Here is a 114631-nt window from a genome sequence, read left to right as displayed (position 1 = left end):
GGCTTCGGCAGCGGCTGCCCGGCCATCACGGCGCTCAGACGGCTCCCGATCGACGTCCTGCGGCTCGACCGCGGCCTCGTCGAGAGCGTCGTCGAGTCCGCGCGGCTGCACAAGATCACCAGTGGGCTGCTTCGCATCGCGGGCGATCTCGGGCTGCAGTCCGTGGCCGAGGGCGTGGATCTGCCGGAGCAGGTCGTCGCCCTGCGCGCGATGGGGTGTACGCACGGGCAGGGCATGGCCTTCTCGGGCCCACTGGACGAGTACCGGCTGCGCAGAGCGCTGACGTCCGGCCGCTACCCGGTGCCGCACGGCCCGGCCGAGCCCGCCTTCGCAGGCGGCGCGGGCGTGTACACCGGAGGAGTGACCGCCGGCGGGGTGACCGCTGCCGGAGGCGTGACCACCGGCGGAGTGAGCACCGTCTTCTCCGGCGGAACGACCCTTCGCTCACATAATGAGACTCCCGTCCCACCCACTTGACAGTGGGTGTGCGCCGGGGGGAGGGTCAGTGCCATGCGCACCCGAATTCTCGTACTTGGACAGCGCGTCGGCTGAGCTGGGACCACCGGAGGACGATTCCGGACTCCCCAGCGACCACACCGGCGCGCTCCCCTCGCTTGCCTTACGGCACGAGGGGTTTTTTGTTGCACAGGCACCTGCCGAACAGCAGTCGTACACCGCACAAACCTCGCAAAAACCCTCAGCATCGAGAAGAGAATGCCGATGACCGAGCAGGCCACCGGGGCCCCTCACCCGCAGCCGCGGCCCCGATCCGGAGGACAGCAGTCCGCCCCCGAGCACGTCACGGGCGCGCAGTCCCTCATCCGCTCTCTCGAGGAGGTCGGCGCCGACACGGTATTCGGCATTCCCGGGGGCACCATCCTGCCGGCGTACGACCCCCTGATGGACTCAACGCGGGTGCGCCACGTCCTGGTCCGTCACGAGCAGGGCGCCGGCCACGCGGCCACCGGTTACGCGCAGGCCACCGGCAAGGTCGGGGTGTGCATGGCGACGTCCGGGCCGGGCGCCACCAACCTGGTCACCCCGATCGCCGACGCGCACATGGACTCCGTGCCGCTGGTCGCGATCACCGGGCAGGTCGTGTCCAAGGCGATCGGTACGGACGCCTTCCAGGAGGCGGACATCGTCGGCATCACCATGCCGATCACCAAGCACAGCTTCCTGGTCACCAAGGCGGAGGACATCCCCCGGGCGATTGCGCAGGCGTTCCACATCGCCGCCACCGGCCGCCCGGGACCGGTCCTGGTCGACATCCCCAAGGACGTCCTCCAGGCGCAGACCACCTTCTCCTGGCCCCCCACCATGGACCTGCCCGGCTACCGGCCCGTCACCAAGCCGCACGCCAAGCAGATCCGCGAGGCCGCCAAGCTGATCACCTCCGCCAGGCGGCCCGTCCTCTACGTCGGCGGCGGCGTCCTCAAGGCCGGCGCCACCGCCGAGCTGAAGGTCCTCGCGGAACTCACCGGAGCGCCCGTCACCACCACCCTGATGGCGCTCGGCGCATTCCCCGACAGCCACCCGCTGCACGTGGGAATGCCGGGCATGCACGGTTCGGTCACCGCCGTCACCGCGCTGCAGAAGGCCGACCTGATCGTCGCCCTCGGAGCCCGCTTCGACGACCGCGTCACCGGCAAGCTGGACAGCTTCGCCCCGTACGCCAAGATCGTCCACGCCGACATCGACCCGGCCGAGATCGGCAAGAACCGCGCCGCCGACGTGCCGATCGTCGGTGACGCCCGCGAGGTCATCGCCGACCTGATCCAGGCGGTGCAGAAGGAGCACAGCGAGGGTCACCGGGGCGACTACGAGGCCTGGTGGAAGGACCTGAACCGCTGGCGCGAGACCTACCCGCTCGGCTACGACCAGCCCGAGGACGGCTCCCTGTCCCCGCAGCAGGTCATCGAGCGCATCGGCCGGCTCGCGCCCGAGGGGACGATCTTCGCCGCGGGCGTCGGCCAGCACCAGATGTGGGCCGCGCACTTCATCCAGTACGAGAAGCCCGCGACCTGGCTCAACTCCGGCGGCGCCGGGACGATGGGCTACGCGGTCCCGGCCGCCATGGGCGCCAAGGCCGGCGCGCCGGAGCAGACCGTCTGGGCGATCGACGGCGACGGCTGCTTCCAGATGACCAATCAGGAGCTCACCACCTGCGCCCTGAACAACATCCCGATCAAGGTCGCCATCATCAACAACGGCGCCCTCGGGATGGTCCGCCAGTGGCAGACCCTCTTCTACAACCAGCGCTACTCCAACACCGTCCTGCACTCCGGCCCCGAGGCGGACGGAAAGCAGCCCAGCGCCGGCACCCGCGTCCCCGACTTCGTCAAGCTGTCGGAGGCCATGGGCTGCTACGCCATCCGCTGCGAGGACCCGGCCGACCTCGACAAGGTCATCGAGGAGGCGAACTCGATCAACGACCGCCCGGTCGTCATCGACTTCATCGTCCACGAGGACGCCATGGTGTGGCCGATGGTCGCCGCCGGCACCTCCAACGACGAGATCATGGCCGCCCGGGACGTCCGCCCCGACTTCGGCGACAACGAAGACGACTGAGCCGAGAGAGACCAAGACCCATGTCCAAGCACACGCTCTCCGTCCTGGTGGAGAACACGCCGGGCATCCTGGCCCGGATCGCCGCCCTGTTCTCCCGCCGTGGCTTCAACATCGACTCACTCGCGGTCGGCGTCACCGAGCACCCCGACATCTCCCGCATCACCATCGTGGTGAACGTCGAGGACCTGCCGCTGGAGCAGGTGACGAAGCAGCTCAACAAGCTCGTCAACGTGCTGAAGATCGTCGAGCTGGAGCCGGGTTCGGCCGTTCAGCGGGAACTCGTTCTGGTGAAGGTGCGCGCCGACAACGAGACACGTTCCCAGATCGTCGAGATCGTGCAGTTGTTCCGCGCCAAGACCGTCGACGTCTCTCCGGAGGCCGTCACCATCGAGGCCACCGGTTCCAGCGACAAGCTGGAGGCCATGCTGAAGATGCTGGAGCCGTTCGGCATCAAGGAGCTGGTCCAGTCCGGCACGATCGCGATCGGACGCGGAGCACGTTCGATCACTGACCGGTCGCTTCGCGCGCTCGACCGGTCGGCATAAGAACGGGATCGGGCGGCCGGACGACGACCCGGCCGCCCGTATGCCGAGACCCCCGAACTTCCCTTACCCCCGCCGTCATACGGTGGGACGCAACATCTGCACCCCAAGGAGAGAACCCAAAGTGGCCGAGCTGTTCTACGACGCCGACGCCGACCTGTCCATCATCCAGGGCCGCAAGGTCGCGGTCATCGGTTACGGCAGCCAGGGCCACGCCCACGCCCTGTCGCTGCGTGACTCGGGTGTCGACGTGCGTGTCGGTCTGCACGAGGGCTCCAAGTCCAAGGCCAAGGCCGAGGAGCAGGGCCTGCGCGTGGTGACGCCGGCGGAGGCCGCCGCCGAGGCCGACGTCATCATGATCCTGGTGCCGGACCCGATCCAGGCCCAGGTCTACGAGGAGTCCATCGCCCCGAACCTGAAGGACGGCGACGCGCTGTTCTTCGGTCACGGCTTCAACATCCGCTTCGGTTTCATCAAGCCCCCGGCCGGTGTGGACGTGTGCATGGTCGCCCCGAAGGGGCCGGGCCACCTGGTGCGCCGTCAGTACGAGGAGGGCCGCGGCGTTCCGTGCATCGCGGCCGTCGAGCAGGACGCCACCGGTAACGCCTTCGCACTGGCCCTGTCGTACGCCAAGGGCATCGGCGGCACCCGCGCGGGCGTCATCAAGACGACGTTCACCGAGGAGACCGAGACCGACCTCTTCGGTGAGCAGGCCGTGCTCTGCGGTGGCACCTCCGCGCTGGTGAAGGCCGGCTTCGAGACCCTCGTCGAGGCGGGCTACCAGCCGGAGATCGCCTACTTCGAGTGCCTCCACGAGCTGAAGCTGATCGTCGACCTGATGTACGAGGGCGGTCTGGAGAAGATGCGCTGGTCGGTCTCCGAGACCGCCGAGTGGGGCGACTACGTCACCGGTCCGCGGATCATCACCGACGCCACCAAGGCCGAGATGAAGAAGGTCCTGGCGGAGATCCAGGACGGCACGTTCGCGCAGGCCTGGATGGACGAGTACCACGGCGGCCTGAAGAAGTACAACGAGTACAAGCAGCAGGACTCCGAGCACCTGCTGGAGACCACCGGCAAGGAGCTGCGCAAGCTCATGAGCTGGGTCAACGAGGAGGCGTAAGCCTCGGATCGAAGGGGCCGGAGCGGATTGCTCCGGCCCCTTCGGCGAACCCCGGGTAACGTCGTGTACGAAGACGTTGTCCATCCCGTCCAGCCACGGACGGGTGATCCGTCCGGAGAGGCGCAGGACGACCTCCGCCACGGCACTACACTGCCGTACTACATACGCGTCAGGCCCACAGCGTCGTGCGTCTTCCACGCGGCTAGCCCCTCCTCCGCCTGCGGCCGTCGGGACGGCCGTCCGCACGCATTGGACTTGTGAGGACTCACGTGAGCTCGAAACCCGTCGTACTCATCGCTGAAGAGCTGTCGCCCGCGACCGTCGACGCGCTCGGTCCCGACTTCGAGATCCGGCACTGCAACGGCGCGGACCGCGCCGAGCTGCTGCCGGCCATCGCCGAGGTCGACGCGATCCTGATCCGCTCGGCCACCAAGGTGGACGCCGAGGCGATCGCCGCCGCGAACAAGCTCAAGGTCGTCGCACGAGCCGGCGTCGGCCTCGACAACGTGGACGTCTCCGCCGCCACCAAGGCCGGCGTGATGGTCGTCAACGCCCCCACCTCGAACATCGTGACCGCCGCCGAGCTGGCCTGCGGTCTCATCCTCGCCAGCGCCCGCAACATCCCGCAGGCCAACGCCGCGCTGAAGAACGGCGAGTGGAAGCGCAGCAAGTACACCGGCGTCGAGCTGGCCGAGAAGACCCTCGGTGTCGTCGGCCTCGGCCGCATCGGCGCGCTCGTCGCGCAGCGCATGTCGGCGTTCGGCATGAAGGTCGTCGCCTACGACCCCTACGTACAGCCCGCGCGGGCCGCGCAGATGGGCGTCAAGGTGCTGTCGCTGGACGAGCTGCTCGAGGTCTCCGACTTCATCACCGTCCATCTGCCGAAGACCCCCGAGACGCTGGGCCTGATCGGCGCGGAGGCACTGCGCAAGGTCAAGCCGAGCGTCCGGATCGTCAACGCGGCGCGCGGCGGGATCGTCGACGAGGAGGCGCTGTACTCCGCCCTCAAGGAGGGCCGGGTCGCCGGCGCCGGTCTCGACGTGTACGCCAAGGAGCCGTGCACGGACTCGCCGCTGTTCGAGTTCGACCAGGTCGTGGCCACCCCGCACCTGGGTGCGTCCACCGACGAGGCGCAGGAGAAGGCCGGTATCGCGGTCGCCAGGTCGGTGCGCCTCGCGCTCGCCGGTGAGCTGGTCCCGGACGCGGTCAACGTCCAGGGCGGTGTCATCGCCGAGGACGTCAAGCCGGGCCTGCCGCTTGCCGAGCGCCTCGGCCGGATCTTCACCGCGCTCGCCGGTGAGGTCGCCGTCCGCCTGGACGTCGAGGTGTACGGCGAGATCACCCAGCACGATGTGAAGGTGCTGGAGCTGTCCGCGCTCAAGGGCGTCTTCGAGGACGTCGTCGACGAGACCGTCTCGTACGTCAACGCCCCGCTGTTCGCCCAGGAGCGCGGCGTCGAGGTGCGGCTGACCACCAGCTCGGAGTCGCCGGACCACCGCAACGTCGTCACCGTGCGCGGCACGCTCGGCGACGGCGAGGAGGTGTCGGTGTCCGGCACGCTCGCCGGGCCGAAGCACCTGCAGAAGATCGTCGCGGTCGGCGACTACGACGTCGACCTCGCGCTCGCCGACCACATGGTCGTCCTGAGGTACGAGGACCGTCCCGGCGTGGTCGGCACGGTCGGCCGCATCCTCGGCGAGGCGGGCATCAACATCGCCGGTATGCAGGTGTCCCGGGCCGTCGCCGGCGGCGAGGCGCTGGCCGTCCTGACGGTGGACGACACGGTGCCGTCCGGCGTGCTGGGCGAAGTGGCCGCGGAGATCGGGGCGACGTCGGCTCGGTCGGTCAACCTGGCCTGAGTCGCCATCGTCCGGGGGCTGCCGCCCCGGACCCCGTGAACGGACCTCGTCCTCAAACGCCGGACGGGCTGAGTTGGTCAGCCTGTCCGGCGTTTCGCGTGTCCGGAACCCGCCGCAGCACGACCGCCCCCAGTGCCGCCGCCCCCACCAGCAGCGTCGCCCCCGCGACCGCCGCCGCGTGCATGCCGTTGGTGAATGCTTCCCGGGCCGCCGTCGCCAGGGCGTCACCCGTGCGCCCCGGCAGCTGTTCGGCCACGGCGAGCGCGCCGCCCAGCGTCTCCCGGGCCGGATCAGGAGCCGAGGCCGGGATGTCGTGGCGGTAGACGGCCGTGCCGATGGAGCCCAGGAACGCCATGCTCAGCGCGCCGCCGAACTCCGTGCCGGTCTCCATGAGGGACGAGGCCGCACCTGCCTTCTCCGCCGGGGCGGCGCCCATGGCCAGGTCGGTCACCTGGGCCATGACGGCGACGACACCGCAGGCCAGGACGCCGCACGCGGCCAGCAGCAGCCAGAGGGAGTCCGTGCCGGTCAGGGCCAGCAGCACGTAGCCGCAGGCGGTGACGGCGAAGCCTCCGGACACCACATACGCGCGGGGCACGCCGCGCTGCACGAGCTGTGCGCTGACCGGGGCCGCGAGGCCGATGGGCACCGACGGCAGCAGGCTCCACAGCGCTGCCTCGAGGGGACTCTTGTCCAGGACCGACTGGATGTACTGGGTGGTGAAGTAGGCCGACCCCATCATGCCGAACGCGGCGACGAGGCTGAGGGCGACGGCGGGGCTGAAGCCGCGGCTGCGGAACAGCTCCGGAGAGATCAACGGAGACGGCGTCGTGCGCTGGCGGTGGACGAACAGCGCGGCGAAGAGCAGGCCGACCGTCACCGACATCGTGTAGCGCACGTTCCAGCCCTCCGACGCGATCTCCTTCAGGCCGTAGATCACGGGGAGCACCGCCGCCATCGACAGTGGGACGCTGAGCCGGTCGAACCGGCCGGGCCGGGGGTTCCTCGACTCCGGCAGCAGCACCGGGCCGAGGATCAGGAGCAGCAGCATCGCGGGCAGGTTGACCAGGAAGACCGAGCCCCACCAGAAGTGCTCGACGAGTACGCCGCTCATCACCGAGCCGAGTGCGATACCGGCCGTCATCACGCCCGACCACAGGCCGATCGCCTGCGCGCGCTGGGCGGGATCGGTGAACATCGTGCGGACCAGCGCCATCGTCGACGGCATCAGGGTCGCGCCGCCGATACCGAGGACCGCGCGGGCAGCGATCAGGGTCTCGGCGCTGCCGGCATACGCCGCCACCAGTGAGGCGGCGCCGAACGCGGTCGCGCCGATCAGCAGGAGCCGGCGGCGGCCGATGCGGTCGCCCAGCGAACCCATCGTCATCAGCAGGCCGGCCAGCACGAAGCCGTAGATGTCGAAGATCCACAGCTGCTGGGTGCCGGTGGGCTCCAGGTCCGCGCTGATCGCGGGGATCGCGAAGTAGAGGACGGAGACGTCCATCGAGACCAGCAGGAGCGGAAGCATCAGCACGCCCAGGGCCGTCCATTCACGGCGGCCGGCGCGCGCCGGAGGGTTCGGGTTCGTCGTCATGGCCTTGACTGTACGGGCGTATTAAACGCTTGTCTATGACGCTTGTTTAAGACGGATGTACAGGGCGGCGATACGCTGGTCGCATGGGACACCGTGAGGATCTGCTCGAAGGCGCCAAGCGCTGCCTGCTCGCCAAGGGCTTCGTGCGCACAACGGCGCGTGACATCGTCAAGGAGTCGGGGACCAACCTGGCGTCGATCGGCTACCACTACGGCTCGAAGGACGCGCTGCTGGCGCAGGCGTACATCGAGATGGTGGAAGGGATGTCCGATGCCTTCGTGGGCGCCGGGGGAGAGCTCCGAGGTGAGCCCGGCTCGCTCGAGCGGTTCGCCGAGGTGTGGTCGAACATCATCGGAACCATGCGGGACCCCGGCTCGCTGTGGCGGCTCAGCATGGAGATCGTGGTCATGGGCGACCAGCTGCCCGAAGTGCGGGAGCACCTGGCGCGAGCCCAGCGGGAGGGCGCGCGCGGTATCGTCACGATCTTCCACGGCGGGCGCGAGGAGGACCTCTCGGAGGAGACCGTGGACACCCTCGGCTACTTCTACCTGACCCTGATGATGGGCCTCATGGCGCAGTGGACCTTCGATCCGAAGAGCGCGCCCGAGGCGGAGCAGCTGACGGAAGGGCTGCGCCAGGTGATCGAGGGCGTCAGGCGCAGCTGATCCGCCCGTTCCGCATCTCCAGCACCCGGTCCGCGAAGTGCCGTACGACCGCCTGGTCGTGGCAGATGAACAGGTAGCCGAGACCGAGGTCGTCCTGGAGGTCGGTGAGCAGGTTCAGCACACCGGCGCGGACGGACGGGTCCAGGGCGGAGACCGGCTCGTCGAGGACCAGCAGGCGCGGCTCCAAGGCCAGGGCGCGGGCGATGCCGGCGCGCTGGCACTGGCCGCCGGACAGCTCGTGCGGGTGGCGGTCGCCGTACGAGGGGTCGAGGCCGACCCGGTCGAGCAGTTCGGCGACCTGGGCGGGACCGTCGGTGGCGGTCCAGCGGCCCTGGACCTTCAGCGGTTCCGCCACGGCGTCGCGGATGCGGTGGCGGGGGCTGAGGGAGCCGTACGGGTCCTGGAAAACGGGCTGCATCCGGGGGCGCAGCGGGCGCAGCTCGCGTTCGGTCAGGGACGTCAACTCCCGTCCCTCGAAACGGACCTCGCCGGTGTCCGGGCGGCGCAGCTGGAGCACGGCCATGGCCGTCGAGGACTTGCCGCAGCCGGAAGGGCCGTTCAGGGCGAGGGTCTCGCCCGCGTCCAGGGTGAAGGAGACACCGTCGACGGCGGTGAAGTCGCCGTAGCAGACGACGAGTTCGCGGACCTCGAGCAGAGGGCTCATGCGGGCTGCTTCTCCTGGAACAGGTCGATCGCGGGATGCGGGACGTCGTCCGCGCGGTGGCAGGCCACCAGCCGGTCGTCCAGTGGGCGGGGCTCCGGCTCCTCGTCCCGGCAGGGGTCGGCGGCGAGCGGGCAGCGCGGGGCGAACGCGCAGCCCGCCGGAAGCGCACCCGGCGCGGGCGGGGTGCCGGGGAGCGCGGGCAGGCGGCGCAGGCCGCGCGCGTTCTGCGGGAGCGAGGCCAGCAGGCCCGCCGTGTACGGGGCCCGGGGACGGGACAACACATCCTGCACCCCGCCGACTTCGACCGCGCGTCCGGCGTACATCACCAGCACCCGGTCGGCGTGGTCCCGTACGACGTCCATGTCGTGCGTGACCAGGACGAGTGCGGCGCCGACTGCCTCGCTCCGCTCGCCGAGCACCCGCAGTACCTGCTCCTGGCGCTCCGGGTCCAGCGCGGTGGTCGGTTCGTCGGCGACGACGACATCGGGCTCGTTGATCGTCGCCATCGCGATGACCGCCCGCTGCCGCATGCCGCCGGAGTACTCGTGCGGATACGCCCGCGCGGTGCGGGCGGCGTCCGGGATGCCCACCCGGTCAAGGGCGGCGACCGCCCGGGCCCGGGCCTCCTTGCGGGAGACGCGCTGCACCGACCGTACGGCGGCGGCGAGTTGGTCGCCCACCGGGTGCACGGGGGAGAGTGCGGACAGGGCGTCCTGCGGGACCAGGGCGATACGGCGGCCACGCTCCGCCGAGAGGTCCGGCCGTACGGTCCCGCCGACGGTCGCGCCCCGCGGCACCATTCCCAGCAGCGCCCGGGCGGTCAGGGACTTGCCCGCGCCGGACTCGCCGACCACGGCGAGTACTTCGCGGGGGCGGACGTCGAAGGACAGGCCGCGTACGGCCTCGACACCGTCGAAGGCGATCCGCAGATCGCGCACCGAGAGCAGCACGTCAGACGGCAACGGGCACCTCCTTCGGGGCAGGGGCAGCTTTCCGGACGCGTCTGCGCCCGTTCGTGTACGCCGCTCCCGACACCGCCAGCGCCGCCAGCAGGGCCAGCGCCACCGCCGGGGCGAGGGCGGCCCACGGGGCGCGTTCCACGTAGGCGCGGGACTCGTCGAGCAGCAGGCCCCACTCGGGGGTGGGCGGCTGGGCGCCCAGGCCCAGGAAGCCGAGGGAGGCCAGCGCGAGGGCGATGCCGGGCAGCCGCAGCAGCGCGTGGCGGGCGACGGGCCCGGCGACGGACGGCAGGACGTGGCGGGTGAGGATCCAGAACGGGGTCGCGCCGATGGCGCGTTGGGCGGTCAGGAACGCCGATGCCCGCACCTCCTGCACCAGCGCCGCCGCGTGCGCGGACAGCGCCGGCCAGGAGATCAGAGCGACCGCGAGGGCCGCGCCGCCCGTGCCGGGACCAGCGGCCGCCGCGACCAGGATGCCGACGATCACCGGGGGCAGGGCGTTGGCGATGTCCGCCGCGCCCGCCGCGATGCCGGGCAGGAAGCCCAGCGCGAGCGCCGTCAGCAGGCCGAACAGGCAGATGGCGGCGGATGTACCGACCGTCGAGGCGGCGCCGTGACCGAGCCGGGCGAGCACGTCGCGGCCGAGGGCGTCGGTGCCGAGCGGGTGCGCCCAGGAAGGGGCGGCGAGGCGGGCGGTCGTGTCCACCGTGTACGGGTCGCGCAGCAGGCCCCAGCCGATGGTGAGCAGCAGCACGGCCGCGAGCGTCACCGGTATCGCCGGGTGCGCACGGACCGGGCGGGCCGGGGGCACCGTCAGCCCGGCGTCCCGCAGGGCGGGACCCAGCAGACGGCGCCGCAGCAGCGCGGCCACCGCGCCCGCGACCAGGCCGAGGAGGAGCAGGGCGAGAACCGAGCCCTGGAGCAGCGGCAGATCCTGGGACTTGGCCGCGCCGAGCGCCGTACGCCCGATGCCAGGCACCGCGAACACCATCTCCACGGCCACCGCGCCGCCGGTCAGGCCGACGGCCGCCATCCCGAACTGCGGGACCAGCGGCGGCAGTACGCGCCGCAGCGCCGCGGCCGAGATCCGCGCCCGGCTGACCCCCGCACCCCGCCACAGCTCCACCCACCGCTCGTCGAGCACGGCGGGCAGCGCGTCCGCGACCAACCGCCCGAGCAGTCCGCCCGCCGGAACGCCCAGGGCGATCGCGGGCAGCACCAGGTACTCGGGGCCCGCCCAGCCGGACGTCGGCAGCCACCCGAGCCACACCCCGCACACCAGCAGCGCCACGGTGGCCAGCAGGAACTCGGGCACGGCGGCGAGCATCGCGGCGAACGCCCCGGCCGAGGCGCGCCCCCGCACCAGTACGGGCGCCACCAGCGCGGCACCCAGCAGCACCGCCACGCCGAGCGCCGCGCCCATCAGGCCCAGCGAGACCTGGAGCCCCGCGACCACGGACGGCAGGACGTCCGTACCCGACACCCAGGAGGTGCCGAAGTCCCCGCGCAGCAGTCCGGTGGCCCAACTGCCCAGCAGTGACAGAGGCCCGGCGTCCAGGCCGAGGTCCTCGCGGATCGCGGCCAGGGCCTCCTCGGTCGCCTCCTGCTCGGCCGACCGGGCGCGCAGCACGGTGAGCGCCGGGTCCCGGTGGGAGAGCCAGGGCAGCAGGCCGACGGCGGCGACGACGGCGACGAGGGAGAGGGCGCGCGTCAGCCCTGCCGCGCTGACCGTCCACTCGATCGGGTGATCGTCGTTCAGAGTGTTGCGAGAGCCAGACATGCGCTGGATCCTTGATGTTGATGTGACCGGGCTGGTTCCAACCCGGCTGGTGTCGATCGCGTAAGACTTGATCGCTCGTTGAGCGGCTGAGCGGCGTGAGCCAGGAATCCCCCAGCTTCGGGCCGGGGGAGGGTTCAATTGACGTAGGTGTCCGCCGTGACGAGCTCACGCTCGCGCGGATCGTGGGCGGCGCCGACGACACCGTCGGCGTCGCCCTGGATCACGCGCTCGTGCAGCATGGGCACTGCCGCGTCCGCGGCGAGCACGGCGGCCTCGGCCTCCATGATCGCCTTGCGGCGGGCGTCGCCGACCTTGGTGTCGGAGGCCTTCTTCAGGGCCTTGTCGACCTCCTTGTCGGCGAACTGCGAGAGGTTGAAGGTGCCGTCCGAGGCGAAGTCGCTGTAGAGGTACGCGGCCGGGTCTCCCGAGTCGAGGACGGTGGCCCGGGAGAGGACGAACGCGTCGAACTCGCCCGCGAGCACGTCGGATTCGATGTTCGCGTACTCGCGGACGTCGAGCTTCACCTTGAACCCGGCCTTCTGGAGCTGCTGCTGCAGCGCCGCCGCAATCTCGGGCATCTCGGAACGGTCGGTGTACGTACCGATGGTGATGGCCTGGCCGTTCGGCTCACCGGCGTCGGCGCGCTTGACCGGCGAGCGCAGTTCGGTGGCCCAGGGGAGGGCGGGCCCGAGCAGTCCCTCGGCGACATCGGCGCGACCCTCGTACACGCCCTTCACGATCGACTCGGCGTCGATCGCCTCGCGGGCGGCGGCACGCAGTGAGACGTCCTTGAAGGCGCCCTTCTCGGTGTTGAGGTACAGGGTGTTGGTGCGCGGCATCGGGACCTCGGTGACGAGGTCCTGGTCCAGCACCGCGGCCTGCGACACCGGTATCGCCTCCACGATGTCGGCCTCGCCGCTGCGCAGGGCGGCGGCACGGGCGGTGCCGTCGGGCACGAACTTCACGTCGATGCCGGGGGCCTTGGCCTTCTCGCCCCAGTAGTCGTCGTAGCGGTCGAGGGCGGCCGAGGAGGTGCCGTTGACCTTCGTCAGCTCGAAGGGGCCCGTGCCGGCGCCGACGGGATCGACCGTCCTGCCCTTGTAGGCCTTGGCCGCCAGGATCGACAGCTGGGGGGAGCTGAGCCGCTGCGGGACCAGCGGGTCCTCGGTGGCAGTTGTGACGGTGACCTTGTTCCCGTCGGCCTTCGCGGTCAGCTCCACGCCGTCGAGGATGCGGGGCTTGGGGGAGGCGGTGGCGGCCTTGGTGAGGGAGTTGACGACGGCCTCGGCCGTGAACTCGGTGCCGTCGTGGAAGGTGACGCCGTCGCGGAGGGTGAAGGTCCAGCTCTTCCCGGACTGCGTCCACTCGGTGGCGAGGGCGGGCTGCGCGTTGCCCTCCGCGTCCAGCTTCACCAGGGTCTCGGCGGTGGACCAGCGCGAGAGCTTGAAGGCGTCGTCGGAGAGCGGGGACAGGCCCGAGCGGGGCGGCTGCAGCATTGCTACGCGGATCCGCTTGCCGTCGGCGTCGGCATCGCCGGAACCGGTCGACGAGAAGCATCCAGTGAGCAGGACGGAGGCCGCGACGGCCGCGGGGAGGGGGAGGAAGCGAGCGGGGACGCGCACGGGACACTCCGGGCAAAGGGCTGGTCAATGGTTGAGCGCGACGACCGTAGCATGATGACAATCGTTTTCATAAGTGGGGGTCGATCATGCCGCCCTGGCGGACCGGATCCCTCAGAGGTGTGCCGCCTTCAACGTCATGTGCAGCAACAGCCGGTCCTCGCCGTCGTCCAGGTCCAGGCCGGTCAACTGCTCGACGCGGGACAGGCGGTAGTACAGCGTCTGGCGGTGGATGCCCAACTCGGCGGCGGCGCGGCCGGCCTGGCCCGCGCAGTTCAGGAAGACCTCGGCGGTGCGGGCCAGTTCACGGTGGGCGGGGGAGAGGAGCGGGGTCACCGCGGGGTCGTGGACCGCCTCCGGGGGGAGGGCGGTCAGCAGGCGGTACGGGCCGATGCCGGACCACTCGGCGACCGGGCCCAGGCGAGGCTCGGCCAGCGCGGCGCGCGCCGCGGCCGAGGCCTGCTGCCAGGCGGTGCCCAGCTCGGCGAGGCCGCTGAGCGGCTCACCGACGCCTGCCCGTGCCCCCTCCCTGAGCAGCCGGGACGCCGCTGTCAGCGCCGGGCTGCGGACGTCCGTCGAGCGCAGCCGCACCAGCACCGCCAGGCTCTGCGCCGTCGTCCCCCACGGGACCGTGCACAGGGCCGTCGTGTGCGGCACCGCACGGGCCGACGGCGCGTCGTCCGGGTCGGCCGACGGCCACGGCGTCACACACAGCACGGCGTGCGGGCCCTCGCCGCGCGGACCCAGCGCGGTGCGCAGGGCGGCCACCGCCATGTCCCGCTGCCAGCCGCGCTCGGCGGTCAGTGCCGCCCGCAGCTCCCGGGTGAGGTCGGCGCCGTGCTGCGCCTCGTCGGCGAGCAGTGCCCCGATCCGTCCGGTCACCGCCATCGCGGCCGCCAGCTGCTGCTCGGTCGGCCCGGGCTCGTCCTCCAGCAGCCACACGTATCCGACCACCACACCCCGATGGCGTACCGGCAGACAGATCCGCCCCCGGTACACCCCGGCCTCCGGGGTGGGCGGGATACGGACCGGTCCCGTGGCCCGGGTGATGCCGAAACCCTCGAACCACGTCCGGACGGCCGCCGTGGAGCGCCGGGTCAGGATCGAGCGGGCGCGCACCGGGTCCAGGGCCGACGCGTCGAGGTCGCCCTCGCTGTCGTAGGCACCGAAGGCGATCAGCTCGAAGTCGCGGTTCTCCAGCGTCGCGGGGGCGCCCAGGAGCTCGGAGATCTCGTCGACCAGCTCCTGGTAGTCACCCTCGTAACCCGACGTCACCCGGGCATTCTGCCGCATTTCCCGGCAGCCTTCATACATCTGTCTGAGATCTGTGGCACGGATGCGTGACAGCTGTCGATGGCCGACGATCGGAGGGATCCTTAGGTTTCACGGTGGTTCTCCGTGCCGTACCCGAATGGTCGGGTATCGGCCTTGTGTTGGTTGTTTCCTGGAGGTGCCCCGTGCTGGGTCCCGTGATTCTCGCCGCGTCGCGCAGCGACCGGATGCGACGCCTGATCTCGGCGGCCCCGGTGACGAAACAGGTCGTCGACCGCTTCATCGCCGGCGAGACGGTGGACGACGTCATCCCGATCGTTCAGGACCTCAGCGCCAAGGGCCTCGAGCTGACCATGGACGTCGTCGGCGAGGACATCACCACCCGCGAACAGGCCGCCGCCGCACGCGACGCCTACCTGGAGCTGGTCGACCGGCTCAAGCCGCTGGAGCTCGGCGAGAAGGTCGAGATGTCGGTGAAGCTGTCGATGTTCGGCCAGGCGCTGGAGGGCGGCCACGAGCTGGCCCTCGCCAACGTCCGCCCGGTCGTCGAGGCCGCCGCCGAGATCGGCACCACGGTCACCCTGGACGCGGAGGACCACACCACCCTCGACTCGATGTTCGCCATCCACGAGGAGCTGCGCCGGGACTTCCCGCAGACCGGCTGCGTCATCCAGGCCTACCTCTTCCGCACCGAGGCCGACGCCCGCCGCCTCGCCGCGAACGGCAGCCGCGTCCGCCTCGTGAAGGGCGCCTACAAGGAGCCCGCCGAGGTCGCCTACCAGCAGAAGCACGAGATCGACAAGGCGTACGTCCGTGTCCTGCGCACGCTGATGGAGGGAGAGGGGTACCCGATGATCGGGTCCCACGACCCGCGCCTGATCTCCATCGCCCAGGAGCTCGCCCGGCAGGCCGGGCGCAAGCTCGACGAGTACGAGTTCCAGATGCTGTACGGCATCCGCAGCGAGGAGCACCTGCGGCTGGCCGCCGAGGGACACCGCATGCGGGTCTACACGGCTTACGGCACCGACTGGTACGGCTACTTCATGCGGCGCCTCGCGGAGAAGCCCGCCAACCTGCGGTTCTTCGTCCGCTCGATGATCAGCAAGGGGTGATGCGCTGGATGAGCCGCGACTGTCGGCCGCCGAGAAGTGTTCGGAAGCCGACAGCCGCCGCCCCGCGGCCGGCTGAGCCGGACCCGGTTCCGCGGAAAGGAGTTACGGAACCCGTGACTCCGCCCCCGAGGGGGCTTCTCACGAGCCCGCCGAGGCGAGTTCGTGACGGTCAAGCCCTGACCGCTGCTCACCATACGTAACCGCTTCAGCTCCCCCCGGCTGAAGCCCGGGAATCACTCGGAAGAGGTAACCCATGGACGCTGTGACCCAGGTCCCCACCCCCGTCAACGAGCCGGTGCACGGCTACGCCCCCGGCTCGCCCGAGCGTGCCCGGCTGGAGGTCAAGCTCAAGGAGCTGGCCGAGAACCCGGTCGACCTGCCCTGCACCATCGGCGGTGAGAAGCGGATGGGCGGCGGTGAGGCCTTCCAGGTCGTCCAGCCGCACAACCACAAGGCCGTCCTCGGCACGTACCGCAACGCCACCCAGCAGGACGCGCAGGACGCCATCGACGCGGCCCTCGCCGCCGCGCCGGCCTGGCGTGCGATGTCCTTCGACGACCGCGCCGCGATCATCCTGCGTGCGGCCGAGCTGCTGGCCGGCCCGTGGCGCGAGACGCTGGCCGCCTCCACCATGCTGGGCCAGTCCAAGACCGCCCAGCAGGCCGAGATCGACACTCCCTGCGAGCTGATCGACTTCTGGCGCTTCAATGTCGCCTACGCCCGCCAGATCCTGGCCGAGCAGCCCCCGGCCAACTCGCCGGGCGTGTGGAACCGGCTCGACCACCGCCCGCTGGAGGGCTTCGTCTACGCGATCACGCCGTTCAACTTCTCGGCGATCGCGGGCAACCTGCCGACGGCCCCGGCTCTCATGGGCAACGTCGTCGTGTGGAAGCCGTCCCCGACCCAGACCCACGCCGCCGTGCTGCTGATGCAGCTGCTGGAGGAGGCCGGTCTGCCCAAGGGCGTGATCAACCTCGTCACCGGCGACGGCATCGAGGTCTCCAAGGTCGCGCTCGAGCACCGCGACCTCGCCGGCATCCACTTCACGGGCTCGACCAAGACCTTCCAGTACCTGTGGAAGACGGTCGGTGCCAACATCGAGAAGTACCGCTCCTACCCGCGCATCGTCGGCGAGACCGGCGGCAAGGACTTCCTCGTCGCCCACCCGAGCGCCGACCGCGCCGTCCTCAAGACGGCGCTGACCCGCGGTGCCTTCGAGTACCAGGGCCAGAAGTGCTCCGCCACCTCCCGGGCGTACATCCCGGCGTCGATCTGGAACTCCGGCTTCAAGGAGGAGTTCGCCGCCGAGGTCGACTACCTCACCATGGGTGATGTCACCGACCTCGCCAACTTCATGGGCGCCGTCATCGACGAGCGCGCCTTCGCCAAGAACAAGACCGCGATCGACCGCGCCAAGTCGGACCCGGCCTGCACGATCGTCGCGGGCGGCTCGTACGACGACTCGGTCGGCTACTTCGTCCGCCCGACGGTCATCGAGTGCACCGACCCGGAGAACGAGGTCTTCACCACCGAGTACTTCGGCCCGATCCTCGCCGTGCACGTCTACGAGGACGACAAGTACGAGGAGATGCTGACCCAGATGGAGTCGGTGTCCGACTACGCCCTGACCGGTTCGGTCGTCGCGGGCGACCGCGCGGCGGCGGCGTACACGATGGACAAGCTCCGCTACGCGGCCGGCAACTTCTACATCAACGACAAGTCGACCGGCGCCGTCGTCGGCCAGCAGCCCTTCGGCGGCGGCCGCGCGTCCGGCACCAACGACAAGGCCGGTGCCCCGCAGAACCTGATGCGCTGGACCCTGACCCGCGCCATCAAGGAGACGCTGGTCCCGCCGACCGACTACACCTACCCGCACATGGGCTGACACCCACGCGGCACCGTGAACTCCGCCCCCGCTCCGGAACCCCCCTCCGGAACGGGGGCGGTTTCCATGCGGACTGGCGTCCATGACGTGGACGCGGACCGTCACCACCGACGACGGCGTACGGCTGTGGGCGAGCCGCTCGGGCACGGGCACCCCGCTGGTGCTGTGTCACGGCGGACCCGGCCTGTGGGACATGTTCGAGGACGTGGCGGAGCAGCTCGGGGACCTGGCCACATCCGTCCGCTGGGACCAGCGTGGCTGCGGGCGCTCGCAGCGGTGCGCAGGCCCGTGGACGACCGACCGCTTCGTGGCGGATCTGGACGCCGTACGACGCCACTTCGGCCTGAGGCGCATGGCCCTGCTCGGCCACTCCTGGGGCGCTCAACTGGCGCTCAGCTATGCCCTCGCCCACCCGGAGCGGGTCAGCGCGCTGGTGTGCGTCGCCGGCACGGGGATCGACCCGGACGCCGACTGGCACCCGGCGTACAAGGCGAACTTCCGCGCCCGGCTCGGCGAGCGGCCCGAACGCCTCGCCCGCGGGCAGGAGTTGACGGACCGTCCGCAACTGACCGAAGCGGAGGACCGGGAACGGGCCGTGCTGCAGTGGTCCGCCGAGTTCGCGGACCGTGCACGGGACCTGGAGCACGCCCGCCGGACGGCCGATCCCTGGTTCGGCGTCAACACCGAGTGCGACAAGGCCCTCAACGCCGAACGCAAACGCACCTGGGGCACCGCGGAGCTGCACGCCGCCTGCCGGGAGCTCGACCTGCCCGTCCTCATCCTCGACGGCGCCCACGACATCCGCCCACGCTCGGCCGTGGACTCACTGGAACGGGCACTGCCGCGCGTGCGCCGGGTGGTACTGCCGGATGCCGGGCACCTGCCGTGGGCGGAGGATCCGCAGGGCTTCCGGGGAGCGGTGGCGGACGTGCTGTGAACGGCCCGCCTGACGGCGGTACACCACGCAGTGCCGAATTTCGCGGTGATACTGGCCCGGTGATCGCCCACACCGCCCACACCGCCGACCTCACCCCCGCCGACCTCCGTGCCGCCCGCGCCCTCCTCGACGCCGCCTTCGACGGTGACTTCACCGACGACGACTGGGAGCACGGCCTCGGCGGCATGCACGCCCTCGTCCACGACGACGCCGGCCTCGCCGCGCATGGCGCGGTGATCATGCGGCGCGTACGGCACCGGGACCGATGGCTGCGGGTCGGGTACGTGGAGAACGTCGGCGTACGGCCCGATGTCCGCCGTACCGGCCTCGCCAGTCGGGTGATGGCCGAGCTGGAGCGGATCGTCGACCGTGCCTACGACCTCGGTGCGCTCTCGGCGAGCGACGAGGGTGCCCGGCTCTACGAGGCCCGCGGCTGGCAGGTCTGGGGCGGACGGATCTGCGCGCTCGGCCCGGACGGCGTCGCCCACCTCCCCGACGAGGAGGGGAGCACGTACGTACGCCCGGCGCTCGCGGGCCCGCTCGACCCCGCGCACGAGCTGCTGTTCGACTGGCGGGACGGTGATGTGCTCTGACCGCGAATGGTGGGAAAGCCCAGCTCATGGCCGTGTGACGTACTCCACCGTCTCAGATAGTAGGAAGCCCAAGTAATTGTGGAGACAGACGCTCCGTCCTCGCTTAGCTTTGTAGGAGCCGAACGTCTCGCTCGATCCAGCGAATGGCGGTCGTGAGCCGGGCCCCGTGCAGGCAACCCCTGCGGCACCGCTCCCCGCCCCACCCGGCGTCTCGTAGACCCCTGCCGCACTCCAGGATTCTCGAAGGAGTCGATTTCCCATGGCCGAGACGACCGTCCGCCGCCGAGTCCGCCACGCCTCCCGTATGAGCGAGTCCGACCGCAAGAACGCCGCCGCCGCCCTCCAGCGCGCCCTCGACCGCCGCGACAACGGCGGCGAGACCGGCCACTGAAGGGCCGGCCCCACAGACCGGGAGCCGCACCCGCCGGGGTGCGGCGCGGACCGCTACCCTCCGCGCCGCACCTCGAAATAGTCGATGCGCTCACCGCTCGACGCGAGCGCCGACACCTTCAGCCTCGGGGCCGTACCCGCCTCCGCCTCCACGGAGAGGAACGAGAAGCCCCGATACCGCACCCGCGACCACTCCACCGTCTCCGCCTTCGCGAGCCGCGACCTGGTCCACTGGAAGGTGGTCACGGAGTCCTCGTCGGCGACCCGGCCCTCGTAACTCTCCCTCACACCCGCCGGAAAGCCGTACAGGTCCTTGCCACCGCCGCCCGCCGTGACGTACACGATCCCGTCCCGCCTCGGATCCGTCGACGCGCCGATCGGCACCGGCTTGCCCACCCGGCCGTCCCTGACCGCGTCGGTCCGCTCGTAGACGTGGTTGTGCCCGTTGATCACCAGATCCACCTCGTGCCTGGTGAACAGCGGCACCCACTCCGCGCGCACTCCTCCGTCGGAGGCGTGCGAGGACGTGGAGTACGCACAGTGGTGGAAGAAGACGACCACGAAGTCCACGGCCTTGCGCAGCTCGCCGAGCTTCCTGTCCAGCCACTCGGTCTGCCGGCCGTCCGTGTGGCCCAGGTTGGCGGGGATCTCGTACGACACGTCGTTCGCGTCCAGCGCCACGACACCGACGTTGCCGTAGGTGAACGCGTACACGCCGGGCGCCCTGCGCGGGTCGAAGCCGTTGTCCGGCAGGGAGAAGCGGGCGAGTTGGCCGCCGTAGCCGTCGGGGGAGTACCAGGCCTCCATGTCGTGGTTGCCGGTCGTCACCATCCACGGCACCGACTTCGCCACCGGCTCGGTCTGCCTCATGAACAGGTCCCAGTGCGTGGGGACGTACGCGTCCGAGTCCTTGCCCCGGCCGGTGGGGTTGGCGTAGCAGATGTCGCCGGCGTGGAGGTGGAAGGCGGGCTTCTGGCGCAGCAGCAGCTTGTCGTTGAGGGCCGCGGCCTCGCCGACGCACTGGTCGCCGAAGGCGGTGAAGACGAACGACCGCGCCTTCGCCGGTGCCGTGCGGAACGAGCCGATGGTGGAACGGTGTTCGGGCGAGGCAGGGTCGAAGCCGTCGTGGCCGACGCCGTAGTAGTACGTCGTGCCGGGGAGGAGGTCGTCCAGGGCGGCATGCACGTAGTACTGCTCGACCGCCGCGCGCACGCCCTGCACCTGAGGCGTGTGCAGGTCGCGCACCTCGGCCTCGATCCTGCGGCCCAGGTCGTCGGGGCGGACACCGATCCGGACGTACGGCCTGCGCACCGCGGCGGGCACCTGCCAGGAGATCCGCATCTGGCTCTTGGGGTCGGCGCCGAACGCGAGATGCCGGCCGAAGGGGGCGACGGCGGCACCCGGTGCGCGAGAGGCGGTCGGGCTCGGTGTCGTCCGCGTCGACCCCGCCCCCGAACAGCCGGTCAGCAGTCCGCCCGCCACCGCGCCCGCCGTCACCAGGGTGCGGCGCCGGACCAGCCTGGTGTGCAGGTACTCGTACTGCTCTGCCATGCTCATCCGGCGGGCGAGCTGCGGCGGAATGCCGACATCAGGGGTCTCCATGCGGGTGAACTTCCCAGCACACCCCAACACCCGTCATACGTACGGGTGAACGGACGGCGACACGATGATGCCGCCGCCCGCCGGGGTGTCCGTATCGCGGACGCTCTGTGTCATTCCATGGGACGAGGAGTACGGTGTCCGTATGTCTCGCAGCATCAATCTCGCAGTGATCCCCGGTGACGGCATCGGCCAGGAGGTCGTGGCCGAAGGCCTGAAGGTCCTCTCCGCCGTCCTCCCGCAGGATGTGAAGCTGGAGACCGAGGAGTACGACTTCGGCGCCCAGCGCTACCACGCCACCGGTGAGACCCTCACCGACGCCGACCTCGACGACCTCAAGAAGCACGACGCCATCCTGCTGGGCGCGATCGGCGACCCGAGCGTCCCCTCCGGCGTCCTGGAGCGCGGCTTCCTGCTCAAGCTCCGCTTCGCCTTCGACCACCACGTCAACCTGCGTCCGTCGAAGCTGCTCCCCGGCGTCGCCACCCCGCTCGCCGGCCAGCCGGAGATCGACTTCGTCGTGGTCCGCGAGGGAACCGAGGGTCCGTACACCGGCAACGGCGGCACCATCCGCAAGGGCACCCCGCACGAGGTCGCCACCGAGGTGTCCGTCAACACGGCCTACGGCGTCGAGCGCGTCGTCCGCGACGCCTTCGCCCGCGCCCAGGCCCGCCCCCGCAAGAAGCTCACGCTGGTCCACAAGAACAACGTGCTCACCTTCGCGGGCCACCTGTGGACGAACATCTTCAACAAGGTGGCCGAGGAGTACCCCGAGGTCACCACCGAGTACATCCACGTCGACGCGGCCACCATCTACCTGGTCACCCAGCCCGAGCGCTTCGACGTCATCGTCACCGACAACCTCTTCGGCGACATCATCACCGACCTCGCCGCGGCCGTCTCCGGCGGCATCGGCGTCGCCGCGAGCGGGAACATCAACCCCTCCGGCGAGTTCCCCTCGATGTTCGAGCCCGTGCACGGATCGGCGCCCGACATCGCCGGCCAGGGCAAGGCCGACCCCACCGCCACGGTCCTGTCCGTCGCCCTGCTGCTGCGCCACCTCGGCCACGAGTCCGAGGCGACCCGGATCGAGGACGCGGTCTCCGCCGACCTGGCGGACCGCGTCGGCAAGCCGGCCCGCAGCACCTCCGAGATCGGCGACGCGCTCGCCGTACGAGTAGCCGACTGACCCGCGCCACTCGAAATCTCGCAGATCCAGCAGATCACGCAGATCACGCAGATCACGCAGATCACGCAGATCTTTCGAAGGCCGCCGGGTCGCAATCCGCACCCGGCGGCTTTTCTCTGTCCCTGCCGGGTGCGACCATCAACCCTGGGCCGCATTTCACGCCGTTGTTCTCCCCCAGCTCTCGGCTTCGCTCGAGCAGGGGGACCCCCATCGGCAACCCGCGCGCGATAATCGAACGCGGAGCCGCGGAATGAGGGAATGCTCGGACGTCCTAGCACTGGCCACTGGCAGTACGGGGCGTGAGCGCGGCCCGTCACTACAACCGGTGAAGGACAACCACTCATGACGACGCCCACGATCGAGCTCAAGCCCTCCGCCAACCCGCTCTCCGATGCGGAGCGCGAGGCGATCCTCGCCAACCCCGGCTTCGGCCGCCACTTCACCGACCACATGGTCACCATCAAGTGGACCGAGGGCCGCGGCTGGCACGACGGACAGCTCGTCCCGTACGCGCCGATCTCCCTCGACCCCGCCACGACCGTCCTGCACTACGCGCAGGAGATCTTCGAGGGCCTCAAGGCCTACCGCCAGCCCGACGGCTCGGTCGCCACCTTCCGCCCGGACCAGAACGCCCTGCGCTTCCAGCGCTCCGCCCGCCGGCTCGCGATGCCCGAGCTGCCGGTCGAGACGTTCATCGAGGCCTGTGACGTGCTGGTCCGGCAGGACAAGGCGTGGGTCCCGGCGCACGGCGGCGAGGAGTCCCTCTACCTGCGCCCGTTCATGATCGCCACCGAGGTCGGCCTCGGCGTGAAGCCCGCCAACGAGTACCTCTTCCTGGTCATCGCCTCCCCGGCCGGCGCCTACTTCCCCGGCGGCGTCAAGCCGGTCTCCATCTGGGTCTCCGAAGACCGGGTCCGCGCCGTCCCCGGCGGGATGGGCGACGCCAAGACCGGCGGCAACTACGCCGCGTCCCTCCTCGCCCAGGCCGAGGCCGCCGCCAAGGGCTGCGACCAGGTCTGCTACCTCGACGCGGTCGAGCACAAGTGGGTCGAGGAACTCGGCGGCATGAACCTGTACTTCGTGTACGGCGACCGCATCGTCACGCCGTCTCTGACAGGCTCCATCCTGGAGGGCGTCACCCGCGACAGCCTGCTCACCGTCGCCCGTGACCTCGGCTACGAGGCCGAGGAGGGCCGCGTCTCCGTCGACCAGTGGCAGCGCGACACCGAGAACGGCACCCTCACCGAGGTCTTCGCCTGCGGCACGGCCGCCGTCATCACCCCGGTCGGCACGGTCAAGCGCGACGGCGGCGAGTGGCAGCACTCCGGGGGCGAGCCCGGCGAGGCCACGCTGCGCCTGCGACAGGCCCTGTTGGACATCCAGCGGGGGACGGCCGGGGACAAGCACGGCTGGATGCACCGGCTGGGCTGAGCCCCGGGCCGCGCCTGCGGGCAGCATGGGCTCCGGCCGGGGCGGATTCGCCAGGCCGGGCCCACGCGTCCACGCCGAGTGCCCGCCAAGTTGATGAAGAAGCCCGCCGCGGTCCCGGGGCGGGCTTCGCCGTGGCATGGTGGGATTCCGGTCGGCGCGGGTGGGGGAGGTGGCCTTGGGAGTGACGGGGGAGGCGGCCTTGGAAGCACTGGATTTCTCCGCGGAGATCGGCGCCGGGAGCGGACCCGGCGACAGCGATCCCGGTCGCCCGCACCTGTACGAGATCATTCTGCGCGGACCCGATGGCGCCGAGACGTCCGTCGTGCAGCCGTTCCCGCTGCCGCCCGCCGAACTGCGCATCCTGGACACCACGATCCCGCACGCCGTGCTCAGCTCCTCCGCGCAGCTCCGGCGCGGTGCCACCGACGACGAATTACCGGTACGGGAGCTCGGCCGACGGCTGTTCGACTTCCTGATGGCGGGCGACGGCCGTGCGCTGTTCGCCGCCGCCCGGCACCGCGCGGCCCGCGACGAACGCCCACTACGGATCGTCCTGCGCATCCGCCCGCCCGAACTCGCCCGCCTGCCCTGGGAGTTCCTCTTCGACGAGAGCGAGAACAGTTACGTCTGCTCGACCATGCCCCTCGTACGGCATCCCCAAGTCGGCAGCCCTCAGCGGCCGTTGCTGGTCCAGCCGCCCCTGCGGGTGCTCTGCATGGCGGCCCGCCCCGACGACCGGGAGCCACTCGCGGTCCGCGCCGAACAGGAATGGCTGGCCGGCGCGCTCTCCGGCCTGGCCGACCAAGGGCTGATCGAACTCGCCTGGACCAAGGGGCAGACCTGGCGCGATCTGCGGGCGGCGCTGCGCGGATCCGGAGGACCCTGGCACGCTTTCCACTTCATCGGCCACGGCGGTTTCGACACGGTCGGGCAGGAGGGCACCCTCGCCCTCGCCGACGAGGACGGCGGCACCTATCAGCTGGGCGCTGAGGACCTCGCCATGATGCTGGCGGGCCACCACTCACTGCGCCTGGTGGTGCTCAACGCCTGCGAGACCGGTCGCTCCGCCGACCGCGATCCCTTCTCCAGCGTCGCGGGCGCGTTGATGCGCCGGGGGGTGACCGCCGCGGTCGCCATGCAGTACCCGATCTCCAACCGGGCCGCCGTCGAGTTCAGCCGCACCTTCTACGAGTCCCTCGCGCACCGCCGCCCGGTCGACGAGGCCGTGACGGAGGCCCGCCAGGCGATCCGTCTCGCCCAGCGCCGGACGCTGGAGTGGGGGACGCCGGTGCTCTACATGCGTGCCCTGGACGGGCACCTCTTCGACATCGGCGTCGGCGGGGCGCGCGGCGAGGCTGCCCTCGATGACCTGAGCGCGCTGTACGTGGAGGGTCTCGCGAGCTTCTACAAGCAGCGCTGGGACAGGGCCGTCGAGATCTTCCGGGAGGTGCAGGCCCGGGATCCCGGCTACGAGGACGTGCAGGCCAAGTTCGCGCAGTCCGAACGCATGCGTCGTCTCCATCTTCTCTACGAAGCGGGCCTGGGTGCTGCCGAGGCACAGCAGTGGGACGCAGCCGTGGAACATCTGGAGGCGGTGGTCGCCAGTGAACCGGGTTTCCTCGACGCGGAGTTCCGCTTGGAGGACGCCCGGCGCCGCAGAACGGCCGCGGGGCTGCGTGCGGAGGCGGCGGGTCTGCATGCCGCGGGCGAGTGGGAGGCGGTCGTGGCGGTCGGCACCCGCCTTGCCGAACTCATGCCGGAGGAGCCTGATCCGGATGGGGTGGTGGCGGATGCACGGGGGAGGCTGGCGAATACCTGGCCGGAGGTGGATCGATGGCCGGGAGTGAGTGCCTGGGCCGAGGCCGATTCCCGGGCGAAATCGTGGAAGGCCAGGCGGGAGGCCGACGCGAAGAAGGCTGAGCCCGAGGTCGGAGTGGCTGAGCCCGAGGTCGGAGTGGCTGAGCCCGAGGTCGGAGTGAGGGTGGCCGATTCTCCCGGTGGTGTGGATGAGGCCGGTATGGGAGGGGCCGGTCCGTCACCGGTCCGGTCCGGGCCGGACCGGCTCGCCGGAGTGCACTTCTACGGGGAGCCGTCGGGCCGGAACATCGGCGGCGAGTCCCCGGAGCGAGACGGCGAGGAGAGCGCATGGATCGGGCGGGAGGCCTTCGTCCTCAAGGCGTCGACCCGGGACGTGCGGATCCGGACACCGAGGACGCCGAGGTACTGCGCGTTCAGCCCCGACGGAACCTGGCTGGCCATCGGCTGTAACGGGGGGCAGGTGGTGGTGACCGACATCTACGGCGGGAGAAGACTGCAGCTGCGGCACGGCAGCATGGTCGAGAGGGCGGAAAACGTGATCGCCGGAGAGGCCGACTGGGCGTCGGTGGCACTGTCGCCGGGCGGCGATCGGATCGCGACCCAAGTGCATCCGGCCGTGCGTGTCTGGGACGTCGCCACGGGGACAAAGATCGCGCAGTGGCGGACGAACCGCGGCTGGGGCGGTGCCGCCCTCGGTGCGGAGGGCGGCCACGTCCTGTTCCCGGGGAATACCGCGGGCGCGTTCATCTGGGACGTACAGGCGGACGCGGTCCGTCAACTCGAGGCGCAGACGGCGCCGCTCGGAACCGTCGTCGCTTCCGCGGACGGCACGCGGTTCGCCACCGTCGACCGGCACCAGGGCCGGTTCGCTCGGGGTCCGGGCGCATCAGCGTCGGTGTTCGTGCGGATCTGGGACGCGGCCACCGGCCGACTCCTTTTCGAGCGGGACTGCGGACAGCGCGCACTCGGCTTGGCGTTGAGCCCGGACAACTCCCGGTTCGCGACGTGGAGCGGCCGCGATGTGTGGCTCTGGAGCACGGACGGCAGTGAGGCAACACAGCTCTCCTACGTTCTGCCGATCGAGAAGGTGGCCTACAACCACGACGGCTCCCGCCTCGTCATCGCGGGCAGCAACAACGTCGTGGTGAGTGACCTGAGCACCGGACAGCTGCTGTACTCCCGCCAGTACTTCGGGTGTGAGTTCCACGCAGTCTGTTTCGGCCCCGACCAGCACGCCCGAGCCCTCGTCACCCGTGGCACACAAGCCTGGCTGACCCGCATCGACAAGCCGCCGGAAGAAACCGACAAATTCTGGGGAGCCAGCACATGACCGCCGACGCCACTGCCCAGCCCCCCTACCCCGCCGACCTGTTCGTCGACGAGAAAACCCCGGCCGGCCACGAGGCACCCCTCGTGGAAGCCCTCACCTCGCTGGGGTTCGCGGTCCGGGCCAGAGCCGTACCGACACGGCGTCCCGTCGAGCAGCTGGCCTGGATCATGCTGATCGCCCTCCCGCTGCAGGCCTTTCTCAGCGCGCTCGGGAGCAAGCTGGCGGAGGACACCCATCAGTTCCTGCGCAACGCGATCGCCAAGGTGGGGCGGCGCGATTCCGGGACGTCGGAGCCGTCGGCCGAGACTGTCGGGCCCGTCGTCCTCCAGGACCCGGCCACCGGCCTCCAGATCATCCTCGGCCCCCACCTGGACGAGGAGGCTTACCGCAAGCTCCGCGCCCTCGACCTCTCGCAGTACACCCACGGCCCCGTCCGCTACGACACCGCAGAGGGCCGCTGGCTCTCCGACATCGACGAGGCGACGAGACGATGACCCGTCTTCGTACGTCATCTGCACCGAGTACCACAGTGTTCGCATCCTGAGACGGAGAGTGAGCACGGGGGCGGTCTGTGCCAAACTGCCCTCGTGCTCTCGTTCGCCACGATTATTGGCAGCAGGCGCGCCGGTCCGCAGTGACCGCCACGTACGACCACGTACGGGCGGACACCGTCGTCCTCGACCCGCGCGCAGACCTCTCGCACCCGCGAGAGGTTTTTCGCATTTCTGGCCCACCTTCAGCCGGAGGCACCGCGCGCGGGATCATTGGGGGACGGTGGAGCCGGTCATTCCGGTACAGACCGAGATCCATACATCAGGAGCCTTCAGACCATGACGGAAACCAGCGAGCTCGACGACTCGTTCCACGTCTTCGACACCACCCTGCGCGACGGCGCCCAGCGGGAGGGCATCAACCTGACCGTCGCCGACAAGCTGGCCATCGCACGGCACCTGGACGACTTCGGCGTGGGCTTCATCGAGGGCGGCTGGCCGGGCGCCAACCCGCGGGACACCGAGTTCTTCGCCCGCGCCCAGCAGGAGATCGACTTCCGGCACGCCCAGCTCGTCGCCTTCGGCGCCACCCGCCGCGCCGGCACCACCGCTGCCGAGGACCCGCAGGTCAAGGCTCTTCTGGACTCGGGCGCCCCGGTGATCACGCTGGTCGCCAAGTCCCACGACCGGCATGTGGAACTGGCCCTGCGCACCACGCTCGACGAGAACCTCGAGATGGTCCGCGACACGGTGTCGTACCTGCGCGAGCAGGGCCGCCGCGTCTTCGTCGACTGCGAGCACTTCTTCGACGGCTACCGCGCGAACCCCGAGTACGCCAAGGCCGTCGTCCGTACGGCGTCGGAGGCCGGCGCCGATGTCGTCGTGCTGTGCGACACCAACGGCGGCATGCTCCCGGCGCAGGTCCAGGCGGTCGTCTCCACGGTCCTGGCCGACACTGGCGCCCGGCTCGGCATCCACGCCCAGGACGACACGGGCTGCGCGGTCGCCAACACCCTCGCCGCGGTGGACGCGGGCGCGACCCATGTGCAGTGCACGGCGAACGGCTACGGCGAGCGCGTCGGCAACGCCAACCTCTTCCCGGTCGTGGCGGCCCTGGAGCTGAAGTACGGCAAGAAGGTGCTGCCCGAGGGCCACCTCCGCGAGATGACGCGCATCAGCCACGCCATCGCGGAGGTCGTGAACCTCACCCCGTCCACGCACCAGCCCTATGTAGGCGTGTCCGCCTTCGCGCACAAGGCGGGCCTGCACGCCTCCGCCATCAAGGTCGACCCGGACCTGTACCAGCACATCGACCCCGAACTGGTCGGCAACACCATGCGCATGCTGGTCTCCGACATGGCGGGCCGCGCCTCCGTCGAGCTCAAGGGCAAGGAGCTCGGCATCGACCTCGGCGGCGACCGCGAGGTGGTCGGGCGGGTCGTCGAGCGCGTGAAGGAGCGGGAGCTCAAGGGCTACACGTACGAAGCCGCCGACGCCTCCTTCGAGCTGCTGCTGCGCACCGAGGTCGAGGGCAAGCCCCTGAAGTACTTCGAGGTCGAGTCCTGGCGCGCGATCGTCGAGGACCGCCCTGACGGCAGCCACGCCAACGAGGCCACGGTGAAGCTGTGGGCCAAGAGCGAGCGCATCGTCGCGACCGCGGAGGGCAACGGCCCGGTCAACGCCCTCGACCGCGCCCTGCGCGTCGCACTGGAGAAGATCTACCCGCAGCTCGCCAAGCTCGAGCTGGTCGACTACAAGGTCCGCATCCTCGAGGGCAAGCACGGCACCCAGTCCACGACCCGCGTCCTGATCTCCACGTCCGACGGGGCGGGGGAGTGGTCGACGGTGGGCGTCGCGGAGAACGTCATCGCCGCGTCGTGGCAGGCCCTCGAGGACGCGTACACCTACGGCCTGCTGCGGGCCGGCGTGGAGCCCGCCGCGTAAGGCGCTCGGCGGCGCGGGGGTGCCGGTCCCGGGGAAATCCTCCCCGGGACCGATGTCCTTTTCTGTCCCAGTTCCGGTAGCTTCGAACATATGAAGGCTGCGCTGGTACAAAGGCTTCTACGCCTGTTGATCGTGCCTGTCGCCGCCGTGCTGGCGGCGCTGCTGGTCGCTGCGCCGGGCGCGTACGCGGCCACCGACCTGTCCAAGGTCGCCGAGGCCCTGCGCGAGAGTCCGGTCTACGTGGACCCGGCCGCGTCCGACGTGCTGTCGGAGTCGGACGCCGACGCGCTCGCCGACAAGATCCGGGACGCGGACAAGCCCGTCTTCGTGGCGGTCCTCCCGTCCGATTACCCCACGCAGAACCTCTTCCAGAACCTGCGCACGGAAACCGGCGTCACGGGCCTGTACGGCATCCGGCTCGGCGACGAGTTCGACGCGCGGGCCGACAGCGCCGTGCTGAGCCGCAATGCCGTGTCCAACCTGGTCACGTCCGTGCAGAGCGCGGGCGACGCCAAGGCCCAGCTGAACGACTTCGTCGACGGCGCGCTGCGCAACGTGGGCGGCACGGCGCCGAGCAGCTGGAGCGAGGGCACCGGCGACGGCGTGTCGACGACCGCGCTGATCACCTTCGGTGCGGTGCTGGTGGCCGGTGGCGCGGGCGCGTACACGCTGGTCCGCCGCAACCGCCTCCGCCACGAGGAGGACCAGCGGGCGGCGCTGGAGAAGCTGCGCGTCGTGGTCGACGAGGACATCACGGCCTTCGGCGAGGAACTGGACCGGCTGGACTTCCACCCCGCCGAACCCGGCGCCGACGACGCCATGCGCGCGGACTACGAACGCGCGCTGGACGCGTACGACAAGGCGAAGTCGCTCATGGCGGCCGCGCAGAAACCCGAGGACGTACGCGCGGTGACCCAGTCGGTGGAGGACGGCCGCTTCTCGCTCTCCGTCCTGGCCGCCCGCCGCGAGGGCCGCCCGCTCCCCGAGCGTCGCCCGCCCTGCTTCTTCGACCCGCGCCACGGTCCCTCGGTCGCCGACGCGACCTGGACACCGTCCGGCGGTGCGACCCGCGAGGTCCCGGTCTGTGCGGCGGACCAGGCCCGCCTCGCCGACGGTACCGACCCCATGGTCCGTGAGGTGGACACCGAATACGGCCGCCGCCCGTACTGGGAGGCGGGCCCGGCCTACGGCCCCTGGGCCGGCGGTTACTTCGGGGGCGGCATCCTCCCCGGCCTGCTCATCGGCACGCTGCTCGGCAACATGATGGCCACCCCGGGCTACGCCGCCGACTACGGCTCCGGCTACGGCGACTTCGGCGCCGGTGGTTACGAGGGCGGGGACGTCTCGGGCGCGGACTTCAACACCGACGACTTCAGCGGCGGCTGGGGTGGCTTCGGTGGTGGGGACTTCGGCGGTGGCGGGGACTTCGGGGGCGGGTTCTGAGCCGCGTCTGCTGAGTGTGGAACGGGCCCGGTGCTGGACAGCACCGGGCCCCGTACGTGTACGGAAGCTCAGAGCGTGGCCGCCGCCGAGGCGATGGCGGAGGCGAAGGTGGAGACCTCGGTGTAGACACCGGGGGCGTTGGGCCGGGCGCAGCCTATGCCCCAGCTGGTGATGCCGACCTGGATCCAGGCGCCGGCCGCATCCCTGCGGAACATGGGGCCACCGGAGTCGCCCTGGCAGGTGTCGACGCCGCCCGCCGTGTAGCCGGCGCAGATCTCCTCGTTCGCGATGAGGCCGCTGTAGCCGCTGTAGGAGCGGCAGGTGGCGTCACTGACGAACGGCACGTTCGCCTTGAGGAGGTAGCGCTGCTGGCCGCCGCCCTCGGTGGCGGCACCCCATCCGGCGATGGTGAAGGTGCCGGTGTTGTACTGCGTGGTCGTGGCGATCTTCAGGGTCGGCAGGTTGATCGGCTGGGCGAGCTTGATCAGGGCCCAGTCCTTGCCATTGCCGTTGTAGCCGGGGGCCCGGTAGACCTTGGTGGACCGGACCTGGACGCGACCGCTCGTGGACTGCAGGTCCACGACGCCCGCGGTGGCGGTGATGCTGGTGTTGTTGCCGGTGGCGCCCACACAGTGCGCGGCGGTCAGCACGATCTGCTGCGTGTACAGCGCGCCGCCACAGCCCATCGACAGCCGGACCATGAACGGGAACTCGCCCTGCGCGGCGCGGGTACCGCCGACGACGGGTGCGGGGGCCGCCTGCGCGTTGGACACGGGCTGAAGGCTGACGACCGCGAGCGCGGCCGCACCGGCGACCGCGCATCTCTTGAGGGCCTTGAGGAGGGTTCTCATGCGATGCCTTCCGTGGGGGGTGGGAGAGGAAGCTGGAAATGGCGAGAGCATGCCAAGCAACTGACCCCAAGAGGCCTACTGGCAAGGACACGTCAAATCCTGGTGCTGGATTATGAGAACGCTGTGAGCGCGCACACAAGGGGCACAATCCAGCCAGGCCACCCCGGCCGGGCCGGCGACCTCACTCCGCGTCGGGCAGCGCCAGCCACTCGTCCCAGGTCAGATCCCGCCCGACGAACCGCGGCCGCCGGAACGGCCACTCCTCGGCGATCCATCGCGGCACGAACGCGTCGAGCGCCCGCTCCAGCCGCCCGCCGACCTCACTGTCGACCACCCACCAGGAGATCTCCGCATCGGCCCCGGCCTTCTGCGGCGGATCGATGTAGACGCATCCGCGAAGAGCGGTCCCGTCCTGCGTCTCCACGGTGTAGTTGAAGGACTCGTGCGCGTCGATCTCGGCGGCGTGCCGCTCCAGATCCTCCCGGTTGGCCTCGTACGACATCGTGGCCGAAGGCCAGCCCCACGCCTTCCCGTAGATGGACCACAACCGCTCCCGCGACCCCATCACGGCCGGATAGTCCAACGGCGCGTCCGCCCCGCTGATCGGTCGCAGATGATGCCCGTCCCCGTCGGGGATCTCGACGCGAAGGGGGTGCACGAAGTCGCGCGGCAACCAGGTCATGCGAGCCGGCCGAGGAAGGTGGTCCAGGTGTCGAGGGAGACAGTGAGGACGGGGCCGTCGGGGGTCTTGGAGTCGCGGATGTGGATGGCGGAGGGGTGGGTGGCGACCTCGACACAGTTGCCGCCCTCGTCGCTGCTGTAGCTGGACTTGCGCCAGTCGTAGGCGACTTCTACGCAGTTGCCGCCCTCGCTGCCGCTGTAGCTGGACTTGAACCATGCGGTCTTCATGACTCTCCTAGAAGTCCGTTCAAGAGGCGCACGCTCTCGTCGGGTGAGAGGGCCTGTGACCGCAGCATTCCATACTTGTGGTGATAGTCGCTGACCTCGTCGGGATCATCGACGAGGATGCTGGCGCGGTGCGCCTCCAGGTAGGCCAGGCGCTCGTACTCTGGGGTTTCCAGCAACAACATGGGGCCAGCGAGGCCACAGTGCGGTGTCCGGTCCATGGGCATGATCTGAAAGCCCATGTGGACGGGTTCGGTGTACTCCAGAATCTGGCGGATCTGCTCTCGCATCACTTCCGGCCCGCCGACCTGCCGCCGCAGGATGCTCTCCTCCAGGATGAAGTGGCCCACAGGCGGCCGATCCCGCTGCCAGACCAACTGTCGCTCCATGCGGGCGTTCACCCACTGCTCGGCTGTCTCGCTCTGGATTGCTGGATGCCGGTAGTCGAAGACGGCGCGGCAGTAGTCCCTGGTCTGGAGGAGCCCCGGAACCACCTGAGCCTCGTACGAGAGGATGCTGACCGCCTCCTGCTCGTGATCCACAAGCCCCTGCGCAAACTGCACGATCCGCTCCCGCACCGGCATCTTCTCCACCAGCACGGCCAACACCCCACCCGTCCCCAGCAGTTCGTCGAACTGCTCCGCACGATCCGGCTGAAGCGCGAGCCTCCCCTGCTCGATGGATCTCACGGTGTCCACATGAATGCTCGCCATCTCGGCGAACTGCTCCTGCGTGAGGCGGGCCTGCTTCCGGCAGTGCGCGAGCACCGCACCGACCGCCTGCCACGAACCGACCTTCTTGGGCTTCTTCGCCGAGTGCATGCGTGACCCTTTCCCCCGTGCACAGCCGAAGTCCTCGTAGTGAGCTCGTAGCAATCAGGACTACGACCTCACTCACTGATCCACGATAGTGACTCCCTGTGACAGTGGCCGCATGAACGCACAACCCCAACACCCCCACACCCGCGAGGTGTTCTACCGTCGGGACCGCAGATCGGTGGGCCACGCCCGTGAGTTCACGCGTCAGACGCTCGCGGACTGGGCCATGACCGAGCGCAGCGACGACGTACTGCTCTGCGTAAGCGAGTTGGCGACGAACGCGTTACTCCACGGCGCACCGCCCGGCCGCGGTTTCGCCGTGCGCCTGACGCTGTACGGCGACGGCGTACTGCGCGCCGAGGTTCACGACAGTGGTGCCGGTAAGGTGCACGCCCCGGACGCCCCGTCGGACTCCGAACACGGCCGCGGCCTCCTGCTCGTCGCCGCGCTCGCCGACAAGTGGGGCGTGGGGGAACGCAACCCCGGCAAGATCGTGTGGTGCGAGTTCGAGGGCCGACGGTGACCAGGGCCGCCCAGCGGGCGGCCCTGGTGTCAGGTCACGCGATGCGCGAGGTTCACGCGTTCCGGATCGCCGAGATGTCGAAGTTCAGCTTGATCTTGTCGGAGACCAGGACGCCGCCCGTCTCTAGCGCCGCGTTCCAGGTCAGGCCCCACTCGGAGCGCTTGATCTCGGCCTTGCCCTCGAAACCGACCCGGTCGTTGCCGAAGGGGTCCTTCGCGGCGCCGTGGAACTCCAGGTCGATGGTGAGCGGCTTGGTGACGCCGAGGATCGACAGGTCGCCGGTGATGCGGTACTCGTCGCCGCCGAGGGCCTCCGCCTTGGTGGAGCGGAAGGTCATCGTCGGGAACTCGTCGGTCTTGAAGAAGTCCGAGCTCTTCAGGTGGCCGTCGCGGTCGGCGTTGCCCGTGCTGACGCTGTCCATCTTGACGTCGATGGAGGCGGTGGACTTCGAGGGGTCGGTGCCGTCCAGGTGCAGCGAGCCGGTGAAGTCAAGGAAGGAGCCCTTGACGTTCGTGACCATGGCGTGGCGGGCGACGAAGCCGATCGTCGTGTGTGCGGAGTCGATCGTGTAGTCGCCGGTCAGCGCGGCCAGGTCGGGGTTCACGGCGGTGTTCTCGGTCGAGGTGTTGGCGGTGTCGGAGTTCTTCTTGCCGAAGATACCCATGGTGTGCTCCTCAGGGGACGGGGCTGTTGAGCCTTCATGCTGTTGAAGATTCAACGACATCAACAGAACCGACCGTAGACCTATTCCGTTCAATTTTCAACGTCATCTCTCGGGTGTCGCGGTTGGATCACCGGCCGGGGTGGTACCCGCTGATCGTGTTCTCGGTCGCGGTCCTGGTCGAGCTGATGCGAAGCAGCACGTCAGGCGGGCACGTCAAATGCTGGGAGCGCTTCGCGGAGAGCGCCGCCCGGCTGCCGGAACGCGCGCCGGACGCCCCCGGCCTCGATCTGACCGTCTACTTTCTCGGCGAGCGGGAACGGGTGGAGGCCCTCTCCCCGCACGTACGGTTCGTCATGCTGCGGCCGGCCCTCGCCACCTCCGCCCTGATGTCGGCGGACGGAGCGGAGGACGTCTCCGACCTCGCCCCCCACCATCGCCGGCTGGCCGCCCTGCTGCCCCGGCACGACGTCTGGCATCTGACGCACAGCTTCGCCTACGCCGCCACCGCGGTGCGGCTGGCCCACCGCGCCGCCCGCGACGGCGCCCGGACGCCCCGGCTCGTGGCGTCCGTGCACACCGACGTCCCCGCGCTGGCCTCCGTCTACAGCCGCTACCTCGCCGACCGGTGGCTGCCCGGCGCCCACCGCAGGACGGACGAGTTCCTCTCGGCCCGCGCCGAGACCCTGTTGCGCCGGCGGCGGGACCGGCTCCTGGGCGCCTGCGAACGGGTGCTGGTCCCCACCCCGGCCGGCGTCGCGGAACTCGGGCGGACCCTGGGCGCCGACCGGGTCGCCCTGCTCCGCCGCGGCATCGACCACCGGCGCTTCCGGCCCGACCCCACGGCCAGGGCCCGGCTCGCCCGGGAGTACGGCGTACCGGCCGACCGCCCGCTGGTGCTGTTCGCCGGCCGGCTGGACGCCACCAAGGGCGTGCCGCTGCTCGCCGAGAGCGTATGGCGCCTGCGCGCCCGCGGAACGGCCGTGCACCTCGTCATGGCCGGCTCGGGCGCGGAGGCGGACGCGGTCCGGCGGGTCCTCGGACCGGACGTCACCCTGCTCGGCACCCTCCCGCAGGAACGGCTGGCCCCGGTCTACGCCGGCTGCGACGTCTTCGCCTTCCCGTCCCGCACGGAGACCTGCGGCAACGTCGTCGCCGAGGCGATGGCGAGTGGCCTGGCGGTCCTGCTGCCCGAGGGCGCGCGCACCACACAGTGGCTGGCCGCGTCGGGCCGGGACGGGGTCGTCGTACGACGTGACGACCCCGGGGACTGGTCGGACGCTCTGGGCGCGCTGGTCGCCCAGCCACGGCTGCTGGACGCGGTACGCCACCGCGCCGCGGTCACTGCGCGGGACACGCACCCCTCCTGGGACCGCGTCCTGACCGAGGACCTCCTCCCCGTCTGGACGACGCCCGCCCCCTCCCACCGCAGCGGCGCACCGCGCGCGGCGTGAGCGGGCCGGCTCACGCCGGACCGGCCGCCCTGCGTCCCCGCAGCGCCGCGATCACCGGTGACGAGTCCAGGCTCACGATCCCGGCCGTCACCAGCGCCAGCCCCGTCACCGTGACCGCGCTGACCGGCCAGCCCGTGCGGACGGCCTCCCCGAAGACCGTCGTGCCCACCGTCACGGCGACCACCGGCTCCGTCGCGTCGATCACCGTCATGCTCGCGGCCAACGGTCCCTGCTGAAAGGCGCTCTGGATGAGCAGCAGGCCAACCACACTGGCCGCCACCAGGGCGTAGGTCTGCCAGGCGGACAGCGCGGAGCCGAGCCCGTGCCTCAGGCGTTCCACGGTGGCGGCCAGCAGCACGGACTGGGTGCCCATGACCGCCCCGGCCGCCAGGGCCGTCGCCGACGCCCGCCAGGGCCCGGTCAGCAGCCGGGCGGCCGTCAGCGCAGCGGCGACCAGCGTGGCGGTCGCGCCCAGGATCAGCAGCCAGGACAGCGCTCCCGCTGACTCCGGGTGGCCGCCGTGCGGGCGGGCGGAGAGCAGGGCGAGGGCGAGGCCGACCGCCACGGCGAGCGTGCCGAACCACTCCCGGCCACCGAGCCGCATGCGGTGCAGCCACGCGGACAGCGGCACGGCGAAGACCAACTCGGCGACGATCAGCGGCTGGACGAGGCTGAGCGGCCCGAACGCCAGGGCCAGCGACTGGAATCCGTACGCCACCACGGCCAGTCCGATCCCGCACAGCCACAGCGGCTCCCGCACCAGATGGCCCAACAGGCGCGGGGACAGCGCCTCTTCGTCCGGCCGCCCGCCCGCCGCCCACTGCTGGAGGACGCCCGCGACGGCGAAGCAGACAGCGGCGGCGAGTGAGGCGAGGACGGCGATCGGCATACGCCCGCGCCCGTCCGGTTACTCGGTGGTCCGGCGGCCCGGTGCGCCCTGCGTCGCCCCCCGGGTGTGGACGTACAGCTGACGCCGGTCGGTGACGTCGAGGTGCTGCGGCAGGGGCAGTTCGTAGCGGACGGGCCTGGTGTGATCGGCGATCTGGCGGCGCGGGTTGTAGACCTGGTTGAACTTCCACAGCATGCGGGCGAAGTTCGTCTGCCCGTGCAGCAGGTTGCGGCCGAGCACGCGGGCCGCACCGAAGGCCGTGCGCAGTCCCAGATGCTTGCGGTTGATCACGGCCTGGGTGCGCACCAGCTCCTCGTAGAACCGCTCCAACGGCAGGGCCGTGGGCACCACGGCGTGCTGGATGTCGAAGAGGCGGTAGTCGCGGGTGGTGAGCCGGCGCGACTCGGTGTGCCAGATCTCCGTCCCCGGATACGGCGTCATCACGGTGAAGTGCACGATCTCCGGCACGGCCAGCGCGAACTCCCGCACCACCCGGAAGCGTTCCTCGTCCCAGGCCGGGTCGACGATCAGGTTGATGGCGACCTTGATGCCGAGCCGGCGGGCCGTCCGAAGGGCACGGAGGTTCTCGTCGGGGCTGACCCGCTTGCGGTACAGCTCCAGTCCCTCCGCGTCGATCGCCTCCATGCCGAGGAACATGTAGCGCAGCCCCAGCCGCGCCCACCGCTCGAACACCTCGGGGTGGCGCAGCAGTACGTCGCTGCGGGTCTCCAGGTAGTAGCGCTTGCGGATGCGGCGGCGCTCCACCTCCGCGGCGATGGCGTCCCCGTGTTCGGGCCGGATGAAGGCGACGTCGTCGACGATGAACACGTTGGGCTCCCGGATGCCCGCCAGGTCGGCCGCCGCCGCCTCGGGAGAGGCCTTGCGGTAACTGCGGCCGTAGAACGTCCACGCCGAGCAGAACGAGCAGTCCCAGGGACAGCCGCGGGTGAACTCGACGGAGGCGCACGGGTCCAGTTCGCCGATGAAGTAACGGCGCCGGTTGCGCATCAGGTCGCGCGCCGGGGTGGGGGAGTCGATGCTGTGCACCATCAGCGGCGCCGGACCGCGCCCGTCGGCCGTGACGATCCCGGGCACCCCCGACACCCCGCCGTCGCGGATCGCCGCCAGCAGCGGTGGGACGGCCGGCTCGCCCTCGCCGCGGACCACCGCGTCCACCGCCTCCTCGGCCTGCTCCAGCACCTCCTCGGCGACGAAGGACACACTGTGTCCGCCGAAGAACACGAAGCAGCCCGGTACCGCCCGCTTCACCTCGGCGGCCAGCTCGATCGCCTCCGGGATGTTCGCCAGGTAGTTCAGCGAGACCCCGAGGGCCTGAGGGCGGAAGGACCGGACCTCGTCGCGCAGTTGCCTCCGGCCGGTCACCTGCAGATCCACGACCCGCACCTCGTGCCCGGCGTCCCGAGCGGCGCCCGCGACCCGTTCCAGGCCCAGAGGTTCGAGCCGCAGGAAGATCTCGGAATACATCAGGGCGCTGGGGTGGACGAGCAGCAATCGCATGGTGACCTCGTCACGTGAACCGGACGGAACCGGAGTTGGGGGAGCTTCCGGGGTTTCCCCTTCGTATCCCGGTAAACCGCGCCGCGTACCGCCCGTACCGCCGCCTGGGTGTACCGCGCGGCCCGCAGGAGTGGTCCTGCCGCGTCGGTACGTGACCGATGCGGCCCCCGGCCCGCCGAAGGGACGACCGGGCGGCGGGCGGCGATTCGGGTGAGCTCGCCGCGGACGGACCGCCCCAGAACTGGCGCCGGGGACCGCACAGGCGGTGTCCTGGACTACGTGTCCCGGAAAACCGGACCCACAGCGCAGGGAGACCGACTCGTGACCCACACCGGCTCCGGTTCCACCTACGACCCGAAGGCACGTCCCGTCCTCACTCCGGCGGCGGTGCGCGAACACCGGCCGCCGCACCGCACCGACCGGCCCGTGGCACTCGTCACCGGCGCCTCCTCGGGCATCGGCGCTGCCACCGCCCGGCGCTTCGCCACCGGCGGCTGGCAACTGATCGTCAGCGGACGGGACCGGATCCGGCTGGAGGAGACGGCCGCCGGGACATCGGCCCTCGTCCTGCCCGCCGACCTCGCCGCCCCCGACGGTCCCCGCCTGCTGGCCGAGTCCGCGCTGCGCGCCACCGGCCGGATCGACGTCCTGGTCGCCGGAGCGGGCATCGGCTGGGCCGGCCCCTTCGTGACGATGCCCGCCGCCGCCATCGACCGGGTGCTGGCCGTCGACCTCAACGCCACGCTGCTGCTGGTCCGGGAGGTCCTGCCCGCCATGGTGAGCGCCGGCCGCGGGCGGGTGGTGCTCGTCGGCTCGGTCGCGGGCTGTGTGGGGGTGCGGGAGGAGGCCGTGTACTCCGCCGCCAAGGCCGGTATCGCCGCGTTCGCCGAGGCCCTGCGGCAGGAACTGCGCGGCACCGGCGTGGGCGTGACGCTCGTTGTGCCGGGCCCGGTGGACACCGCCTTCTTCGCCCGCCGCGGCACTCCCTACCAGCGCACCCGCCCACGCCCCACGACGCCCGGCCGGGTCGCCGCCACGGTCTGGGACGCGGTCCGGCGTGGCCGGGACGACGTCTACGTCCCCGGCTGGCTGACCCTGCCGGGCCGGGTGCGCGGCCTCGCGCCCGCGGTGTACCGCCGGCTGCTGAACCGGTTCGGCTGAGGCCCGGTATCCTCGCGTGTCACCCGAGGGATGGCATGCGCCCGACCTGAATGTGGCGTGACTCCCAGCCGACGAGTTTGTACGACCCCTACAAGCCCGAAGCCCTCTGAGCAGTCGGAACGCCTGCATGCCCCCTGGTTCTGTTAAGGGGTACCAGGAAAACACCCCGGAGACTGTACGGAGTCGACGGCCCGCTTTCCTGGTTGTCCTTCGTAAGGTCGCTACATGACCGTTTTGGATGAGGCGACCGGTGAGTCGACGGGCGAGCCGACGGACGCGCGCGGGCGAGTGGCCGAGCTGCACGAGATCCGCGCGCAGGCGGTGGCCGGCCCCAGCGAGAGGGCGACCGAGGCGCAGCACGCCAAGGGCAAGCTGACCGCCCGGGAGCGGATCGAGCTGCTGCTGGACCCGGGCACCTTCCGTGAGGTCGAGCAGCTGCGCCGGCACCGGGCGACCGGGTTCGGCCTGGAGGCCAAGAAGCCGTACACCGACGGTGTGATCACCGGCTGGGGCACGGTGGAGGGCCGTACGGTCTTCGTCTACGCCCATGACTTCCGCATCTTCGGCGGCGCCCTGGGCGAGGCCCACGCCACGAAGATCCACAAGGTCATGGACATGGCCATCGCGGCCGGCGCCCCGCTGGTCTCCCTCAACGACGGTGCCGGCGCCCGCATTCAGGAGGGCGTCAGCGCGCTGGCCGGCTACGGCGGCATCTTCCAGCGCAACACCAAGGCGTCCGGTGTCATCCCGCAGATCAGCGTGATGCTCGGCCCGTGCGCCGGCGGTGCGGCCTACAGCCCCGCGCTGACCGACTTCGTGTTCATGGTCCGCGAGACCTCGCAGATGTTCATCACCGGCCCGGATGTGGTCAAGGCGGTGACCGGCGAGGAGATCACCCAGAACGGCCTGGGCGGCGCCGACGTGCACGCCGAGACGAGCGGTGTCTGCCACTTCGCGTACGACGACGAGGAGACCTGCATCGCCGAGGTGCGCTACCTCCTGTCGCTGCTCCCGCAGAACAACCGGGAGAACCCGCCGCGGGTGGAGTCCACGGACGCCCCCGAACGCCGCTCCGACATCCTGCTCGACCTGGTCCCGGCGGACGGCAACCGGCCGTACGACATGGCGAAGGTCATCGAGGAGATCGTCGACGACGGCGAGTACCTGGAGGTCCACGAGCGCTGGGCGCGGAACATCATCTGCGCGCTGGCCCGCCTCGACGGACAGGTCGTCGGCATCATCGCCAATCAGCCGCAGGTGCTGGCAGGCGTGTTGGACATCGAGGCATCCGAAAAAGCTGCGCGCTTTGTCCAGATGTGTGACGCTTTTAACGTTCCGATCGTCACTTTCCTGGACGTCCCCGGGTTCCTTCCGGGTGTCGACCAGGAGCACGGCGGGATCATCCGGCACGGCGCCAAGCTGCTGTACGCGTACTGCAACGCGACGGTGCCACGGATCAGCCTGATCCTGCGTAAGGCCTACGGAGGGGCCTACATCGTGATGGACAGCCAGTCCATCGGTGCGGACCTCACGTACGCCTGGCCGACGAACGAGATCGCAGTGATGGGCGCGGAGGGTGCCGCCAACGTCATCTTCCGCCGCCAGATCGCCGAGGCCGAGGACCCCGAGGCCATGCGGGCACGCATGGTCAAGGAGTACAAGTCCGAGCTGATGCACCCGTATTACGCCGCCGAGCGCGGTCTGGTGGACGACGTCATCGACCCCGCGGAAACCCGCGAGGTACTGATCAGGTCCCTGGCGATGCTGCACAGCAAGCACGCCGACCTGCCCTCGCGCAAGCACGGCAACCCCCCGCAGTAACCCGGCGGAACCTCTGCGGTACCCCCGCGGAAACCTCATCCACGGAGACTGATCCCATGAACAACCCTGACATCCGCGTCGAGAAGGGCCACGCCGAGCCCGAGGAAGTCGCCGCCATCACGGCGATCCTCCTGGCCCGGGCGGCGGCACGCACGTCCACGACGACCCCGGCACACCGCGGCCGCGCCAAGGCCGGCTGGCGCCGCCTGGAGCGCGAGCCCGGTTTCCGGGCACCGCACAGCTGGCGGTAGAACCGCGCCCCCTAAGGGGCGCGGGGAACTGCGCGACAAGCCACGACGAACCCGCAGACGGCGAACCACTCGTCGGGGCAACCCGGTGGCCGCGCGAACGCAAAAGGGGCGCCCTCTCCGAACGGAGAGGGCGCCCCTTACATGCATCGCGCGGCAGCGCTACCGCAAGCGAGCCATCAAAGCGTGCTCGACCAGCGTGATCAGCGCGGACTTGGCATCTGCGCGGTGCCGGGCGTCGGTGGTGATGATCGGGGTGTCCGGGCCGATCTGGAGAGCCTCGCGGACCTCGTCGGGCTGGTACGGCTGCTGGCCGTCGAAGCCGTTGAGGGCGACGACGAACGGCAGACCGCTGTTCTCGAAGTAGTCCACGGCCGGGAAGCAGTCCGCCAGCCGGCGCGTGTCGACCAGGACCACCGCGCCGATGGCGCCGCGCACCAGGTCGTCCCACATGAACCAGAAGCGGTCCTGGCCCGGCGTACCGAACAGGTACAGGATCAGGTCCTGGTCCAGGGTGATACGGCCGAAGTCCATGGCCACCGTTGTGGTGGTCTTGTCCCCGGTGTGCGTGAGGTCGTCGATGCCCGCGCTCGCGGACGTCATGACCGCCTCGGTGCGCAGCGGGTTGATCTCCGAGACGGCGCCGACGAACGTGGTCTTGCCCACGCCGAAGCCGCCCGCCACCACGATCTTCGCGGACGTGGTGGAGCGGGAAGGCCCTCCGCTAGAGCTTGCGAAGTCCACTGAGCACCCTTTCGAGCAGTGTCACGTCTGGCTGGCCGCCGGCGTTCTCGTCGCCGCCGGGCTGATGGATGGCGACCAGGCCCGCCTCCGCCAAGTCGGCGACGAGGATCCTGGCCACGCCGAGGGGGATCGTGAGCAGAGCCGAGATCTCGGCCACCGACTTGATCTCTCGGCAGAGGTTGCAGATCCGCTGATGCTCGGGCAGCTGACCCTGCATCTGGTGCGGAGCCGCGGTGGTGTGCACCAGCGCCTCGATGGCGAGCTGGTACCGCGGCCTGGTGCGGCCGCCCGTCATCGCGTACGGGCGCACCAGGGGATTGTGGCTGTTCGACGCCCCGCCGGGCGTCGGCTCAGGGGTGCGGCGCTGCGGCTGCACGGGCTGGATGCGCGGCGCGGCCGGCTGGTCGTACGGCGAGGGCCCGGGGCCCTGCGGCGCGTACGGCTGCTGGTGGCTCGGCGTGGAGGGGAAGTTGTACCGGTTCTGGGAACCGTCGTTCTGACCCTGGCCAGGGCCGTACGACCAGTTGCCCGAAGACGAACCGCTTGGGGGTGTTGCCACTTTCTCCTCCTCCGACTGTGCCAGGCACCCATCGCTGTGGAGCCGCGTCCCGAAACCTTACGGCCACGGGACGCGAAAACGCACCGTCTGTCTGTTAGTTGAGAAGGCTTCCCTGGAGCTCCGCACGGAGATCCGGGGTCAGGACCGTACCGGCACGGTCCACCAGAAGGGCCATCTCGTACCCAATGAGGCCGATATCCGCTTCCGGGTGGGCCAGAACGGCGAGCGACGACCCGTCGGAAATGGACATGATGAAGAGGAATCCTCGCTCCATCTCCACAACCGTCTGGTTCACGCTGCCGCCCTCGAAGATGCGCGAGGCGCCGGCGGTCAGTGAGGTCAGACCGGAGGCGACGGCCGCGAGCTGGTCGGCGCGGTCGCGGGGGAAGCCTTCGGACATCGCCAGAAGGAGTCCGTCGGCGGAGACCACCACGGTGTGGGACACCCCGGGGGTGTTGTCCACGAAGTTGGTGATCAACCAGTTCAGGTTCTGTGCCGCCTGGCTCATCGGGCTCACACTAACGCTCCTGGTTGTAGGTGCTGTCAGGACCGAAGCCCTGGCCGTTCGTTTCACTTCCTGCGGTGCGTCCCCGCTGGACACCCCGGCGCAGGTTGCTCAGCCTGCCCCGGACGTCCTCGGGAGCGCGGGAGACCTGGGGGCCGCCCTGCGGGGTCGTCTCCGCCGCGCCCTCGACCAGATTGGCCTTGGGCACCCGCCGCGGCAGGCCGGAGGAGGTGACTCCGCCCGCCTTGGGCTTACGGAGCTGGGAGGCCTGCTGCCACCGCTCGTCGTTCGCCGAGCGCCAGCCGTCGTCGCCGTTGCTCTGAGCCGAGGGGGCCGCCGGTTCCCGGTTCGCGGGCCGGCCCGCACCCTGCCCACCGCCGTTGGACCCGCGACGGGGGAGCCCGGCGTCGGTCAGGTGGTGGTCGGCGGACTGGCCCGTTCCCGGACGGTCGAAGCCTACGCGGTCCCGCTCACTTGCGTCAGCGGCCTGCGGAGATTCCGCTTCGGGAGCGTACTGGTCCGGGTAGCCGTTCCGGTAGCCGTCCCGCTGCTGCCAGTCGCCCTGGTGGGACTGCTCATCGAAGGCCGAGAAGCTCTCCGCGGACCGCGTCGGGGCGGCGGCGGGCTCCTCCTGGGCCGACTCCGCATACGTGGGCTCCGGGTAGCCGCCGTTGGTCGCGAAACCATCGCCCTGCGGCATGCCGTTCGGCGCGTAGTACGGCTCGTCGTACGACGGCTGCTGCTGCCCCTCGTACGCCGTCTGCTCCTCGTAACCGGTCTGCTGTCCGTAGGCCGCGGACTGGTCCGGGTAGCCGTTCTGGCCGTTGTCGTAGGCCTGCCGGCCGTCAAAGCCGTCGCCGTACGCGGGTGCCTCGGTGGGCTCCTGGGTGCCCTGCTGGCCGTGCGTCTGGGCCTCCAGGGCCGCGCGGCGCTCCTCGCGTATCAGGGAGCGGCCCACCGGGTCCAGCTCGCGGATGTCGTCGGGGACCTCGATGTAGCGGCTGTCGTCGAAGCCGAGTTCGGCGGCCGTGCGCATCGGCTGGTGGTTGAAGCTCTCACCCTGGAACTGCTGCTCCGGGATGATCTGCGAAACCATGAACTCCTCGCGATCCGGAGCCTGTTCGCCGCCACCGCCATGCGTGATGGCGTCGGGGAGCATGACCAGCGACGTGGTGCCGGCCTGCTCGCCGGAGGGGCGCAGCTGGACGCGGATGCCGTGCCGGTCGGACAGCCGGCCGACCACGAAGAGGCCCATGCGCTGGGAGATCGCGGCGTCCACGGTCGGCGGGTTGGCCAGCTTGTGGTTGATGTCCGCGAAGTCCTCGGCGGTCAGGCCGATGCCCTTGTCGTGGATCTCGATCATGACCCGACCGTCGGGGAGCCGGGTTGCGGTCACCCGAACCTTGGTCTGCGGCGAGGAGAACGTCGTCGCGTTCTCCAGCAGCTCGGCCAGCAGGTGCACGAGGTCGGTCACGGCGCGGCCGTGGATCTCGGCGTCCGGGACGCCGGATATCTCGATGCGCTCGTACTGCTCCACCTCGGAAGAGGCGGCGCGCACCACGTCGACCAGCGGGACCGGCTGGTCCCAACGGCGGCCGGGCTCCTCGCCGGCGAGGACCAGGAGGTTCTCGCCGTTGCGGCGCATACGGGTGGCCAGGTGGTCCAGGCGGAAGAGGTTCTCCAGCTGGTCCGGGTCGGCCTCGTTGTTCTCCAGGTCGGTGATCAGGGTCAGCTGGCCCTCGATCAGCGACTGGTTGCGGCGCGACAGGTTGGTGAAGATCGCGTTGATGTTGCCCCGCAGCAGGGCCTGTTCGGCGGCGAGCCGGACGGCCTCGCGGTGGACCTGGTCGAAGGCCCGGGCGACCTCGCCGATCTCGTCCGTGGAGGTGATCGGGATGGGCGACACACGGGTGTCGACGCGACCGGGGTCGGTCCGCGACAGCTGGTCGACCAGCATCGGCAGACGCTGCTCGGCAATGCCGAAGGCGGCGTTGCGCAGCTGGCGCATCGAACGGCTCATCTGGCGGGCCACCATGCCGGCCAGGATGAACGCGGCGAGCAGGGCGACCACAACGGCTGCACCCACGATGAAGGCGTCCCGCTTGGCGTCGTCGGCGATGCTCGCGGCCTCGTTCACCGCGGTGTCGGCCAGGTCCGACTCGATCTGGCGGTAGGCGTCGTACTTGAGCGTGTTGACCGCCCACCAGTTCGTCGCGGTGATGCCCTGCTGGGCGAGCGCGTCGAGGTCGTCGGCGGACTGCAGGCCCGAGATCGCCGCGACCATGTCCGTCGGGTCGGCCGGCGGCGCCTTGTAATCCGGGTTCTTGGCCAGCTGTTGCTTGGCCATTTCCTGGCCGTCCGCCCGGATCTGCGCCTCGGCCTCCTTGAGCTTCTGCGCGTCCGCCTCGGTGCCACCGCCGATGTACTCCTCGACGGCGATGCCCTCGAGGTAGGCGTAGGAGGACAGGGCGACGCGCTGCTTGGCCAGGTCGGTGGGCCGGGGGCCGGGCTTGATCAGCAGGTGCGTACCGATGGAGCGTTCCAGCGACAGCGCCGCCTTGGTCAGCGAGATCGCGTAGACCGTACGGCCGTAGCTGGTGATGTTTCCGGTGCCCAGACCGAGCTCGTTGGCGAACTCCATCAGCGGGTGGGCGACGGCGACGTAGCCCTCCTCGGTCTTTACACCTTCGAGCTTGCTCGTGTACGCGGCCGCGCGCAGGTTCTGAAGCTTGGGCTCCGCCTTGCGGAACAGGCTCAGGCGGCGCTTCAGGCCGGCCTTGTCCGGCATGCTCTGCGCCGCCTCGTTGAAGGCGTCGACGGCCTCGTCCGTCTTCTTGCGGGCCTGGGTGACCGTGGAGTCGTCCTGGCCCTTGCCCGTCAGAAGCGGGGAGGCCGTGACGTCACGCTCGTTGTAGAGCGCGTCGCCGTAGGTCAGGGCGGCCCGGACCAGACGCGCGGTGTTCTCCGCGTCCTCGGCCTCCTGCCAGGTGTCGATCGAGCTCTTCACCTGGAAGCCGCCCATGACCAGGCCGACCAGTACAGGGATCAGCAGGATCGCGTTCAGTCGGGTCGCCACCCGCCAGTTGCTCGGGGAGAAACGGCCGCCGCTCGGAGCGGGCGCGGCGGTCTGCTCCGAACCGGGCACAACGGGGGCGGGCGCCGCTCCGCGCGGCGGCGGGGTGAAGTTGCCCCGGGCGGGTGGCTCGGGACCTTTGTTGCTTCGCCTCACTCGACCAACAACCTCTCGGCGGTCGGCACCTACGTCGTGCCGCTGTGTCTCAGAGCCCACTTCGCCAACGACCATCGAGTACGTCTTTGACCTTTGGGCAGTTCAGGCATTCCAGCACGTCGACCTGCGCTCTTCCAAACATGGAATGACGGGGATTCCGAGCGATCCAGGTCCCAGATAAAACGGTCATAAAGAGCGAGCCCCGTCAAAAGACGGGGCTTTTGTGCGCGCAGCGGCACCAGTCGACCGCGACGCGTGGCGGTGCCACCCGATTCCTCTGCCGAAATGTTATGAACACCGAAGCCGACCGTGTCAAAGGGCACAGCCGGCTTCAGCATCCGTACTCATATGCCTACGGCAACTGCCGTACGGCGCTGCCTATTTGAGTGCTACTTCAGCCGGGCCATCAAAGCGTGCTCGACCAGCGTGATCAGCGCGGACTTGGCATCTGCGCGGTGCCGGGCGTCGGTGGTGATGATCGGGGTGTCCGGGCCGATCTGGAGAGCCTCGCGGACCTCGTCGGGCTGGTACGGCTGCTGGCCGTCGAAGCCGTTGAGGGCGACGACGAACGGCAGACCGCTGTTCTCGAAGTAGTCGACGGCCGGGAAGCAGTCGGCGAGCCGGCGCGTGTCGACCAGGACCACCGCGCCGATGGCGCCGCGCACCAGGTCGTCCCACATGAACCAGAAGCGGTCCTGGCCCGGCGTACCGAACAGGTACAGGATCAGGTCCTGGTCCAGGGTGATACGGCCGAAGTCCATGGCCACCGTTGTGGTGGTCTTGCCCCCGGTGTGCGTGAGGTCGTCGATGCCCGCGCTCGCGGACGTCATGACCGCCTCGGTGCGCAGCGGGTTGATCTCCGAGACGGCGCCGACGAACGTGGTCTTGCCCACGCCGAAGCCGCCCGCCACCACGATCTTCGCCGATGTGGTGGCGCCTCTCGGTTCAGAGCTTGCGAAGTCCACTGAGCACCCTTTCGAGCAGTGTCACGTCCGGAGCACCGCCGTTGTTCTCGTCGCCGCCCGGCTGGTGGACGGCCACGAGCCCGGCCTCGGCGAGGTCCGCCACGAGGATCCGGGCCACCCCGAGCGGCATGGCGAGCAGCGCCGACACCTCGGCGACCGACTTCACCTCGCGGCACAGATGGCAGATGCGCTGGTGCTCCGGGAGCAGCCCCATGAGCGCTGCCGGGTCGGCCGTCGTGCTGATCAGTGCCTCGAGGGCGAGCTGGTAGCGCGGCCGGGTCCGGCCGCCGGTCATCGCGTACGGACGTACCAGCGGCTGGTCGCCCTCGTCCCCGTACGGATCTGCGTACGGATCATGAGAGGCGGTGGGCGGGGTCATGAATCCTCCGGGCGGGACAGCAAGTTGGTCAGTCGTGCCGTCTGACGAGGGCCGGTGGGGGGATTGTGGCGGCCGGACGGTGATTTGGTGAGACGGGTGGATCCGGGATCGCTAGTGGAGCAGACTTCCTTGCAGTTCGGCACGCAGGTCGGGCGTGAGCACCGCGCCCGCGCGGTCGACCAGCAGCGCCATCTCGTAGCCGACGAGACCGATGTCGCAGTCGGGGTGCGAGAGAACGGCCAGGGACGAGCCGTCCGAGATGGACATGAGGAAAAGGAAACCTCGCTCCATCTCCACAACAGTCTGTGCCACGTCGCCCCCCTCGAAGATCCGGGAGGCCCCGGCCGTCAGCGAGGTGAGCCCCGACGCGACCGCCGCCAACTGGTCGGCCCGGTCGCGCGGAAAGCCCTCCGACAGCGCCAGGAGGAGACCGTCGGCGGACACGACGACGGTGTGGGACACCCCGGGGGTGTTGTCCACGAAGTTGGTGATCAACCAGTTCAGGTTCTGTGCCGCCTGGCTCATCGGACTCAACTAACGCTCCTGCTGGTGAGTGGGGCTCGGGAAGCTGCCCGTCTGGTCGGACCCGGCCTGACGGCCCTGTGCGATACCCCGACGGAGGTTGGTCAGCCGGCCGCGCACGTCCTGGGGCGCACGCGAGACCTGCGGACCGCTCTGGTGCGGTTGCTGCTGAGCAGTGCCCGGGACGAGGTTCGCCCGGGGCACCCGGCGCGGCAGACCAGAGGTGGTGACACCGCCCGCGGCCGGCTGCCGGACGCGCTCCGCCTGCCGGACGAGATCGTCGTTCGGCGAGCTGCGCCAGGCGGCGGCGGGACGCTGAGGGGCCGCGGAGGCCTGCGGCTGGCGCGGGGCCGGTGCGGAGCGGTTGCCCTGCGGCCGGTCGGGCCGGCGCTGCGGCTCGGGCTGCTGACCCTGCTGGGGCTGCTGACCCTGCTGGCCGTGGAACCAGTTGGTCTCCAGCGTGTCGTACAGCGGCGTATGCCCGTCACCGGGACCTGAGGCCGGCGGCAGCGCCTCCGGCTCCGGGCGGGCGGGCCGCTGCGGACGCTGCGGGGCCGGGGGCCGCTGGGCACCGAAGTCGCTCTGCGGCCACTCGTACTGGCCCGGCGTGGAGAACTGGCCGGTAGCCCCGTTGTCGTAAGCCTGAGGAGCGGGAGGAACCGGGAACTGCCCCGTGGAGCCGTTGCCGTACGCCTGGGGCGCCGGGAACTGGCCGGTGGAGCCGTTGTCGTGCGCCTGAGGTGCGGCGAACTGCCCCGTGGAGCCGTTGCCGTACGCCTGGGGCGCCGGGAACTGGCCGGTGGAGCCGTTGTCGTGCGCCTGAGGTGCGGCGAACTGCCCCGTGGAGCCGTTGCCGTACGCCTGGGGCGCCGGGAACTGGCCGGTGGAGCCGTTGTCGTGCGCCTGAGGTGCGGCGAACTGCCCCGTCGTGGACGAGCTGTTCGGGCCGTTCTGCGCGCCGAAGACATCCGGGCGGACGAACTGGTCGCCGTTCTGCCGGCCGTTCGGGGCACCGGGGCCCTGGCGGTCGTCGATGCGCGGAACCGCCGGCATCTCGGCGGTGGAGCCGGGGCCCTGTCGGTCGTCCACGCGGGGCATCCGGGCCGTCTGCGAGACGTCCGGCTCCTCGTGGCCGCGCGGGGTGTCCAGCGCGGCGCGCGGCACCGGCGGCTGGGCGTTCTCATCGCTCCAGCTCGGCCGGGACTGCTGGTTGCCGCCCGGCAGCTCGGCCCGTGCGCCACCGCGCGGCGGCAGCTGCGGCTGACGTCCACGCCGGCCGCGCTCGGTACCCGCGCCCGCGTCGCCGCGCTGTGGCGGCACGTTGCCGCGGCCGTCCTGGCCCTGCGGGGCACCCGCCGGGGCGGGCCGGCCCTGCTGGGGTGCCGAGGGAGTCTGCGGTCCGCGTGCGCCGCCCGGAGCCCCCGGACGGCCGCCCGAGTCCCGGTCCGGCAGCTCGGCCCGCGGTCCCTGGCCGGCACCGAGCCGGCCACCGCCACCGGACGCACCGGCCCCGAGGGCGCCGCCCGCGGCGGGCGCACCGGCGCCCAGCGAATCGCCGTTGCCACGGCGGGCCGCGGCCACACCGGCGGCAGCCTGCGCCGCGGCCGGGCCACCGGCGCCACCCTGACCCGGCTTGCCCTGCGGCTTCTTGCCGCCCTGGGCGACGTCGACGGGCAGCATGACCAGCGCGGTCGTACCACCGGAGTCGGACGGGCGCAGCTGGATCCGGATGCCGTGCCGCTGCGACAGCCGGCCGACCACGAACAGACCCATGCGCCGGGAGACGGAGACGTCCACGGTGGGCGGCGAGGCGAGCCGCTCGTTGATCTGGGCGAGGTCCTCGGGAGAGAGGCCGATGCCGGTGTCGTGGATCTCGATCAGCACCCGGCCGTCGGGCAGGGCGTGACCGGTGACCTTGACCTTGGTCTGCGGCGAGGAGAACGACGTGGCGTTCTCCAGCAGCTCGGCGAGCAGGTGCACGAGGTCGTTGACCACGCGGCCGGCGACCTGGGTGGTCGGCACCGCGGCCAGCTCGATGCGCTCGTACTGCTCCACCTCGGACGCGGCGGCGCGGAGCACGTCGACCAGCGGGACCGGGCGGGTCCAGCGTCGGCCGGGCTCCTCACCCGCGAGGACGAGGAGGTTCTCGCCGTTACGGCGCATACGGGTGGCGAGGTGGTCCAGCTTGAACAGCGAGGCCAGCTGGTCCGGGTCCGCCTCACGGGACTCCAGTTCGGAGATCAGCGACAGCTGGCGCTGGATCAGGCCCTGGGAGCGACGCGAGAGGTTGGTGAACATCGCGTTGACGTTGCCCCGCAGCAGGGCCTGCTCGGCGGCGAGGCGGACCGCCTCGCGGTGCACGTCGTCGAACGCCGCGGCCACTCGGCCGATCTCGTCGCGGGAGTGCACACCGACCGACTCCACGGACGTGTCCACGTCCTGCGGGTCGGACTCGGACAGCTGCTTGACCAGCTCGGGCAGCCGGTCCTGGGCGACCTTCGTCGCGGTGTCCTCCAGGCGGCGCAGCGAGCGGATCATGGACCGGGCCACCACGAAGGCGCCGACCAGCGACACGCCGAGCACGAGCAGGATCAGCGCACCGGAGATGATCGCCTCGCGCTCCGACTCGCTGCGCAGCTGGCGCGCCTTCTGCTCCATGTCCTCGAGCAGGGTGCGCTCGATGTTCTTCATCTGCTGGATCTTGGTGGAGCTGTCGTCCAGCCAGTCCCGGTAGGAGCGCTTCTCCAACCCGGCCAGGCCGTTCTCCCGCAGTGCGCGGCCGGCGTAGGTGTCGGTGGCCTCGATGGTCGCGTTGTTCTGGTCGATGGGCTTGAGGAGGTCCTCGGCCCCGTCGCCGTAGATGCTGGTGAAGCTGCGCAGTTCGGAGATCTGGCTCTCCAGCGCCGATTCGGCGTACAGGCGGTCGTTCTCGGACAGGTCGCCGACCGTCTTGTTGTTCGCGGGCAGCGCCGCCGCGAGGACCGCGCGCTGGATCGACGCGTACTCCTTGGCGGAGGAGAACGCGGACAGGGCGCGGGTGCGCTGGATCATGTCGGGGTTGCTGGTCGCCTCCGCCATGTCCTGCGAGAGGTCGAGCAGGTGCGTGATGAGGCGGTGGTAGGTCTCCACCGTCTGCGTGGAGTTGTCCTCGGCCTCGTAGGCGTTGCTGCGGATCTCGTTGAGGCCGTTGAGATCGCGGGCGAGGCCGACCAGGCTGTCGCGGACGCCCTGGAGGTTGCCGTCCTTGCTGGCGGAGTCGACCTCCTCGGAGGCGGTGCGGAAGTTCTCCAGCGCCCGGTCCGTCTTGGTCTGGAAGCCCTTGACCGTGGCCGCGCTGGCCGTGGAGCCGTGCGCCAGCGGGCCGGCGGACTGGTCGCGCTCCTCCTGGAGCGCGGCGGCCAGCTCGGTCGCCTGCTTGGTCATCTCCGTCAGCAGCTTCATGTTGTCGAGCTGCTGGATGTCGTCCATGGACTGGTTGATACGCAGTGCGCCGAGCGAGGTGGCCGCGACCACCGGGAGCGCGAGCAGCGACACCAGACGGGTGGAGATGCGCCAGTTGCGCAGGGCTATTCGCGGCCCGGGGCCGCTCGGGCCCTGCGGAGGCTTCACCGTCGGAGCGGGCGCCGGAGTGCCCGAAGGTGCCGACGCGCCGGGGCGCGCACCGCCGTCACCGGACGGGCCCGGGCCCTGGGCGTGCTGGGGCGAGGAACCGCGGTCGGTCCCGCCGTGCGGCTCCGGCTCCGCCGAAGCGCTGCCATCCCTCTTGAAACGTCCCTGCACTAGCGTCGCAACCTCTGGACCAGGCGCCCCTCCGCGAACGGAAGGACGGTGTCGGCGTCGATCGGGAGCGCCCTGAATGCGCACCCGGATGGTCGTGAGTGACCGGCGCTGGACTCCCCCTTCTCGCCGCCACTCGGCGCTGTTTCGCGCCCCCTGCGCGCCGGCTCGATCCTGCGGCGGTCCGTGGAATTCCAGCACAGTGCCGGATCTCCAACAAGGCCAGTTGGTCAGGCTGTGACATCCGTGACACCGCGTGAGGGAAGCGTCACGACACGTAGAGCGACCTCCGCCTTATAGCGGACATTTCTGAGCGAGTCGTCGAGACGGGCGGGGTGTCCCAGTCGCGATGATCAGGAGCGGAATGTTGGCTTCAGGGGGTCAATGTCCGTTTCCTTGGTATGAGTTGCCAGCCTGAATTGACCGGTTTGAGCTCGGGTTCGTGAGCAAACTCACACGCGGCCGCAGGGCGCTGCGTGCCATCCGGTGGGAATCGGATGTTTAGCCTGACGCTTTACAAGAGGCGACCTTCTGCCAACCGGCGCTTCCGGCGCCCCGTACACGACAGGGTTCAGTACAACCGTGAAGACGACGATGATGTTCCGCACGATAGCCAACCCGCGGCGCACGACGCTGGCGCACCTCGACGACGCCGACGAACTGCAGACCCCGGATCACCCGGAGCACTCCGTCGACCTCCCGACCCAGACCGCCAACCCCCGCCGCACGGTCCTGATGGACGTCCCGGCCGGGGCCGCGGCGGCGGAGTAGGGGCAGGCAGACACAGGGCGCCTCGCGATGTCATGCGCGAGGCGCCCTGTTGCGCCCCGGGACGGTGCGCCGCCGCCGTTCCTTCCCTCCAGCCTGATCCGCCGGACAGGCCCCGCCGAGATAGCCTGGAGCGTCAGACTTCAGCCAGCTCAGTCAAGGGGCCAAGCATCCCGTGCGCATCGCCAGGTTCTCCATCGACGGGAACGTCGCCTTCGGCGCGGTCGAGGGCGACAAGCCGGACGAGCTCGTCCTCGACATCATCAAGGGCATCCCGTTCGCGGACTTCGAGCTCTCCGGTACGAAGGTCCCGCTGAGCAAGGTCAGGCTGCTGCCGCCGGTGCTCCCCAACAAGGTCGTGGCCTTCGGCCGCAACTACGCCGAGCACGCGCGCGAGCTGGGCAACGAGGTTCCGGACGCCCCGTTCGCCTTCTTCAAGCCGTCCACCTCGGTGATCGGCCCCGGCGACGAGATCCAGTACCCCTCCTTCTCCGAGGAACTCCACCACGAGGCCGAGCTGGCCGTCGTGATCGGCCGCATGTGCCGCGAGGTCCCGCGCGAGCGCGTCAAGGACGTGATCCTGGGCTACACCTGCGCCAACGACATCACCGCCCGTGACGTGCAGAGGCGTGAGAAGCAGTGGGCCAGGGCCAAGGGCTTCGACACCGCCTGCCCGCTCGGCCCCTGGGTGGAGACCGACCTCGACCCGTCGGATCTCACCATCCAGCTCACCGTCAACGGACAGCAACGCCAGCTCGGCCGCACCAGCGAGATGATCCACCCGATCGAGGATCTGATCGTCAACATCTCCGAGGCCATGACGCTGCTCCCCGGCGACGTGATCCTCACGGGCACCCCCGCGGGGGTCGGCCCCCTCGCTGTCGGCGACGAGGTCTCCGTCAGCATCGAAGGCATCGGCACTCTCACCAACAAGGTTGTCAAGCGTGGCTAGCGCACCCGGCTCCCCCGTTCGCGTACGTTTCTGTCCGTCGCCCACCGGTAACCCCCACGTGGGTCTGGTCCGCACCGCCCTGTTCAACTGGGCGTTCGCGCGGCACCACGGCGGCACCCTGGTCTTCCGTATCGAGGACACCGACGCGGCCCGCGACTCCGAGGAGTCCTACGAGCAGCTGCTCGACGCGATGCGCTGGCTCGGCTTCGACTGGGACGAGGGCCCCGAGGTCGGCGGCCCGCACGCGCCGTACCGCCAGTCGCAGCGCATGGACATCTACAAGGACGTGGCCCAGAAGCTCCTGGACGCCGGCCACGCCTACCACTGCTACTGCTCCCAGGAGGAGCTGGACACCCGCCGCGAGGCCGCCCGCGCGGCCGGTAAGCCGTCCGGCTACGACGGCCACTGCCGCGAGCTCACCGCCGAGCAGGTCGCCGAGTACCAGGCGCAGGGCCGCACCCCGATCGTCCGCTTCCGCATGCCGGACGAGACGATCACCTTCACGGACCTGGTCCGCGGCGAGCTGACGTTCACGCCGGAGAACGTCCCGGACTACGGGATCGTCCGAGCGAACGGCGCTCCCCTCTACACGCTCGTGAACCCGGTCGACGACGCCCTGATGGAGATCACGCACATCCTGCGCGGCGAGGACCTGCTCTCCTCCACCCCGCGCCAGATCGCCCTGTACAAGGCGCTGATCGAGCTGGGCATCGCCAAGGGCATCCCGGAGTTCGGGCACCTGCCGTACGTGATGGGTGAGGGCAACAAGAAGCTCTCCAAGCGCGACCCGCAGTCGTCGCTCAACCTCTACCGGGAGCGCGGCTTCCTCCCCGAGGGCCTCCTCAACTACCTCTCGCTCCTCGGCTGGTCGCTCTCGGCCGACCAGGACATCTTCACCATGGACGAGATGGTCGCGGCCTTCGACATCGCGGACGTGAACCCCAACCCGGCCCGCTTCGACCTCAAGAAGTGCGAGGCGATCAACGCCGACCACATCCGCCTGCTCGATGTGAAGGACTTCACAGAGCGCTGCCGCCCGTGGCTCCAGGCCCCGTTCGCCCTCTGGGCCCCGGAGGCCTTCGACGAGGTGAAGTGGCAGGCCATCGCCCCGCACGCACAGACCCGTCTGAAGGTCCTCTCCGAGATCACCGACAACGTCGACTTCCTGTTCCTGCCGGAGCCGGTCTTCGACGAGGCGAGCTGGAACAAGGCGATGAAGGAGGGCTCCGACGCCCTGCTGCGCACCGCCCGCGAGAAGCTCGACGCGGCCGACTGGAACTCCGCCGAGACCCTGAAGGAGGCCGTCCTGGCCGCCGGTGAGGCCCACGGTCTCAAGCTCGGCAAGGCCCAGGCCCCGGTCCGGGTCGCCGTCACCGGCCGTACGGTCGGCCTGCCGCTCTTCGAGTCCCTGGAGGTCCTGGGCAAGGAGAAGACGCTGGCCCGCATCGACGCGGCACTGGCGAAGCTGACGGCGTAGCGCACACGAGGGGCGGCATCCGGAACGGGTGCCGCCCTTCGCCGTACCCGCCCGGAACCCGCGGTCGCCGGGCTACCGTCGGACCATGAGCATTCAGGCCGTGGTCTGGGACGTCGACGACACGCTTTTCGACTACACGACCGCGGACCGCGCCGGAATGCGCGCGCACCTGGCGGCCGAGGGCCTGCTCGACGCGTACGAGAGCGTCGAGCAGGCCCTCGTGCACTGGCGGCAGGTCACGGACCGGCAGTGGGCGCGGTTCGCCGCCGGTGAGGTGTCCTTCGAGGAGCAGCGGCGCGACCGCGTACGGGTGTTTCTCGGCGAGGAGCTCAGCGACGCCGAGGCCGAGGCCTGGTTCGAGCGGTACATAGGGCACTACGAGGCCGCCTGGGCCCTCTTCCCGGACGTACTGCCCGCCCTGGACGCCCTCGCCGCCAGCCACCGGCACGCGGTGCTCTCCAACTCCAGCCTTCACGTCCAGGACCGCAAGCTGCGCGTTCTGGGCGTGCGCGACCGCTTCGAGGCCGTGCTGTGCGCCGCCGAGCTCGGTGTCTCCAAGCCCGAGGCCGGCGCCTTCCTCGCCGCGTGCGAGGCGCTGGCCCTGCCGCCGCATCTCGTCGCGTACGTCGGAGACCACCCGGAGATCGACGGGCGGGGCGCCGCCGACGCCGGACTGCTGTCGGTCTGGATCGACCGTGGCGGCGCGTACACCAGCGGTGACGCCTCCACCGGACCGCACCGGATCGCCTCGCTCACCGAACTCCCCGCGATCCTCGGCTCGGAAAGCCGTTTTGGAGCCCCGTCCACCTTCAGGTAATGTTCTTCCTGCGCCGCCGGGGAGCGGGCCGAGAGGCCGGAAACCGACAGCGCAAAGCTAGAACAAGATCCCCTCAGGGGCTTGCGTTCCAGTGGCCTATGGTGTAATTGGCAGCACGACTGATTCTGGTTCAGTTAGTCTTGGTTCGAGTCCAGGTAGGCCAGCTCGCAGAGCTCATCTGCAAAGCCCCCGTTGTGTAGCGGCCTAGCACGCTGCCCTCTCAAGGCAGTAGCGCCGGTTCGAATCCGGTCGGGGGTACGGATCCTTCGGGATCAGGGCCCCCGTTGTGTAGCGGCCTAGCACGCCGCCCTCTCAAGGCGGTAGCGCCGGTTCGAATCCGGTCGGGGGTACTGACTGGTCTAAACCACATTGGTCTATGGTGTAATTGGCAGCACGACTGATTCTGGTTCAGTTAGTCTTGGTTCGAGTCCAGGTAGACCAGCTCGGATCTGCGGAAACGTAAGATCCTCGCCCCCGTTGTGTAGCGGCCTAGCACGCCGCCCTCTCAAGGCGGTAGCGCCGGTTCGAATCCGGTCGGGGGTACGCAGGTCGATGGGCCTCCACTTCGGTGGGGGCCCATCGGTGTGTCCGGCCCGACTTCCTGGCCTCACGTCCCGCCGAACCGGCGGCGTGACTCCTCCGCCTCCGCCAGCCGGCGCAGGGCGAGCAGCACCGGCTCGTACAGCACGGTCAGCGCCACCGCCGCCTCCACCTGTTCGTCCGGTGTGCCGCCGTACCGCTCCACCAGATCCAGATCGTGGACGGCGAGCTGCCCCAGCGCGCGGGCGTACGGCTCCAAGTCCTCGATGGCGCAGGGATATCCGAGCCGTTCCAGGGCCGCGATCGCGGTGACGAGCATCCCGAGCGCGGGGGGCGTCACATCGGTCGTGGGGCCGTAGCCCCAGCCGAGCAGCTCCAACAAGCGGTCCGCGCGCTGCCGGGCCGTCTCGGTCGCCGGATCCTCCGCGTCGGCGGACCTGCCGTGCGGGAGGGCCCACACGGCGGTGCCCAGGCGCTCGTTGTGGTCCAGGGAGCCGTCGTCCAGTGCGGCGAGCACGTCTCGCGCGGAGGCCACGGAGACCCCGCCGACCTGGATCAGCGCTCGCACCAGGCGCAGCCGGCGCAGGTGCTCCTCGCCGTACTCGGCCTGGGTGGCGGTGACCCGGCGGCCCGGCGGGAGCAGGCCCTCGCGCAGGTAGTACTTGATCGTGGCCGTGGAGACCCCGCTGCGCTCACTCAGCTCCGCGAGTCGCATGTCCGTCCCGTGTTCGAGTTTCCGCTTGCGCTCCCTCTTGGGGAGTGTCACTATCCAATCATGGATAGCGACGCTATCCAATGACGGGATGGGGGACATCATGAGCAAGCCGATCGAAGGGCGTATGACCGCCGCGGGTGAGGGCGAGATCGTCGTCTTCCTCATCGGGATGCGCGTCAACAGCTTTGCGGCACTGCGGAGTTGGTGGCCGGTCGCCAGGGCCATGCCGCCCATGCTCGCGGAGCTCTCGCGTGAGGAGGGCAGTGGACTGCTGGGGTACCAGTTCCTGCTGGGCTCCCCGCGGGTGCTGTACGTCGTGCAGTACTGGGACTCGAAGGAGAAGCTCCTTGCGTACGCCTCGGCGCCGGACCGGCAGCACCGCCCGGCCTGGGCTGCCTTCAACCGGCGGCTGCGCGCGGGGAAGGGGAAGGTCGGCTTCTGGCACGAGACGTACGTCGTGCCCGCCGGGTCCTACGAGTCGGTCTACGTGAACATGCCCGAATTCGGCCTCGGCCGGGCCACCGGGGTGGTGCCGGTCGCCCGGCGCGGCGACCGTGCGGCCGATCGACTCAAGGTGAAGTGAGCGGGGCGGACATCGGGGGGCGGGCCTGCCGCGGCGTTGAGGCGGGCCCTCCTCCCGATCGCCGGCCGCTGGTCAGCTCGAGCGGCGCAGGGCCTCGGAGAGACGGGCGGCGGCGTCGATGACCGCCTGCGCGTGCATACGGCCCGGGTGGCGCGTGAGGCGCTCGATGGGGCCGGAGACGGAAACGGCGGCCACGACGCGGTTGGAGGGGCCGCGTACCGGTGCGGAGACGGACGCGACGCCCGGCTCGCGCTCGCCGATCGACTGCGCCCAGCCCCGGCGTCGTACGCCCGAGAGCGCGGTGGCCGTGAAGCGGGCGCCCTGCAGGCCCCGGTGCAGACGCTCCGGCTCCTCCCAGGCCATGAGGATCTGCGCCGAGGAACCCGCCTTCATCGTGAGTGTCGAGCCGACCGGGACCGTGTCCCGCAGGCCGGACAGGCGCTCCGCCGCGGCGACGCAGATGCGCATGTCGCCCTGGCGTCGGTAGAGCTGTGCGCTCTCGCCCGTGACGTCACGGAGATGGGTGAGCACCGGGCCCGCCGTGGCGAGGAGGCGGTCCTCGCCGGCGGCCGCGGCCAGTTCTGCCAGCCGCGGGCCGAGAATGAAACGGCCCTGCATGTCGCGCGCCACCATACGGTGGTGTTCCAAAGCCACGGCCAGGCGGTGAGCCGTGGGTCGTGCCAGTCCGGTGGCCGCGACCAGACCTGCGAGGGTGGCCGGACCGGACTCCAGAGCGCTCAGGACGAGGGCCGCCTTGTCCAGAACGCCGACGCCGCTACTGTTGTCCATGAAACGATACTTGCGTCTCACTCTGTGAAACGCAAGTTCAATTTTCGGTGGAACACGCCACTCTGGATGTCACGAAGGCACAGTGGCCCGCGGACCGACGGGCCTGGCGGCGGGCGCCCGGACACGGGGCGCGGGCGTCGCCTCCTCAAGATCTCTAGTTGGGTCGGCGCACCTTTGCCGACCGGAGGGAAAGCGATGGGTAGGACACTCGCGGAGAAGGTCTGGGACGACCATGTCGTCCGGCGCGCCGAGGGCGAGCCCGACCTCCTCTACATCGATCTGCACCTGCTGCACGAGGTGACCAGCCCGCAGGCCTTCGACGGCCTCCGCAAGAGCGGCCGGAAGGTGCGCCGCCTCGACCTCACCATCGCGACCGAGGACCACAACACCCCCACCCTCGACATCGACAAGCCCATCGCGGACCCGGTCTCCCGCGCCCAGCTGGAGACGCTGCGCAAGAACTGCGCCGAGTTCGGCGTACGGCTGCACCCGCTCGGCGACGTCGAGCAGGGCGTCGTCCACGTCGTCGGCCCGCAGCTGGGACTCACCCAGCCCGGCACCACCGTCGTCTGCGGCGACTCCCACACCTCCACGCACGGCGCCTTCGGCGCGCTGGCGTTCGGCATCGGCACCTCGCAGGTCGAGCACGTGCTGGCCACCCAGACGCTGCCCATGGCCCGCCCGAAGACCATGGCGATCACGGTCGACGGCGAACTGCCCGAGGGCGTCACCGCCAAGGACCTGATCCTGGCGATCATCGCCAGGATCGGCACCGGCGGCGGCCAGGGCTACATCCTGGAATACCGCGGCTCCGCCATCGAGAAGCTCTCGATGGAGGCCCGGATGACCATCTGCAACATGTCGATCGAGGCCGGCGCCCGCGCGGGCATGATCGCTCCCGACGAGACCACGTTCGCCTACCTCAAGGGCCGCCCGCACGCGCCCGAGGGTGCCGACTGGGACGCGGCGGTGGAGTACTGGAAGACGCTGCGCACCGACGACGACGCCGAGTTCGACGCCGAAGTCGTCATCAACGCCGACGAACTGTCGCCGTTCGTCACCTGGGGCACCAACCCCGGCCAGGGCGCGCCCCTTTCGGCCACCGTCCCCGACCCTGCTTCGTACGAAGACGCTTCGGAGCGCCTGGCCGCCGAAAAGGCCCTGGAATACATGGCGTTGGAGGCCGGGCAGCCGCTGCGCTCCATCAAGGTGGACACCGTCTTCGTAGGCTCCTGCACCAACGGCCGCATCGAGGACCTGCGCGCCGCCGCCGACATCCTGCGGAGCCGCAAAGTCGCCGACGGCGTACGGATGCTGGTCGTCCCGGGCTCCGTGCGGGTCGGTCTGCAGGCCGTCTCCGAGGGGCTGGACGTCGTCTTCAAGGAGGCCGGCGCCGAATGGCGGCACGCGGGCTGCTCGATGTGCCTCGGCATGAACCCCGACCAGCTGGCCCCCGGTGAGCGCTCCGCGTCCACCTCCAACCGCAACTTCGAGGGCAGGCAGGGCAAGGGCGGCCGTACGCACCTGGTGTCGCCGCAGGTCGCCGCCGCGACCGCCGTGCTCGGCCACCTGGCCTCCCCGGCCGACCTGACCGAAGAGCCCGCCCGTACGCCCGCTGGAGTCTGATCAGTCATGGAAGCATTCACCACCCACACCGGCCGGGCCGTCCCGCTGCGCCGCAGCAACGTCGACACCGACCAGATCATCCCCGCCCACTGGCTCAAGAAGGTGACCCGGGACGGGTTCGAGGACGGGCTGTTCGAGGCCTGGCGCAAGGACGCGTCCTTCATCCTCAACCAGCCCGAGCGGCAGGGCGCGACCGTCCTGGTCGCCGGCCCCGACTTCGGCACCGGCTCCTCGCGTGAGCACGCCGTCTGGGCGCTGCAGAACTACGGCTTCAAGACCGTGATCTCCTCCCGCTTCGCCGACATCTTCCGCGGCAACTCGCTGAAGAACGGGCTGCTCACGGTGGTTCTGGAGCAGAAGATCGTCGACGCGCTGTGGGAGCTCACGGAACAGGACCCGCAGGCCGAGATCACCGTCGACCTGGAGCGCCGCGAGGTGCGCGCGGAGGGCATCACCGCCTCCTTCGAGCTGGATGAGAACTCCCGCTGGCGGCTGCTGAACGGGCTGGACGACATCTCCATCACGCTGCAGAACGAGGGCGACATCGCCACGTACGAGGCGGGGCGGCCCGCGTACAAGCCGCGCACGCTGAAGGTCTGAACCTTCGGACCCCCGCGGCGGTCGAGTTTCGGCCACCCCAAACCCTGGCTGTACCCCCGATCGGACCGATCGGGGGTACAGCCGTTTTTGCGCCCGGACGGTGCCGCGCGCGGCACCGTCCGTTCCTGTAACTTCCCACGTTAGGGCGGTTGTTGTTGGGGTACGCGAGCCTTGACAACGCGGCGTCGACAGGGGCCCGGACGGCCGTTTGAGGCGGCAGTTGCCATCCCGGGCAGGCGACAACTCGCCCCAGATGGCACAATCTGTGCATGGAACACGACGGCCAACTCGAGCTCTATGCGGCGGTCGCGGACCGACTCAAGGAAGCGCACGCAAGGGTGCGCGCACTGCAAGTCCCGGAGGGCGTACGGATGGCGCTGACCCGGAAGCTGCTGGTCATCACGGCCGCGGCCAAGCACGATCTTGCCGATGCGACAAGGCGTCTGGAGCGGTTCACGGCCGACCTCGACGAGGGTCGATTCCCCGAAGAGGAAGCCTGAACAGCCCGGAACCGTCGAGTCGGCTGCGGCACAAGGGTGATTAGCCCGTTTCGTGTTTGATTTGCGGTATATATCTGCCTAACGTGCGAAAAAGCTTGAACACTTTCGTTCTGGCGATGTCTCCGAAGGGGAAGACGTGAACAAGGCGCAGCTCGTAGAAGCGATTGCCGACAAGATGGGCGGCCGCCAGCAGGCTGCCGACGCTGTCGACCATGTACTGGACGCCATCGTCCGAGCGGTCGTCGCAGGTGAGCGGGTCTCGGTCACCGGCTTCGGTTCGTTCGAGAAGGTCGACCGGCCGGCCCGGTACGCCCGCAACCCTCAGACGGGCGAGCGGGTTCGGGTCAAGAAGACCTCGGTGCCGCGGTTCCGCGCGGGCCAGGGTTTCAAGGATCTGGTGAGCGGCTCGAAGAAGCTCCCGCGCGGGGGCGAGGTCGCCGTCAAGAAGGCGCCCAAGGGCAGCCTGACCGGCGGTGCCGCGGCCACGGTCAAGAAGGCTGCCGCCAAGAAGGTCACCAAGGCCGCTGCGAAGAAGGCCGCGGCGAAGAAGGCGCCCGCCAAGAAGGCCCCGGCGGCCGCGAAGAAGGCCGCGGCGAAGAAGGCGCCTGCCAAGAAGGTCACGCCGGCTGCGAAGAAGGCCGCGGCGAAGAAGACAACCGCCAAGAAGGCCCCGGCGAAGAAGGCGACGGCCAAGAAGGCCCCCGCCAAGAAGTCGACGGCGCGCAAGAGCGCCGCCAAGAAGACCACCGCCCGCAAGAGGTAGCGGCGCGGAATTGCTCACGCGCCGGGCCGGACTCCCGTCGGGAGCCCGGCCCGCGGTGTGTTTCGGGGCGATTGAGCAGGGGGGTTTCAGAGCGTCTGGAGTGTCACCAGGGTGATCCGGGGGCTGTCCTCGGGCCCCTCCACCTCGATGCGCACCCGCTGCCCGGGCCGCAGCAGTCTGAGCCCGCCCGCATCGAAGGCGGCGGCGTCGAAGGGCACCGGAGTGCCGTCGTCGAGCAGCACCTGCCCGCTGCGCGTCTCGGCGTCGTACGTGTATGCGGTGGCCTGCATGACGGCAGCCTACTGCCCCGGGATCAGCAACCGCGCTGTGGCCGCTGCCGTACGGGGTCCCACTCCGAGGGCGAGCGCCGCACGCAGATCGTCGCCGGTGTCCACGTCCTGGCGTACCGAATCCACGCCCCCGAGGCCGAGTTCCACCGCGCCGGATGCGCGATGGCGGGCCCGGGAATCCGTGCCGAATGCGGGGAGCAATTCCCGGCCCGGAGCGGCCGCCAGCAGTGTCGTACCGATTGCGGCCGCATCGGGAAGAAAAGCGCGCGGGAATTCCCCGGCCGCCTCCAGCACCCGGGCCAATTCCGGTGGGCGCAGGGCGGGAAGATCGGCGTTCAGGGCGGCGACGGGGCTTTCGGGGCGTTCGGCCCGGACGGTTGCCGCTCCGTGCGCCAGAGCGGCGTTCAGGCCGCCGCTCGGCTCGTCCCTGACGATCCGGGCGCCCAGCGCGGCCAGCTCCCGGCCCGCCAGGGCGTCGTCCGTGACAACTGCCACATCCCGCACCGCCGGGCAGGCCAGCGCGGCGGCCACCGTGTCCTGCGCGAAAGCGAGGGCGAGGCCCGGGCGCAGCCCGTCGCCGGCGGCGTCGGAGAGCCTGCTCTTGGCCCGCGCCAGAGGCTTCACAGGTATCACCAAGGTCCAGTGCACGAGCGTTCGTCCCTCTCTTGTCGCGGCCATTGTCGCCCGGGCCATGGGGCGGGCGGAGACTCGGGCGTACGGTGTGCTCGACAGACAGACGGCCTGGGGCGACACTTGTGCCTCCCCCATGCCCTGGAAGGAAGGTGTCCGTGTGCCCCGCCGCAGAATCGGCTTCTGGTATCGCTTCGCCGCGGTGATCTGCAAACCGCCGCTGGTGGTTCTGCTCAAGCGGGACTGGCGTGGAATGGAGCACATTCCGGCCGCGGGCGGTTTTATCACCGTGGTCAACCATAATTCCTACGCCGATCCTTTCGCGTACGCGCACTTTCAGTACAACACCGGACGGGTACCGCGATTCCTGGCGAAGAGCGGGCTTTTCAAGAAGGGATTCGTGGGCGCCGCGATGCGCGGCACCCGACAGATCCCCGTCTACCGCGAGAGCACGGACGCACTGAGCGCCTTCCGGGCCGCGATCGACGCCGTGGAGCGCGGCGAGTGCGTCGCGTTCTACCCCGAGGGCACCATCACCCGGGATCCGAACGGCTGGCCCATGACCGGCAAGACCGGTGCCGCGCGCGTCGCGCTGAAGACCAAGTGCCCCGTCATCCCGGTCGCCCAGTGGGGCGCCAACGAACTGCTGCCGCCGTACGCCAAGAAGCCGCACCTCTTCCCGCGCAAGACCCACCACGTGCTCGCCGGCCCGCCGGTGGACCTCTCGCCCTTCTACGGCAAGGACATGACCGCGGAGGTCCTCAAGGAGGCCACCGAGGTCATCATGGCCGCGATCACCCGCCAGCTGGAGGAGATCCGCGGCGAGCGGGCACCCGAGACGCCGTACGACCCGAAGCGCGAACGCGTCGAGCAGCGGCGCCGGACCGAGGCGCAGACGCAGGCGCGAGCGCAGGCAGAGGTGCCCGCGCAGGCAGGGGCGCAGGGCAGGGCGGTCGATCCGGCCGGTCGGGAAGCGGCCGGGCAGTTCGGCCAGGAAGAGGGGCAGGGGCAGTGAGCAAGCCGGTCAAGGCGGCGGTCTTCAGCGCGGGTTCGTGGGGCACGGCGTTCGGCATCGTGCTCGCCGACGCGGGGTGCGACGTCACCCTGTGGGCGCGCCGCGCGGAGGTCGCGGAAGCGATCAACTCCGGCCGGACCAACCCCGACTACCTTCCGGGCTTCGAACTCCCCGAGAACCTGCGCGCCACCACGGACCCCGCCGAGGCCGCCGCCGACGCCGACTTCACGGTGCTGTCCATCCCCTCGCAGACACTGCGCGGCAACCTCGCCGCCTGGGTGCCGCTGCTGGCCCCCGGCACCGTTCTGGTCTCGCTGATGAAGGGCGTCGAACTCGGCTCCGCCATGCGGATGAGCGAGGTCATCGGGGACGTCGCCAAGGTCGGCTCGGAGCAGGTCGCCGTGGTCACCGGACCCAACCTCGCCCGCGAGATCGCCGCGCGCATGCCGGCCGCGGCCGTGGTCGCCTGCACCGACGAGGCGGTCGCCCGGCGGCTCCAGGCCGCCTGCCACACGCCGTACTTCCGCCCGTACACCAACACCGACGTCGTCGGCTGTGAACTCGGCGGTGCGGTCAAGAACGTCATCGGGCTCGCCGTCGGCATCGCGGACGGAATGGGCCTCGGCGACAACGCCAAGGGCTCGCTCATCACGCGCGGGCTCGCCGAGACCACCCGGCTCGGGCTCGCCATGGGTGCCGACCCGCTGACCTTCTCCGGACTCGCGGGTCTGGGCGACCTGGTGGCGACCTGCTCGTCGCCGCTGTCCCGCAACCACACCTTCGGCACCAACCTCGGCAAGGGCATGACCCTTGAGGAGACCATCGCGGTCACCAAGCAGACCGCCGAGGGCGTCAAGTCCTGTGAGTCGGTGTTGGATCTGGCCCGCCGGCACGGCGTCGACATGCCGATCACCGAGACGGTCGTCGGGATCGTGCACGAGGGCAAGCCTCCCGTGGTCGCCCTCAAGGAGCTGATGTCGCGCAGCGCGAAGCCGGAACGACGCTGAGCCACGCCGCCCCCGGACGCTGTCTCCCGCCCCTACCAACGGGTACTCTCATCGCGATATGAGCACCGAGAACCTCCCCCAGAGCCCTGAGCAGCCGTCTCGCAAGCCGCGCGTGGCCGTCGTGTTCGGCGGGCGCAGCTCCGAACACGGGATCTCCACGGTCACCGCCGGCGCCGTCCTGCGGGCCATCGACCGGACGAAGTACGACGTCCTGCCGATCGGCATCACCCGGGAAGGCCGCTGGGTGCTCACCGCCGACGAACCGGAGCGCATGGCGATCGCCGACCGCCGCACGCCCGACGTCGAGGGGCTCGCCGAGTCGACCGAAGGCGGCGTGCTGCTCCCCGTCGACCCCGCGATCCGTGAAGTCGTCTACAGCGAGCCCGGATCGGTGCCCAAGGCGCTCGGCGAGGTCGACGTGGTCTTCCCGGTGCTGCACGGTCCGTACGGCGAGGACGGCACTCTCCAGGGTCTCCTGGAGCTGTCCGGCGTCCCGTACGTGGGTTCCGGGGTGCTCGCCTCGGCCGTGGGCCAGGACAAGGAGTACATGAAGCGGGTGTTCGTCTCGTTCGGGCTGAAGGTGGGCCCGTACGTGGTGATCAGGCCGCGCGAGTGGCAGCTCGACGAGACCGGTGCGCGGCGCCGGATCGCCGAGTTCGCGGGGGAGCACGGCTGGCCGCTGTTCGTGAAGCCCGCGCGCGCGGGGTCGTCGATCGGCATCACCAAGGTCGAGTCCTTCGAAGGCCTCGACGAGGCGATCGCCGAGGCCCAGCGCCACGACCCGAAGATCATCGTCGAGGCCGCGCTGCGTGGCCGTGAGATCGAGTGCGGCGTGCTGGAGTTCGAGGACGGCCCGCGCGCCTCCGTCCCCGCCGAGATCCCGCCGCCGGACGCGCACGCGTACTACGACTTCGAGGCGAAGTACATCGACTCCACGCCGGGGATCGTGCCGGCCCCGCTCACCGACGAGCAGACCGCCGAGGTGCGCAGGCTCGCCGTCGAGGCGTTCGAGGCGGCGTCCTGCGAAGGGCTCGTCCGTGCGGACTTCTTCCTCACCGAGGACGGCGAGTTCGTGATCAACGAGATCAACACGATGCCCGGCTTCACGCCCATCTCGATGTACCCGCAGATGTGGCAGGCGAGCGGGGTGGCGTACGCGGAGCTGGTGGACCGCCTGATCCAGGCGGCACTTCGCCGCTCAACGGGACTGCGCTGAACGCCGCCGGGGGCGACCGGCGCTCAGTCCGCAATCCCCTTCGGAATCGTCTTCTTGACGGCCGACGCGAGATCGATGAGCACGGCGGACGCGTCACGTCCCTCCGGCACGGCGACCTCGACGTACGCAAGACGGTTGGCGGTTGTGAAGCGGTACGCCCCGTCGCCCGCGTTCTCCATCAGCCAGTCGACGCCGTTCACGCCCCCGGCCACCGCGTCGGGATCCCGCCCCTCCGCCACCTTCGGGTCGGTCATCTTCGGCGGCCGTGCGACACCGCAGCGCAGTATGATCGCGGGGTTTCCCCAGCCCGCCGTGAGGACGGACCGGGGCTCGGGGTCCCGGCGCTCCAGACCGGCGACCTCACGCGGCAGCGCACCGTCCAGGTTCTGACACAGCTTGGTGACCTCTGTGTCCGGGCTGGGAACCGCGGTGCCCGCGCTGTCGTCTGCTGAGGAGCAGCCCGCGACGGTGATCAACAGGACGGACGCGGACAGACCGATGAGCCGGTGACGGGAAAACTTCACCGGCCAAGGGTAGACGGGGGCTACAGATGGACGACCGGGCAGGTCAGGGTGCGGGTGATCCCGTCCACTTGCTGGACCTTGGCGACCACCATGCGGCCGAGGTCGTCGACGGTGTCGGCCTGGGCGCGCACGATGACGTCGTACGGTCCCGTCACGTCCTCGGCCTGGATCACCCCAGGGATCTTGCTGATCGTCTCGGCGACGGTCGACGCCTTGCCGACCTCCGTCTGGATCAGGATGTACGCCTGTACCACGGAACCTCCAGGGCGGCCACGAGGATCATGTGGGGAAAAGGAACGCCACGGTATCGCGTTGCCGCTCGCCGCGGGGAGACCTGCGGTGACTACGGCACGCGCGCCGCGGTGCAGGCACGACGGATGTTGACGGTCGGGTGGGGCGGATCGGCGGTCACTTCGACCGTATCGAGGACACTGATGACCCGCGACCGGGAACGCACAGGGACAGAAGGGGCGTAAGGGCAATGAAGGGCACTGTTGGTGAGCTCGGTGAGTTCGGGCTCATCAGGGAGCTCACCTCCCGTCTCACCACCACCCCAGCGGTGCGGGTCGGGCCGGGTGACGACGCCGCGGTGGTCGCCGCGCCCGACCGCCGGGTGGTGGCCAGTACCGACCTCCTCCTGGAGGGGCGGCACTTCCGCCGTGACTGGTCCACGGCGTACGACGTTGGCCGCAAGGCGGCCGCGCAGAACCTCGCGGACATCGCGGCGATGGGCGCCGTCCCGACCGCGCTGCTGCTCGGTCTGGTCGTCCCGGCCGAACTCCCGGTGACCTGGCCGACGGAGCTGATGGACGGCCTGCGCGACGAGTGCCAGGTCGCGGGCGCCGCCGTGGTGGGCGGTGATGTCGTACGGGGTGACACGATCATGGTGTCGATCACCGCGCTCGGCGATCTGCGCAACCAGGAGCCCGTGACCCGGGCCGGTGCCCAGCCCGGTGACCTCGTCGCGGTGACCGGCTGGCTCGGCTGGTCCGCCGCCGGGTACGCGGTGCTGTCGCGCGGGTTCCGCTCGCCGCGCGCCTTCGTCGAGGCGCACCGGCGCCCCGAGCCGCCGTATCACGCCGGTCCGGCGGCGGCCGCGTTGGGTGCGACGGCGATGTGCGACGTCAGCGACGGGCTGATCGCCGACCTCGGGCACATCGCGGAGGCCAGCAAGGTCCGTATCGACATCCGCTCCGGTGCGATCGACGTCCCCTCGCAGATGAACGACATCGGGCAGGCGGTCGGGGTGGACCCCCTGCAGTGGGTGCTCACCGGGGGAGAGGACCATGCGATCGTGGCGACCTTCCCGCCGGACGTGAAGCTGCCCGCCCGCTGGAAGGTCATCGGTGAGGTGCTCAACCCCTCGGCACTGCCGCAGGTGACGGTCGACGGGGCGGCGTGGACCAAGGGCGGCTGGGACCACTTCGGGGACATCGAGTCATGAGCGCGCCGCCCAGAGTGCTGACCGTGGCCGGCTCGGACTCCGGCGGGGGTGCGGGCATCCAGGCCGACCTGAAGACGATGCTCGCGCTCGGTGTGCACGGCATGAGCGTGCTCACCGCGGTCACCGCGCAGAACTCCCTTGGCGTGCAGGGCGCCTGGGAACTGCCGGTGGCGGCGGTGCGGGCCCAGTACCGCAGCGTCGTCGACGACATCGGCGTCCAGGCCGTGAAGACCGGGATGCTGGCCTCGGCCGAACTGGTCGAGGTGGTGGCCGAGTTGATCGGCGAGACGGACGCGCCCACGGTCGTCGACCCGGTGGGCGTCTCCAAGCACGGGGACCCGCTGCTGGCGGCCTCCGCGCTGGATTCCGTACGGACGAAGCTGTTGCCGGCGGCGACCGTGGTGACGCCGAACCTCGACGAGGTCGCCCAACTGACGGGTGTACGGGTCGAGTCGGAGGCCGACCTGCGCCGGGCCGCGGCGGCCGTGCTGGCGTACGGACCGACCTGGGTCGTGATCAAGGGCGGTCACCTCCCAGGCGACGCCGTGGATCTGCTCACCGACGGCTCCGAGGAGCACTGGCTGCGCGCGCCCCGGCACGACAACCGGCACACGCACGGCACGGGCTGCACCCTCGCGTCGGCGATCGCGTCACAGCTGGCGAAGGGGCAGTCCGTGCCCGAGGCGGTGGCGGCGGCCAAGGAGTACGTCACCGGGGCGATCGCGGCCGGGTTCGCGCTCGGTGGGGGGATCGGGCCTGTGGACCATGGGTGGCGCTTCAGGGCGGGCGGCGGCGCGTAAGCGCTTGCCCTCAGCTCGATGCCCGTGGCCGCGGATCCGCTTCGGGCACAGCAGAGAGCCGGTCCACACGAGGTGGACCGGCTCTCTGCAGCGAACCAGCAGTGGCCGCGCGCTTAGCAGCTGTGCGTCAGCGCGAGACCTTGCCGGCCTTGATGCACGAGGTGCAGGCGTTCACGCGCTTCGGCGTCCCGCCGACCACGGTACGCACACGCTGGATGTTCGGGTTCCAGCGACGGGACGTACGGCGGTGCGAGTGCGAGATGTTGTTGCCGAAGCCCGGCCCCTTGCCGCAGACGTCGCAGTTGGCAGCCACGGGTCACTCCAAAGACTTCAGATGCACTTACGGTTGATCCCGGCATGCCGGGATCAAGATCTTAGGCTCTTGCGAGCGATCTGAGATCTGAGTGGCGTTGCCAGGGGAATAGCCCGATCGGGATCGGGCAACCGGAGCAGCATACAACGGCTGCGCCCGTACAACGAAACTACCACGGCGGCTCAGGCGTCCGCCCCCGCCCTCTTCCGCCGGGCACCGGCCCCAGGGCTACGCTGCGTCCGACGTCCAGCTCAAGGAGGCGCAGGTGGCGCAGGTGCCGCAGACATTCTTCGATGCTCTGGCGGTGCGTACCTGGTGCGGTCTCGCGCTGGAGGCGCTGGGACGCGCGCGTGAGGAGATCGACGCGATCAACGTGTATCCCGTGGCGGACGGGGACACCGGCACCAATCTGTACCTGACCGTCGAGTCGGCGGTTGCCGCGGTGGAGGCGGTCTTCGCCGCGCACGAGGTCGGCTCCCGGGATCCAGGGGGGCCGTCGCTGGCCGAGGTCACGCGCGCGATGGCGCACGGGGCGCTCATCGGGGCGCGGGGCAATTCCGGGACGATCCTCGCGCAGCTGCTGCGCGGTATGGCGCAGGTGCTCGTCGACGGTGAGGACGCTCAGACCGACGCCCAGAGCCTGCGGCTCGCGCTGCGGCGCGCCGCCGACTCCGCCCGCCAGGCCGTGGCCCACCCCGTGGAGGGCACGGTCCTGTCGGTCGCCTCGGCCGCTGCCGACGCGGCCGGTGGAGCCGAGGGCGACTGCGGGACGGTCGCACGGGCCGCCTACGAAGGGGCGCGGGCCGCCCTCGCCGCGACCCCGGGACAGCTGGCCGTCCTCGGGCGGGCCGGGGTGGTCGACGCCGGGGGACGCGGGCTGGTGGCGGTGCTGGCGGCGCTGGTGGAGACGTTCACGGGGGAGGCGCCGGGCACGGTGGCGGTGTCGGCTTCCGTGCGGCACGCGCGCGTGGGGTCCGACACGTGGCAGGCACCTCGGGGCGGACCGGTCGTCGACGATGCGGCGGAGTGTGCGGACGGGGTGACGGAGGGCGGTCCCGCGTACGAGGTGATCTACCTTCTGGAAGCCGACGACGCATCCGTGGCGCGGCTGCGGCAGCGACTCGACGCGCTCGGGGACTCGCTCGTGGTCGTCGGCGGGGACGGGCTGTGGAACGTCCACGTCCACGTGCACGTGGACGACGCCGGCGCCGCCGTGGAGGCGGGCGTCGAGGCCGGGCGGCCGTACCGGATCCGGATCACGCACTTCGCGGCCGACGACGTGCACACCTCCCGCGGGGAGCGGCCGGCCCGGGAGCGGGCCGAGCGAGCCGTGGTGGCCGTCGTACCCGGCGAGGGCCTGGCCGGGCTGTACGCCGAGGCGGGCGCGACGACCGTGCTCGCGCGCCCCGGGGAGCCGCCCGCGAGCGGGGAGCTCGTCGAGGCCGTACGGCGGGCGCACGCGCGCGAGGTCGTCCTGCTGCCCAACGACGCCGAGCTGCGCCACACCGCGGTCGCGGCGGCCGAGCAGGCCCGTGCGGAGGGCATCCGGGTGGCCCTCATCCCCACGCGCTCCGCGGTCCAGGGCATCGCGGCGCTCGCGGTGCACGAGCCGGAGCGCCGCTTCGACGAGGACGTCGTGTCGATGACGTCGGCGGCGGGCTCGACCCGCTACGGCGAGGTCGGCGTCGCGGAACGCCAGTCCTGGACCATGGCCGGCATCTGCCAGGCCGGTGACGTCCTCGGCCTCATCGACGGGGACGTCGCCGTGATCGGGTCGGACGTCACCGCCACCGCCGAGTCCGTCCTCGACCGGATGCTCGCGGCCGGCGGGGAACTGGTGACCCTCGTCCTCGGCGACGAGGTTCCCGAGTCCGTGGCCGAGCGTCTGGAGGCCCGGGTGAGGGAGGCGTATCTCGCCGTCGACACGGTGGTGTACCGGGGTGGGCGGCAGGGGGCGCTGCTGCTCATAGGGGTGGAGTAGGGCCCATCGGTGGAGGGCCCATCGCTCCCCGCCTCCGTGGGGTTTCGTTCAACGATCCTCCTGTTCCTCCACCACCCGCAGCAGTTGCTCGGCCTCTGCCCGCCGCGCCCGAGCGACGTCGGTCTCGTCGACGGCATCCGCGTACGCGGCCAGTACGGCACGCGCGCGTGCAGCCGCCTCCGCGCTGCGGCCCAGGTCGGCCGCCAGCCAGCCCGCGGCGAGTTCGGCACCGGTACGGCTGTGCACGGTGGCGTCCCCGAGCGAGGCGAACACTGCGACGGCCTGGGCCACTTGGGCCAGGGCCTCCGCGAACGCGGCCTGGATCGAGCCGTCCCCGGCGTCCTCGGCGGACGAGCGGGCCAGCAGGTCGCCGAACTGGCGGTGCGTGTCGCCCAGTTCGGCGGTCAGCCGCTGCTGCGCGTCCTCGTCGGCCGTGGCACCCAGCGCCCGCTCGCACTCGCCGAGGGCGAGCGTCATCAGCTCCCGTGCCGTGTCCGTGCCGTCCTCCGTGCGCAGGGCGAGCCACGCGCGGGCGCGCAGCGAGCGGACCAGACCGTGGACGTTGCCGAGGGAACGCCACAGGTCGCCCGCGCGCGCGTACGCCCGGTCCGCCTTGGCGGGCAGCCCCGCCTGTCCGAGGGACTCGGCGGCGAGGTGGGCGAGGGTCGCGTGGTCCTGCTGCTCGGGCCAGTGCCGGGCGATCTCGGCGGCCTGCAGTCGGCGCTCGGCGGAGGCGCGGTGCTCCCCGAGCTCGCTGAGGCAGTCGCCGAGCCACCACTGGGTCTGGACGATCGCGCCGTCGCCGTGCGTCTCGGCGGTCAGGTCGAGCAACGCCGACTCCAGCACCTCCGCGGCCTCGGCGCACCGCCCCTGCCGCAGCAGGAACCCGCCGAGCAGATGCCGCGCCCAGGCGCCGAACGTCGGGCCCTCGCCGGCCTCGTCGGCCCAGTGCGCCGCTTCCAGGGCGTGCTCGGCGGCCTCCGCGGACTCGCCGCTGCCACCGAGGACCTCGGCGAGCTGCAGGTGCAGCTGGGCCCGGCCGGTCGCCTCCAGGTGCGGTCCGCCGTGCTCCAGGGCCGCCTTCAGCGCTCGCTCGGCCTCCGCCGTGTCGCCGAGGTGGTGGGCGAGTCCGGCCAGCCGGGCCTCGTACTCCACCGCGAACCACGGCAGCCCCGCGTCGACGTACGCCGCCGAGGCCTGCGCGAACAGTTCGGCGGCGACCTCCAGATCCCCGTGGTGCACCGCGAGTTCGGCGAGCATGGCCCGCGCCTCGGCGGCCCGTGAGGCGAGCCGGACGTCGTCCCCGGCGTGCCCCTCCACGAGCGCCAGCACCTCCCGCGCCGCCGCCTCGGCGTCGGCGAGGACGGCCTCGTGCGAGGAGGCAGGGGACGGTACGGCGTCGGCCTCTGCGGCAACGTCGGCCCCCGGCGCCCCGGAGGCCTCGTCCGCCTCCTGCACCCTCCGCATCAGGATCCGCGCCCGCCCCATCAGCACGGACGCGGTCTGCCGGACGCCCGTGGCACCCTCGGCATACAGGGCGAGGACCCGGTCGTAGGGCTCGGCTACGGCCTCGACCGCCTCGGCGACCCGCCCCCCGAGAGCGCGTACGTACGCCGCACGCGCGCGTGCGGCCAGCGCCTCACCGGGGTCGCCCGCCTCGGCGTACAGCTCGGTGGCGCGTTCGAAGAGCTCGGCGCCCTCGGGCCCGAGGTCCATCGCCTGGTGATCGGCGATCTCCGCGCGGTCACGGGCGTCCAGGTCGACGCCCTCCGCGGCCCGGGCGACGGCCGCCCAGGCCTCGACGGCGTTCGGCTGCAGGGCATCCGACAGGCGGCGCGCCTCGGCCAGCAGCGCGGCCAGGTCCGGCTCGTCCCCGCTCGCGGCGGGCGAGGACGCGACGGGCGCCACGGACGCCGGGCGCGCCGCCCGTACGCCCGGAGACAGCCGTTCCGCACGCACGCCCAGGGCAAGCCGCTCCACCAGCGGCCGCTGCCCCATCCGCGCGCGTGCCCACTCACTGACGTACGACGTGCCGTTGCGCTGGTCGAAACGCGCCGCCAGGGCGAGGGCCTCCGCGCGCGCGTGGGCGGCCAGTTCGCGTGCGTTCCATGTCCGGCCGGCCGGTCCCGGGACCTGCTGATCGCCCAGGCCCAGCTCGGTGAGACGGTTCATGAGCAGGCTCACCACGCTCATGAACTCCATTCGGCTGCGCGGATGTCCGGTGTCGGTGAAGTACGCCGGCCGCTCGGCCAGCAGCTCCAGACCGCGTGCCTCGTTGCCGGTCAGCGCGCAGAACTCGACATGGTCGGCGTACGCACCCCGCATGCTCTCCATGGCCCGTACGAGCCGGAAGCCGCGCAGATGGTGGGCGCGTGCCTCGTCCAGGCGGCCCAGCCGCAGCAGGGGCACAAGGGAGGACGCCAGGGTGGTGTGCGGCTCGTGGGCGCAGGTGAACTCGCCGTCCAGCACCGGACCCCACAGCTTCAGCGCCTCGGCGTCCGCGCCCCGTTCCACCTGCCACCGGCCCTGACCCTGCAGCTCGCACGCCTGGCAGTCGGCCATCCTGTCCCGGTCTGCGGCCAGCCACGCGGCGTACGCCCGCTCCGCCCGCTGCACGTCTCCGATATGGGCGGCCACGCTGAACTCGGCGCTGCGCACGGCTCGTTCGGAGTGCCCGGCGAGTCGGTAGCGGTGTTCCATCTCGCCGAGCCACTTCTCGATGGAGGCCAGCGGGATGTGCGGCTGGTCGAGCATGCCGGACGACATCCACTTGAAGACCCAGTGCAGGGAGTGGGTCTCGTACTCGTCGAAGTCCTCGGGCCGCTCGTCCCACATGCGCAGCAGACGCGCGAAGGGGACGAACATCTTGTCCTTCTCGGAGCTGTAGTTGTAGACCTTCAGCTGGTGTCCGAGCGCCTCGATCACGGCGAGCGGGATGCCCAGCTTCTCGGCCTCGGCGAGCAGCTGTTCCGCGCGCGCGTTGCGGGCGGGGCCCTCCGGCTGCTCGGAGTTCTCCGCCATCGCCCGGCGCAGCGCGTCGAAGTCGGTGATCTCACTCATCGGTGACCGTCCCCAGGGGAGTCGGAGTCGCTGTGGGTGGCCCATTCGAGGAGGCCGATGAACGCGCGGTTCAGCAGCGCGGAGTCGGCCGGCCGCAGCGGGCGCTGCGCCATGAGCAGGGCCTGGCCGTACAGGGACTCCGTGGCGGTGCCCACGAGCTCCGGTTCGTTCAGTGAACTGATCCTGCGGATCAGCGGGTTGAGGTGGTTGAGCACCAGACGCGCGCGTGGGGTGCTGCCGCGCAGCGAGCCCAGGATGCCCGCCCACAGGTCGTCGGCCTGCTCCTCCGCGTCCGCGCGGGCCTGCTCGTGCCGGGCCGCCCGGTCGTCCAGATGCAGCGCGGGCACGGACAGGGGGTGGAAGGCCCGCAGGACCACGTCACAGCCCAGCGGGTCCAGGGTGGCCCGCGCGGCCGCCAGAAAGCCCGAAAGGGCCAGCTCCTCGGCCGGGTCCACAGCATCCAGGTGGGCGGTCACCGTGTCGGCGTCGAGTTCGGCCACCACGGTGCCGGGGCGGACCGAGGGCAGCGCCTCGACCAGTTCGCTGTCGTACGTGTAACCGCCGTTGACTACGCCGATGCCCTGCGCGGACGCGATCGGGGCGACCTGCCGGTACTCCTCGACGGTGCGCGTGAAGTGCACCACCGGGTGCCGCAGGGCGAACTCCTCCAGGGACAGCTGCCCGTCGGTCGTCTCGAAGGGCAGCCACGGCAGCATCGTGCGCAGCATCTCCCGGTCGTGCCGCGCAAGGGACTTCACGCCCAGATGGTGCACGGACAGGAACGCCGCCAGCCGCTCCGGATCACCGGCGGCAAGACCCGTCAGCCAGGACCGGATCCGCTCGCCCAGGGCTTCCCGTACGGCGGCCAGCGTCTCGTCCTCGTAGAGCGACTCGCGTGACGCCGTGGGCCGCAGGCTGTCGGTGTCGAGCACACAGCGAACGAAGAACGCCCAGTCGGGCAGCAGCTGTTCGGCGCGCTCGGTCAGCAGCATGCCCTTGAGGTGGACCCGGTGCCGGGCGCGCTGCGCCGGGCTGACCGCGGAGGGCAGGACGTACGCCACACCGCGGATGCCCGCGAGCGGCACGTTGAGGTCGATCGAGTCCAGCGGCGTGAACCCGAACAGCTCGTGACAGTGCCGCGCCAGGGCCACCCTCCGGGTGGCGGGGGAGGGGTACGGCCGGTCCCAGGGCGCCGGAAGGTCGGTGACCGCCTCGTCGTCCACCCGGACGTCGTACGGCAGCAGCGACCCGAAGTCCCGCGCCAGCGCCAGCACCCGCTCCTCGGCCAGCCACTCCCCGGCCCCGGCCCGCGCCACCAGGTGCACAGTGGTCCCCGGTTCGGGACGGGCCTCGTCCGGCAGCGTCCGCACCGTGTACGAGCCGTCGTCGGTCGCCGTCCACTCCACGGGCCGGGCATCGGGCGTGCGGGCACTGCGGCTGACGACCCGGATCCGCTCGGCGACGACGAAACAGGCCAGCAATCCGATGCCGAACTGCCCGAGAAAGTCGGAGCGCGCCTCCTGGATCCCGTCGGCTCGTTTGGAACTGCGGCCGATGGTCGCCAGCAGGCTGTGTACATCGGCCTCGGTGAGCCCGACGCCGGAGTCCTCCACCCGCAGGGCGCCGCCCCCGCCGTACAGCCGCACCCGCGCCGGGGCGTCGGGCTGTTCGGCCCGGCGGGCGGTGATGGCGTCGACGGCGTTCTGCAGCAGCTCGCGCAGATAGACCTTCGGGCTGGAGTAGAGGTGATGGGAGAGCAGATCCACCAGACCGCGCAGGTCGACCTGGAACGTATGAGGTGAAGGGGCTGACTGGGATGCCTGTGAGGTCTGGGAGTCCATCGTCACAGCGCCGGTGGGGGGAGGACGTCGGCGCGGGGTCGGGCGGTCCGGGTGAGGCCGTGACCGCGAAAGGATGGCCGGGGCGCGCCATCCTAAAGCCCCAGCGAGCCGTCTGACCAGGGGTTTCCCGAGACGTATACGGCTGCGCGCCCGGGACCTCTACGGCATTGTCAGTGGTGTGGTGTGCAATGGATCTCGTGCCCGCACTGGAAGAACCACTGAAGAAGGTGCTCGGCCCCGCCACCGCGAAGGTGATGGCCGAGCACCTCGGCCTGCACACCGTCGGTGACCTCCTGCACCACTACCCGCGCAGATACGAGGAGCGGGGGCAGCTGACCCACCTCGCCGACCTCCCCATGGACGAGCACGTCACCGTGGTCGCCCAGGTCGCCGACGCCCGCCTGCACACCTTCGCCTCCGCCAAGGCGCCCCGTGGCAAGGGCCAGCGCCTCGAGGTGACCATCACCGACGGCAGCGGCCGGCTCCAACTGGTCTTCTTCGGCAACGGCGTGCACAAACCCCACAAGGAACTCCTGCCGGGCACCCGCGCGATGTTCGCGGGCAAGGTCTCCGTCTTCAACCGCCGTCTGCAACTCGCTCATCCTGCCTACGAGTTGCTGAAGGGGGACGCCGAGGACGCCGTCGACACCTGGGCGGGCGCCCTGATTCCGATCTACCCGGCCACCGCCAAGCTGGAGTCCTGGAAGATCGGCAAGGCGATCCAGACGGTCCTGCCCAGCGCCCAGGAGGCCGTCGACCCCCTGCCGGACTCCCTGCGCGAGGGCCGCCGCCTGGTCTCCCTCCCCGAGGCCCTCCTCAAGATCCACCGCCCGCACACCAAGGCGGACATCGCCGACGCCCGCGACCGCCTCAAGTGGGACGAGGCCTTCGTCCTCCAGGTCGCCCTGGCCCGCCGCCGTCACGCCGACACCCAACTCCCGGCGGTCGCCCGCAAACCCAAGCCCGACGGCCTCCTCACGGCCTTCGACGACCGCCTCCCCTTCACCCTCACCGAGGGCCAGCAGAAGGTTTCCGAGGAGATCTTCGACGACCTGGCCACGGAGCATCCGATGCACCGGCTGCTGCAAGGGGAGGTCGGAAGCGGAAAGACCCTGGTCGCCCTGCGCGCCATGCTCGCCGTCGTCGACGCCGGCGGTCAGGCCGCGATGCTCGCGCCCACCGAGGTGCTCGCCCAGCAGCATCACCGCTCGATCGTGGAGATGATGGGCGAGCTGGCCGAGGGCGGGATGCTGGGCGGGGCCGAGCAGGCCACGAAGGTGGTCCTGCTGACCGGGTCCATGGGCGCGGCCGCCCGCCGCCAGGCACTGCTCGACCTGGTCACCGGGGAGGCCGGGATCGTGATCGGCACGCATGCGTTGATCGAGGACAAGGTGCAGTTCCACGACCTCGGGCTGGTCGTCGTGGACGAACAGCACCGGTTCGGGGTCGAGCAGCGCGACGCCCTGCGCGGCAAGGGCAAGCAGCCGCCCCATCTGCTCGTCATGACCGCCACGCCCATCCCGCGGACCGTTGCCATGACCGTCTTCGGCGACCTGGAGACCTCCGTCCTCGACCAGCTCCCGGCCGGCCGGTCCCCGATCGCCAGCCATGTCGTCCCCGCCGCCGACAAACCCCACTTCCTGGCCCGGGCCTGGGAGCGGGTGCGCGAAGAAGTCGGCAAGGGCCATCAGGCGTACGTCGTCTGCCCCCGTATCGGTGACGAGGACGAGGACCCGAAGAAGCGCAAGTCCCCGGAGGACGAGGCCGAGAAGCGCCCCCCGCTCGCCGTCCTCGACGTCGCCGGCCAGCTCGCCGGGGGCCCGCTCCAGGGTCTGAAGGTCGAGGCCCTGCACGGCCGTATGCCGCCCGACGACAAGGACGCCGTCATGCGCCGCTTCGCGGCCGGTGAGACCGACGTCCTGGTCGCCACGACGGTCATCGAGGTCGGCGTGAACGTGCCGAACGCGACCGTGATGGTGATCATGGACGCCGACCGCTTCGGCGTCTCCCAGCTCCACCAGCTGCGCGGCCGCGTCGGCCGGGGCTCGGCGCCCGGCCTGTGCCTGCTGGTCACGGAGATGCCCGAGGCGAGCGCGGCCCGCCAGCGGCTCAACGCTGTGGCGGCCACCCTCGACGGCTTCGAACTCTCCCGTATCGACCTCGAACAGCGCCGCGAGGGCGACGTCCTCGGCCAGGCCCAGTCCGGCGCCCGCACCAGCCTGCGCGTGCTTGCCGTCATCGAGGACGAGGAGATCATCGCCGAAGCCCGCGAGGAGGCGGCGACGGTTGTCGCGGCCGACCCGGACCTGGAGCGGCTGCCGGGTCTGCGGACGGCGCTGGAGGCCCTGCTGGACGAGGAGAGGGAGCAGTACCTGGAAAAGGGGTGATCCGGCACCGGCCCACGGGCTGAGAGACTGGAACCGTCACGACACCTGCACACCGACAAGGACCGAGGACATGACCCGCGTGATCGCCGGCCGGGCCGGTGGACGCCGTCTGGCCGTTCCGCCGGGGCACCGGACCCGCCCCACCTCCGACCGCGCACGCGAGGGCCTCTTCTCCACCTGGCAGTCCCTGCTCGGCGGCCCCCTGGACGGCGAGCGGGTCCTTGACCTGTACGCCGGTTCCGGCGCCGTCGGCCTGGAAGCCCTCTCCCGGGGCGCCGGCCACACCCTCCTCGTCGAAGCCGACGCCCGAGCGGTCCGCACGGTCCGGGAGAACGTCAGAAACCTCGGCCTGCCCGGCGCCGAGGTCAGGGCAGGCAAAGCCGAACAGATCATCCGCACACCGCCCCCGGCGGAGCCGTACGACATCGTCTTCCTCGACCCGCCGTACAGTGTCTCGGATCACGATCTTCGCGAGATTCTGCTCACACTCCGCACGGAGGGGTGGCTCGCAGACGAAGCCCTCGTCACCGTGGAGCGCAGCACCAGAAGCGGTGAGTTCGGGTGGCCGGAGGGCTTCGAAGCACTCCGTACCCGCCGGTACGGTGAGGGAACGTTTTGGTACGGTCGCGCCGCCTCTACGTGCGGAGACGCACCGTGACCGGACCGGAGAGCGAGGGATCTCAAGTGCGCCGCGCCGTCTGTCCCGGGTCGTTCGACCCGATCACCAACGGACACCTCGACATCATTGCCCGCGCCTCCCACCTGTACGACGAGGTCTACGTCGCGGTGATGATCAACAAGTCCAAGAAGGGCCTCTTCGAGATCGACGAGCGGATCGACCTGATCCGCGAGGTCACCGCCGAGTACGGCAACGTGCGGGTCGAGGCCTTCCACGGCCTCCTCGTCGACTTCTGCAAGCAGCGTGACATCCCGGCCATCGTCAAGGGCCTGCGCGCGGTCAGCGACTTCGACTACGAACTGCAGATGGCCCAGATGAACAACGGCCTGACGGGCGTCGAGACCCTCTTCGTGCCCACCAACCCCACCTACAGCTTCCTGTCGTCGTCCCTGGTCAAGGAGGTCGCGGCCTGGGGCGGCGACGTCTCCCACCTGGTCCCCCCGCCGGTCCTGGCCGCCCTGACCGAGCGTCTCAAGCAGGACTGAGGGCGCCCGACGCACGCCCGGGACGCGCGCCGCGAGCCCTGATGGCCCGTCATCCGGTGTCCGGGGGGCACCCCGTGGCCGTACAGTCGTCCCGTCCGTCTCCAACACAGCTGTAGAGAGTGGCGAGCAACCGGTGGACGTGCAGAAGAAGCTCGACGAGATCGTCGCGGCGGTCTCCAGTGCCCGGGCCATGCCCATGTCGGCCTCGTGCGTGGTCAACCGCGCCGACCTGCTCGCCATGCTGGAAGAGGTGCGCGCGGCGCTGCCCGACTCCCTCGCCCAGGCCCAGGAGCTGATCGGCGGCCGGGAACAGATGGTCGAGCAGGCCCGTCAGGAGGCCGAGCGGATCATCCAGGGCGCGCACGCCGAGCGTGGCTCGCTGATCTCCGACACCGAGGTCGCCCGCCGCTCCCAGGCCGAGGCCGACCGGATCCTCGCCGAGGCCCGCAAGGAGGCCGAGGAGATCCGCGCCGAGGCCGATGACTACGTCGACTCCAAGCTCGCCAACTTCGAGGTCGTCCTCACCAAGACCCTCGGCTCCGTCGGCCGCGGCCGCGAGAAGCTCCTCGGCACCGGCCCCGGCCTCGACGACCAGGGCTACGAGGACGAGGACGCCCCCGAGCGCAGCCACGACCCGGAGACCCTGCGCCGCACCGCCGACGAGTACGTGGACGTCAAGCTCGGTGCCTTCGAGGCGGTCCTCGCCAAGACCCTGGAGGCCGTCGGCCGCGGCCGACAGAAACTGCACGGCCGGATCGCCACCGACGACCTCGGCGCCCTGGACACCACGACCGTCCAGCACAGCAGCGACGCCGACTACCTCGCCGACCTGGCGGCCATCGCCGACACCCCGGCCGAACAGCCGCCGGCGGCAGTACCGGCCCAGCCGTCGTACGCCCGGCAGGACGCCTACGCGTATCAGCAGTCGCCGCAGCAGCCGCAGCAGAACGATCCGTACGGCTACCAGCAGCAGTACGCCCAGCAGGACCCGTACGGCTATCAGCAGGCCGATCCGTACGCCGCCTACCCGCAGCAGCCCGCGTACGACCCGAACCAGAGCCACCCCGGTTACCAGCAGCCCCAGTCCCAGGCGCTCGACGAGACCAGCCTCTTCGACACCAGCATGATCAGCGCGGAGCAGCTGCGGGCGTACGAACAGGGCCGCGGCAACGGCTGACGCAGCCGATTGGGCCGTCAGCGAAAGGTCCAGTATCCTGGCTCTTCGGTCGCGTGTGCGCTGTGCTGACTTCGTAGACGCCCGCGATCAACGCTGCCCGGGAACACCGAAGGCGGCATACCTGAAGCTCACAGGATCGAAAGCAGGAATGGCTCTGAACGCCCGCCTCGACCACCGCAACCCTCTCGTGTTCGACACACACGAGCTGGGTCGGCGGCCTGGTGCGCTGCAGCGCCTGACCCGCACGATCGACGCTCCGAAGGACCTCGGTCTCAAGGACGTCATCGGAGTGCCGGAAGGCGCACCGGTGGAGCTCGAACTCCGGCTCGAGTCGGTCATGGAGGGTGTGCTCGTCACAGGCACCGCCCGTGCGCAGGCCGAGGGGGAGTGCGTAAGGTGTCTGGAGCCGGTCGAGCTCGAGCTCGAAGCGGACTTCCAGGAGATGTTCTCGTACCCTGACGCCGATGACCGGGGCCGCGTCAAAGCGGAGCCGGCCGACGACGCCGAGGAAGACGAGGACAGGCTCTTTCTCGAGGACGGCCTGTTCGACCTCGAACCCGTGCTGCGTGATGCGGTGGTGCTCGCACTGCCGATGCAGCCGGTGTGCCGGGAAGACTGCCCTGGCCTGTGCTCCGAGTGCGGAGCGCGGCTGGCGGACGACCCGGACCACCACCACGACGCCGTCGACATCCGTTGGGCGGCATTGCAGGGACTCGCCGGTTCACTCGAAGACGGCGATAAGGACGAGATGAGCGGCGCCGAACCGGGCGTCGACGAGAAGCAGGAGAAGTAGCCGTGGCTGTTCCGAAGCGGAAGATGTCGCGCAGCAACACGCGCCACCGCCGGTCGCAGTGGAAGGCTGCGGTCCCCACCCTGGTTGCGTGCGAGCGCTGCCACGAGCCCAAGCAGCAGCACATCGCGTGCCCGTCGTGCGGCACCTACAACAAGCGCCAGGTCCTCGAGGTCTGAGCGGCTGGTGAGAGGCACTGTGTCCACGCCAAAGAAGCAGGCTTCCCGTGTGAGCGGGAGTGCACCGGCGGACAACCAGGCCTCGTCCCACACGCTTCTGGAAGGGCGGCTCGGCTACAAGGTCGAGTCCGCCCTTCTGGTGCGAGCGCTGACCCACCGTTCCTACGCGTACGAGAACGGCGGTCTGCCGACGAACGAGCGGCTGGAGTTCCTCGGCGACTCCGTCCTCGGTCTCGTCGTCACCGACACGCTGTACCGCACCCACCCCGACCTGCCCGAAGGCCAGCTGGCCAAGCTGCGGGCCGCGGTGGTGAACTCGCGTGCGCTGGCGGATGTGGGGCGGACGCTCGAGCTCGGCTCCTTCATCCGGCTCGGCCGCGGTGAAGAAGGCACGGGAGGCCGGGACAAGGCATCCATCCTCGCCGACACCCTTGAAGCGGTGATCGGCGCGGTCTATCTCGATCAGGGCCTGGACTCGGCGGCGGAGCTGGTGCACCGCCTGTTCGACCCGCTGATCGAGAAGTCCTCCAACCTCGGAGCCGGCCTGGACTGGAAGACCAGTCTCCAGGAGCTCACCGCGACCGAAGGCCTCGGTGTCCCCGAGTACCTGGTCACGGAGACCGGCCCCGACCACGAGAAGACCTTCACTGCTGCCGCCCGCGTCGGAGGCGTCTCGTACGGCACCGGCACCGGCCGCAGCAAGAAGGAGGCGGAGCAGCAGGCAGCGGAGTCCGCCTGGCGGGCCATCCGCGCCGCGGCTGACGAGCGCGCCAAGGCGGCGAAAGCCGCGCAGGCCGCGGCCGCCGAGGCCGCTCAGGCGGCGGCAGCGACCGGGACCGCTTCGGCGGCCACGGCAGTCGAAGCCGACGACTGATCGCCGTCATCCAGCACAGCGCAACCCGAGCGCCCGCCCCGCACCCGGGGGCGGGCGCTCGGCTCATACACCGGTTTGTCACGGGGGATGCCATGCCCGAGTTGCCCGAGGTCGAGGTCGTACGGCGCGGTCTTGAGCGGTGGGTCGCCCACCGGACCGTCGCCGACGCCGAGGTGCTGCACCCACGTGCCGTGCGCCGCCACCTCGCCGGCGCCGACGACTTCGTCCACCGTCTCAAGGGCCACCGGGTCGGCACACCGAGCCGGCGCGGCAAGTACCTGTGGCTGCCTCTGGAGGACACCGACCAGTCGATCCTGGCCCACCTCGGTATGAGCGGCCAGCTGCTGGTCCAGCCGCACACCGCACCCGACGAGAAGCATCTGCGCATCCGCATGCGCTTCGCCGACGACCTCGAGACGGAGCTGCGGTTCGTCGACCAACGCACGTTCGGCGGACTGTCGTTGCACGACACCACCTCCGACGGCCTGCCCGACGTCATCGCGCACATCGCTCGTGATCCGCTCGACCCACTGTTCGACGACGAGGCCTTCCACCAGGCTCTGCGCCGCAAGCGCACCACCATCAAACGGGCCCTGCTGGACCAGTCGTTGATCAGCGGCGTCGGCAACATCTACGCGGACGAGGCCCTCTGGCGTACCCGCCTGCACTACGACCGCCCGACGGCGACCTTCACCCGCCCGCGCACGCACCAACTCCTCGGCCACATCAGGGACGTGATGAACGCGGCCCTCGCGGCGGGCGGCACCAGCTTCGACAGCCTGTACGTCAACATCAACGGCGAGTCGGGCTACTTCGACCGGTCGCTGGACGCGTACGGGCGGGAAGGGCTGCCGTGCAAGCGCTGCGGCACGCCGATGCGCCGGCGCCCGTGGATGAACCGGTCCAGCTACTACTGCCCCAAGTGCCAGCGCCCGCCGCGGGTGGCGCCGTAACCGCTACCGAGGGGCGCGTTCCTCGTCGTAGCGCTCGCGCGCCGCGAGGACGTCGTCCATGCGGCCCTCCACGTAGTGGATGAGGGCCAGCAGACGCTCGGCGACCTCGTGGCCCAGCGGGGTGAGTTCGTAGTCCACGCGGGGCGGGTTGGTCGGCTGGGCCTCGCGGTGCACCAGGCCGTCGCGCTCCAGCGCATGCAGGGTCTGGGACAGCATCTTCTCGCTCACGCCGTCGACCCGGCGGCGCAGCTCGTTGAAGCGGAAGGACCCCTCGTGCAGGGCGCCGAGCGTGAGCGCGCCCCAGCGTCCCGTGACATGCTCCAGCGTGCCGCGCGACGGGCAGGCCTTGGAGAACACGTCGTACGGAAGGTTCTGCTCCGCCGTGCGCTCCTGCGTGGTCGTCATTCCTCAAGCGTACTCGAACGCAGCGCTGACCCATAGATTGCGCTAACCATTGGTTAGTGCACCTGGGTCGCTCCTAGTACCCGAAGTTCTGGGTCCACCACGGGCCGCCGGAGCCGTAGTGCACTCCCACACCCAGCGTCTTGAAGTCGCAGTTCAGGATGTTGGCGCGGTGGCCCGGGCTGTTCATCCAGGCGTCCATCACGGCCTGGGCGTCGGCCTGGCCCCGGGCTATGTTCTCGCCGCCGAGGCTGGTTATCCCGGCCGCCTCCGCCCGGTCCCACGGAGTGGCGCCGCTCGGGTCGGTGTGGTCGAAGAAGCCCTGTGCGGCCATGGCGTCGCTGAAGTCGCCGGCGAGCTCGGCCAGCGCGCTGTTCGCGGCCAGCGGGCTGCAGCCGGCCTTCGCGCGCTCCTCGTTGACGAGCTTGAGCACCTCGGCCTCGGCGGCGGACTCCGCGGAGATCGGCGAGGAGGGGGCGCTGGTCTTCTCGGGCGCCTTCGTGGCCGCTTCGTTCCGGGAGGGCGTCGTCTTGGGCTTCTTCGACGGCGTGGTCTGCGTCGGCTCCTCGGCGGGGGCCTTGCCGACCGGCGGGGCCGACGGCTTCGACGTCGAGGGAGACGGGGAGGGGGAGCTGGAACGCTCGGTGTCCCGGCTCGCCGGCGGAGTGGTGTCGCGGCTCTCGTCGGCGCTGCCGGACGTGCCGCCCTGCTGCGTCTCGGTGTTGGTCGGGATGTCGGTGGTCTGCACCTTGTCCCCGCTGCCCCCGCCGAGGGTGTAGCTGTCACCGCCGGGCAGTACACCCGTGGCGACCGCGACCGTGCCGATCGCGACCGCCGCGGAGACGCCCAGCAGGCCGGTGCGGACCGGCGTCACGCCCTTCTTCTTACGGCGGCGGTGCGAGCCGTCCCGGGGCTCGTCGCCGGGCAGGTACCCGTCGCTCGAGAAGACCGCCGTGTCGGCGGCGCGCTCGTGGTCGTCCGGGGCGAAGAGATAGGCCTCGCTCTTCGTCACGGCCTCGGCGTACGCCTCCGGGTTCAGATACGGAGCGATGCCGGGCGCGGCCTGGCCGCCCCCGTACGAGTGCTGCGGGTTGCGGCCTCCCACGGCTGAGCCATGCGTCTCGTTGACCTCCGTGGCGCGGCCCGTGGCGGCGCGGCCGGCGGCGGAGCGTCGGTGGCGTCCCATGTCCTGGCCTTCCTCGTCCTCGCGGTCGACTCGTCCGTCCGTTCGTCCGCACGGTGCGTCTGCGCGATTCGTCCGTGTGCGATCCGTCCGTGCGGTCAAGCAAACTCACTCGATCGAGTGGGTTTCATATGAGATTCATTGGGGCTGGACGGTACCGCATGGCGCTGGGGGAGGAAGTGTCCCTAGAGACATTGGCCGGTTAGGTTGCACCCATGAGCGAGGATGTGCGGCTGGTCGCCTGGGTGCGAGGACGCGTCCAAGGTGTGGGTTTTCGCTGGTTCACGCGCGCCAAGGCGCTCGAGATCGGCGGCCTGAGTGGTTTTGCTCTCAATTTGGGCGACGGTCGGGTCCAGGTGGTCGCGGAGGGTTCCCGCGAGGGCTGTCAGGGACTGCTCGACTGGCTCCAGGGCGACGACACGCCCGGGCGTGTGGAGGGAGTCACCGAGATCTGGGACACACCCCGCGGCGGCTACGACGGCTTCGCCGTCCGCTGACCCGGCAGGGCCGAAAGAGTGGTGCGGCACCGGCGGGGTATGTCACCGGCATCTGCCCCGAGTGGAAACGACCAGGTGGTTGCCAAGAAGCGCTTGCCGTGGCAGGCTCCACACACAAGGATGATCGCCACGCCTTGAGGGCCCCGCAGGAGTCGTCGCGCCGCCGTTTTCCGGCCGTGCACCCCGGGTTGCTCGCCGATACGGGGCGTGATCGTGTTGACCGTCAAACTTTTTGGTGAGACGCTGAAAGCCCCGCGCACCTTAGCTGTTTGGCATGGATGAACGGCAGCACAACTCCACAGTGCCAAGCGGCCGCGGGTGCGAAATCCCTCACGACCCACACCGCATCGGTCGGTCACTCAGTGTGGAGGACCATCCATCATGGCAAAGGCGCTTCTCGGTTACGTCGGCGGCTCCGACCCTCGACTCCTCGCCGAGATGCGACGGCTCCAGCAGCGCGTCCAGGACCTCGAATCCGAGCTCGTACGGATCCAGGCGGAGAACGACGCGCTGGCGGCTGCCGCTTCTCACCACGACAGGATCATGGAGAGCGTCGACGCACACCAGGCGGAGCCTGCGCTCACCTGATCGCTGCATCGCACAACGACAGCAGTGGTTGGGTTGCCCGTATCAACCGCTAAGTTGTCAGAAGTTGCAAGGGACGCTCCGGCGTCCCTTCTTTCTTTGCCCCGCGCATCCTTTCACCCTGTTTAACGTCTGGTGTGCCCTGCACGTTCAGGGGCGAAACCGCGGGTTCATGGAGTGAGACAACCCCGGGAGGTAGAGTCCAGCGGCGTGCACCTCAAGGCCCTGACCCTCCGTGGGTTCAAATCGTTCGCCTCGGCCACGACGCTCCGGTTCGAGCCGGGCATCACGTGTGTTGTCGGACCGAACGGCTCGGGCAAGTCCAACGTCGTGGACGCGCTCAGCTGGGTCATGGGGGAGCAGGGCGCCAAGTCGCTGCGCGGCGGCAAGATGGAGGACGTCATCTTCGCCGGCACCACCGGGCGCCCGCCGCTCGGCCGCGCCGAGGTGTCGCTGACCATCGACAACTCCGACGGCGCCCTGCCCATCGAGTACGCCGAGGTCACCATCACGCGGATCATGTTCCGCAACGGCGGCAGCGAGTACCAGATCAACGGCGACACCTGCCGACTGCTCGACATCCAGGAGCTGCTCTCCGACTCCGGCATCGGCCGTGAGATGCACGTCATCGTCGGCCAGGGCCAGCTCGACTCCGTGCTGCATGCCGACCCCATGGGCCGCCGCGCCTTCATCGAAGAGGCCGCGGGCGTCCTGAAGCACCGCAAGCGCAAGGAGAAGGCGCTGCGGAAGCTGGACGCGATGCAGGCCAACCTCGCGCGTGTGCAGGACCTGACGGACGAGCTGCGCCGCCAGCTCAAGCCGCTCGGCCGGCAGGCCGCGGTCGCCCGCAGGGCCGCCGTGATCCAGGCCGACCTGAGGGACGCCCGCCTCCGCCTCCTCGCCGACGATCTCGTACGGCTGCGGGAGGCGCTCAAGGCCGAGGTCGCCGACGAGGCCGCGCTCAAACAGCGCAAGGAGGCCGCCGAGCAGGAACTGAGGAAGGCGCTCCAGCGCGAGGCGCTCCTGGAGGACGAGGTACGGCAGCTCACGCCCCGCCTCCAGCGTGCCCAGCAGACCTGGTACGAGCTCTCCCAGCTCGCCGAACGGGTGCGCGGCACCATCTCGCTGGCCGACGCGCGCGTGAAGAGCGCGACCTCCGCCCCGCCCGAGGAGCGGCGCGGCCGCGACCCCGAGGACATGGAACGCGAGGCCCACCGCATCCGCGAGCAGGAGGCCGAGCTCGAGGCGGCCCTGGAGGCGGCGCAGCGGGCACTGGACGACACGGTCGCCCATCGAGCCGAACTGGAGCGCGAACTCGCCTTCGAGGAACGCCGGCTGAAGGACGCGGCCCGCGCCATCGCCGACCGCCGTGAGGGACTGGCCCGGCTGAACGGCCAGGTCGGCGCGGCCCGTTCCCGCGCGGCCTCCGCCCAGGCCGAGATCGACCGCCTCGCCGCCGCCCGCGACGAGGCGCAGGAGCGGGCGTTCGCCGCGCAGGAGGAGTACGAAGCGCTCAAGGCCGAGGTCGACGGCCTCGACGCCGGTGACGCGGAACTGGCCGAGCGGCACGAGGCGGCGAAGCAGCAGCTCGCGCAGGCGGAGGCCGCACTCGCCGCCGCCCGTGAGGCGACCACGGCGGCGGAACGCAGCCGGGCCGCGACGCAGGCCCGCCATGAGGCCCTCGCCATGGGACTGCGCCGCAAGGACGGCACCGGCGCCCTGCTCGACGCGAAGGATCGTCTCACCGGCCTGCTGGGCCCGGCCGCAGAGCTGCTGACGGTGACGCCGGGCCACGAGGTAGCCCTGGCCGCCGCCTTCGGCACAGCAGCCGACGCCATCGCCGTGACGACCCCGGCATCGGCCGCGGACGCCATCCGCCTCCTGCGCAAACAGGACGCGGGCCGCGCGGCCCTGCTGCTGGCGGGAGCACTGGAGGACACGGACGGGGGAGCCCGGCGTGGCGACCGGAGCGCCGACGCGGGGGCATCGGGCGGGGTGGCGCCCGCGGAGCGTGGTGCGGGTGTTTCGGGCGGTGCGAAGTCCGGGGAGCGTGGCGCGGATGCTTCAGGCGGGGCGACGACCGCAGACGCCGGTCCCCGGGCCGGTGACGCCTCGCCCCCGGGCGCCGGTGCTCCTCCCGCCGTATTCGGGGAAGCGCGCCCCGATGGTCCGTCGTATGCCGCTGATCTCGTGCGGGGACCCTCCGCGCTCATGCCCGCGGTGCGGCGGCTGCTGCGGGGGATCGTCGTCGTCGGGACGCTGGAGGACGCCGAGGAGCTCGTGTACGCGCGGCCCGATCTCACCGCCGTCACCGCCGAGGGGGATCTGCTCGGGGCGCACTTCGCTCACGGAGGGTCCGCCGGGGCGCCCAGTCTGCTCGAGGTGCAGGCGTCGGTGGACGAGGCGGCCGCCGAGCTGGACGAGCTGGCCGTGCGGTGCGAGGAGCTGGCCGAGGTGCAGGCCGCGGCCGGCGAGCGGCGCAAGGAGGCCGCCGCGCTCGTCGAGGACCTGGGTGAACGGCGTAGGGCCGCCGACCGCGAGAAGTCGGCGGTGGCACAGCAGCTCGGCCGGCTCGCCGGGCAGGCCCGGGCGGCCGCGGGGGAGGCCGAGCGCGGCGTCGCCGCCGCGGCACGCGCCCAGGAGGCGCTCGACAAGGCGCTGCAGGAGGTCGAGGAGCTCGCCGAACGGCTCGCCGTAGCCGAGGAGATGCCGGTCGAGGAGGAGCCTGACACCTCCGTACGGGACCGGCTCGCCGCCGACGGTGCCAACGCACGGCAGACCGAGATGGAGGCCCGGCTTCAGGTCCGTACGCACGAGGAACGGGTCAAAGGGCTCGCCGGGCGGGCCGACTCACTGGACCGGGCCGCCCGCGCGGAACGCGAGGCACGCGCGCGTGCCGAGCAGCGGCGGGCGCGCCTCAGGCACGAGGCGTCCGTCGCACAAGCCGTCGCCTCCGGCGCGCGCCAGCTCCTCGCGCACGTCGAGGTCTCCCTCGCCCGCGCGGACGAGGAGCGCACCGTTGCCGAGGCGGCCAAGGCACAGCGCGAGCAGGAGCTGGCCGCCGCCCGCACCGAGGGCCGCGACCTCAAGGCCGAGCTCGACAAGCTCACGGATTCCGTGCACCGCGGTGAGGTGCTCGGCGCCGAGAAGCGGCTGCGGATCGAGCAGTTGGAGACCAAGGCGCTGGAGGAGCTGGGCGTGGAGCCGGCGGGGCTGGTCTCCGAGTACGGCCCGCATCAGCTGGTACCGCCCTCGCCGCCCGCCGAGGGCGAGGAGCTGCCGGAGGATCCCGAGCACCCGCGCAACCAGCCGAAGCCGTTCGTCCGGGCGGAGCAGGAGAAGCGGCTGAAGTCGGCCGAGCGGGCGTACCAGCAGCTCGGCAAGGTGAACCCGCTGGCCCTGGAGGAGTTCGCGGCGCTGGAGGAACGGCACAAGTTTCTCAGCGAGCAGCTGGAAGACCTGAAGAAGACGCGTGCCGACCTCCTCCAGGTGGTGAAGGAGGTGGACGAGCGCGTCGAGCAGGTGTTCACCGAGGCCTACCGGGACACGGCCCGGGAGTTCGAGGGCGTCTTCAGCCGGCTGTTCCCGGGCGGCGAGGGCCGGCTCGTGCTGACGGACCCCGACAACATGCTCACCACGGGCGTGGACGTCGAGGCGCGGCCGCCGGGCAAGAAGGTCAAGCGGCTCAGCCTGCTCTCCGGCGGCGAGCGGTCGCTGACGGCCGTGGCGCTGCTGGTGTCGATCTTCAAGGCCCGGCCCAGTCCGTTCTACGTGATGGACGAGGTCGAGGCGGCGCTCGACGACACGAACCTGCAGCGGCTGATCCGGATCATGCAGGAGCTGCAGGAGGCCTCGCAGCTCATCGTCATCACGCACCAGAAGCGGACGATGGAGGTCGCCGACGCGTTGTACGGCGTCTCCATGCAGGGCGACGGTGTGTCGAAGGTCATCAGCCAGCGGCTCCGATAACTGCGTGCGATCTACACCTGTCGCGACCTGCGTCTCCAAATTAGTTCAACTTGTGAACGCAAGCATGGCGTGCCTGCGCAAGAAAGTCACAGCAAGGAACCTATTGACTTCGAAACCTGAAGGCATAGTCTCTGCAACGTTGCTTTTACCTTCAGGTTGAAGGGCTCACCCCCACCGCCCGGCAGCGTTGCCGGTGGCCCGAGGAGTTACCACGTGACCAGCACAGCGCAGGCACCTCAGCAAGGAGCCAAGGCGGCACCCCCCGAACATCTCGGGCACGTCGTCTTCATCACCGCCGCAGCCGCCATGGGTGGCTTCCTCTTCGGCTATGACAGCTCCGTCATCAACGGCGCCAACGGCGGCATCCAGGCTCGCTTCGACCTCAGCTCCGGTGCCACCGGCACCGTCGCCGCCTGCGCCCTGCTGGGCAGCGCCGTCGGTGCCGCCCTCGCCGGCCGGATCGCGGACCGCATCGGCCGCATCCGCGTGATGCAGATCGCGGCGGTGCTGTTCGCCGTGAGCGCCGTCGGCTCCGGCCTTCCGTTCGCCGCGTGGGACCTCGCCGCCTGGCGTGTCCTCGGCGGTATAGCCATCGGTATGGCCTCGGTCATCGGCCCCGCCTACATCGCCGAGGTCGCCCCGCCGGCGTACCGAGGCAGGCTCGCCTCCTTCCAGCAGGCGGCGATCGTCATCGGCATCGCCGTCTCGCAGCTCGTCAACTGGGCCATCCTCAACATGGCCGACGGCGAGGAGCGCGGGGAGATCGCGGGCATCGAGGCCTGGCAGTGGATGCTGGGCGTGATGGTCGTGCCAGCCGTGATCTACGGCCTGCTGTCCTTCGCCATCCCCGAGTCGCCGCGCTTCCTGATCAGCGTGGGCCGGGTCGACGACGCCAAGAAGGTGCTCGCCGACGTCGAGGGCGACATCAACCTGGACGCCCGCGTCGCCGAGATCGACGAGGCCATGCGCGGCGACCACAAGTCGACGTTCCGGGACCTGCTGGGCGGCAGGTTCGGCCTGCTGCCGATCGTCTGGATCGGTATCGGCCTCTCCGTCTTCCAGCAGCTGGTCGGCATCAACGTCATCTTCTACTACTCGAACCTGCTGTGGCAGTCCGTCGGTGTCGACCCGTCGAGCTCGTTCTTCTACTCGTTCGAGACCTCGATCATCAACATCATCGGCACCGTGATCGCGATGATCTTCGTCGACCGCATCGGCCGCAAGCCGCTCGCGCTGATCGGCTCGATCGGTATGGGCATCTCGCTCGCGCTGGCCGCCTGGTCCTTCTCGTACCAGAACGGCAACGACCCGCTGCCGACCGCCCAGGGTGTTGTCGCGCTGATCGCCGCCAACGCGTTCGTGCTGTTCTTCGCCCTGTCCTGGGGTGTGGTCGTCTGGGTCATGCTCGGTGAGGTCTTCCCGAACAAGATCCGTGCCGCGGCGCTCGGTGTGGCCGCCTCGGCCCAGTGGATCGCCAACTGGGTGATCACGATCACCTTCCCGGACCTGGCGGAGTGGAACCTGTCGCTCACCTACGTGATGTACGCGGTGTTCGCCTTCCTCTCCATCCCGTTCATCCTCAAGTTCGTGCCCGAGACCAAGGGCAAGAAGCTGGAGGACATGGGCTGACCCGCCCCGTGAACTCGGGGAGAAGGGCCAAGTCCCCGCTGCCCCTCTCCTCGTACTCGTAAGAGACGTGCTGCCCCGGCTCGCAGATCAGGTGAGCAGGGGCAGTACGTCGTCGCAGAACAGGTGCAGGCTGCGCCAGCCCTCCTCCAGCGGCATCCCGCCCACGAGCGGATGCAGGACGAGGTTGTCGAGCCCCTGCGCCACGCACTCGTCCGGCGTGAGGACCCGGTAGACGCCCTCGGCGCGCAACTCGTCCACTGTCGTCGCCGTCGAACGCACCGCCGAGCGGATGCCGGCCGACTGCCAGGAGGCGTACGTCCGCGCCTCGTGCAGGAAATGCCCTCCGTGCGTCGCCCAGGTCCGGTCGGGGTCCTCGGCGAGGTGCAGGAGAGGGGTCTCGGCGGCGGGCATCATGGTCCAGCCCTCGGTGCCGTACTCGACCAGCCGCTCCTTGTAGTAGGCCTCCAGCTCGGGCAGATGGGCGCTGGGGAAGAAGGGCAGGCCGAGGCGGGCGGCCCGGCGGGCGGCGGCCTTCGAGGAGCCGCCGACCAGCAGCAGGGGGTGCGGATCGGAGTACGGGCGCGGGGTGACCCGTACCGTACGGCCCCGGTACTCGAACTCCTCGCCGGTCCAGGCCTTCAGCACCGTCTCCAGCAGCTCGTCCTGCAGCCGCCCGCGCCGCTGCCACTCCACGTCGAACTGGGCGTACTCCTCCGGCCGGTACCCGATCCCCGCGACGGTCACGAGCCGTCCGCCGCTGAGCAGATCCAGTACGGCGATGTCCTCGGCCAGTCGCAGCGGGTCGTGCAGCGGGCCGATGACCGCCGACACGGTGACCGCGAGGTGCCGGGTGGCGCCGAGGACCGCTCCGGCGAAGGTGAACGGCGAGGGCAGCCAGTTGTTCGCGACGCCGTGGTGCTCCTCCGTCTGCACGGTGGTGATCCCCCGGTCGTCGGCGTACGCGGCCATCTCCAGGGCGGCCCGGTAGCGGGCGTGGAGGGAGGCGGGGGTGGCGCCGGGCTCGACGAGGTTGAAACGGACGACCGTGACGGGCATGGGAAGGTCTCCCTTCACCGGGCGGGTGTGGAGGGGGACAGTAGCTGACGGAGTGTCAGACGGCCAGGGTCGTGCTGATGTGCGCCTGACATGACGACGCCTCTTGGAGGAATGCACAAGATGGGCCCGGCGGACCCTCATGGCTAATACTGGACACGTTATGGAAATCGTCATCCTTGCTGTAGTCATCGCCGTGGTCGTGCTCGGCGCGCTCGGCGGGCTCATCGTCGGCAGCCGGCGCCGTAAGTCGCTGCCCCCGCCGCCCACCACGCCCGACATCACCGCCCCTCCGGCCGAGCCGCACGTCGGCGACGAGGCCGAGACGCCGCGCGACGAACCGCGCCGCACGATCGAGGAGGTGGACCTCCCGGACGGCTCGGCCCCGGTCGCCGTCGAGGAACCGCCCCTTCCCGAACTCGAAATCCCCCTCGTCCCCCCGATCGAGGTCCCCGAGCCCACCGCCGGCCGACTCGTCCGCCTGCGCGCCCGGCTCTCCCGGTCCCAGAACGCCCTCGGCAAGGGGCTGCTCACGCTGCTGTCGCGCGAGCACCTCGACGAGGAGACCTGGGAGGAGATCGAGGACACCCTGATCACCGCCGACGTCGGTGTGCAGCCTACCCAGGAGCTGGTCGAACGACTGCGCGAGCGCGTGAAGGTGCTCGGCACCCGCACCCCCGAGGAGCTGCGCGGCCTGCTGCGTGAGGAGCTGCTCACCCTGATCGGCCCCGACCTCGACCGCGTCGTGAAGACCGAGCCGGAGACCAGCAAGCCCGGCATCGTGATGGTCGTCGGCGTCAACGGCACCGGCAAGACCACCACCACCGGCAAGCTCGCCCGCGTGCTGGTCGCCGACGGGCGCAGTGTCGTCCTGGGCGCCGCCGACACTTTCCGGGCCGCTGCCGCCGACCAGCTCCAGACCTGGGGCGAGCGGGTCGGCGCCCACACCGTGCGCGGGCCGGAGGCCGGCGACCCCGCCTCCGTCGCCTTCGACGCGGTCAAGGAGGGCAAGGAGATCGGCGCCGACGTCGTGCTCATCGACACCGCCGGCCGCCTGCACACCAAGACCGGCCTCATGGACGAGCTCGGCAAGGTCAAGCGCGTCGTCGAGAAGCACGCCCCGCTGGACGAGGTGCTGCTCGTGCTGGACGCGACCACCGGCCAGAACGGTCTCGTACAGGCCCGCGTCTTCGCCGAGGTCGTCGACATCACCGGCATCGTCCTCACCAAGCTGGACGGCACCGCCAAGGGCGGCATCGTCGTCGCCGTACAGCGCGAGCTCGGCGTTCCGGTCAAGCTGGTCGGGCTGGGCGAGGGCGCGGACGATCTGGCGCCGTTCGAGCCGGAGGCGTTCGTTGACGCCCTTATCGGAGAGTGACCACCCGGATATCCACAGGTGGTGCAAGAAGCGCCCGCCCCCAAGGTGCAGCTGGGGGCGGGCGCTTTGCCGTGTACGGCTATGGGCGTGACCGGTGCGCCACGTAAGCCAGCGTCCCCAGCAGCAGCCTCGCCGCCGGTGGCTTCGTGGCCGAGTCCAGGTCGGGCGGGCGCAGCCAGCGGACCGGGCCGAGGCCGGCGCGGTCGGAGGGCGGGGCCGTGATGTAGGTACCGGGGCCCAGGCCGCGCAGGTCGAGGCTCGGGTCGTCCCAGCCCATGCGGTAGAGCAGCGCGGGAAGCTCGGACGCGGAGCCGGGGGCCACCAGGAAATGGGCGCGGCCGTCCGGGGTGGCGGTGACGGGACCGAGGGGGAGGCCCATGCGCTCCAGCCGGACCAGCGAGCGCCGCCCGACCGGCTCGGCGACCTCGATCACGTCGAACGCGCGCCCGACCGGCAACATCACCGCGGCGCCCGGCACCTCGGCCCAGGCCTCGGTCACCGCGTCCAGCGTCGCTCCGGCCGGCACCTCGGACGCGAAGTCCAGCGGATGCGCACCCGGCGCCCGGCACTCGGGGCGGCCGCAGGAGCAGACGCCCGCGGCGGCCCGGGCGCCCGGGGCGACGTCCCAGCCCCACAGCCCGGTGTACTCGGCCACGGCGGTGCACTCCGACGAGCGGCCGCGGCGGCGCGAGCCGGACCGGATGTCGCGGATCCCTCGACTGCTGCCGATCGTGAAGCCCATGCCCCCTCCAACGGGTCCGGCGCACCGGTGGTTACGAGACGGAATCGGAATGTGACTCTGCGTCTCCGCCTTCCCGGTGCCGCGCGAATCCAGTCGGCGCCCGGAAGTGCCCCGGGTGGTGCGTCCGACGGTGCGCGCCCCTGTGTGCAGCGCTGCGCTCACTCCTGTCCGTCCTATGTCAAGTGAATCGTCTGGAGGCGACCGGGAGTTCATTCGAAGGGGTGGCGAATGGTGGCGATTCCGGGATCGCCGTGGCTGGAGCAGTGATCGTAGGATTACTTTGAGTGCACACCATCCGGGGCACATGCGCCGGTGGGTATGCCCGAGGCAAGCCGGTTGCTCGTCCGAAGAGTGAGAACCACCGGACGACGGCCGCATCGACGGGCATTCTGATGGGGCTTGGCGCACTTGGTGACAAGCGGTCTGAGGGATGGGGGCGTTCCAGTGGGCGGCAACGGCGGAAGCGGGATGAACGCTGAGAAGCGCCCGAATGAGCTGTTGGGCTCGTGGTTCGTGCGCAGCGGCTGGTCCAAGGGCGAGCTCGCGCGGCAAGTGAACCGCAGGGCACGCCAGTTGGGGGCCAACCACATCTCCACGGACACCTCGCGGGTGCGCCGCTGGCTGGACGGGGAGAATCCCCGCGAGCCGATCCCCAGGATCCTGTCGGAGCTGTTCTCCGAGCGGTTCGGCTGCGTCGTCTCCATCGAGGACCTCGGTCTGCGCACCGCCCGCCAGGCGCCCTCCGCGACGGGTGTCGACCTGCCCTGGACGGGCCCGCAGACGGTGGCCCTGCTCGGCGAGTTCTCGCGCAGCGACCTGATGCTGGCGCGGCGCGGCTTCCTCGGGACCTCGCTGGCCCTGTCGGCGGGCCCGGCCCTGATCGAGCCGATGCAGCGCTGGCTGGTCCCCGCCCCGTCCGCCCCGCAGCCGGAGCCCGCGTCGGTGCCCGCCAACCGCGCGCGCGGGCGGCTGTCCAGGCCCGAGCTGGACCTGCTGGAGACCACCACGGTGATGTTCCGCCAGTGGGACGCCCAGTGCGGCGGCGGTCTGCGCCGCAAGGCGGTCGTCGGCCAGCTGCACGAGGTGACGGACCTGCTCCAGGAGCCCCAGCCGGAGGCCACCACCCGCAGGCTGTTCAAGGTCGCCGCCGAGCTGGCCGAGCTGGCCGGCTGGATGTCGTACGACGTGGGGCTCCAGCCCACCGCGCAGAAGTACTTCGTGCTCGCCCTGCACGCCGCCAAGGAGGCCGGCGACAAGCCGCTCGGCTCGTACATCCTCTCCAGCATGAGCCGCCAGATGATCCACCTCGGGCGGCCCGAGGACGCCCTGGAGCTGATCCACCTCGCGCAGTACGGCAGCCGGGACTGCGCGAGCCCGCGCACCCAGTCGATGCTGTATGCGATGGAGGCCCGCGCCTACGCCAACATGGGCCAGCCCGGCAAGTGCAAGCGGGCCGTGCGGATGGCCGAGGACACCTTCACCGAGGCCGACGACTGGGACGAGCCGGACCCCGACTGGATCAGTTTCTTCTCCGAGGCCGAGCTGTACGGCGAGAACTCCCACTCCTTCCGCGACCTCGCCTATGTCGCCGGCCGCAGCCCCACCTACGCCTCCCTCGCCGAGCCGCTGATGCGGCGGGCCGTGGAGCTGTTCGCGCAGGACGGCGAGCACCAGCGGTCGTATGCGCTCAACCTCATCGGCATGGCCACCGTGCACCTGCTCCAGCGCGAGCCCGAGCGGAGCGCCGAGTTCGCCGACCGAGCCATGACGGTCGCCAAGAAGGTCCGCTCCGAGCGGGTCAACACTCGTATCCGAAAGACCGTCGACACCGCCGCCCGCGACTTCGGTGATCTCGCCGAGGTCGTGGACCTCACCGACAAGCTCGTCGTCGAGCTTCCGGAGACCGCCGAGGCGGTCTGAGCACCCCGCCGAACCCCTGAACTCCGGCCGCGGCCGGCCCTCCCGAACTGCCCGACTCGGCTCCCCCATGCCAGGTCATCGGAAGGCCGCCCGCGGCCGGGCTGGGTTTGTGCTCGCCTCGTGCGCCTGAACCGGCGCCGCTCTCGCGGAGGTGGCCGGCCGCGGTCGGGGTCGCTCAATGGTGGTCATCGTTGAAGGTTGCGCCACGATAACGATCGGCTCGGCCGCCATCCGGCAGTTCATCAACGCGTAACACGCAGGGCGCCTTCGTCACCGTCGCGAAACAACGAGGGGCTTCCACCGAAACGGCGCTGCGCCAATCTCGTGGCCCATAACCGGCCCATCCCTCATGACAGCTCAAGGCTTCGCCCGCACGGGGCCGTATCCAACGACGAGGAGACGCCGATGGCACCAGCCATCACGCTTGCCGCAGAGCCGGAACTCTCTGCCGCCAACACAGGCTTCATGCTCATCTGTTCCGCCCTGGTGATGCTCATGACTCCGGGCCTGGCCTTCTTCTACGGAGGAATGGTCCGCGTCAAGAGCACCCTGAACATGCTGATGATGAGCTTCATCAGCCTCGGGATCGTCACCATCCTGTGGGTGCTGTACGGCTTCTCCCTCGCCTTCGGCACGGACTCCGGCAGCATCATCGGCTGGAGCTCGGACTACGTCGGCTTCACCGGGATCGGCACCGCAGACCTCTGGAGCGGCTACACCATCCCGGTCTACGTCTTCGCCGTCTTCCAGCTGATGTTCGCGATCATCACGCCCGCCCTGATCAGCGGCGCCCTCGCGGACCGTGTGAAGTTCACGGCGTGGGCGCTGTTCGTCGCCCTGTGGGCCACGGTCGTCTACTTCCCGGTCGCGCACTGGGTCTGGGGCACCGGCGGCTGGGCCTTCGAGCTGGGTGTGATCGACTTCGCCGGCGGTACGGCGGTCCACATCAACGCCGGTGCCGCGGCGCTCGGCGTGATCCTCGTCATCGGCAAGCGGGTCGGCTTCAAGAAGGACCCGATGCGCCCGCACAGCCTGCCGCTGGTCATGCTCGGTGCCGGTCTGCTGTGGTTCGGCTGGTTCGGCTTCAACGCCGGCTCCTGGCTCGGCAACGACGACGGTGTCGGCGCGCTGATGTTCGTCAACACCCAGATCGCCACCGCCGCCGCCATGCTGGCCTGGCTCATCTACGAGAAGCTCCGCCACGGCGCGTTCACCACGCTGGGCGCGGCCTCCGGTGCCGTCGCCGGTCTGGTCGCCATCACCCCGGCCGGTGGCGCGGTCGACCCGCTCGGCGCGATCGCGGTCGGCGCCATCGCCGGTCTGCTGTGCGCCATGGCCGTCGGCCTGAAGTACAAGTTCGGCTACGACGACTCGCTCGACGTGATCGGCGTCCACCTGGTCGGCGGTGTCCTCGGCTCCCTGCTCATCGGCTTCTTCGCCAGCGGCAAGGGCCAGTCCGAGGTCGAGGGCCTCTTCTACGGCGGCGGTCTGGAACAGTTCTGGAAGCAGTGCGCCGGTGTCTTCGCGGTCCTCGCCTACTCGCTGGTCGCCTCTGCGATCCTCGCCTTCCTGATCGACAAGACGATCGGCATGCGGGTCTCCGAGGACGATGAGGTGGCCGGCATCGACCAGGCCGAGCACGCCGAGACCGCATACGACTTCAGCGGTGCCGGTGGTGGCGCCTCCCGCACCGCCTCCGCCCCCGCGCCGGTCGCCGAAGCTGCGAGCAAGAAGGTGGACGCATGAAGCTCATCACCGCCGTCGTCAAGCCCCACCGGCTCGACGAGATCAAGGAGGCCCTCCAGGCCTTCGGAGTACACGGTCTGACGGTCACCGAGGCGAGCGGCTACGGTCGTCAGAGGGGTCACACCGAGGTCTACCGGGGCGCCGAGTACACCGTCGACCTGGTCCCCAAGATCCGTATCGAGGTGCTGGCCGAGGACGACGACGCCGAGCAGCTGATCGACGTCATCGTGAAGGCGGCCCGCACCGGCAAGATCGGTGACGGCAAGGTCTGGTCCCTCCCGGTCGAGACGGCCGTACGGGTCCGGACCGGCGAGCGCGGACCGGACGCGCTCTGACACAGAGGAAGCTCTGACACAGAGGAAGCTCTGACACAGAGGAAGAGGAGTCGCTGGGTGACGAGCACGGGCGTACGGACGGAAGCAGAGGACTCGGGACCCAGCGGCTACGCGGCGGCCCGGCTGCGCCTCCTCACGGAGGGGGCGCAGTCCGGGCCGCCGCGCCGTGCCGCCCTGGCCGAGCTGACGGACGACTGGCTGGCCGGGCTCTTCGACGCCGGAGCCGAAGGACTGCGCGGGGTGTCCCTCGTCGCGGTCGGCGGCTACGGCCATGGTGAGCTGTCCCCGCGCAGCGACCTCGACCTGCTCCTGCTGCACGACGGCGGCGACCCCGCCGCGATCGCGGCCCTTGCCGACCGCATCTGGTACCCGGTCTGGGACCTCGGCCTCGCCCTCGACCACTCCGTCCGTACGCCGGCCGAGGCCCGCAGGACGGCCGGCGAGGACCTCAAGGTCCAGCTCGGCCTGCTGGATGCCCGGCACATCGCCGGCGACCTCGGCGTCACGGCCGGACTCAGGACCGCCGTCCTCGCCGACTGGCGCAACCAGGCCCCCAAACGCCTGCCCGAACTGCAGGAACTGTGCGCCGAACGCGCCGAGCGCCAGGGCGAGCTGCAGTACCTCCTGGAGCCGGATCTGAAAGAGGCTCGCGGTGGGCTGCGCGATGCCACCGCCCTGCGTGCCGTCGCCGCCTCCTGGCTGGCCGACGCCCCGCGCGAGGGCCTCGACGACGCCCGGCGCCGGCTGCTCGACGTCCGGGACGCCCTGCACCTGGCCACCGGGCGCGCGACCGACCGGCTCGCGCTCCAGGAGCAGGACCAGGTCGCCGCCGAGCTCGGCCTCCTCGACGCCGACACGCTGCTGCGGCAGGTGTACGAGGCGGCGCGGGTCATCTCGTACGCCAGTGATGTCACCTGGCGTGAAGTGGGGTGCGTGCTGCGGTCGCGCGCCGTGCGGCCGCGCCTGCGCTCCATGCTGGGCGGTGGGAAGCAGGTCGCCGAGCGCTCTCCGCTGGCCGAAGGGGTGGTGGAGCAGGACGGCGAGGTGGTGCTCGCCCGGGCCGCGCGCCCCGACCGCGACCCCGTGCTCCCGTTGCGCGCCGCGGCCGCTGCCGCTCAGGCCGGTCTGCCGCTCTCCCTGCACGTCGTACGGCGCATGGCGGCCGGAGTGCGCCCGCTGCCCACACCCTGGCCCGCCGAGGCGCGCGAACAGCTTGTGACCCTGCTGGGTTCAGGCCGCCCCACGATCGAGGTCTGGGAGGCCCTGGAGGCCGAGGGCCTGATCACCCGGCTGCTGCCGGACTGGGAGCGGGTCCGCTGCCGGCCGCAGCGCAACGCCGTGCACATCTGGACCGTCGACCGGCATCTCATCGAGACCGCCGTCCGTGCCTCCGAGTTCACCCGCCGGGTCAGCCGCCCCGACCTGCTCCTGGTCGCCGCGCTGCTGCACGACATCGGCAAGGGCTGGCCCGGCGACCACTCGGTGGCCGGCGAGATCATCGCGCGCGACGTGGCCGCCCGTATCGGCTTCGACCGTGCGGACGTGGCCGTCCTCGCCACCCTCGTACGCCATCACCTGCTGCTCATCGAGACCGCGACCCGGCGCGACCTGGAGGATCCGGCCACCGTCCGCTCGGTCGCCGAGGCGGTCGGCACGCAGAGCACGCTGGAGCTGCTGCACGCACTGACCGAGGCCGACGCGCTGGCCACCGGACCGGCCGCCTGGTCGTCCTGGCGCGGCTCGCTCGTCGCCGACCTGGTCAAGCGGGTCGCGGGCGTCCTCGCCGGGGATCCCCTCGACGAACCCGAGGCCGCCGCGCCCACCGCCGAGCAGGAGCGGCTCGCCCTCGAGGCGATCGCGACCGGCAGCCCCGTGCTGGCGCTGCGCGCGCAGACCGAGCCGCCGGCGGAGGAGCAGCCGTCCGGCGATCCGGAGCCGCTCGGCGTGGAGCTGCTCATCGCCGTACCGGACCAGGCGGGCGTGCTGCCCGCGGTGGCCGGTGTCCTCGCCATGCACCGTCTGACGGTCCGCACGGCGGAGCTGCGGGCGCTGGAGCTGCCGGAGGGCGTCGAGGGCTCGGTGCTGCTGCTGGACTGGCGGGTCGCCGCCGAATACGGCTCCCTGCCCCAGGCCGCCCGGCTGCGCGCCGACCTCGTGCGCGCCCTCGACGGCTCCCTGGACATCGCCGCCCGCCTAGCCGAGCGCGACGCCGCCTATCCGCGCCGCCGGGGCGTGGTCGCGCCGCCACCGCGGGTGACGGTCGCCTCGGCCGCGTCCCGCCTCGCCACGGTGATCGAGGTGCGCGCCCAGGACGCGCCGGGACTGCTGTTCCGGATCGGGCGGGCGCTGGAAGACGCCGGCGTACGGGTGCGCAGCGCGCATGTGAGCACGCTGGGCGCCAACGCGGTCGACGCGTTCTATGTCACAGACCCGGAGGGCGCGCCCCTGCCGGGCACGGAGGCGACGGGGGTCGCGCAGAAGCTGGAGGAGGCCCTGCGGGGGTGACCTCGCAGCGTCCGGGCGTTCAGCAGGGTGCAGCGGGTGGGGACGACTTTCTTGCGCGGCCGGATACCCTGGAAGACGCTCACACCTGCCCCCGACTCCGAGGACCGACGCCGCCGTGTTCGATACTCTCTCCGATCGCCTCTCAGCGACCTTCAAGAATCTGCGCGGCAAGGGGCGTTTGAGCGAGGCGGACATCGACGCCACCGCGCGCGAGATCCGCATCGCGCTCCTCGAGGCGGACGTGGCTCTGCCGGTCGTCCGGAGCTTCATCAAGAACGTCAAGGAGCGTGCCCTCGGTGCCGAGGTCTCCAGGGCGCTGAACCCGGCCCAGCAGGTCCTGAAGATCGTGAACGACGAGCTCGTCACGATCCTCGGCGGCGAGACCCGGCGGCTGCGGTTCGCCAAGCAGCCGCCGACCGTGATCATGCTGGCGGGTCTGCAGGGTGCCGGTAAGACCACCCTCGCGGGCAAGCTCGGCCGCTGGCTGAAGGAGCAGGGCCACTCGCCGCTCCTGGTCGCCGCCGACCTCCAGCGCCCGAACGCCGTCAACCAGCTGAGCGTCGTCGCCGAGCGGGCCGAGGTCGCGGTCTTCGCGCCTGAGCCGGGCAACGGCGTCGGTGACCCGATCAAGGTCGCCAAGGACTCCATCGACTTCGCGAAGTCCAAGGTCCACGACATCGTGATCGTGGACACCGCCGGCCGCCTCGGCATCGACGCCGACATGATGCAGCAGGCCGCGGACATCCGGGACGCGGTCTCGCCGGACGAGATCCTCTTCGTCGTCGACGCGATGATCGGTCAGGACGCGGTCAACACCGCCGAGGCCTTCCGGGACGGCGTCGGCTTCGACGGCGTGGTGCTGTCCAAGCTCGACGGTGACGCCCGCGGCGGTGCGGCTCTGTCGATCCGACAGATCACCGGCAAGCCGATCATGTTCGCGTCGAACGGCGAGAAGCTCGACGACTTCGACGCCTTCCACCCGGACCGGATGGCCTCCCGCATCCTCGACATGGGTGACCTGCTCACCCTGATCGAGCAGGCGGAGAAGACGTTCAGCCAGGAAGAGGCCGAGAAGATGGCCTCCAAGCTGGCGTCCAAGAAGGGCCAGGACTTCACCCTGGACGACTTCCTGGCCCAGATGGAGCAGGTCAGGAAGATGGGCAGCATCTCCAAGCTGCTCGGCATGCTGCCCGGTATGGGGCAGATCAAGGACCAGATCAACAACCTCGACGAGCGGGACGTCGACCGCACGGCCGCCATCATCAAGTCGATGACCCCGGGCGAGCGCCAGGACCCGACGATCATCAACGGCTCCCGCCGCGCCCGTATCGCCAAGGGTTCCGGAGTCGACGTCAGCGCGGTGAAGAACCTCGTCGAGCGGTTCTTCGAGGCCCGCAAGATGATGTCCCGCATGGCTCAGGGCGGCGGTATGCCCGGCATGCCGGGGATGCCGGGCATGGGTGGCGGGCCCGGCCGGTCGAAGAAGCAGCCGAAGAAGGCCAAGGGCAAGCAGCGCTCCGGCAACCCGATGAAGCGCAAGCAGCAGGAGCAGGAGGCCGCCGCCCGCCGCGCGGCCGCCGCTCAGAGCGGCAACGCCTTCGGAGTGCCGCAGCAGGGCGGACAGGACTTCGAACTGCCGGACGAGTTCAAGAAGTTCATGGGTTAGTCGGCAGTACCTGGTCCACGACACCGGGGGCACCCTCGATCGCAAGGGTGCCCCCGGTGTCGTATGCGCACATGCCGCAGACGCCCGTGTGGCGTAACGTCCCGATATGACCAACCCTGCGCCACCGCGCAAGTCGCCCGAGCAGCCCTGGCGTACCGAGGGCACGCCCGAGGAACCGCCGAAGCCGCCGTCCGGTGGGCGGCGGATACCCGGCGGCTGGTGGAGCCTCGCCCTCACCGCGCTGGTCCTGTTCGTGCTCGTCAACCTCGCGCTGTCGTTCTTCGGCGACGGGGACGAGCCGACGATCTCGTACACGGAGTTCAGCAGGCAGGTCGACGACGGCAACGTCAGCAAGATCTACTCCAAGGGCGACGCGATCCAGGGCCAGCTGAAGAGGGCCCAGGACAACCCCGAGGGTGACGGGACGTACACGAAGTTCAGGACCCAGCGACCCGAGTTCGCGGACGACCGGCTCTGGGCGGACCTGACCAGGAACAACGTCACCGTCACGGCGGAGCCGGTCGTCCAGCAGCGCAGTCTTCTGGCCAACCTGCTGATCTCGCTGGCGCCGATCCTCCTGCTCGTCGTGCTGTGGATCTTCATCACACGGCGGATGCGGGCGGGCATGGGCGGCGCGGGCGGCATGTTCGGACGCAGGGAGCCGCCCAAGCCCGTCGCGCTGGAGTCGGGGGAGAAGCGCACGACGTTCGCCGACGTGGCGGGCATCGACGAGGTCGCGGGCGAGCTCAACGATGTCGTCGACTTCCTGAAGAACCCCGACGCCTACCGCAGGATGGGCGCCAAGATGCCGCGCGGCGTGCTGCTCGCGGGGCCGCCCGGCACCGGGAAGACGCTGCTCGCGCGGGCGGTGGCCGGGGAAGCGGGCGTGCCGTTCTTCTCCGCGTCGGCCTCCGAGTTCATCGAGATGATCGTGGGCGTGGGAGCCTCCCGCGTACGGGAACTGTTCGCGGAGGCCCGCAAGGTCGCCCCGTCGATCATCTTCATCGACGAGATCGACACCATCGGCCGGGCCCGCGGCGCCGGTGCCGGCATGGGCGGCCATGACGAGCGCGAGCAGACCCTGAACCAGATCCTGACCGAGATGGACGGCTTCTCCGGCTCCGAGGGCGTGATCGTGATCGCCGCGACCAACCGCGCGGACGTCCTGGACCCGGCCCTGACCCGCCCCGGCCGCTTCGACCGGGTGGTGATGGTCGCGCCCCCGGACCGGGGCGGCCGCGAGGCCATCCTCAAGATCCACACCCGCGAGATCCCGCTGGCCCCGGACGTCGACCTCACCCGGGTCGCCCGTACGACCCCGGGAATGACCGGCGCCGAACTGGCCAACCTCGCCAACGAGGCTGCCCTGATCGCGGTCAAGCGAGGGCAGGAGCAGGTGACGCAGACCGACCTCTCGGAAGCGCTGGAGAAGGTCCAACTCGGCGCCGAACGCGCGCTGGTGATGCCCCAGGAGGAACGCCAACGCACCGCCTACCACGAGAGCGGCCACGCCCTGCTGGGCATGCTGCAGCCCGGCGCCGACCCGGTCCGCAAGATCACCATCGTGCCGCGCGGAAGGGCACTCGGCGTGACACTGTCGACGCCCGAGTCGGACAAGTACGCGTACACCGAGGACTATCTGCGCGGCCGCATCATCGGCGCACTCGGCGGCATGGCCGCGGAACATGTCGTCTACGGGGTCATCACCACCGGCTCGGAGAGCGACCTCGAACAGGTCACCAACATCGCCCGCGGAATGGTCGCCCGCTGGGGCATGAGCAGACAGGTCGGCCGACTGTCCGCCCTCCCCAACGACGCCCAGCAGACGTACGGCCTGGCTGCGGCACCGCAGACGCTGGACGTGATCGACGGCGAGATGCGGCGGATCGTCGACGAGTGCTACGAGGAGGCGTGCCGCAAGCTGCGCGACCACCGGCACCAACTCGACGCGCTGGCGGAGGCGTTGCTGGAACGCGAGACGCTGGAGGAGGTGGACGCGTACCTGATCGCCGGGATCTCGCGGCTGACGAAGGGTGACCAGGAGGGGTAGGGGGGCGCCCCGCCCCTCCGCGCACCACCTGCATCTCCCGGGCCCTGTCAGGGGGTTCGGGCGATCAGGTAGCGGAACACGTTCGGCATCCACACCGTGCCGTCCGGCCGCCGGTGCGGGTGCAGGGCCTCGGTCAGCTCCTTGTCGACCTGCTCCTGATCCGTCGCCGCGATCGCCGCGTCGAACAGCCCCGTCGACAGCAGCCCGCGCACCGCGCAGTCCAGGTCGGCATACCCGAAGGGGCACGCCACCCGCCCCGAACCGTCCGGCCGGAGCCCCGCCCGCTGGGCGACCTCCTCCAGGTCGTCGCGCAGGGCCGGACGCCAACTGCCCGCGCTGCGTAGCGGATCCGCCAGCTTGCCCGCCACCCGCAGCACGGACGACGTGGCGCAACGCTCCGGCGGCCCCCAGCCGGCCAGCACCACGGGCGCCCCCCGCTCCGCGAGCGGTACCGCCGCGGCGAGCAGCTCACCGAGCCCCTCCGAGTCTCCCGCCAGACACCCGATGGGCTCGAAGGCGGTCACCAGGGTGTACGCGGGCGTCCCGTCCTCGGGCGCCCCGGGAGCATCGTCGAGGAGCCGGACGCCCGCACGCGCGCGCGTGCCCGGTCCTTCCGGCAGCAGACGCTCGCGCGCGAGGGCCCTTCTCTCGGGGGAGGAGGACTCGACACCGGTGATCGCGGCGCCCCGGGAGGACGCCATCAGCAGCGCCAGCCCGGAACCGCAGCCGAGCCCCAGCAGCCGGGTGCCGGGGCCCACGTCCAGTCGCTCGTAGACCGCCTCGTAGAGCGGTACGAGCATCCGCTCCTGGATTTCCGACCAGTCACGCGCGCGTGCAGCCAGGTCCACGCGGGGCGCAGGTACCGCATGAGGCAGTCGCTGCCGCACGAGCGTAGGTGTCATCGAAAGCGCCCCAATCCGCCGAGAGTTGCTGCTGTACCCGTTTCCGTAGCCCCCGTGGCGTACGCCCGCCCTCCCCCGTATGCCAGGAAACTCCGGGCGCGCGACCGCGTCCAGGGGTTGCGGAGCCCGGCTTGTGGGGCGCCCGCGCAAGTGGCGAGAATTCACATTCCGGCAACGTGGGCCCGTACCATCTCGCCATGGCAAAGGCACCCGTTCTCACCCCGCGCGCGGACGACTTCCCGCGCTGGTACCAGGACCTGATCAACAAGGCCGAGCTGGCCGACAACGGTCCGGTGCGCGGCACCATGGTGATCCGACCGTACGGGTACGGGCTGTGGGAGCGGATGCAGCAGGAGATGGACGCCCGGATCAAGGAGGCGGGCGCCCAGAACGCGTACTTCCCGCTGCTGATCCCGCAGTCGTACTTCACCAAGGAGGCCGAGCACGTCGAGGGCTTCGCCCCCGAGCTCGCGGTCGTCACCCACGGCGGCGGCAAGGACCTCGAGGAACCCGCCGTCGTCCGCCCCACCTCCGAGATGATCATCAACGACTACTTCTCGAAGTGGGTGCAGAGCTACCGCGACCTGCCCCTGCTGATCAACCAGTGGGCGAACGTGGTCCGTTGGGAGCTGCGGCCCCGCCTCTTCCTCCGTACGACCGAGTTCCTGTGGCAGGAGGGCCACACGGCACACGCCACGTTCGAGGACGCCCGCGACTTCGCCGCGCACATCCACCGCAAGGTCTACGAGGACTTCATGGTGAACGTCCTCGCGATGGACACCGTCCCCGGCCGCAAGACCGTCAAGGAGCGCTTCGCGGGCGCCATCAACACCCTCACGCTCGAAAGCATGATGGGCGACGGCAAGGCACTCCAGATGGCCACCAGCCACGAGCTGGGTCAGAACTTCGCCAAGGCCTTCAACACCCAGTACCTGTCCAAGGAGGGCAGGCAGGAGCTCGTCTGGCAGACCTCCTGGGGGTCCACGACCCGCATGATCGGCGCCCTGGTGATGACGCACGGAGACGACAACGGGCTGCGGGTGCCCCCGCGCCTCGCCCCCGTCCAGGCGGTCGTCCTCGCGATCAAGGGCGACGATGCGGTTCTGGCCAAGGTCCGCGAGATCGGCGACCGGCTCAGGGCGGCCGGCGTCCGCGTCCAGGTGGACGACCGCACGGACACCCCGTTCGGGCGCCGCGCGGTCGACTGGGAGCTGAAGGGTGTACCCGTACGGATCGAGATCGGCCCCCGTGACCTGGAGAACAACACGGCGATGCTGGCGCGCCGCATCCCGGGCGGCAAGGAACCCGTGGCCATCGACTCGCTCGTACGGCTGCTCCCCACGCTCTTCGAGGAGGATCAGGCGCTCCTGCTGACCCAGTCCCGCGAGCGCCGTGAGTCCCGCACCTCCGACGTGTCGACGATCGAGGAGGCCGTCGAGGCGGCGACCGCCGGCGGCTGGGCGCGCATCCCCTGGGCGACCCTCGGCGAAGAAGGCGAGGCCAAGCTGGCCGAGCACGCGGTGACCGTACGGTGTCTGGTCGCCGAGGACGGGTCGGTGCCGGACGCCGATGACGCACCCGGTAACGTCGCGATCGTCGCGCGCGCATACTGAAGCGGCGAGAGGCGACCGAAACGCCACTTGCGCATCCGCGGACCACACGTTCCCCCGGCGCGCGGACATGTCTACGCGCCGGGTCGTACGTCAGGCTACGTACCGGCTTGGTACGAGCTGTGCGGCTTCTCCGCAGATCAGCGCACCCGCCCTCGTCAGGACGCATCAGCGGCAACTGACGGGTACGTGCGAATTATTTGGGATGCCCCGGAATCGGAACACAGCGGGACCCAGGCTCGTTGTCATTACGTGAGCACGACACCACCTGTTCTCGCCGCAGAGCTGGCACAGGCGTGGGCCGACATTCAGCGGTACCACCCCGAGCTGCCAGATCTTGCCGCGCCCGAATCCCTGATCGGGGAGTCGTCGTCCGCCTGCGGACACGAGCTCTCCTTCGAGCGGCTGCTCCATGAGGCAGTCCACGGCATCGCCGCCGCCCGCGGAATCCGCGACACCTCCCGCGCCGGCCGGTACCACAACCGCAGATTCCTCGCGATCGCCGAGGAGCTGGGCCTGGACCACCGCGAGGAACCGCACCCCAGCAGCGGTTTCTCGCTGGTCACGCTCAACCCCGAGGCGAAGCGGCGCTACCGCACCACGATCGAGCGCCTGCAGCGCGCCCTGACCGCCCACACCGCCGCCACCTCCGCCGACACCTCACGCACCTTCCGCGGCCCGGCGGCCCGCCACGGCTCCTCCGGCGGCGGGGTCCGGGTCAAGGCGGTGTGCGACTGCGGCCGCAACGTACGGGTCGTTCCCTCGGTCCTGGCCCAGGCCCCGATCGTGTGCGGTGGCTGCGGAAAACCGTTCCGCATCCCAGAGGTCGTGGGCGCGGGCGCGGCAAGCTGAGCATTTCCGGCATCTCGTGGGTGCCGGACAGCCGTAGCCGCCGCAGCTGCGGCGGGTTGCGCACCGACGTAGGGTCACGTGGACGCCGGGCGCATACCAGGCATGCCCAACTGCCCCCGGTCGGAAGCGCCCGCAGGGTATGGCAGAATGGCTAGCTGTACTCGACAGCCGCACAGGACCCCTCTCTCCTCCGGCTGACGCGTCCATCGGGCACTCGGGTACCGCAACCCCACGCGGCCGTCTCGCCGTGCCCAACCACGTCAAATCCAGGAGAACCCACTCCCGTGGCAGTCAAGATCAAGCTGAAGCGTCTGGGCAAGATCCGTTCGCCTCACTACCGCATCGTCGTCGCCGACTCCCGTACCCGCCGTGACGGCCGGGCCATCGAGGAGATCGGCAAGTACCACCCGACGTACAACCCGTCGGTGATCGAGGTCGACGCCGAGCGCGTGGCGTACTGGCTCGGTGTCGGCGCCCAGCCGACCGAGCCCGTGCTCGCCATCCTGAAGAAGACCGGCGACTGGCAGAAGTTCAAGGGCGAGCCCGCCCCGGCGCCGCTGCTCGTGGCCGAGCCGAAGAAGGCGCGCCCGTCGTTCGAGGCCCTCGGCGGCGACGACGAGGGCAAGGGTGAGGCGATCACCCAGAAGAAGAAGGCGGAGAAGAAGGACGAGGCTGCCGCCGAGTCCGAGTCGGCCGAGGCCTGAGCATGCTCGAGGAGGCTCTCGAGCACCTCGTGAAGGGCATCGTCGACAACCCTGACGATGTGCAGGTCGCCTCGCGCAACCTGCGTCGCGGGCGTGTGCTGGAGGTCCGGGTCCACCCCGACGACCTCGGTAAGGTGATCGGCCGCAACGGCCGCACCGCACGCGCTCTGCGCACCGTCGTGGGCGCCATCGGCGGCCGCGGAGTCCGTGTCGACCTCGTCGACGTGGACCACGTCCGCTGACGCAACGCAGCACCGGCTCGGGCCGGGGAGGGCCACTCGGCCGTCCCCGGCCCGTGGTCGTACGTACGACAGGAGATCTTCGAAAAGTGCAGCTCGTAGTCGCCCGCATCGGCCGCGCCCACGGCATCAGGGGCGAGGTCACCGTCGAGGTACGTACCGACGAGCCGGAACTCCGGCTCGCCCCCGGTGCCGTCCTGGCCACCGACCCGGCCTCCGCCGGACCGCTGACCATCGAGACGGGCCGTGTGCACAGCGGACGCCTGCTGCTGCGCTTCGCGGGTGTGACCGACCGGACCGGCGCCGAGGCGCTGCGCAACACCCTCCTGATCGCCGAGGTCGACCCGGACGAACTGCCCGAGGGCGAGGACGAGTACTACGACCACCAGCTGATCGACCTCGATGTCGTCACCAAGGACGGTGTGGACGTCGGCCGGATCACCGAGATCTCGCACCTGCCCTCGCAGGACCTGTTCATCGTGGAGCGTCCTGACGGGACCGAGGTCATGATCCCGTTCGTCGAGGAGATCGTCACCGAGATCGACCTCGAGGAGCAGCGGGTCGTGGTCGACCCGCCGCCCGGCCTGATCGACGACCGGGCCGAGATCGACTCCTCCGGGGACGAGTCCTGATGCGGCTCGACGTCGTCACCATCTTCCCCGAGTACCTCGACCCGCTGAACGTCTCCCTGGTCGGCAAGGCACGCGCGCGTGGACAGCTGAACGTGCACGTGCATGATCTGCGGACCTGGACCCACGACCGGCACCACACGGTCGACGACACGCCGTACGGCGGCGGGCCCGGCATGGTCATGAAGACCGAGCCCTGGGGCGACGCCCTGGACTCCGTCCTCGCCGACGGCTACGAAACGGGCTCCCACGCGCCCACCCTCGTCGTCCCCACGCCCAGCGGCCGCCCCTTCACCCAGGAACTCGCCGTCGCACTCTCCGAGCGCCCCTGGCTGATCTTCACGCCCGCGCGCTACGAGGGCATCGACCGGCGCGTCATCGACGAGTACGCGACCCGGATGCCCGTCCACGAGGTGTCCATCGGCGACTACGTCCTCGCCGGCGGCGAGGCGGCCGTACTGGTCATCACGGAAGCCGTGGCGAGGCTGCTGCCCGGCGTCCTCGGGAACGCCGAGTCCCACCGCGACGACTCCTTCGCGCCCGGCGCCATGGCCAACCTCCTGGAAGGCCCCGTCTACACCAAGCCGCCCCAGTGGCGCGGCCGGGAGATCCCGGACGTGCTGCTCAGCGGCCATCACGGCAGGATCGCCCGCTGGCGCCGTGACGAGGCGCTGAAGCGGACGACGGTCAACCGGCCCGACCTGATCGAGCGCTGCGACCCCAAGGCCTTCGACAAGAAGGACCGCGAGATGCTCTCCATCCTGGGCTGGGAACCGGACCCCGAGGGTGAGCCGTACGGCCGATTTTGGCGCCGGGCAGACGGCGTGGAAGAATAGACCGCTGTTGTGCGCCGTCCGGCGTGCGCCCCTGCCACAGGGGGACACGACGCGCGCTCCGACCAGCATGACGCTCACCCGGAAAACCTAGTTTCCGTTGATGACCTGTGGCATCAGCGAAGAAAGCAGACGAAATGTCTCACCTGCTCGACTCCGTCGACGCCGCGTCGCTGCGCAGCGACGTCCCGGCCTTCCGCCCGGGCGACACGGTCAACGTCCACGTCCGCGTCATCGAGGGCAACCGCTCCCGTGTGCAGCAGTTCAAGGGTGTGGTGATCCGCCGCCAGGGTTCCGGCGTGCGCGAGACCTTCACGGTCCGCAAGGTCTCCTTCTCCGTCGGCGTCGAGCGCACCTTCCCGGTGCACACCCCGATCGTGGAGAAGATCGAGCTCGTCACCAGGGGTGACGTCCGCCGCGCCAAGCTGTACTACCTGCGCGACCTGCGCGGCAAGGCGGCGAAGATCAAGGAGAAGCGCGAGAGCTGAGCGCTTCCCGGCGTTCGAAACGGGGCCGGATAGCATCTGGCCCCGATGGACACCGAAGCACAGCCGACGGAGCGCGACCGCTCCTCCCGCCCTTCCGGATCCGAGGAGATCTCGGACACAGAGGGGCCGGAGGAACGGTCGCGTTTCGCGTTGGTGTCGCGGATCGCCGACTGGCTCCCCGGCGGGCGGATCACCCTGACCTTGCTGATCTGCCTGTTGTTTCTGCTGCTGCTCAGCACCTTTGTGCTGCAGCCGTTCCAGATCCCCAGCGGATCCATGGAACGCGAATTGAGGATCGGCGACCGCGTTCTCGTAAATAAGTTGGCGTACCGTTTCGGTGCCGAACCGCGGCGCGGTGACGTGGTCGTGTTCGACGGCACCGGACACTTCGGGAACGCCGACTACATCAAACGCGTCGTGGGTGTAGGGGGAGACCGCGTGGTCTGCTGTGACAAGGAGGGGAGGCTCCAGGTGAACGGCCGGTCCGTCGACGAGTCGACGTTCCTGCACCCCGGCGACAGCGCGTCCACGGTGCCCTTCGACGTCGTCGTGCCCGACGGCACCTTGTTCGTCCTCGGCGACCACCGCAGCGCCTCCAGCGACTCCCGCGACCATCTGGGCTCACCGGGCGGCGGCATGGTGCCCGTCGGTGACGTGATCGGCCGGGCCGACTGGATCGTCTGGCCCGTCGGCCACCTCACCCGCCTGCACCGATCGGGCGCCTACGCGCGCGTGCCCACGGCGGACGGTGCCCATGGGTAACCGCGGCAAACCGCGCGGCGTCCCCAGCAGCGCCGCCGACAACCTGCTGCCCACCGGCACCCGACGGGCCGCCGGCCCGTCCGGCGGCCGCACCCGCGCCGAGCGGCGCAAGCTCCAGCGCAAGGTCAAGCGTCGTCGGCGCCGCTCGGCGATAAAGGAGGTCCCGCTCCTGGTCGGGGTGGCCGTCCTCATAGCCCTCGTGCTGAAGACCTTCCTCGTGCAGGCCTTCGTGATCCCGTCCGGCTCCATGGAGCAGACGATCCAGATCGGTGACCGCGTCCTGGTCGACAAGCTCACCCCCTGGTTCGGCTCCAAGCCGCAGCGCGGTGACGTCGTCGTCTTCAAGGACCCCGGTGGCTGGCTCCAGGACGAGCAGCCCACCCAGAAGAAGGAGGACCCGGTCGTCGTCAAGCAGGTGAAGGAAGGTCTCACCTTCATCGGCCTGCTGCCCTCCGAGAACGAGAAGGACCTCATCAAGCGGGTCGTCGGAGTCGGCGGCGACCGCGTCAAGTGCTGTGACTCGCAAGGGCGGGTCACGGTCAACGGCGTTCCCCTGACCGAGGACTATCTCTTTCCCGGCAACGAACCGTCGGCGACCCCGTTCGACATCACCGTGCCGGAAGGCCGGCTGTGGGTGATGGGCGACCACCGGTCCAACTCCGCGGACTCCCGCTCCCACCAGGACACCGACTACGGCGGCACCGTCTCCGAGGAGGAGGTGGTGGGACGCGCCGTCGTCATCGCCTGGCCGCTCGGCCACTGGACCACCCTGGAGGAACCGAAAACCTACGCTTCCGTGTCCGACTCGGCCTCCGGGTCGACCGCTGCTCCCCAACCGTCGCATAGGGTTGCCTCCGACGATCCGAACGGAACGATCCAGCTCCCGAGCCCTGCGGAACTCCCGCTCGTTATGGGAGTGGTGGGCCTGCGCCGTGCACGGGGCAGGCGGCGGCACAGAGTAAGGAGTTGGCGTGGGGGATGTGGCGGTTGGCGCACGGTCCGGGCACGACGGCGAGGAGCACCGCGGACAGCCCGTGGACGCGGCCCCCACGGCCCCGGACAGCGTCCCTCCCGCAGGGAGTGACACAACAGTGGCCAAGGACGGCAGGGTGACGGACGGGCAGGACCAGGCCGGGGACCAGGGGCCGGGCGGCCCGGCTCCCAAGCAGCCGAAGAAACAGCGCTCCTTCTGGAAGGAGCTGCCGATCCTGATCGGTATCGCGCTGGTGCTGGCGCTGCTGATCAAGACGTTCCTGGTGCAGGCGTTCTCGATCCCCTCCGACTCGATGCAGAACACCCTCCAGCAGGGGGACCGCGTTCTCGTCGACAAGCTCACCCCGTGGTTCGGGTCCGAGCCGGAGCGCGGCGAGGTCGTCGTCTTCCACGACCCGGACGACTGGCTGGCCGGCGAGCCGACGACGAATCCGAACGCCCTGCAGACGGTGCTCAGCTGGATCGGCCTGATGCCGTCCGCGGAGGAGAAGGACCTCATCAAGCGGGTCGTCGGTGTCGGCGGCGACACGGTGGAGTGCCAGGGCACCGGCCCGCTCAAGGTCAACGGCAAGGCGCTGAACGAGACGTCGTACGTGTACCCCGGCAACACGCCGTGCAGCAATGACGACCAGGGCGGGCAGTTCAAGGTGAAGATCCCCGAGGGCTTCATCTGGGTCATGGGCGATCACCGGCAGAACTCCCGGGACTCGCGCTACAACCAGGGCGACGACAACCACGGAATGGTCCCGGTGGACAAGGTCGTCGGACGCGCCATCGTCAAGGCGTGGCCGATCAACCGCTGGGGCACGCTCCCGGTTCCGGACACCTTCGACCAGCCCAGTCT

At 70.5% G+C, this 114631-nt stretch carries 102 protein-coding genes and 5 tRNA genes (2 of these 107 running past the window's edge); 71 read left to right on the top strand and 36 right to left on the bottom strand.

Features of this window, described 5'->3' with window-relative positions:
• The 5 genes from ACKTSN_RS14440 to serA all read left to right on the top strand — a co-directional run.
• Nucleotides 1-477, top strand: partial view of a putative bifunctional diguanylate cyclase/phosphodiesterase gene (locus tag ACKTSN_RS14440; RefSeq protein ID WP_409469498.1) — the 3' end only. The gene continues 2616 nt to the left of window position 1, outside the view; 477 of the gene's 3093 nt are visible here — the last part of the coding sequence; the start codon falls outside the window, past its left edge; its stop codon occupies nucleotides 475-477.
• Between the two features lie 237 nt (nucleotides 478-714).
• Nucleotides 715-2571 (top strand): acetolactate synthase large subunit, encoded by a 1857-nt coding sequence (locus ACKTSN_RS14435; RefSeq protein ID WP_409469497.1) that lies wholly within the window; start codon nucleotides 715-717, stop codon nucleotides 2569-2571.
• Between the two features lie 20 nt (nucleotides 2572-2591).
• On the top strand, nucleotides 2592-3116 hold the full coding sequence (gene ilvN / locus ACKTSN_RS14430) for an acetolactate synthase small subunit (protein WP_003997672.1): 525 nt from the start codon (nucleotides 2592-2594) through the stop codon (nucleotides 3114-3116).
• A 121-nt stretch (nucleotides 3117-3237) separates the two neighbouring features.
• Nucleotides 3238-4236, top strand: coding sequence for a ketol-acid reductoisomerase (gene ilvC / locus ACKTSN_RS14425; protein WP_409469496.1), 999 nt, complete (start codon nucleotides 3238-3240; stop codon nucleotides 4234-4236).
• Between the two features lie 269 nt (nucleotides 4237-4505).
• Nucleotides 4506-6095, top strand: coding sequence for a phosphoglycerate dehydrogenase (serA, locus tag ACKTSN_RS14420; RefSeq protein ID WP_409469495.1), 1590 nt, complete (start codon nucleotides 4506-4508; stop codon nucleotides 6093-6095).
• A 52-nt stretch (nucleotides 6096-6147) separates the two neighbouring features.
• Here serA and ACKTSN_RS14415 read toward each other — a convergent pair whose 3' ends face one another.
• A complete protein-coding gene (locus ACKTSN_RS14415) occupies nucleotides 6148-7689 on the bottom strand; it encodes an MFS transporter (RefSeq protein ID WP_409469494.1) in 1542 nt (513 codons plus the stop codon).
• An 83-nt stretch (nucleotides 7690-7772) separates the two neighbouring features.
• On the opposite strand from ACKTSN_RS14415, the gene ACKTSN_RS14410 reads away from it, so the two are divergent.
• On the top strand, nucleotides 7773-8354 hold the full coding sequence (locus ACKTSN_RS14410; RefSeq protein ID WP_409469493.1) for a TetR/AcrR family transcriptional regulator: 582 nt from the start codon (nucleotides 7773-7775) through the stop codon (nucleotides 8352-8354).
• Here ACKTSN_RS14410 and ACKTSN_RS14405 read toward each other — a convergent pair.
• The 5 genes from ACKTSN_RS14405 to ACKTSN_RS14385 form a co-directional block, all read right to left on the bottom strand.
• Nucleotides 8341-9018: an ATP-binding cassette domain-containing protein gene (locus ACKTSN_RS14405; RefSeq protein WP_409469492.1), complete on the bottom strand. Its 678-nt coding sequence runs from the start codon at nucleotides 9016-9018 to the stop codon at nucleotides 8341-8343. The genes ACKTSN_RS14410 and ACKTSN_RS14405 overlap by 14 nt on opposite strands.
• Nucleotides 9015-9980 carry an ABC transporter ATP-binding protein gene (locus tag ACKTSN_RS14400; protein ID WP_409469491.1) on the bottom strand — a complete coding sequence of 322 codons (966 nt, stop codon included), beginning with the start codon at nucleotides 9978-9980 and terminating at the stop codon, nucleotides 9015-9017. Before ACKTSN_RS14400 ends, ACKTSN_RS14405 begins: the two co-directional genes overlap by 4 nt.
• Complete coding sequence (locus ACKTSN_RS14395) at nucleotides 9970-11757, bottom strand: ABC transporter permease subunit (protein WP_409469490.1); 1788 nt, start codon at nucleotides 11755-11757, stop codon at nucleotides 9970-9972. The genes ACKTSN_RS14400 and ACKTSN_RS14395 overlap by 11 nt, the downstream gene beginning before the upstream one ends.
• A gap of 134 nt (nucleotides 11758-11891) precedes the next feature.
• Nucleotides 11892-13379, bottom strand: coding sequence for an ABC transporter substrate-binding protein (locus ACKTSN_RS14390; RefSeq protein ID WP_409469489.1), 1488 nt, complete (start codon nucleotides 13377-13379; stop codon nucleotides 11892-11894).
• Nucleotides 13380-13490: 111 nt separating this feature from the next.
• Nucleotides 13491-14669 carry a PucR family transcriptional regulator gene (locus ACKTSN_RS14385; RefSeq protein ID WP_409469488.1) on the bottom strand — a complete coding sequence of 393 codons (1179 nt, stop codon included), beginning with the start codon at nucleotides 14667-14669 and terminating at the stop codon, nucleotides 13491-13493.
• 164 nt (nucleotides 14670-14833) lie between these two features.
• On the opposite strand from ACKTSN_RS14385, the gene ACKTSN_RS14380 reads away from it, so the two are divergent.
• From ACKTSN_RS14380 to ACKTSN_RS14360, 5 genes are all read left to right on the top strand, one after another.
• Nucleotides 14834-15760 (top strand): proline dehydrogenase family protein, encoded by a 927-nt coding sequence (locus ACKTSN_RS14380; RefSeq protein ID WP_409469487.1) that lies wholly within the window; start codon nucleotides 14834-14836, stop codon nucleotides 15758-15760.
• A 253-nt stretch (nucleotides 15761-16013) separates the two neighbouring features.
• Nucleotides 16014-17645, top strand: coding sequence for an L-glutamate gamma-semialdehyde dehydrogenase (gene pruA, locus ACKTSN_RS14375; RefSeq protein WP_409469486.1), 1632 nt, complete (start codon nucleotides 16014-16016; stop codon nucleotides 17643-17645).
• Between the two features lie 82 nt (nucleotides 17646-17727).
• Complete coding sequence (locus ACKTSN_RS14370) at nucleotides 17728-18582, top strand: alpha/beta fold hydrolase (RefSeq protein WP_409469485.1); 855 nt, start codon at nucleotides 17728-17730, stop codon at nucleotides 18580-18582.
• Nucleotides 18583-18641: 59 nt separating this feature from the next.
• On the top strand, nucleotides 18642-19175 hold the full coding sequence (locus ACKTSN_RS14365; RefSeq protein ID WP_409469484.1) for a GNAT family N-acetyltransferase: 534 nt from the start codon (nucleotides 18642-18644) through the stop codon (nucleotides 19173-19175).
• A gap of 259 nt (nucleotides 19176-19434) precedes the next feature.
• On the top strand, nucleotides 19435-19566 hold the full coding sequence (locus ACKTSN_RS14360) for a hypothetical protein (protein WP_129800410.1): 132 nt from the start codon (nucleotides 19435-19437) through the stop codon (nucleotides 19564-19566).
• 53 nt (nucleotides 19567-19619) lie between these two features.
• Here ACKTSN_RS14360 and ACKTSN_RS14355 read toward each other — a convergent pair whose 3' ends face one another.
• On the bottom strand, nucleotides 19620-21167 hold the full coding sequence (locus ACKTSN_RS14355) for a purple acid phosphatase family protein (RefSeq protein ID WP_409469483.1): 1548 nt from the start codon (nucleotides 21165-21167) through the stop codon (nucleotides 19620-19622).
• A gap of 142 nt (nucleotides 21168-21309) precedes the next feature.
• On the opposite strand from ACKTSN_RS14355, the gene ACKTSN_RS14350 reads away from it, so the two are divergent.
• From ACKTSN_RS14350 to ACKTSN_RS14325, 6 genes are all read left to right on the top strand, one after another.
• A complete protein-coding gene (locus tag ACKTSN_RS14350; protein WP_409469482.1) occupies nucleotides 21310-22353 on the top strand; it encodes a 3-isopropylmalate dehydrogenase in 1044 nt (347 codons plus the stop codon).
• Nucleotides 22354-22695: 342 nt separating this feature from the next.
• Nucleotides 22696-23784, top strand: a complete 1089-nt coding sequence (locus ACKTSN_RS14345) for a branched-chain amino acid aminotransferase (protein WP_409469481.1) — start codon at nucleotides 22696-22698, stop codon at nucleotides 23782-23784.
• A gap of 199 nt (nucleotides 23785-23983) precedes the next feature.
• Nucleotides 23984-26932: a CHAT domain-containing protein gene (locus ACKTSN_RS14340; RefSeq protein WP_409469480.1), complete on the top strand. Its 2949-nt coding sequence runs from the start codon at nucleotides 23984-23986 to the stop codon at nucleotides 26930-26932.
• Complete coding sequence (locus ACKTSN_RS14335) at nucleotides 26929-27426, top strand: hypothetical protein (RefSeq protein ID WP_409469479.1); 498 nt, start codon at nucleotides 26929-26931, stop codon at nucleotides 27424-27426. The genes ACKTSN_RS14340 and ACKTSN_RS14335 overlap by 4 nt, the downstream gene beginning before the upstream one ends.
• Nucleotides 27427-27762: 336 nt before the next feature.
• The gene (gene cimA, locus ACKTSN_RS14330; RefSeq protein WP_409469478.1) at nucleotides 27763-29367 is read left to right on the top strand and encodes a citramalate synthase; all 1605 of its coding nucleotides are present in this window, start codon (nucleotides 27763-27765) and stop codon (nucleotides 29365-29367) included.
• A gap of 90 nt (nucleotides 29368-29457) precedes the next feature.
• On the top strand, nucleotides 29458-30810 hold the full coding sequence (locus ACKTSN_RS14325; protein ID WP_409469477.1) for a hypothetical protein: 1353 nt from the start codon (nucleotides 29458-29460) through the stop codon (nucleotides 30808-30810).
• 68 nt (nucleotides 30811-30878) lie between these two features.
• Here the strand turns inward: ACKTSN_RS14325 and ACKTSN_RS14320 are convergent, their stop codons facing one another.
• The 4 genes from ACKTSN_RS14320 to ACKTSN_RS14305 form a co-directional block, all read right to left on the bottom strand.
• Complete coding sequence (locus tag ACKTSN_RS14320) at nucleotides 30879-31661, bottom strand: serine protease (RefSeq protein ID WP_385264560.1); 783 nt, start codon at nucleotides 31659-31661, stop codon at nucleotides 30879-30881.
• A gap of 181 nt (nucleotides 31662-31842) precedes the next feature.
• Entirely contained in the window at nucleotides 31843-32343 is a 501-nt protein-coding gene (locus tag ACKTSN_RS14315; RefSeq protein ID WP_409469476.1) for an N-acetyltransferase, read from the bottom strand.
• The gene (locus ACKTSN_RS14310; protein ID WP_409469475.1) at nucleotides 32340-32570 is read right to left on the bottom strand and encodes a DUF397 domain-containing protein; all 231 of its coding nucleotides are present in this window, start codon (nucleotides 32568-32570) and stop codon (nucleotides 32340-32342) included. Before ACKTSN_RS14310 ends, ACKTSN_RS14315 begins: the two co-directional genes overlap by 4 nt.
• The gene (locus tag ACKTSN_RS14305; RefSeq protein ID WP_409469474.1) at nucleotides 32567-33388 is read right to left on the bottom strand and encodes a helix-turn-helix domain-containing protein; all 822 of its coding nucleotides are present in this window, start codon (nucleotides 33386-33388) and stop codon (nucleotides 32567-32569) included. The genes ACKTSN_RS14310 and ACKTSN_RS14305 overlap by 4 nt, the downstream gene beginning before the upstream one ends.
• Nucleotides 33389-33500: 112 nt before the next feature.
• On the opposite strand from ACKTSN_RS14305, the gene ACKTSN_RS14300 reads away from it, so the two are divergent.
• Nucleotides 33501-33908, top strand: coding sequence for an ATP-binding protein (locus tag ACKTSN_RS14300; RefSeq protein ID WP_409469473.1), 408 nt, complete (start codon nucleotides 33501-33503; stop codon nucleotides 33906-33908).
• 52 nt (nucleotides 33909-33960) lie between these two features.
• Here the strand turns inward: ACKTSN_RS14300 and ACKTSN_RS14295 are convergent, their stop codons facing one another.
• Nucleotides 33961-34572 carry a YceI family protein gene (locus tag ACKTSN_RS14295; protein ID WP_409469472.1) on the bottom strand — a complete coding sequence of 204 codons (612 nt, stop codon included), beginning with the start codon at nucleotides 34570-34572 and terminating at the stop codon, nucleotides 33961-33963.
• A gap of 113 nt (nucleotides 34573-34685) precedes the next feature.
• Between ACKTSN_RS14295 and ACKTSN_RS14290 the strand changes: the two genes are divergently transcribed.
• A complete protein-coding gene (locus tag ACKTSN_RS14290; protein ID WP_409469471.1) occupies nucleotides 34686-36023 on the top strand; it encodes a glycosyltransferase in 1338 nt (445 codons plus the stop codon).
• 10 nt (nucleotides 36024-36033) lie between these two features.
• Here the strand turns inward: ACKTSN_RS14290 and ACKTSN_RS14285 are convergent, their stop codons facing one another.
• Entirely contained in the window at nucleotides 36034-36912 is an 879-nt protein-coding gene (locus ACKTSN_RS14285; RefSeq protein ID WP_409469470.1) for a DMT family transporter, read from the bottom strand.
• Between the two features lie 18 nt (nucleotides 36913-36930).
• The gene (hpnR, locus tag ACKTSN_RS14280) at nucleotides 36931-38430 is read right to left on the bottom strand and encodes a hopanoid C-3 methylase HpnR (protein ID WP_409469469.1); all 1500 of its coding nucleotides are present in this window, start codon (nucleotides 38428-38430) and stop codon (nucleotides 36931-36933) included.
• Between the two features lie 321 nt (nucleotides 38431-38751).
• On the opposite strand from hpnR, the gene ACKTSN_RS14275 reads away from it, so the two are divergent.
• The 3 genes from ACKTSN_RS14275 to ACKTSN_RS14265 all read left to right on the top strand — a co-directional run bounded on the left by ACKTSN_RS14275 (nucleotide 38752) and on the right by ACKTSN_RS14265 (nucleotide 41663).
• Complete coding sequence (locus ACKTSN_RS14275) at nucleotides 38752-39591, top strand: SDR family NAD(P)-dependent oxidoreductase (RefSeq protein WP_409469468.1); 840 nt, start codon at nucleotides 38752-38754, stop codon at nucleotides 39589-39591.
• Nucleotides 39592-39816: 225 nt separating this feature from the next.
• On the top strand, nucleotides 39817-41412 hold the full coding sequence (locus ACKTSN_RS14270) for an acyl-CoA carboxylase subunit beta (protein WP_409469467.1): 1596 nt from the start codon (nucleotides 39817-39819) through the stop codon (nucleotides 41410-41412).
• A 56-nt stretch (nucleotides 41413-41468) separates the two neighbouring features.
• The gene (locus ACKTSN_RS14265) at nucleotides 41469-41663 is read left to right on the top strand and encodes an acyl-CoA carboxylase subunit epsilon (protein WP_129801566.1); all 195 of its coding nucleotides are present in this window, start codon (nucleotides 41469-41471) and stop codon (nucleotides 41661-41663) included.
• Between the two features lie 159 nt (nucleotides 41664-41822).
• On the opposite strand, the gene ACKTSN_RS14260 is transcribed toward ACKTSN_RS14265, so the two are convergent.
• The 8 genes from ACKTSN_RS14260 to ACKTSN_RS14225 all read right to left on the bottom strand — a co-directional run bounded on the left by ACKTSN_RS14260 (nucleotide 41823) and on the right by ACKTSN_RS14225 (nucleotide 52343).
• Complete coding sequence (locus ACKTSN_RS14260; protein WP_409469466.1) at nucleotides 41823-42404, bottom strand: GTP-binding protein; 582 nt, start codon at nucleotides 42402-42404, stop codon at nucleotides 41823-41825.
• Nucleotides 42385-42963 (bottom strand): DUF742 domain-containing protein, encoded by a 579-nt coding sequence (locus tag ACKTSN_RS14255; protein WP_409469465.1) that lies wholly within the window; start codon nucleotides 42961-42963, stop codon nucleotides 42385-42387. Before ACKTSN_RS14255 ends, ACKTSN_RS14260 begins: the two co-directional genes overlap by 20 nt.
• A gap of 94 nt (nucleotides 42964-43057) precedes the next feature.
• Nucleotides 43058-43471 carry a roadblock/LC7 domain-containing protein gene (locus tag ACKTSN_RS14250; protein WP_004983065.1) on the bottom strand — a complete coding sequence of 138 codons (414 nt, stop codon included), beginning with the start codon at nucleotides 43469-43471 and terminating at the stop codon, nucleotides 43058-43060.
• 10 nt (nucleotides 43472-43481) lie between these two features.
• Nucleotides 43482-46697, bottom strand: coding sequence for a sensor histidine kinase (locus ACKTSN_RS14245; RefSeq protein WP_409469464.1), 3216 nt, complete (start codon nucleotides 46695-46697; stop codon nucleotides 43482-43484).
• Nucleotides 46698-47086: 389 nt separating this feature from the next.
• Nucleotides 47087-47662, bottom strand: coding sequence for a GTP-binding protein (locus tag ACKTSN_RS14240; protein WP_224734784.1), 576 nt, complete (start codon nucleotides 47660-47662; stop codon nucleotides 47087-47089).
• Nucleotides 47643-48041: a DUF742 domain-containing protein gene (locus ACKTSN_RS14235; RefSeq protein WP_224734783.1), complete on the bottom strand. Its 399-nt coding sequence runs from the start codon at nucleotides 48039-48041 to the stop codon at nucleotides 47643-47645. The genes ACKTSN_RS14240 and ACKTSN_RS14235 overlap by 20 nt, the downstream gene beginning before the upstream one ends.
• Nucleotides 48042-48152: 111 nt before the next feature.
• Nucleotides 48153-48566: a roadblock/LC7 domain-containing protein gene (locus ACKTSN_RS14230; RefSeq protein WP_409474828.1), complete on the bottom strand. Its 414-nt coding sequence runs from the start codon at nucleotides 48564-48566 to the stop codon at nucleotides 48153-48155.
• 9 nt (nucleotides 48567-48575) lie between these two features.
• Nucleotides 48576-52343 carry a sensor histidine kinase gene (locus ACKTSN_RS14225; RefSeq protein ID WP_409469463.1) on the bottom strand — a complete coding sequence of 1256 codons (3768 nt, stop codon included), beginning with the start codon at nucleotides 52341-52343 and terminating at the stop codon, nucleotides 48576-48578.
• A 579-nt stretch (nucleotides 52344-52922) separates the two neighbouring features.
• Here ACKTSN_RS14225 and ACKTSN_RS14220 point away from each other — a divergent pair.
• The 9 genes from ACKTSN_RS14220 (at nucleotide 52923) to ACKTSN_RS14180 (ending at nucleotide 56897) form a co-directional block, all read left to right on the top strand.
• On the top strand, nucleotides 52923-53111 hold the full coding sequence (locus ACKTSN_RS14220) for a hypothetical protein (protein ID WP_409469462.1): 189 nt from the start codon (nucleotides 52923-52925) through the stop codon (nucleotides 53109-53111).
• Nucleotides 53112-53283: 172 nt separating this feature from the next.
• The gene (locus ACKTSN_RS14215; protein WP_409469461.1) at nucleotides 53284-54060 is read left to right on the top strand and encodes a fumarylacetoacetate hydrolase family protein; all 777 of its coding nucleotides are present in this window, start codon (nucleotides 53284-53286) and stop codon (nucleotides 54058-54060) included.
• Entirely contained in the window at nucleotides 54053-55537 is a 1485-nt protein-coding gene (gltX, locus tag ACKTSN_RS14210) for a glutamate--tRNA ligase (protein WP_409469460.1), read from the top strand. Before ACKTSN_RS14215 ends, gltX begins: the two co-directional genes overlap by 8 nt.
• Nucleotides 55538-55622: 85 nt before the next feature.
• Nucleotides 55623-56354 (top strand): HAD family hydrolase, encoded by a 732-nt coding sequence (locus ACKTSN_RS14205; RefSeq protein WP_409469459.1) that lies wholly within the window; start codon nucleotides 55623-55625, stop codon nucleotides 56352-56354.
• Nucleotides 56355-56446: 92 nt separating this feature from the next.
• Nucleotides 56447-56518, top strand: a tRNA-Gln gene (locus ACKTSN_RS14200).
• A 21-nt stretch (nucleotides 56519-56539) separates the two neighbouring features.
• Nucleotides 56540-56612: transfer RNA gene (locus ACKTSN_RS14195), tRNA-Glu, on the top strand.
• Between the two features lie 19 nt (nucleotides 56613-56631).
• A tRNA-Glu gene (locus ACKTSN_RS14190) sits at nucleotides 56632-56704 on the top strand.
• A gap of 20 nt (nucleotides 56705-56724) precedes the next feature.
• Nucleotides 56725-56796: transfer RNA gene (locus ACKTSN_RS14185), tRNA-Gln, on the top strand.
• 28 nt (nucleotides 56797-56824) lie between these two features.
• Nucleotides 56825-56897: transfer RNA gene (locus tag ACKTSN_RS14180), tRNA-Glu, on the top strand.
• Between the two features lie 64 nt (nucleotides 56898-56961).
• On the opposite strand, the gene ACKTSN_RS14175 is transcribed toward ACKTSN_RS14180, so the two are convergent.
• Nucleotides 56962-57609, bottom strand: a complete 648-nt coding sequence (locus ACKTSN_RS14175; protein WP_409474827.1) for a MerR family transcriptional regulator — start codon at nucleotides 57607-57609, stop codon at nucleotides 56962-56964.
• 100 nt (nucleotides 57610-57709) lie between these two features.
• On the opposite strand from ACKTSN_RS14175, the gene ACKTSN_RS14170 reads away from it, so the two are divergent.
• Entirely contained in the window at nucleotides 57710-58192 is a 483-nt protein-coding gene (locus ACKTSN_RS14170) for a DUF4188 domain-containing protein (RefSeq protein WP_409469458.1), read from the top strand.
• A gap of 72 nt (nucleotides 58193-58264) precedes the next feature.
• On the opposite strand, the gene ndgR is transcribed toward ACKTSN_RS14170, so the two are convergent.
• Nucleotides 58265-58981 carry an IclR family transcriptional regulator NdgR gene (gene ndgR, locus ACKTSN_RS14165; protein WP_129801557.1) on the bottom strand — a complete coding sequence of 239 codons (717 nt, stop codon included), beginning with the start codon at nucleotides 58979-58981 and terminating at the stop codon, nucleotides 58265-58267.
• A 195-nt stretch (nucleotides 58982-59176) separates the two neighbouring features.
• Here ndgR and leuC point away from each other — a divergent pair, with 195 nt between their 5' ends.
• The 4 genes from leuC to ACKTSN_RS14145 all read left to right on the top strand — a co-directional run bounded on the left by leuC (nucleotide 59177) and on the right by ACKTSN_RS14145 (nucleotide 62470).
• Entirely contained in the window at nucleotides 59177-60607 is a 1431-nt protein-coding gene (gene leuC, locus ACKTSN_RS14160) for a 3-isopropylmalate dehydratase large subunit (RefSeq protein ID WP_409469457.1), read from the top strand.
• A gap of 6 nt (nucleotides 60608-60613) precedes the next feature.
• Entirely contained in the window at nucleotides 60614-61207 is a 594-nt protein-coding gene (gene leuD / locus ACKTSN_RS14155) for a 3-isopropylmalate dehydratase small subunit (protein ID WP_129801555.1), read from the top strand.
• 269 nt (nucleotides 61208-61476) lie between these two features.
• Nucleotides 61477-61707, top strand: coding sequence for a hypothetical protein (locus ACKTSN_RS14150; RefSeq protein ID WP_409469456.1), 231 nt, complete (start codon nucleotides 61477-61479; stop codon nucleotides 61705-61707).
• A 136-nt stretch (nucleotides 61708-61843) separates the two neighbouring features.
• A complete protein-coding gene (locus tag ACKTSN_RS14145) occupies nucleotides 61844-62470 on the top strand; it encodes an HU family DNA-binding protein (protein ID WP_409469455.1) in 627 nt (208 codons plus the stop codon).
• Nucleotides 62471-62556: 86 nt separating this feature from the next.
• Here ACKTSN_RS14145 and ACKTSN_RS14140 read toward each other — a convergent pair whose 3' ends face one another.
• On the bottom strand, nucleotides 62557-62760 hold the full coding sequence (locus tag ACKTSN_RS14140) for a hypothetical protein (RefSeq protein ID WP_224736871.1): 204 nt from the start codon (nucleotides 62758-62760) through the stop codon (nucleotides 62557-62559).
• 9 nt (nucleotides 62761-62769) lie between these two features.
• Nucleotides 62770-63408 (bottom strand): 2-phospho-L-lactate guanylyltransferase, encoded by a 639-nt coding sequence (cofC, locus tag ACKTSN_RS14135; RefSeq protein WP_409469454.1) that lies wholly within the window; start codon nucleotides 63406-63408, stop codon nucleotides 62770-62772.
• 142 nt (nucleotides 63409-63550) lie between these two features.
• Here cofC and ACKTSN_RS14130 point away from each other — a divergent pair, with 142 nt between their 5' ends.
• The 3 genes from ACKTSN_RS14130 to ACKTSN_RS14120 are packed head-to-tail and all read left to right on the top strand — an operon-like array spanning nucleotide 63551 to nucleotide 66628.
• A complete protein-coding gene (locus ACKTSN_RS14130; protein ID WP_409469453.1) occupies nucleotides 63551-64405 on the top strand; it encodes a lysophospholipid acyltransferase family protein in 855 nt (284 codons plus the stop codon).
• A complete protein-coding gene (locus ACKTSN_RS14125) occupies nucleotides 64402-65412 on the top strand; it encodes an NAD(P)H-dependent glycerol-3-phosphate dehydrogenase (RefSeq protein WP_409469452.1) in 1011 nt (336 codons plus the stop codon). The genes ACKTSN_RS14130 and ACKTSN_RS14125 overlap by 4 nt, the downstream gene beginning before the upstream one ends.
• A 58-nt stretch (nucleotides 65413-65470) precedes the next feature.
• Nucleotides 65471-66628, top strand: coding sequence for a D-alanine--D-alanine ligase family protein (locus ACKTSN_RS14120; protein WP_409469451.1), 1158 nt, complete (start codon nucleotides 65471-65473; stop codon nucleotides 66626-66628).
• A 23-nt stretch (nucleotides 66629-66651) separates the two neighbouring features.
• On the opposite strand, the gene ACKTSN_RS14115 is transcribed toward ACKTSN_RS14120, so the two are convergent.
• Together ACKTSN_RS14115 and ACKTSN_RS14110 are read right to left on the bottom strand one after the other, a co-directional pair.
• The gene (locus tag ACKTSN_RS14115; protein ID WP_409469450.1) at nucleotides 66652-67152 is read right to left on the bottom strand and encodes a DUF3515 domain-containing protein; all 501 of its coding nucleotides are present in this window, start codon (nucleotides 67150-67152) and stop codon (nucleotides 66652-66654) included.
• Nucleotides 67153-67172: 20 nt separating this feature from the next.
• Nucleotides 67173-67406 carry an Lrp/AsnC family transcriptional regulator gene (locus ACKTSN_RS14110; RefSeq protein ID WP_003997603.1) on the bottom strand — a complete coding sequence of 78 codons (234 nt, stop codon included), beginning with the start codon at nucleotides 67404-67406 and terminating at the stop codon, nucleotides 67173-67175.
• Between the two features lie 227 nt (nucleotides 67407-67633).
• Between ACKTSN_RS14110 and ACKTSN_RS14105 the strand changes: the two genes are divergently transcribed.
• Together ACKTSN_RS14105 and thiD are read left to right on the top strand one after the other, a co-directional pair.
• Nucleotides 67634-68596: a thiamine-phosphate kinase gene (locus ACKTSN_RS14105; protein ID WP_385512920.1), complete on the top strand. Its 963-nt coding sequence runs from the start codon at nucleotides 67634-67636 to the stop codon at nucleotides 68594-68596.
• Nucleotides 68593-69396, top strand: coding sequence for a bifunctional hydroxymethylpyrimidine kinase/phosphomethylpyrimidine kinase (gene thiD / locus ACKTSN_RS14100; RefSeq protein WP_129801545.1), 804 nt, complete (start codon nucleotides 68593-68595; stop codon nucleotides 69394-69396). The genes ACKTSN_RS14105 and thiD overlap by 4 nt, the downstream gene beginning before the upstream one ends.
• A gap of 127 nt (nucleotides 69397-69523) precedes the next feature.
• Here thiD and rpmB read toward each other — a convergent pair whose 3' ends face one another.
• Nucleotides 69524-69709, bottom strand: coding sequence for a 50S ribosomal protein L28 (gene rpmB, locus ACKTSN_RS14095; RefSeq protein WP_003993230.1), 186 nt, complete (start codon nucleotides 69707-69709; stop codon nucleotides 69524-69526).
• Nucleotides 69710-69974: 265 nt separating this feature from the next.
• On the opposite strand from rpmB, the gene ACKTSN_RS14090 reads away from it, so the two are divergent.
• The gene (locus ACKTSN_RS14090; RefSeq protein WP_409469449.1) at nucleotides 69975-71690 is read left to right on the top strand and encodes a DAK2 domain-containing protein; all 1716 of its coding nucleotides are present in this window, start codon (nucleotides 69975-69977) and stop codon (nucleotides 71688-71690) included.
• Between the two features lie 48 nt (nucleotides 71691-71738).
• Here the strand turns inward: ACKTSN_RS14090 and ACKTSN_RS14085 are convergent, their stop codons facing one another.
• Nucleotides 71739-74750, bottom strand: coding sequence for a tetratricopeptide repeat protein (locus ACKTSN_RS14085; protein WP_409469448.1), 3012 nt, complete (start codon nucleotides 74748-74750; stop codon nucleotides 71739-71741).
• Nucleotides 74747-76591 (bottom strand): HSP90 family protein, encoded by a 1845-nt coding sequence (locus tag ACKTSN_RS14080; RefSeq protein ID WP_409469447.1) that lies wholly within the window; start codon nucleotides 76589-76591, stop codon nucleotides 74747-74749. The genes ACKTSN_RS14085 and ACKTSN_RS14080 overlap by 4 nt, the downstream gene beginning before the upstream one ends.
• 188 nt (nucleotides 76592-76779) lie before the next feature.
• Between ACKTSN_RS14080 and recG the strand changes: the two genes are divergently transcribed.
• From recG to mutM, 8 genes are all read left to right on the top strand, one after another.
• On the top strand, nucleotides 76780-78978 hold the full coding sequence (gene recG / locus ACKTSN_RS14075) for an ATP-dependent DNA helicase RecG (protein WP_409469446.1): 2199 nt from the start codon (nucleotides 76780-76782) through the stop codon (nucleotides 78976-78978).
• A gap of 70 nt (nucleotides 78979-79048) precedes the next feature.
• The gene (gene rsmD, locus ACKTSN_RS14070; RefSeq protein ID WP_409469445.1) at nucleotides 79049-79636 is read left to right on the top strand and encodes a 16S rRNA (guanine(966)-N(2))-methyltransferase RsmD; all 588 of its coding nucleotides are present in this window, start codon (nucleotides 79049-79051) and stop codon (nucleotides 79634-79636) included.
• 26 nt (nucleotides 79637-79662) lie between these two features.
• Complete coding sequence (coaD, locus tag ACKTSN_RS14065; protein ID WP_409474826.1) at nucleotides 79663-80142, top strand: pantetheine-phosphate adenylyltransferase; 480 nt, start codon at nucleotides 79663-79665, stop codon at nucleotides 80140-80142.
• Nucleotides 80143-80275: 133 nt separating this feature from the next.
• Nucleotides 80276-81319: an ATP synthase F0 subunit B gene (locus ACKTSN_RS14060; protein ID WP_409469444.1), complete on the top strand. Its 1044-nt coding sequence runs from the start codon at nucleotides 80276-80278 to the stop codon at nucleotides 81317-81319.
• Between the two features lie 148 nt (nucleotides 81320-81467).
• Entirely contained in the window at nucleotides 81468-82112 is a 645-nt protein-coding gene (locus tag ACKTSN_RS14055; protein WP_129801575.1) for a YceD family protein, read from the top strand.
• A gap of 2 nt (nucleotides 82113-82114) precedes the next feature.
• On the top strand, nucleotides 82115-82288 hold the full coding sequence (gene rpmF / locus ACKTSN_RS14050) for a 50S ribosomal protein L32 (protein ID WP_003951102.1): 174 nt from the start codon (nucleotides 82115-82117) through the stop codon (nucleotides 82286-82288).
• A gap of 7 nt (nucleotides 82289-82295) precedes the next feature.
• A complete protein-coding gene (rnc, locus tag ACKTSN_RS14045; protein ID WP_409469443.1) occupies nucleotides 82296-83162 on the top strand; it encodes a ribonuclease III in 867 nt (288 codons plus the stop codon).
• A gap of 92 nt (nucleotides 83163-83254) precedes the next feature.
• Nucleotides 83255-84115 (top strand): bifunctional DNA-formamidopyrimidine glycosylase/DNA-(apurinic or apyrimidinic site) lyase, encoded by an 861-nt coding sequence (gene mutM / locus ACKTSN_RS14040; RefSeq protein ID WP_409469442.1) that lies wholly within the window; start codon nucleotides 83255-83257, stop codon nucleotides 84113-84115.
• 3 nt (nucleotides 84116-84118) lie between these two features.
• Here the strand turns inward: mutM and ACKTSN_RS14035 are convergent, their stop codons facing one another.
• Both ACKTSN_RS14035 and ACKTSN_RS14030 read right to left on the bottom strand, forming a co-directional pair.
• A complete protein-coding gene (locus tag ACKTSN_RS14035; RefSeq protein ID WP_224736855.1) occupies nucleotides 84119-84520 on the bottom strand; it encodes a winged helix-turn-helix transcriptional regulator in 402 nt (133 codons plus the stop codon).
• Nucleotides 84521-84593: 73 nt separating this feature from the next.
• The gene (locus tag ACKTSN_RS14030; RefSeq protein WP_409469441.1) at nucleotides 84594-85703 is read right to left on the bottom strand and encodes a CAP domain-containing protein; all 1110 of its coding nucleotides are present in this window, start codon (nucleotides 85701-85703) and stop codon (nucleotides 84594-84596) included.
• Nucleotides 85704-85915: 212 nt separating this feature from the next.
• Between ACKTSN_RS14030 and ACKTSN_RS14025 the strand changes: the two genes are divergently transcribed.
• The 4 genes from ACKTSN_RS14025 to ACKTSN_RS14010 all read left to right on the top strand — a co-directional run bounded on the left by ACKTSN_RS14025 (nucleotide 85916) and on the right by ACKTSN_RS14010 (nucleotide 92380).
• Nucleotides 85916-86197 (top strand): acylphosphatase, encoded by a 282-nt coding sequence (locus ACKTSN_RS14025; RefSeq protein WP_409469440.1) that lies wholly within the window; start codon nucleotides 85916-85918, stop codon nucleotides 86195-86197.
• 381 nt (nucleotides 86198-86578) lie between these two features.
• Nucleotides 86579-86785, top strand: coding sequence for a hypothetical protein (locus ACKTSN_RS14020; RefSeq protein WP_129801581.1), 207 nt, complete (start codon nucleotides 86579-86581; stop codon nucleotides 86783-86785).
• A gap of 207 nt (nucleotides 86786-86992) precedes the next feature.
• Nucleotides 86993-90751, top strand: a complete 3759-nt coding sequence (locus ACKTSN_RS14015) for an AAA family ATPase (protein WP_409469439.1) — start codon at nucleotides 86993-86995, stop codon at nucleotides 90749-90751.
• A gap of 213 nt (nucleotides 90752-90964) precedes the next feature.
• On the top strand, nucleotides 90965-92380 hold the full coding sequence (locus ACKTSN_RS14010; RefSeq protein ID WP_409469438.1) for a sugar porter family MFS transporter: 1416 nt from the start codon (nucleotides 90965-90967) through the stop codon (nucleotides 92378-92380).
• 87 nt (nucleotides 92381-92467) lie between these two features.
• Here ACKTSN_RS14010 and ACKTSN_RS14005 read toward each other — a convergent pair whose 3' ends face one another.
• Nucleotides 92468-93436, bottom strand: a complete 969-nt coding sequence (locus ACKTSN_RS14005) for an LLM class flavin-dependent oxidoreductase (RefSeq protein ID WP_409469437.1) — start codon at nucleotides 93434-93436, stop codon at nucleotides 92468-92470.
• Nucleotides 93437-93596: 160 nt separating this feature from the next.
• Here ACKTSN_RS14005 and ftsY point away from each other — a divergent pair, with 160 nt between their 5' ends.
• The gene (gene ftsY, locus ACKTSN_RS14000) at nucleotides 93597-94811 is read left to right on the top strand and encodes a signal recognition particle-docking protein FtsY (RefSeq protein ID WP_409469436.1); all 1215 of its coding nucleotides are present in this window, start codon (nucleotides 93597-93599) and stop codon (nucleotides 94809-94811) included.
• Between the two features lie 79 nt (nucleotides 94812-94890).
• On the opposite strand, the gene ACKTSN_RS13995 is transcribed toward ftsY, so the two are convergent.
• On the bottom strand, nucleotides 94891-95553 hold the full coding sequence (locus ACKTSN_RS13995) for a bifunctional DNA primase/polymerase (protein WP_409469435.1): 663 nt from the start codon (nucleotides 95551-95553) through the stop codon (nucleotides 94891-94893).
• A gap of 444 nt (nucleotides 95554-95997) precedes the next feature.
• Between ACKTSN_RS13995 and nsdA the strand changes: the two genes are divergently transcribed.
• The 6 genes from nsdA (at nucleotide 95998) to ftsH (ending at nucleotide 105775) form a co-directional block, all read left to right on the top strand.
• Nucleotides 95998-97473, top strand: a complete 1476-nt coding sequence (gene nsdA, locus ACKTSN_RS13990) for a transcriptional repressor NsdA (RefSeq protein WP_409469434.1) — start codon at nucleotides 95998-96000, stop codon at nucleotides 97471-97473.
• A gap of 405 nt (nucleotides 97474-97878) precedes the next feature.
• The gene (locus tag ACKTSN_RS13985; RefSeq protein WP_409469433.1) at nucleotides 97879-99219 is read left to right on the top strand and encodes an ammonium transporter; all 1341 of its coding nucleotides are present in this window, start codon (nucleotides 97879-97881) and stop codon (nucleotides 99217-99219) included.
• Nucleotides 99216-99554, top strand: a complete 339-nt coding sequence (locus ACKTSN_RS13980) for a P-II family nitrogen regulator (RefSeq protein ID WP_003997576.1) — start codon at nucleotides 99216-99218, stop codon at nucleotides 99552-99554. The genes ACKTSN_RS13985 and ACKTSN_RS13980 overlap by 4 nt, the downstream gene beginning before the upstream one ends.
• A gap of 57 nt (nucleotides 99555-99611) precedes the next feature.
• The gene (locus ACKTSN_RS13975; RefSeq protein ID WP_409469432.1) at nucleotides 99612-102059 is read left to right on the top strand and encodes a [protein-PII] uridylyltransferase; all 2448 of its coding nucleotides are present in this window, start codon (nucleotides 99612-99614) and stop codon (nucleotides 102057-102059) included.
• A 115-nt stretch (nucleotides 102060-102174) separates the two neighbouring features.
• The gene (gene ffh, locus ACKTSN_RS13970; protein WP_409469431.1) at nucleotides 102175-103725 is read left to right on the top strand and encodes a signal recognition particle protein; all 1551 of its coding nucleotides are present in this window, start codon (nucleotides 102175-102177) and stop codon (nucleotides 103723-103725) included.
• A 106-nt stretch (nucleotides 103726-103831) separates the two neighbouring features.
• Nucleotides 103832-105775, top strand: a complete 1944-nt coding sequence (gene ftsH, locus ACKTSN_RS13965; protein ID WP_409469430.1) for an ATP-dependent zinc metalloprotease FtsH — start codon at nucleotides 103832-103834, stop codon at nucleotides 105773-105775.
• Between the two features lie 47 nt (nucleotides 105776-105822).
• On the opposite strand, the gene ACKTSN_RS13960 is transcribed toward ftsH, so the two are convergent.
• Nucleotides 105823-106677: an SAM-dependent methyltransferase gene (locus ACKTSN_RS13960; RefSeq protein WP_409469429.1), complete on the bottom strand. Its 855-nt coding sequence runs from the start codon at nucleotides 106675-106677 to the stop codon at nucleotides 105823-105825.
• 197 nt (nucleotides 106678-106874) lie between these two features.
• Between ACKTSN_RS13960 and proS the strand changes: the two genes are divergently transcribed.
• The 10 genes from proS to lepB (ACKTSN_RS13910) all read left to right on the top strand — a co-directional run.
• Nucleotides 106875-108290 (top strand): proline--tRNA ligase, encoded by a 1416-nt coding sequence (gene proS / locus ACKTSN_RS13955; RefSeq protein ID WP_409469428.1) that lies wholly within the window; start codon nucleotides 106875-106877, stop codon nucleotides 108288-108290.
• Between the two features lie 249 nt (nucleotides 108291-108539).
• Nucleotides 108540-109139 carry a hypothetical protein gene (locus ACKTSN_RS13950; protein WP_409469427.1) on the top strand — a complete coding sequence of 200 codons (600 nt, stop codon included), beginning with the start codon at nucleotides 108540-108542 and terminating at the stop codon, nucleotides 109137-109139.
• Between the two features lie 284 nt (nucleotides 109140-109423).
• Nucleotides 109424-109843, top strand: coding sequence for a 30S ribosomal protein S16 (rpsP, locus tag ACKTSN_RS13945; RefSeq protein ID WP_133046791.1), 420 nt, complete (start codon nucleotides 109424-109426; stop codon nucleotides 109841-109843).
• Between the two features lie 2 nt (nucleotides 109844-109845).
• Complete coding sequence (locus ACKTSN_RS13940; RefSeq protein WP_003973401.1) at nucleotides 109846-110085, top strand: RNA-binding protein; 240 nt, start codon at nucleotides 109846-109848, stop codon at nucleotides 110083-110085.
• An 86-nt stretch (nucleotides 110086-110171) separates the two neighbouring features.
• Nucleotides 110172-110714: a ribosome maturation factor RimM gene (gene rimM / locus ACKTSN_RS13935; protein WP_409469426.1), complete on the top strand. Its 543-nt coding sequence runs from the start codon at nucleotides 110172-110174 to the stop codon at nucleotides 110712-110714.
• Entirely contained in the window at nucleotides 110714-111547 is an 834-nt protein-coding gene (gene trmD, locus ACKTSN_RS13930) for a tRNA (guanosine(37)-N1)-methyltransferase TrmD (RefSeq protein ID WP_129801595.1), read from the top strand. Before rimM ends, trmD begins: the two co-directional genes overlap by 1 nt.
• A gap of 134 nt (nucleotides 111548-111681) precedes the next feature.
• Entirely contained in the window at nucleotides 111682-112032 is a 351-nt protein-coding gene (rplS, locus tag ACKTSN_RS13925) for a 50S ribosomal protein L19 (RefSeq protein ID WP_103781700.1), read from the top strand.
• A gap of 45 nt (nucleotides 112033-112077) precedes the next feature.
• On the top strand, nucleotides 112078-112794 hold the full coding sequence (gene lepB, locus ACKTSN_RS13920) for a signal peptidase I (protein ID WP_409469425.1): 717 nt from the start codon (nucleotides 112078-112080) through the stop codon (nucleotides 112792-112794).
• Nucleotides 112787-113878, top strand: coding sequence for a signal peptidase I (gene lepB / locus ACKTSN_RS13915; protein WP_409469424.1), 1092 nt, complete (start codon nucleotides 112787-112789; stop codon nucleotides 113876-113878). The genes lepB (ACKTSN_RS13920) and lepB (ACKTSN_RS13915) overlap by 8 nt, the downstream gene beginning before the upstream one ends.
• Nucleotides 113766-114631, top strand: partial view of a signal peptidase I gene (lepB, locus tag ACKTSN_RS13910; RefSeq protein WP_409469423.1) — the 5' portion only. The gene runs 121 nt beyond the window's last position; only the first 866 of its 987 coding nucleotides appear in the window; it begins with the start codon at nucleotides 113766-113768; the stop codon falls past the right edge of the window. The genes lepB (ACKTSN_RS13915) and lepB (ACKTSN_RS13910) overlap by 113 nt, the downstream gene beginning before the upstream one ends.

It is taken from the genome of Streptomyces flavusporus (assembly GCF_046267975.1).
In the GTDB taxonomy this organism is placed as follows: Bacteria; Actinomycetota; Actinomycetes; order Streptomycetales; family Streptomycetaceae; genus Streptomyces; species Streptomyces flavusporus.
Note: the sequence above shows the minus strand (reverse complement) of the source record. Positions and strands in the feature narration are given on the sequence as shown.

Coding starts and splice junctions, on each gene's coding strand:
- ACKTSN_RS14435 (WP_409469497.1), top strand. CDS start 715: ATGCCGATGACCGAGCAGGCCACCGGGGCCCCTCACCCGCAGCCGCGG.
- ACKTSN_RS14370 (WP_409469485.1), top strand. CDS start 17,728: ATGACGTGGACGCGGACCGTCACCACCGACGACGGCGTACGGCTGTGG.
- ACKTSN_RS14385 (WP_409469488.1), bottom strand. CDS start 14,669: ATGCGGCAGAATGCCCGGGTGACGTCGGGTTACGAGGGTGACTACCAG.
- ftsY (WP_409469436.1), top strand. CDS start 93,597: ATGGAAATCGTCATCCTTGCTGTAGTCATCGCCGTGGTCGTGCTCGGC.
- cimA (WP_409469478.1), top strand. CDS start 27,763: ATGACGGAAACCAGCGAGCTCGACGACTCGTTCCACGTCTTCGACACC.
- ACKTSN_RS13980 (WP_003997576.1), top strand. CDS start 99,216: ATGAAGCTCATCACCGCCGTCGTCAAGCCCCACCGGCTCGACGAGATC.
- ACKTSN_RS14085 (WP_409469448.1), bottom strand. CDS start 74,750: ATGAGTGAGATCACCGACTTCGACGCGCTGCGCCGGGCGATGGCGGAG.
- ACKTSN_RS14355 (WP_409469483.1), bottom strand. CDS start 21,167: ATGGAGACCCCTGATGTCGGCATTCCGCCGCAGCTCGCCCGCCGGATG.
- ACKTSN_RS14405 (WP_409469492.1), bottom strand. CDS start 9,018: ATGAGCCCTCTGCTCGAGGTCCGCGAACTCGTCGTCTGCTACGGCGAC.
- thiD (WP_129801545.1), top strand. CDS start 68,593: ATGAGCGCGCCGCCCAGAGTGCTGACCGTGGCCGGCTCGGACTCCGGC.
- recG (WP_409469446.1), top strand. CDS start 76,780: ATGGATCTCGTGCCCGCACTGGAAGAACCACTGAAGAAGGTGCTCGGC.
- ACKTSN_RS14020 (WP_129801581.1), top strand. CDS start 86,579: ATGGCAAAGGCGCTTCTCGGTTACGTCGGCGGCTCCGACCCTCGACTC.
- ACKTSN_RS14150 (WP_409469456.1), top strand. CDS start 61,477: ATGGAACACGACGGCCAACTCGAGCTCTATGCGGCGGTCGCGGACCGA.
- ACKTSN_RS14360 (WP_129800410.1), top strand. CDS start 19,435: ATGGCCGAGACGACCGTCCGCCGCCGAGTCCGCCACGCCTCCCGTATG.
- ACKTSN_RS14230 (WP_409474828.1), bottom strand. CDS start 48,566: ATGAGCCAGGCGGCACAGAACCTGAACTGGTTGATCACCAACTTCGTG.
- pruA (WP_409469486.1), top strand. CDS start 16,014: ATGGACGCTGTGACCCAGGTCCCCACCCCCGTCAACGAGCCGGTGCAC.
- ACKTSN_RS14205 (WP_409469459.1), top strand. CDS start 55,623: ATGAGCATTCAGGCCGTGGTCTGGGACGTCGACGACACGCTTTTCGAC.
- ACKTSN_RS13960 (WP_409469429.1), bottom strand. CDS start 106,677: ATGACACCTACGCTCGTGCGGCAGCGACTGCCTCATGCGGTACCTGCG.
- ACKTSN_RS14270 (WP_409469467.1), top strand. CDS start 39,817: ATGACCGTTTTGGATGAGGCGACCGGTGAGTCGACGGGCGAGCCGACG.
- leuC (WP_409469457.1), top strand. CDS start 59,177: ATGGGTAGGACACTCGCGGAGAAGGTCTGGGACGACCATGTCGTCCGG.
- ACKTSN_RS14335 (WP_409469479.1), top strand. CDS start 26,929: ATGACCGCCGACGCCACTGCCCAGCCCCCCTACCCCGCCGACCTGTTC.
- ACKTSN_RS14170 (WP_409469458.1), top strand. CDS start 57,710: ATGAGCAAGCCGATCGAAGGGCGTATGACCGCCGCGGGTGAGGGCGAG.
- ftsH (WP_409469430.1), top strand. CDS start 103,832: ATGACCAACCCTGCGCCACCGCGCAAGTCGCCCGAGCAGCCCTGGCGT.
- rsmD (WP_409469445.1), top strand. CDS start 79,049: ATGACCCGCGTGATCGCCGGCCGGGCCGGTGGACGCCGTCTGGCCGTT.
- ndgR (WP_129801557.1), bottom strand. CDS start 58,981: ATGGACAACAGTAGCGGCGTCGGCGTTCTGGACAAGGCGGCCCTCGTC.
- ACKTSN_RS14030 (WP_409469441.1), bottom strand. CDS start 85,703: ATGGGACGCCACCGACGCTCCGCCGCCGGCCGCGCCGCCACGGGCCGC.
- ACKTSN_RS14415 (WP_409469494.1), bottom strand. CDS start 7,689: ATGACGACGAACCCGAACCCTCCGGCGCGCGCCGGCCGCCGTGAATGG.
- ACKTSN_RS14035 (WP_224736855.1), bottom strand. CDS start 84,520: ATGACGACCACGCAGGAGCGCACGGCGGAGCAGAACCTTCCGTACGAC.
- ilvN (WP_003997672.1), top strand. CDS start 2,592: ATGTCCAAGCACACGCTCTCCGTCCTGGTGGAGAACACGCCGGGCATC.
- ACKTSN_RS14080 (WP_409469447.1), bottom strand. CDS start 76,591: ATGGACTCCCAGACCTCACAGGCATCCCAGTCAGCCCCTTCACCTCAT.
- lepB (WP_409469425.1), top strand. CDS start 112,078: ATGGACACCGAAGCACAGCCGACGGAGCGCGACCGCTCCTCCCGCCCT.
- proS (WP_409469428.1), top strand. CDS start 106,875: ATGGCAAAGGCACCCGTTCTCACCCCGCGCGCGGACGACTTCCCGCGC.
- ACKTSN_RS13940 (WP_003973401.1), top strand. CDS start 109,846: ATGCTCGAGGAGGCTCTCGAGCACCTCGTGAAGGGCATCGTCGACAAC.
- mutM (WP_409469442.1), top strand. CDS start 83,255: ATGCCCGAGTTGCCCGAGGTCGAGGTCGTACGGCGCGGTCTTGAGCGG.
- ACKTSN_RS13985 (WP_409469433.1), top strand. CDS start 97,879: ATGGCACCAGCCATCACGCTTGCCGCAGAGCCGGAACTCTCTGCCGCC.
- ACKTSN_RS14295 (WP_409469472.1), bottom strand. CDS start 34,572: ATGGGTATCTTCGGCAAGAAGAACTCCGACACCGCCAACACCTCGACC.
- ACKTSN_RS14175 (WP_409474827.1), bottom strand. CDS start 57,609: ATGCGACTCGCGGAGCTGAGTGAGCGCAGCGGGGTCTCCACGGCCACG.
- ACKTSN_RS14410 (WP_409469493.1), top strand. CDS start 7,773: ATGGGACACCGTGAGGATCTGCTCGAAGGCGCCAAGCGCTGCCTGCTC.
- ACKTSN_RS14250 (WP_004983065.1), bottom strand. CDS start 43,471: ATGAGCCAGGCGGCACAGAACCTGAACTGGTTGATCACCAACTTCGTG.
- ACKTSN_RS14325 (WP_409469477.1), top strand. CDS start 29,458: ATGAAGGCTGCGCTGGTACAAAGGCTTCTACGCCTGTTGATCGTGCCT.
- ACKTSN_RS14320 (WP_385264560.1), bottom strand. CDS start 31,661: ATGAGAACCCTCCTCAAGGCCCTCAAGAGATGCGCGGTCGCCGGTGCG.
- ACKTSN_RS14285 (WP_409469470.1), bottom strand. CDS start 36,912: ATGCCGATCGCCGTCCTCGCCTCACTCGCCGCCGCTGTCTGCTTCGCC.
- ACKTSN_RS14120 (WP_409469451.1), top strand. CDS start 65,471: ATGAGCACCGAGAACCTCCCCCAGAGCCCTGAGCAGCCGTCTCGCAAG.
- ACKTSN_RS13995 (WP_409469435.1), bottom strand. CDS start 95,553: ATGGGCTTCACGATCGGCAGCAGTCGAGGGATCCGCGACATCCGGTCC.
- lepB (WP_409469424.1), top strand. CDS start 112,787: ATGGGTAACCGCGGCAAACCGCGCGGCGTCCCCAGCAGCGCCGCCGAC.
- leuD (WP_129801555.1), top strand. CDS start 60,614: ATGGAAGCATTCACCACCCACACCGGCCGGGCCGTCCCGCTGCGCCGC.
- ACKTSN_RS14055 (WP_129801575.1), top strand. CDS start 81,468: ATGGCTCTGAACGCCCGCCTCGACCACCGCAACCCTCTCGTGTTCGAC.
- ACKTSN_RS14265 (WP_129801566.1), top strand. CDS start 41,469: ATGAACAACCCTGACATCCGCGTCGAGAAGGGCCACGCCGAGCCCGAG.
- ACKTSN_RS14345 (WP_409469481.1), top strand. CDS start 22,696: ATGACGACGCCCACGATCGAGCTCAAGCCCTCCGCCAACCCGCTCTCC.
- trmD (WP_129801595.1), top strand. CDS start 110,714: ATGCGGCTCGACGTCGTCACCATCTTCCCCGAGTACCTCGACCCGCTG.
- ACKTSN_RS14305 (WP_409469474.1), bottom strand. CDS start 33,388: ATGCACTCGGCGAAGAAGCCCAAGAAGGTCGGTTCGTGGCAGGCGGTC.
- ACKTSN_RS14025 (WP_409469440.1), top strand. CDS start 85,916: ATGAGCGAGGATGTGCGGCTGGTCGCCTGGGTGCGAGGACGCGTCCAA.
- rplS (WP_103781700.1), top strand. CDS start 111,682: ATGTCTCACCTGCTCGACTCCGTCGACGCCGCGTCGCTGCGCAGCGAC.
- ACKTSN_RS14105 (WP_385512920.1), top strand. CDS start 67,634: ATGAAGGGCACTGTTGGTGAGCTCGGTGAGTTCGGGCTCATCAGGGAG.
- hpnR (WP_409469469.1), bottom strand. CDS start 38,430: ATGCGATTGCTGCTCGTCCACCCCAGCGCCCTGATGTATTCCGAGATC.
- ACKTSN_RS14300 (WP_409469473.1), top strand. CDS start 33,501: ATGAACGCACAACCCCAACACCCCCACACCCGCGAGGTGTTCTACCGT.
- ACKTSN_RS14005 (WP_409469437.1), bottom strand. CDS start 93,436: ATGCCCGTCACGGTCGTCCGTTTCAACCTCGTCGAGCCCGGCGCCACC.
- ACKTSN_RS14235 (WP_224734783.1), bottom strand. CDS start 48,041: ATGACCCCGCCCACCGCCTCTCATGATCCGTACGCAGATCCGTACGGG.
- ACKTSN_RS14315 (WP_409469476.1), bottom strand. CDS start 32,343: ATGACCTGGTTGCCGCGCGACTTCGTGCACCCCCTTCGCGTCGAGATC.
- ACKTSN_RS14140 (WP_224736871.1), bottom strand. CDS start 62,760: ATGCAGGCCACCGCATACACGTACGACGCCGAGACGCGCAGCGGGCAG.
- ACKTSN_RS14395 (WP_409469490.1), bottom strand. CDS start 11,757: ATGTCTGGCTCTCGCAACACTCTGAACGACGATCACCCGATCGAGTGG.
- ACKTSN_RS14350 (WP_409469482.1), top strand. CDS start 21,310: ATGTCTCGCAGCATCAATCTCGCAGTGATCCCCGGTGACGGCATCGGC.
- ACKTSN_RS14310 (WP_409469475.1), bottom strand. CDS start 32,570: ATGAAGACCGCATGGTTCAAGTCCAGCTACAGCGGCAGCGAGGGCGGC.